The sequence below is a fragment of the Bradyrhizobium sp. CCBAU 45389 genome, from assembly GCF_028128625.1.
GTDB classification, from domain to species: domain Bacteria; phylum Pseudomonadota; class Alphaproteobacteria; order Rhizobiales; family Xanthobacteraceae; genus Bradyrhizobium; species Bradyrhizobium liaoningense_B.
Genome location: NZ_LBIY01000094.1, coordinates 1 through 112,795, shown reverse-complemented (window position 1 = coordinate 112,795; position 112,795 = coordinate 1). Strand labels below are relative to the sequence as shown.

At 65.2% G+C, this 112,795-nt stretch carries 108 protein-coding genes and 2 pseudogenes (1 of these 110 cut by a window edge); 57 read left to right on the top strand and 53 right to left on the bottom strand.

Annotated elements, in window-relative coordinates:
* Window positions 1-310, top strand: partial view of an SMI1/KNR4 family protein gene (locus XH79_RS25845; protein WP_271583409.1) — the 3' portion only. The gene continues 194 nt to the left of window position 1, outside the view; only the last 310 of its 504 coding nucleotides appear in the window; its start codon lies beyond the left edge, outside the window; the stop codon is at window positions 308-310.
* A 160-nt stretch (window positions 311-470) separates the two neighbouring features.
* Here XH79_RS25845 and XH79_RS25840 read toward each other — a convergent pair whose 3' ends face one another.
* A complete protein-coding gene (locus XH79_RS25840) occupies window positions 471-1,079 on the bottom strand; it encodes a tannase/feruloyl esterase family alpha/beta hydrolase (protein WP_271583408.1) in 609 nt (202 codons plus the stop codon).
* A gap of 8 nt (window positions 1,080-1,087) precedes the next feature.
* Between XH79_RS25840 and XH79_RS25835 the strand changes: the two genes are divergently transcribed.
* From XH79_RS25835 to XH79_RS25810, 6 genes are all read left to right on the top strand, one after another.
* Window positions 1,088-1,264, top strand: coding sequence for a hypothetical protein (locus tag XH79_RS25835; protein ID WP_271583407.1), 177 nt, complete (start codon window positions 1,088-1,090; stop codon window positions 1,262-1,264).
* Window positions 1,265-1,439: 175 nt separating this feature from the next.
* Window positions 1,440-2,531 (top strand): TRAP transporter substrate-binding protein, encoded by a 1,092-nt coding sequence (locus tag XH79_RS25830; protein WP_212337054.1) that lies wholly within the window; start codon window positions 1,440-1,442, stop codon window positions 2,529-2,531.
* A gap of 485 nt (window positions 2,532-3,016) precedes the next feature.
* Window positions 3,017-3,715, top strand: coding sequence for a septum site-determining protein MinC (gene minC, locus XH79_RS25825; protein ID WP_271583406.1), 699 nt, complete (start codon window positions 3,017-3,019; stop codon window positions 3,713-3,715).
* A 21-nt stretch (window positions 3,716-3,736) separates the two neighbouring features.
* The gene (gene minD, locus XH79_RS25820) at window positions 3,737-4,552 is read left to right on the top strand and encodes a septum site-determining protein MinD (RefSeq protein WP_212337049.1); all 816 of its coding nucleotides are present in this window, start codon (window positions 3,737-3,739) and stop codon (window positions 4,550-4,552) included.
* The gene (minE, locus tag XH79_RS25815; protein ID WP_018644672.1) at window positions 4,549-4,830 is read left to right on the top strand and encodes a cell division topological specificity factor MinE; all 282 of its coding nucleotides are present in this window, start codon (window positions 4,549-4,551) and stop codon (window positions 4,828-4,830) included. The genes minD and minE overlap by 4 nt, the downstream gene beginning before the upstream one ends.
* Window positions 4,831-5,009: 179 nt before the next feature.
* Window positions 5,010-5,195 (top strand): hypothetical protein, encoded by a 186-nt coding sequence (locus XH79_RS25810; protein ID WP_212337047.1) that lies wholly within the window; start codon window positions 5,010-5,012, stop codon window positions 5,193-5,195.
* 19 nt (window positions 5,196-5,214) lie between these two features.
* On the opposite strand, the gene XH79_RS25805 is transcribed toward XH79_RS25810, so the two are convergent.
* Together XH79_RS25805 and XH79_RS25800 are read right to left on the bottom strand one after the other, a co-directional pair.
* Window positions 5,215-5,463 (bottom strand): hypothetical protein, encoded by a 249-nt coding sequence (locus tag XH79_RS25805; protein ID WP_271583405.1) that lies wholly within the window; start codon window positions 5,461-5,463, stop codon window positions 5,215-5,217.
* Window positions 5,464-5,667: 204 nt separating this feature from the next.
* A complete protein-coding gene (locus XH79_RS25800; RefSeq protein ID WP_212337043.1) occupies window positions 5,668-6,060 on the bottom strand; it encodes a hypothetical protein in 393 nt (130 codons plus the stop codon).
* A gap of 128 nt (window positions 6,061-6,188) precedes the next feature.
* Here XH79_RS25800 and XH79_RS25795 point away from each other — a divergent pair, with 128 nt between their 5' ends.
* On the top strand, window positions 6,189-6,974 hold the full coding sequence (locus XH79_RS25795; RefSeq protein ID WP_271583404.1) for an SDR family NAD(P)-dependent oxidoreductase: 786 nt from the start codon (window positions 6,189-6,191) through the stop codon (window positions 6,972-6,974).
* Here XH79_RS25795 and XH79_RS25790 read toward each other — a convergent pair whose 3' ends face one another.
* Window positions 6,975-7,205: a DUF6894 family protein gene (locus XH79_RS25790; RefSeq protein WP_200494243.1), complete on the bottom strand. Its 231-nt coding sequence runs from the start codon at window positions 7,203-7,205 to the stop codon at window positions 6,975-6,977.
* 400 nt (window positions 7,206-7,605) lie between these two features.
* Window positions 7,606-8,649 carry a hypothetical protein gene (locus tag XH79_RS25785; RefSeq protein WP_271583551.1) on the bottom strand — a complete coding sequence of 348 codons (1,044 nt, stop codon included), beginning with the start codon at window positions 8,647-8,649 and terminating at the stop codon, window positions 7,606-7,608.
* Window positions 8,650-8,979: 330 nt separating this feature from the next.
* On the opposite strand from XH79_RS25785, the gene XH79_RS25780 reads away from it, so the two are divergent.
* From XH79_RS25780 to XH79_RS25765, 4 genes are all read left to right on the top strand, one after another.
* Complete coding sequence (locus XH79_RS25780) at window positions 8,980-9,576, top strand: L,D-transpeptidase (protein ID WP_212337039.1); 597 nt, start codon at window positions 8,980-8,982, stop codon at window positions 9,574-9,576.
* A 111-nt stretch (window positions 9,577-9,687) separates the two neighbouring features.
* Window positions 9,688-10,674: a hypothetical protein gene (locus XH79_RS25775; protein ID WP_271583403.1), complete on the top strand. Its 987-nt coding sequence runs from the start codon at window positions 9,688-9,690 to the stop codon at window positions 10,672-10,674.
* Between the two features lie 17 nt (window positions 10,675-10,691).
* Window positions 10,692-10,853, top strand: coding sequence for a hypothetical protein (locus XH79_RS25770; protein ID WP_271583402.1), 162 nt, complete (start codon window positions 10,692-10,694; stop codon window positions 10,851-10,853).
* A gap of 109 nt (window positions 10,854-10,962) precedes the next feature.
* Window positions 10,963-11,178, top strand: a complete 216-nt coding sequence (locus tag XH79_RS25765) for a hypothetical protein (protein ID WP_271583401.1) — start codon at window positions 10,963-10,965, stop codon at window positions 11,176-11,178.
* Here XH79_RS25765 and XH79_RS25760 read toward each other — a convergent pair.
* Window positions 11,175-11,609, bottom strand: a complete 435-nt coding sequence (locus tag XH79_RS25760) for a COG4315 family predicted lipoprotein (RefSeq protein ID WP_212337032.1) — start codon at window positions 11,607-11,609, stop codon at window positions 11,175-11,177. The genes XH79_RS25765 and XH79_RS25760 overlap by 4 nt on opposite strands.
* A 116-nt stretch (window positions 11,610-11,725) precedes the next feature.
* On the bottom strand, window positions 11,726-12,181 hold the full coding sequence (locus tag XH79_RS25755) for a MarR family winged helix-turn-helix transcriptional regulator (protein ID WP_212337030.1): 456 nt from the start codon (window positions 12,179-12,181) through the stop codon (window positions 11,726-11,728).
* A 102-nt stretch (window positions 12,182-12,283) separates the two neighbouring features.
* Here XH79_RS25755 and XH79_RS25750 point away from each other — a divergent pair, with 102 nt between their 5' ends.
* The 3 genes from XH79_RS25750 (at window position 12,284) to XH79_RS25740 (ending at window position 15,804) form a co-directional block, all read left to right on the top strand.
* A complete protein-coding gene (locus tag XH79_RS25750; protein ID WP_271583400.1) occupies window positions 12,284-14,206 on the top strand; it encodes an FAD-binding monooxygenase in 1,923 nt (640 codons plus the stop codon).
* 152 nt (window positions 14,207-14,358) lie between these two features.
* Window positions 14,359-15,354: an SH3 domain-containing protein gene (locus XH79_RS25745; protein WP_271583399.1), complete on the top strand. Its 996-nt coding sequence runs from the start codon at window positions 14,359-14,361 to the stop codon at window positions 15,352-15,354.
* 171 nt (window positions 15,355-15,525) lie between these two features.
* The gene (locus tag XH79_RS25740) at window positions 15,526-15,804 is read left to right on the top strand and encodes a hypothetical protein (RefSeq protein WP_183239459.1); all 279 of its coding nucleotides are present in this window, start codon (window positions 15,526-15,528) and stop codon (window positions 15,802-15,804) included.
* 126 nt (window positions 15,805-15,930) lie between these two features.
* Here the strand turns inward: XH79_RS25740 and XH79_RS43145 are convergent, their stop codons facing one another.
* Window positions 15,931-16,086, bottom strand: coding sequence for a hypothetical protein (locus XH79_RS43145; protein WP_333938889.1), 156 nt, complete (start codon window positions 16,084-16,086; stop codon window positions 15,931-15,933).
* Between the two features lie 122 nt (window positions 16,087-16,208).
* Here XH79_RS43145 and XH79_RS25730 point away from each other — a divergent pair, with 122 nt between their 5' ends.
* The 3 genes from XH79_RS25730 to XH79_RS25720 all read left to right on the top strand — a co-directional run bounded on the left by XH79_RS25730 (window position 16,209) and on the right by XH79_RS25720 (window position 18,621).
* On the top strand, window positions 16,209-16,415 hold the full coding sequence (locus XH79_RS25730; protein ID WP_212337022.1) for a hypothetical protein: 207 nt from the start codon (window positions 16,209-16,211) through the stop codon (window positions 16,413-16,415).
* A gap of 71 nt (window positions 16,416-16,486) precedes the next feature.
* Window positions 16,487-16,807, top strand: a complete 321-nt coding sequence (locus tag XH79_RS25725) for a hypothetical protein (RefSeq protein ID WP_212338204.1) — start codon at window positions 16,487-16,489, stop codon at window positions 16,805-16,807.
* A gap of 212 nt (window positions 16,808-17,019) precedes the next feature.
* The gene (locus XH79_RS25720) at window positions 17,020-18,621 is read left to right on the top strand and encodes a hypothetical protein (protein ID WP_271583398.1); all 1,602 of its coding nucleotides are present in this window, start codon (window positions 17,020-17,022) and stop codon (window positions 18,619-18,621) included.
* Window positions 18,622-18,726: 105 nt separating this feature from the next.
* On the opposite strand, the gene XH79_RS25715 is transcribed toward XH79_RS25720, so the two are convergent.
* The 3 genes and pseudogenes from XH79_RS25715 to XH79_RS25705 all read right to left on the bottom strand — a co-directional run bounded on the left by XH79_RS25715 (window position 18,727) and on the right by XH79_RS25705 (window position 20,488).
* On the bottom strand, window positions 18,727-19,296 hold the full coding sequence (locus tag XH79_RS25715) for a TetR family transcriptional regulator (RefSeq protein WP_271583550.1): 570 nt from the start codon (window positions 19,294-19,296) through the stop codon (window positions 18,727-18,729).
* Window positions 19,296-19,640, bottom strand: coding sequence for a DMT family transporter (locus XH79_RS25710; RefSeq protein ID WP_018644652.1), 345 nt, complete (start codon window positions 19,638-19,640; stop codon window positions 19,296-19,298). Before XH79_RS25710 ends, XH79_RS25715 begins: the two co-directional genes overlap by 1 nt.
* Before the next feature lie 189 nt (window positions 19,641-19,829).
* Window positions 19,830-20,488, bottom strand: a pseudogene (locus XH79_RS25705) (O-methyltransferase).
* A 97-nt stretch (window positions 20,489-20,585) separates the two neighbouring features.
* Between XH79_RS25705 and XH79_RS25700 the strand changes: the two are divergent.
* The 3 genes from XH79_RS25700 (at window position 20,586) to pdxY (ending at window position 22,828) form a co-directional block, all read left to right on the top strand.
* Complete coding sequence (locus XH79_RS25700; RefSeq protein ID WP_271583397.1) at window positions 20,586-21,230, top strand: TetR family transcriptional regulator; 645 nt, start codon at window positions 20,586-20,588, stop codon at window positions 21,228-21,230.
* A gap of 89 nt (window positions 21,231-21,319) precedes the next feature.
* Window positions 21,320-21,961: an FMN-binding negative transcriptional regulator gene (locus XH79_RS25695; protein ID WP_271583396.1), complete on the top strand. Its 642-nt coding sequence runs from the start codon at window positions 21,320-21,322 to the stop codon at window positions 21,959-21,961.
* Window positions 21,962-22,009: 48 nt separating this feature from the next.
* Window positions 22,010-22,828 carry a pyridoxal kinase gene (gene pdxY, locus XH79_RS25690; RefSeq protein WP_271583395.1) on the top strand — a complete coding sequence of 273 codons (819 nt, stop codon included), beginning with the start codon at window positions 22,010-22,012 and terminating at the stop codon, window positions 22,826-22,828.
* A 4-nt stretch (window positions 22,829-22,832) separates the two neighbouring features.
* On the opposite strand, the gene XH79_RS25685 is transcribed toward pdxY, so the two are convergent.
* Complete coding sequence (locus XH79_RS25685) at window positions 22,833-24,131, bottom strand: hypothetical protein (protein ID WP_271583394.1); 1,299 nt, start codon at window positions 24,129-24,131, stop codon at window positions 22,833-22,835.
* Window positions 24,132-24,376: 245 nt separating this feature from the next.
* Between XH79_RS25685 and XH79_RS25680 the strand changes: the two genes are divergently transcribed.
* The 4 genes from XH79_RS25680 to XH79_RS25665 all read left to right on the top strand — a co-directional run bounded on the left by XH79_RS25680 (window position 24,377) and on the right by XH79_RS25665 (window position 26,471).
* Window positions 24,377-24,580, top strand: a complete 204-nt coding sequence (locus tag XH79_RS25680) for a hypothetical protein (protein ID WP_271583393.1) — start codon at window positions 24,377-24,379, stop codon at window positions 24,578-24,580.
* Window positions 24,581-24,730: 150 nt separating this feature from the next.
* Window positions 24,731-24,979 (top strand): hypothetical protein, encoded by a 249-nt coding sequence (locus XH79_RS25675; protein ID WP_212337007.1) that lies wholly within the window; start codon window positions 24,731-24,733, stop codon window positions 24,977-24,979.
* A 309-nt stretch (window positions 24,980-25,288) separates the two neighbouring features.
* A complete protein-coding gene (locus XH79_RS25670; protein WP_271583392.1) occupies window positions 25,289-25,435 on the top strand; it encodes a hypothetical protein in 147 nt (48 codons plus the stop codon).
* A 115-nt stretch (window positions 25,436-25,550) separates the two neighbouring features.
* The gene (locus XH79_RS25665; protein ID WP_271583391.1) at window positions 25,551-26,471 is read left to right on the top strand and encodes a DMT family transporter; all 921 of its coding nucleotides are present in this window, start codon (window positions 25,551-25,553) and stop codon (window positions 26,469-26,471) included.
* Window positions 26,472-26,707: 236 nt separating this feature from the next.
* Here XH79_RS25665 and XH79_RS25660 read toward each other — a convergent pair whose 3' ends face one another.
* Entirely contained in the window at window positions 26,708-27,058 is a 351-nt protein-coding gene (locus tag XH79_RS25660) for a zinc ribbon domain-containing protein YjdM (RefSeq protein WP_212337000.1), read from the bottom strand.
* Window positions 27,059-27,168: 110 nt separating this feature from the next.
* Window positions 27,169-27,363, bottom strand: coding sequence for a hypothetical protein (locus tag XH79_RS25655; RefSeq protein WP_212338277.1), 195 nt, complete (start codon window positions 27,361-27,363; stop codon window positions 27,169-27,171).
* A gap of 167 nt (window positions 27,364-27,530) precedes the next feature.
* Here XH79_RS25655 and XH79_RS25650 point away from each other — a divergent pair, with 167 nt between their 5' ends.
* From XH79_RS25650 to XH79_RS25625, 6 genes are all read left to right on the top strand, one after another.
* Window positions 27,531-27,932, top strand: coding sequence for a VOC family protein (locus tag XH79_RS25650; protein WP_212336998.1), 402 nt, complete (start codon window positions 27,531-27,533; stop codon window positions 27,930-27,932).
* Window positions 27,933-28,225: 293 nt separating this feature from the next.
* On the top strand, window positions 28,226-28,861 hold the full coding sequence (locus XH79_RS25645) for a cell envelope biogenesis protein TolA (protein WP_212336997.1): 636 nt from the start codon (window positions 28,226-28,228) through the stop codon (window positions 28,859-28,861).
* A 171-nt stretch (window positions 28,862-29,032) separates the two neighbouring features.
* Window positions 29,033-29,620, top strand: coding sequence for a hypothetical protein (locus tag XH79_RS25640; RefSeq protein ID WP_271583390.1), 588 nt, complete (start codon window positions 29,033-29,035; stop codon window positions 29,618-29,620).
* A 16-nt stretch (window positions 29,621-29,636) separates the two neighbouring features.
* Window positions 29,637-30,125: a hypothetical protein gene (locus XH79_RS25635; protein ID WP_271583389.1), complete on the top strand. Its 489-nt coding sequence runs from the start codon at window positions 29,637-29,639 to the stop codon at window positions 30,123-30,125.
* Between the two features lie 142 nt (window positions 30,126-30,267).
* The gene (locus XH79_RS25630; protein ID WP_271583388.1) at window positions 30,268-30,549 is read left to right on the top strand and encodes a hypothetical protein; all 282 of its coding nucleotides are present in this window, start codon (window positions 30,268-30,270) and stop codon (window positions 30,547-30,549) included.
* 471 nt (window positions 30,550-31,020) lie between these two features.
* Window positions 31,021-31,527: a hypothetical protein gene (locus XH79_RS25625; protein WP_212336990.1), complete on the top strand. Its 507-nt coding sequence runs from the start codon at window positions 31,021-31,023 to the stop codon at window positions 31,525-31,527.
* Window positions 31,528-31,705: 178 nt separating this feature from the next.
* Here the strand turns inward: XH79_RS25625 and XH79_RS25620 are convergent, their stop codons facing one another.
* A complete protein-coding gene (locus XH79_RS25620; RefSeq protein WP_271583549.1) occupies window positions 31,706-32,692 on the bottom strand; it encodes a hypothetical protein in 987 nt (328 codons plus the stop codon).
* 222 nt (window positions 32,693-32,914) lie between these two features.
* Here XH79_RS25620 and XH79_RS25615 point away from each other — a divergent pair, with 222 nt between their 5' ends.
* From XH79_RS25615 to XH79_RS25605, 3 genes are all read left to right on the top strand, one after another.
* On the top strand, window positions 32,915-33,202 hold the full coding sequence (locus tag XH79_RS25615; protein ID WP_212336988.1) for a hypothetical protein: 288 nt from the start codon (window positions 32,915-32,917) through the stop codon (window positions 33,200-33,202).
* Window positions 33,203-33,220: 18 nt separating this feature from the next.
* Complete coding sequence (locus XH79_RS25610; RefSeq protein ID WP_211406704.1) at window positions 33,221-33,517, top strand: cytosolic protein; 297 nt, start codon at window positions 33,221-33,223, stop codon at window positions 33,515-33,517.
* Between the two features lie 165 nt (window positions 33,518-33,682).
* Window positions 33,683-33,976 carry a hypothetical protein gene (locus XH79_RS25605; RefSeq protein WP_212336986.1) on the top strand — a complete coding sequence of 98 codons (294 nt, stop codon included), beginning with the start codon at window positions 33,683-33,685 and terminating at the stop codon, window positions 33,974-33,976.
* Window positions 33,977-34,081: 105 nt separating this feature from the next.
* On the opposite strand, the gene XH79_RS25600 is transcribed toward XH79_RS25605, so the two are convergent.
* From XH79_RS25600 to XH79_RS25585, 4 genes are all read right to left on the bottom strand, one after another.
* Window positions 34,082-34,678 carry a phasin family protein gene (locus XH79_RS25600; RefSeq protein WP_212336984.1) on the bottom strand — a complete coding sequence of 199 codons (597 nt, stop codon included), beginning with the start codon at window positions 34,676-34,678 and terminating at the stop codon, window positions 34,082-34,084.
* Between the two features lie 227 nt (window positions 34,679-34,905).
* Window positions 34,906-35,700, bottom strand: a complete 795-nt coding sequence (locus XH79_RS25595; RefSeq protein WP_271583548.1) for a transglycosylase SLT domain-containing protein — start codon at window positions 35,698-35,700, stop codon at window positions 34,906-34,908.
* 759 nt (window positions 35,701-36,459) lie between these two features.
* A complete protein-coding gene (locus tag XH79_RS25590; protein WP_271583387.1) occupies window positions 36,460-36,963 on the bottom strand; it encodes a DUF2846 domain-containing protein in 504 nt (167 codons plus the stop codon).
* Between the two features lie 369 nt (window positions 36,964-37,332).
* Complete coding sequence (locus XH79_RS25585) at window positions 37,333-41,103, bottom strand: vitamin B12-dependent ribonucleotide reductase (protein WP_271583386.1); 3,771 nt, start codon at window positions 41,101-41,103, stop codon at window positions 37,333-37,335.
* Between the two features lie 766 nt (window positions 41,104-41,869).
* On the opposite strand from XH79_RS25585, the gene XH79_RS25580 reads away from it, so the two are divergent.
* A complete protein-coding gene (locus XH79_RS25580; RefSeq protein ID WP_271583385.1) occupies window positions 41,870-42,766 on the top strand; it encodes a DMT family transporter in 897 nt (298 codons plus the stop codon).
* 18 nt (window positions 42,767-42,784) lie between these two features.
* On the opposite strand, the gene XH79_RS25575 is transcribed toward XH79_RS25580, so the two are convergent.
* The 5 genes from XH79_RS25575 to XH79_RS25555 all read right to left on the bottom strand — a co-directional run bounded on the left by XH79_RS25575 (window position 42,785) and on the right by XH79_RS25555 (window position 49,539).
* Entirely contained in the window at window positions 42,785-44,584 is a 1,800-nt protein-coding gene (locus XH79_RS25575; protein WP_271583384.1) for a cache domain-containing protein, read from the bottom strand.
* Window positions 44,585-44,592: 8 nt separating this feature from the next.
* Window positions 44,593-45,564, bottom strand: coding sequence for an ABC transporter substrate-binding protein (locus tag XH79_RS25570; RefSeq protein ID WP_271583383.1), 972 nt, complete (start codon window positions 45,562-45,564; stop codon window positions 44,593-44,595).
* A 379-nt stretch (window positions 45,565-45,943) separates the two neighbouring features.
* Window positions 45,944-48,202: a CHASE3 domain-containing protein gene (locus tag XH79_RS25565; RefSeq protein ID WP_271583382.1), complete on the bottom strand. Its 2,259-nt coding sequence runs from the start codon at window positions 48,200-48,202 to the stop codon at window positions 45,944-45,946.
* Window positions 48,199-48,612 carry a response regulator gene (locus XH79_RS25560; RefSeq protein WP_212336972.1) on the bottom strand — a complete coding sequence of 138 codons (414 nt, stop codon included), beginning with the start codon at window positions 48,610-48,612 and terminating at the stop codon, window positions 48,199-48,201. The genes XH79_RS25565 and XH79_RS25560 overlap by 4 nt, the downstream gene beginning before the upstream one ends.
* Window positions 48,613-48,858: 246 nt before the next feature.
* Window positions 48,859-49,539, bottom strand: coding sequence for a BA14K family protein (locus tag XH79_RS25555; RefSeq protein WP_271583381.1), 681 nt, complete (start codon window positions 49,537-49,539; stop codon window positions 48,859-48,861).
* Between the two features lie 245 nt (window positions 49,540-49,784).
* Here XH79_RS25555 and XH79_RS25550 point away from each other — a divergent pair, with 245 nt between their 5' ends.
* On the top strand, window positions 49,785-50,192 hold the full coding sequence (locus XH79_RS25550) for an NADH:ubiquinone oxidoreductase subunit NDUFA12 (RefSeq protein ID WP_026312721.1): 408 nt from the start codon (window positions 49,785-49,787) through the stop codon (window positions 50,190-50,192).
* 355 nt (window positions 50,193-50,547) lie between these two features.
* Here XH79_RS25550 and XH79_RS25545 read toward each other — a convergent pair whose 3' ends face one another.
* Together XH79_RS25545 and XH79_RS25540 are read right to left on the bottom strand one after the other, a co-directional pair.
* Window positions 50,548-51,267: a DUF899 family protein gene (locus XH79_RS25545; RefSeq protein ID WP_271583380.1), complete on the bottom strand. Its 720-nt coding sequence runs from the start codon at window positions 51,265-51,267 to the stop codon at window positions 50,548-50,550.
* An 81-nt stretch (window positions 51,268-51,348) separates the two neighbouring features.
* Window positions 51,349-52,035 (bottom strand): DJ-1/PfpI family protein, encoded by a 687-nt coding sequence (locus XH79_RS25540; RefSeq protein WP_271583379.1) that lies wholly within the window; start codon window positions 52,033-52,035, stop codon window positions 51,349-51,351.
* 105 nt (window positions 52,036-52,140) lie between these two features.
* On the opposite strand from XH79_RS25540, the gene XH79_RS25535 reads away from it, so the two are divergent.
* Entirely contained in the window at window positions 52,141-53,079 is a 939-nt protein-coding gene (locus XH79_RS25535; RefSeq protein WP_271583378.1) for a GlxA family transcriptional regulator, read from the top strand.
* A gap of 23 nt (window positions 53,080-53,102) precedes the next feature.
* Window positions 53,103-53,909 carry a methyltransferase domain-containing protein gene (locus XH79_RS25530; protein WP_271583377.1) on the top strand — a complete coding sequence of 269 codons (807 nt, stop codon included), beginning with the start codon at window positions 53,103-53,105 and terminating at the stop codon, window positions 53,907-53,909.
* A gap of 7 nt (window positions 53,910-53,916) precedes the next feature.
* Here XH79_RS25530 and XH79_RS25525 read toward each other — a convergent pair whose 3' ends face one another.
* Together XH79_RS25525 and XH79_RS25520 are read right to left on the bottom strand one after the other, a co-directional pair.
* Window positions 53,917-54,924, bottom strand: a complete 1,008-nt coding sequence (locus XH79_RS25525) for a Na+-dependent transporter (protein WP_271583376.1) — start codon at window positions 54,922-54,924, stop codon at window positions 53,917-53,919.
* A gap of 13 nt (window positions 54,925-54,937) precedes the next feature.
* Entirely contained in the window at window positions 54,938-55,885 is a 948-nt protein-coding gene (locus XH79_RS25520) for an alpha/beta hydrolase (protein WP_271583375.1), read from the bottom strand.
* A gap of 223 nt (window positions 55,886-56,108) precedes the next feature.
* On the opposite strand from XH79_RS25520, the gene XH79_RS25515 reads away from it, so the two are divergent.
* On the top strand, window positions 56,109-57,137 hold the full coding sequence (locus XH79_RS25515; RefSeq protein WP_212336958.1) for a DUF2155 domain-containing protein: 1,029 nt from the start codon (window positions 56,109-56,111) through the stop codon (window positions 57,135-57,137).
* A gap of 7 nt (window positions 57,138-57,144) precedes the next feature.
* Here the strand turns inward: XH79_RS25515 and aat are convergent, their stop codons facing one another.
* The 10 genes from aat to XH79_RS25465 form a co-directional block, all read right to left on the bottom strand.
* Window positions 57,145-57,825, bottom strand: a complete 681-nt coding sequence (aat, locus tag XH79_RS25510; RefSeq protein WP_271583374.1) for a leucyl/phenylalanyl-tRNA--protein transferase — start codon at window positions 57,823-57,825, stop codon at window positions 57,145-57,147.
* Between the two features lie 58 nt (window positions 57,826-57,883).
* On the bottom strand, window positions 57,884-58,999 hold the full coding sequence (locus XH79_RS25505) for a sensor histidine kinase (protein WP_212336954.1): 1,116 nt from the start codon (window positions 58,997-58,999) through the stop codon (window positions 57,884-57,886).
* A complete protein-coding gene (locus XH79_RS25500) occupies window positions 58,996-59,436 on the bottom strand; it encodes a response regulator (protein ID WP_271583373.1) in 441 nt (146 codons plus the stop codon). Before XH79_RS25500 ends, XH79_RS25505 begins: the two co-directional genes overlap by 4 nt.
* Window positions 59,433-60,950, bottom strand: coding sequence for a sensor histidine kinase (locus XH79_RS25495; RefSeq protein ID WP_212336950.1), 1,518 nt, complete (start codon window positions 60,948-60,950; stop codon window positions 59,433-59,435). Before XH79_RS25495 ends, XH79_RS25500 begins: the two co-directional genes overlap by 4 nt.
* 110 nt (window positions 60,951-61,060) lie before the next feature.
* Window positions 61,061-62,419 (bottom strand): acetyl-CoA carboxylase biotin carboxylase subunit, encoded by a 1,359-nt coding sequence (gene accC, locus XH79_RS25490; RefSeq protein ID WP_212336948.1) that lies wholly within the window; start codon window positions 62,417-62,419, stop codon window positions 61,061-61,063.
* A gap of 60 nt (window positions 62,420-62,479) precedes the next feature.
* Window positions 62,480-62,971 carry an acetyl-CoA carboxylase biotin carboxyl carrier protein gene (gene accB, locus XH79_RS25485; protein WP_212336947.1) on the bottom strand — a complete coding sequence of 164 codons (492 nt, stop codon included), beginning with the start codon at window positions 62,969-62,971 and terminating at the stop codon, window positions 62,480-62,482.
* A 37-nt stretch (window positions 62,972-63,008) separates the two neighbouring features.
* Window positions 63,009-63,476: a type II 3-dehydroquinate dehydratase gene (gene aroQ / locus XH79_RS25480; protein ID WP_271583372.1), complete on the bottom strand. Its 468-nt coding sequence runs from the start codon at window positions 63,474-63,476 to the stop codon at window positions 63,009-63,011.
* Window positions 63,477-63,701: 225 nt separating this feature from the next.
* The gene (locus XH79_RS25475; RefSeq protein ID WP_212336945.1) at window positions 63,702-64,532 is read right to left on the bottom strand and encodes a DUF1236 domain-containing protein; all 831 of its coding nucleotides are present in this window, start codon (window positions 64,530-64,532) and stop codon (window positions 63,702-63,704) included.
* 212 nt (window positions 64,533-64,744) lie between these two features.
* The gene (locus tag XH79_RS25470) at window positions 64,745-65,512 is read right to left on the bottom strand and encodes a DsbA family protein (RefSeq protein WP_271583371.1); all 768 of its coding nucleotides are present in this window, start codon (window positions 65,510-65,512) and stop codon (window positions 64,745-64,747) included.
* A gap of 98 nt (window positions 65,513-65,610) precedes the next feature.
* On the bottom strand, window positions 65,611-67,011 hold the full coding sequence (locus tag XH79_RS25465) for a M48 family metalloprotease (protein ID WP_212336941.1): 1,401 nt from the start codon (window positions 67,009-67,011) through the stop codon (window positions 65,611-65,613).
* 206 nt (window positions 67,012-67,217) lie between these two features.
* Between XH79_RS25465 and XH79_RS25460 the strand changes: the two genes are divergently transcribed.
* The 3 genes from XH79_RS25460 (at window position 67,218) to XH79_RS25450 (ending at window position 70,470) form a co-directional block, all read left to right on the top strand.
* A complete protein-coding gene (locus XH79_RS25460; RefSeq protein WP_271583370.1) occupies window positions 67,218-68,405 on the top strand; it encodes a pyridoxal phosphate-dependent aminotransferase in 1,188 nt (395 codons plus the stop codon).
* 88 nt (window positions 68,406-68,493) lie between these two features.
* Entirely contained in the window at window positions 68,494-69,051 is a 558-nt protein-coding gene (locus tag XH79_RS25455) for a biotin transporter BioY (RefSeq protein WP_212338194.1), read from the top strand.
* Window positions 69,052-69,135: 84 nt separating this feature from the next.
* On the top strand, window positions 69,136-70,470 hold the full coding sequence (locus XH79_RS25450) for a dicarboxylate/amino acid:cation symporter (protein ID WP_212336937.1): 1,335 nt from the start codon (window positions 69,136-69,138) through the stop codon (window positions 70,468-70,470).
* Window positions 70,471-70,498: 28 nt separating this feature from the next.
* Here the strand turns inward: XH79_RS25450 and XH79_RS25445 are convergent, their stop codons facing one another.
* The gene (locus XH79_RS25445; RefSeq protein ID WP_271583369.1) at window positions 70,499-71,383 is read right to left on the bottom strand and encodes an SDR family oxidoreductase; all 885 of its coding nucleotides are present in this window, start codon (window positions 71,381-71,383) and stop codon (window positions 70,499-70,501) included.
* Window positions 71,384-71,475: 92 nt separating this feature from the next.
* Between XH79_RS25445 and XH79_RS25440 the strand changes: the two genes are divergently transcribed.
* Together XH79_RS25440 and XH79_RS25435 are read left to right on the top strand one after the other, a co-directional pair.
* Window positions 71,476-72,312, top strand: coding sequence for a helix-turn-helix transcriptional regulator (locus XH79_RS25440; RefSeq protein ID WP_271583368.1), 837 nt, complete (start codon window positions 71,476-71,478; stop codon window positions 72,310-72,312).
* A 49-nt stretch (window positions 72,313-72,361) separates the two neighbouring features.
* Complete coding sequence (locus XH79_RS25435) at window positions 72,362-74,458, top strand: tetratricopeptide repeat protein (RefSeq protein ID WP_271583367.1); 2,097 nt, start codon at window positions 72,362-72,364, stop codon at window positions 74,456-74,458.
* On the opposite strand, the gene XH79_RS25430 is transcribed toward XH79_RS25435, so the two are convergent.
* Together XH79_RS25430 and XH79_RS25425 are read right to left on the bottom strand one after the other, a co-directional pair.
* Window positions 74,455-75,687 carry an NAD(P)/FAD-dependent oxidoreductase gene (locus tag XH79_RS25430; protein ID WP_271583366.1) on the bottom strand — a complete coding sequence of 411 codons (1,233 nt, stop codon included), beginning with the start codon at window positions 75,685-75,687 and terminating at the stop codon, window positions 74,455-74,457. The genes XH79_RS25435 and XH79_RS25430 overlap by 4 nt on opposite strands.
* A 21-nt stretch (window positions 75,688-75,708) precedes the next feature.
* Entirely contained in the window at window positions 75,709-77,205 is a 1,497-nt protein-coding gene (locus XH79_RS25425) for an amidase (RefSeq protein WP_271583365.1), read from the bottom strand.
* Window positions 77,206-77,414: 209 nt separating this feature from the next.
* Between XH79_RS25425 and XH79_RS25420 the strand changes: the two genes are divergently transcribed.
* On the top strand, window positions 77,415-78,095 hold the full coding sequence (locus XH79_RS25420) for a helix-turn-helix domain-containing protein (protein WP_271583364.1): 681 nt from the start codon (window positions 77,415-77,417) through the stop codon (window positions 78,093-78,095).
* Between the two features lie 61 nt (window positions 78,096-78,156).
* Here XH79_RS25420 and XH79_RS25415 read toward each other — a convergent pair whose 3' ends face one another.
* Window positions 78,157-81,285 (bottom strand): Rne/Rng family ribonuclease, encoded by a 3,129-nt coding sequence (locus tag XH79_RS25415; RefSeq protein WP_271583363.1) that lies wholly within the window; start codon window positions 81,283-81,285, stop codon window positions 78,157-78,159.
* A gap of 702 nt (window positions 81,286-81,987) precedes the next feature.
* Here XH79_RS25415 and XH79_RS25410 point away from each other — a divergent pair.
* From XH79_RS25410 to XH79_RS25375, 8 genes are all read left to right on the top strand, one after another.
* Window positions 81,988-83,280, top strand: a complete 1,293-nt coding sequence (locus tag XH79_RS25410; protein ID WP_271583362.1) for an N-acetylmuramoyl-L-alanine amidase — start codon at window positions 81,988-81,990, stop codon at window positions 83,278-83,280.
* 270 nt (window positions 83,281-83,550) lie between these two features.
* Window positions 83,551-86,061: a penicillin-binding protein 1A gene (locus tag XH79_RS25405; RefSeq protein ID WP_271583361.1), complete on the top strand. Its 2,511-nt coding sequence runs from the start codon at window positions 83,551-83,553 to the stop codon at window positions 86,059-86,061.
* A 161-nt stretch (window positions 86,062-86,222) separates the two neighbouring features.
* Window positions 86,223-87,354, top strand: a protein-coding gene (prfB, locus tag XH79_RS25400; RefSeq protein WP_100234372.1) for a peptide chain release factor 2 whose coding sequence is annotated in 2 segments (ribosomal slippage) — window positions 86,223-86,291 and window positions 86,293-87,354 — 1,131 coding nt in all. Because the reading frame shifts where the segments join, the coding sequence is not laid out codon by codon here.
* A 2-nt stretch (window positions 87,355-87,356) separates the two neighbouring features.
* Window positions 87,357-88,238: an NAD(P)-dependent oxidoreductase gene (locus XH79_RS25395; RefSeq protein ID WP_271583360.1), complete on the top strand. Its 882-nt coding sequence runs from the start codon at window positions 87,357-87,359 to the stop codon at window positions 88,236-88,238.
* A gap of 13 nt (window positions 88,239-88,251) precedes the next feature.
* Window positions 88,252-89,127, top strand: a complete 876-nt coding sequence (locus XH79_RS25390; protein ID WP_271583359.1) for a DMT family transporter — start codon at window positions 88,252-88,254, stop codon at window positions 89,125-89,127.
* Window positions 89,128-89,134: 7 nt separating this feature from the next.
* Window positions 89,135-89,542, top strand: a complete 408-nt coding sequence (locus XH79_RS25385; protein ID WP_271583358.1) for a hypothetical protein — start codon at window positions 89,135-89,137, stop codon at window positions 89,540-89,542.
* Window positions 89,543-89,640: 98 nt separating this feature from the next.
* Window positions 89,641-90,552: a DMT family transporter gene (locus XH79_RS25380; RefSeq protein ID WP_271583357.1), complete on the top strand. Its 912-nt coding sequence runs from the start codon at window positions 89,641-89,643 to the stop codon at window positions 90,550-90,552.
* 106 nt (window positions 90,553-90,658) lie between these two features.
* Window positions 90,659-91,894: an ABC transporter substrate-binding protein gene (locus XH79_RS25375; protein WP_212336910.1), complete on the top strand. Its 1,236-nt coding sequence runs from the start codon at window positions 90,659-90,661 to the stop codon at window positions 91,892-91,894.
* On the opposite strand, the gene XH79_RS25370 is transcribed toward XH79_RS25375, so the two are convergent.
* The 5 genes from XH79_RS25370 to XH79_RS25350 are packed head-to-tail and all read right to left on the bottom strand — an operon-like array spanning window position 91,895 to window position 97,405.
* Complete coding sequence (locus XH79_RS25370; protein ID WP_271583356.1) at window positions 91,895-93,175, bottom strand: O-antigen ligase family protein; 1,281 nt, start codon at window positions 93,173-93,175, stop codon at window positions 91,895-91,897.
* Entirely contained in the window at window positions 93,172-94,566 is a 1,395-nt protein-coding gene (locus XH79_RS25365; RefSeq protein WP_271583355.1) for a glycosyltransferase family 4 protein, read from the bottom strand. The genes XH79_RS25370 and XH79_RS25365 overlap by 4 nt, the downstream gene beginning before the upstream one ends.
* Window positions 94,563-95,303, bottom strand: coding sequence for an ABC transporter ATP-binding protein (locus tag XH79_RS25360; RefSeq protein WP_271583354.1), 741 nt, complete (start codon window positions 95,301-95,303; stop codon window positions 94,563-94,565). Before XH79_RS25360 ends, XH79_RS25365 begins: the two co-directional genes overlap by 4 nt.
* Before the next feature lie 3 nt (window positions 95,304-95,306).
* Window positions 95,307-97,235, bottom strand: a complete 1,929-nt coding sequence (locus XH79_RS25355) for a glycosyltransferase (RefSeq protein WP_212336902.1) — start codon at window positions 97,233-97,235, stop codon at window positions 95,307-95,309.
* An 8-nt stretch (window positions 97,236-97,243) separates the two neighbouring features.
* Window positions 97,244-97,405 (bottom strand): hypothetical protein, encoded by a 162-nt coding sequence (locus XH79_RS25350; protein ID WP_271583353.1) that lies wholly within the window; start codon window positions 97,403-97,405, stop codon window positions 97,244-97,246.
* Between the two features lie 126 nt (window positions 97,406-97,531).
* On the opposite strand from XH79_RS25350, the gene XH79_RS25345 reads away from it, so the two are divergent.
* The gene (locus XH79_RS25345; protein WP_271583547.1) at window positions 97,532-98,428 is read left to right on the top strand and encodes a DUF6502 family protein; all 897 of its coding nucleotides are present in this window, start codon (window positions 97,532-97,534) and stop codon (window positions 98,426-98,428) included.
* Window positions 98,425-99,621, top strand: a complete 1,197-nt coding sequence (locus XH79_RS25340) for a DUF5666 domain-containing protein (protein ID WP_212336898.1) — start codon at window positions 98,425-98,427, stop codon at window positions 99,619-99,621. Before XH79_RS25345 ends, XH79_RS25340 begins: the two co-directional genes overlap by 4 nt.
* A gap of 55 nt (window positions 99,622-99,676) precedes the next feature.
* On the opposite strand, the gene XH79_RS25335 is transcribed toward XH79_RS25340, so the two are convergent.
* The 3 genes from XH79_RS25335 to XH79_RS25325 are packed head-to-tail and all read right to left on the bottom strand — an operon-like array spanning window position 99,677 to window position 105,440.
* The gene (locus XH79_RS25335; RefSeq protein WP_271583352.1) at window positions 99,677-102,787 is read right to left on the bottom strand and encodes an efflux RND transporter permease subunit; all 3,111 of its coding nucleotides are present in this window, start codon (window positions 102,785-102,787) and stop codon (window positions 99,677-99,679) included.
* Between the two features lie 11 nt (window positions 102,788-102,798).
* On the bottom strand, window positions 102,799-103,923 hold the full coding sequence (locus tag XH79_RS25330) for an efflux RND transporter periplasmic adaptor subunit (protein ID WP_271583546.1): 1,125 nt from the start codon (window positions 103,921-103,923) through the stop codon (window positions 102,799-102,801).
* Window positions 103,924-103,940: 17 nt separating this feature from the next.
* Window positions 103,941-105,440 carry an efflux transporter outer membrane subunit gene (locus XH79_RS25325; protein WP_271583351.1) on the bottom strand — a complete coding sequence of 500 codons (1,500 nt, stop codon included), beginning with the start codon at window positions 105,438-105,440 and terminating at the stop codon, window positions 103,941-103,943.
* A gap of 278 nt (window positions 105,441-105,718) precedes the next feature.
* Between XH79_RS25325 and XH79_RS25320 the strand changes: the two genes are divergently transcribed.
* A complete protein-coding gene (locus XH79_RS25320) occupies window positions 105,719-106,357 on the top strand; it encodes a TetR/AcrR family transcriptional regulator (RefSeq protein WP_212336895.1) in 639 nt (212 codons plus the stop codon).
* Window positions 106,358-106,384: 27 nt separating this feature from the next.
* On the opposite strand, the gene XH79_RS25315 is transcribed toward XH79_RS25320, so the two are convergent.
* Window positions 106,385-107,752 (bottom strand): peptidoglycan DD-metalloendopeptidase family protein, encoded by a 1,368-nt coding sequence (locus XH79_RS25315; RefSeq protein ID WP_271583350.1) that lies wholly within the window; start codon window positions 107,750-107,752, stop codon window positions 106,385-106,387.
* 112 nt (window positions 107,753-107,864) lie between these two features.
* A complete protein-coding gene (locus tag XH79_RS25310; protein ID WP_212336893.1) occupies window positions 107,865-108,539 on the bottom strand; it encodes a peroxiredoxin in 675 nt (224 codons plus the stop codon).
* Window positions 108,540-108,734: 195 nt separating this feature from the next.
* Here XH79_RS25310 and XH79_RS25305 point away from each other — a divergent pair, with 195 nt between their 5' ends.
* On the top strand, window positions 108,735-112,553 hold the full coding sequence (locus XH79_RS25305) for a YhdP family protein (RefSeq protein WP_271583349.1): 3,819 nt from the start codon (window positions 108,735-108,737) through the stop codon (window positions 112,551-112,553).
* Between the two features lie 26 nt (window positions 112,554-112,579).
* Here XH79_RS25305 and XH79_RS25300 read toward each other — a convergent pair.
* Window positions 112,580-112,795, bottom strand: a pseudogene (locus tag XH79_RS25300) (methyl-accepting chemotaxis protein); the annotation flags it as partial.

Sequence of the window (112,795 nt, the reverse complement as noted above, 5' to 3'; positions counted from 1 at the left end):
CGCAGTCCAGGAGGTGCTGGGATTGCGGCACGACAAGTGCTCGCTGGTCCTGACGCGTCAGACGCCGCAGTGGCCGACAATCGACGAGCTCCTGTGGATCATGGGCGACCACGGCGGCAACCCGATCTGCATGACGATCGACAAGACGCATTTCGGCAAGATCTGGTTCGTCGATCACGAGGTCGCCAACTACGACGAGGGCTGGACCCTCACGGAGGCGATGTCGGACCAATGGGGCTACGTGCTGCCGCTTGCGCCGACTTTCGGTGACTTCATGGCCGGCCTGTACGAGGAGGCTGAGGCCGCGTGAGAGCCTGCTTGTGTCCCGGACAAGCCACGCCGCGATAGCGGCGCGGCGCAGATCCGGGACCCAGGGGCTTAACATCCGGTCGATGCATGGGCCCCGGCTCTGCAGCGCATCGTCGAAGGGACGCTGCGCTGCGTCCGGGACACGAGAGACGGGCGACGTCTCACTGCCTGTTGTCGCTGCGTCCGTCGTCGTCGTCATTGAAGTCGTGATCGCCGCCCGGCCTGAAGCCTGGCTCGATGCAGGCGAAGCTGCCGGCGTCGTTGGTCAGGCCGCTGCCCTTGTAGGATGCGATCTTCGGATAGACGCAGAGCGGCCGCGTGCCGCTGGCCGGGAAGTTCTGGGCGATGCGCGGATCGAACAGGCCGCCGGTCGGATAGGGCGAGGTGGCGTTGGTGTTGGCCGCGACGATGCGGTCCGGCGCGGTGCCTTTCTCGACCCAGTCGGTGATGGCCTTGAGCTGGTTCCCGGCGAAGCTCGCGGTGGCCGCGCCGCCGCCGCAATGGGCCATGTTCGGCACCATGAACAGCCGCGCGAAGTCGCTCGCCCGCCCGCCCATCTGCCGGTCCATGCTGCGATACCAGCGCGCGATCGCAGCGCCGGAGAAGATGCCGTCATTGACGGATGAAGAGATGATCAGCTTGTTGCCGCGCGCTCTGAACGGACGCAGGTCGGTCGAGACTGCGGCCATGAAGTCCATGCTGCTTTCGGGATAGGCCGCCGTCTTCGTGAAGATCTTCGGCGCGTCGGTGTCGAAGTTGAACTTGAACACGAATCAGGTTGATCGCGGTGTTGACGCCAGGCACCGGCGCGGTGACGACGCAGGCCGGGGCCGCGCTGCTGGGCCGTTTGCGCCCGGCGATTGCCGAGAGCGAAAAGACGCTCGAGGCCAAGATCGGGCCGCGCGCGTTCAAGGAATTGCAGCGGGCGCTCTCGGTGTTTCTCCAGGACGCCTGAGGCTTTCGGCAGCCCCTGGTTCGGTGCGCCGTTCTGGCGGCCGATGGCCGCGGCGCCATGCGTTCTGGCAGCTTGAACTCCGCGCCAGGAACAGGCAAACGGTCCGCCAAGGACGTGGCCAAAGCCGGTTCACAAGGCCACCCATTTCGAGCCTGACTTCAAGGAGAGCCCCATCATGAAACGCCGGACATTCCTCAAGGGCGGCGCGGTCGCCGGTGCGACGACGCTGGTTGCAGCACCTGCGATTGCGCAGAGCGCGCCGGAGATCAAATGGCGCCTGACCTCGAGCTTCCCGAAATCGCTCGACACCATCTACGGCACGGCGCAGACCTTCGCGAAATATGTTGCCGAGGCCACCGACAACAAATTCCAGATCCAGACCTTCGCGGCCGGCGAGCTCGTCCCCGGCCTGCAGGCGCTCGATGCCGTCAGCGTCGCCTCGGTCGAGATGGCGCAGACGCCGCTCTATTTCTACATCGGCAAGGAGCCGGCGCTGGCTTATGCCACCGGTGCGCCGTTCGGCATGAACCATCGCCATCAGGAGTCCTGGTGGTATTTCGGCGGCGGCGCCGATCTCACCAACGAGGCGCTGAAGCCGTTCAAGGCGCACGCCATCCTCTGCGGCAATTCCGGCACGCAGATGGGCGGCTGGTTTCGCAAGGAGATCAAGACCGTCGACGATCTCAAGGGCCTCAAATTCCGCATCGCCGGCATGGGCGGCCATGTGCTGGCCAGGCTCGGCATCGTGCCGCAGCAGCTTGCGGGCGGCGATGTGTATGCGGCGCTGGAGAAGGGCTCGATCGACGCGGCCGAATTCGTCGGTCCCTATGACGACGAGAAGCTCGGCTTCCAGAAGGTCGCGAAATACTACTACTTCCCCGGCTGGTGGGAAGGCGGCGCCATGCTGCACATGATCGTCAACGACGAGAAGTGGGCGAGCCTGCCGAAGCACTATCAGGCGATCGTCAACCAGGCCGCGTCGGCCGCGGGCGCCTGGATGCTCGAGAAATACGACAGCGTGAATCCGGCTGCCTTGAAGCGGCTGATCGCCAACGGCGCCGAGCTGAAGGCCTTCCCGCAGCCGGTGCTGGAAGCCTGCTACAACGCGACCCAGGAGCATCTGAACGAGCTCGCCGGCAAGAGCGACCTGTTCAAGCGCACCAAGGACAGCCACGACGCCTATATGAAGGAGCTGCTGTTCTACACGCAGATCGCCGAGAATTTTTACGACAATTACCTACTCAGCAAGATGCGCAACAAGAGCTGAGCGAGCAGCCTGCGGACTACGGTGATCACGCAAGCAAGGTGAAGAAGTAGGGGGCAGACGCCGTCTACATCCTCCGTCATTGCGAGCGTAGCGAAGCAATCCAGTGTCTCTCCACGGAGGCAGTCTGGATTGCTTCGCTGCGCTCGCAATGACGATGTGGCAAGAGCGAGCGCCAATTCATCACCGTCACCCTGAGGTGCGCGCCCTGCTGCGCGTCAGCGCTGCAGGGCAAGCCTCGAAGGGCGACGGCCCGGGTGCAGCGCTCGTAGGGTGGGCAAAGGCGCACTTGCGCCGTGCCCCCAATTTCTTGACGGTGGGCACGCTTACGCTTTGCCCACCCTACGAGGTCAGAGCGCTTGGCTGGCGCGCTTCCTCGCGCCGCCCAACCGGCCCATTCCCCACGTAACCCACGGAGAAATTAACCGGCCGTTAACCATCTCGGCGGCATCGTTAACCATTCAATAACGGGGAACGAGTCGGCCGCTATGGAGGCTGCAGCAAAAGTCCAACGTCAGATGGTGCGCCTGCGCGGGCGCTCCTATGTCGCTTTCGTGTTCGTGCCGACGGTTCCGATCCAGGACTGGCTCCAGGAGATCGACGTCACCATCGCACGGTCGCCGGGCTTCTTCGCCGGCCGGCCCGTGGTGATCGACCTGTCCTCGGTTGATCTCAGCCAGGCCGGCATCGGCCATCTGCTCGCCAGCCTGCAGGACCGCAACATCCGCGTCCTCGGCATCGAGGGCGTGGAGGAGGAAAGGCTGACGCCGGCGATGCCGCCGCTGCTGTCGGGGGGACGCAGCTGCGTGGTCGAGCCGACCGCGCCCAAGAAATCTGAGGCGAAAGCCGAGACCAAGCCGACTTCGCTGCTGCTGGAGGCTCCCGTGCGCTCGGGCCAGACCGTGATCTTCCCCGAAGGCGACGTCACCATTCTCGGCTCGGTCGGATCCGGCGCCGAGGTCGTCGCCGGCGGTTCCATCCACATCTACGGCGCGCTGCGCGGCCGCGCCATGGCCGGCGTGAACGGTCACACCAGCGCGCGCATCTATTGCCAGAAGATCGAGGCCGAACTGCTTGCAATCGATGGGTTTTACCAGACTGCGGACGACATCGACGCCGCCCTGCGCGGCAAGCCGGCGCAGGCCTGGCTGCAGGGGAATACCATGCGAATTACAGCACTGAACTGACCAGCAAAGGAGACATTTCAGATGAGTAAGGTACTGGTCGTGACATCAGGCAAGGGGGGCGTCGGCAAGACGACGACGACTGCCGCGCTGGGGGCTGCGCTGGCGCAACGCGGCGACAGGGTTGTCGTCGTCGATTTCGACGTCGGCCTGCGCAACCTCGACCTCGTAATGGGCGCCGAACGCCGCGTCGTGTTCGACCTCATCAATGTGGTGCAGGGCGTGGCCAAGCTGCCGCAGGCCCTGATCAAGGACAAGCGGCTCGAGAACCTCTGGCTGCTGCCGGCGTCGCAAACCCGCGACAAGGACGCGCTGACGGAAGAGGGCGTCGGCAAGGTCATCGCCGATCTGCGCAGCCGTTTCGACTGGGTGATCTGCGACAGCCCGGCCGGCATCGAGCGCGGCGCCTCCATGGCGATGCGCTTTGCGGATGAAGCCGTGATCGTCACCAATCCGGAAGTCTCCTCGGTGCGCGATTCCGATCGCATCATCGGCATGCTCGATTCCAAGACCGTGCGGGCCGAGAAGGGCGAGCGGGTCGAGAAGCACATTCTCATCACCCGCTACGATCCCTCCCGCGCCGCGCGTGGCGAGATGCTGACGATCGACGACATCCTCGAGATCCTCGCAACGCCGTTGCTCGGCATCATCCCCGAGAGCCAGGACGTGTTGAAGGCCTCCAACGTCGGCACGCCGGTGACCCTGTCGAATGCGGATGGAGCGCCGGCGCGGGCCTATATGGACGCGGCCAAGCGCCTCTGCGGCGAGAACGTGACAATGCATGTTCCTGCCGAGCGCAGAGGTCTGATGGATCGTCTGCTGCGACGGAGGGCTGCATGAGCATGGGTCTGCTTCGACTTCTCCGTGGCAACAAGGCCTCGGCACCGGTCGCGCGCGAACGGCTGCAGATCCTGCTTGCCCATGAACGCGGAATGCGCGGCCAACCCGATCTGCTCGGTGTGCTGCGTGAGGAAATTCTCGCCGTCGTGTCCAAGCATGTGACGCTGGACCCGACCAAGGTCATCGTGCGGCTCGAACGCGGCGACGAGGTGTCGACCCTGGAGGTCGATATCGAGGTGCCCAACGACATCGAGCGCAAGAAAGTGGCGGTCGCGTAGGGGACGCGGCCGACGACCCGCAGTTTTGGGGTGGGTGAGAAGGCGGTCCGCCGGGCATGGCGGGCCGCCTTTGTCATGTGTGCGGATATGGACGGAACGGGGCCCGGGACTCCGTCGTTCTAGGGAATGCGCGGGGGCGATCGAGCCAACCCCGTGGTTCGTCAAGCGGGAGAGCGTCCATGATGTCCGAGGTCCAGGTCCATACCGTCGCGCGGCAGATGCTCGAACGGCACGGTTTTGCTGCGATTGCGAAGGCCGCGGAACAGGCCCAGGCCTGCGAGGGCCGCGGCGAGGCCGACGAGGCCAAGGAGTGGCGCCACATCGAGGCCGCCATGAAGATCATGCGCGGTCCCACCCAGGGCTGACCGCGGAAACGGGGAGCGCTCAGCGCTCCCCGTGATCCGTTCCCTGTGCCGGGGCGCGGTGTTGCGTCTGCGGCTGCGCGCGTTCGCCGGTTTCCTTGCAGGGGAGCTGCTCCCACGTTCCGTCCGGCGCCTGCTGATAGGCGCTGCAGGACGACGACGTCGACTTGTCCTCGTTCTTCTGCGTGTCGGAATTCCTTGCCAGCGCCGGGGCGGTCAGCACGGAGCCGGCCACGAGAGCTCCGGCGAAAACGAGATGGGCAATCCGCATGGGGTTCTCCTGTTCGAAGAGGCCGCATGCTGGCGATGATTGTGACGATTATTTGCCGGCGCGCACGGTTCCGCCGCGCGATGCTTAGCGCCTGGGAAAACCGGGTGGAGCCCCGTTCTGATCGAACCGGAACGGGGCTCCAGCCTGTTATTTTTGACGCGTTTTCTTGACGCGGATCGGTGCCTGCTCGGCGCGAAGGCGCTTCTAGCCGCCCTTGCTGCGGATCAGGCCTGCGAGGTTGGTCTTCTGCGCCTCGCACCAGCCGGGCATGCCGAGACGGCGCTGGTCCATATCGGTCGCCTGGGTCGCGACCGCGACCTCTGCCATCAGATCATCGTCCTGCTTCTCGCCCATCTTGCCGCCGGTGTGCATCCAGGCGATCGCCTTGCGCACCTTCTCGGTGGTGCCGTCGGGCAGCTGCATCTGCTGCGCCTTCTGCACGAGGTCCTGATAGACGAGATCCGTGCCCGGACATTCGACCTTGGCGGCGAAGGCCTGCAGGACCATCGTCACATAGGTCGCCCGCGGCGGCGCGTCGCCCGCCTGGGCCGGCGCGGCAAGCAGCAACAGGCCCGTCATCAGAAAACCAGTGCGCATTCTTGGGTCCTCCTCGATTTTTTGGGGAGGCTAGCGTCCGGCGCGCCGCTCCGCAATGGTGCCGGGACGCAATTGTCGCGCCTCGTTGCTGCGCGCTAGATTGGCGGCAGAGGACCCCGGAGAGCGACATGAGCCTGTTCAATGCGCCGTTCGATCCCGCAACCGACACGGCGCTCGTCACCGGCGCGGGCAACGGCATCGGCCGCGCGATCGCGCAGGCCCTGGTCGGGGAAGGCGTGCGGACCGTGTTTGCCGATATCAGCGCGGAGCGGGTGAGCGCCGCGATCAGCGCGAGCGAAAGGCCCGAACGCGCGGTGCCCTGGATCGGCGATCTCGCAGGTCTGGATGCCTGCGATGCGCTGCTTGCCGCCTCTCATGCTGCGCTGGGGGAGGTGACGCATTTCGTGCACAGCGCCTCGCCGCCGCGGCGCGAGGCCGATCACGCGCTCGCGGTCGATCGCAGGACTTGGGCGGAGATGCACGCCGTCAATCTCGATGCCGGCTTTCATCTGGCGCGCGGACTCGCAAAGCGGCTGATCGCAGCGAAGCGGCCCGGCTCGTTCCTGTTCCTCACCTCGCTGCATGCGGGCACGCCGCGCAACCTGCCGCATTACTCGACGGCAAAGGCGGGAATGGCGATGCTGGTGAAGGAGCTCGCGAAGACCTTCGGGCGGCACAACATTCGCGTCAACGCGCTGGTGCCGGGTGCAATCGCAGCGGGCGGGTTCGTCGCGGACGCGTCCCTGGCGAGACACATTCCGCTCGGGCGTCTCGGCGAGGCCAAGGATCTCGCGCCGATGGCGCTGAGCGTGTTGTCGAACAAGCTCTCGGGTTACGTCACCGGCGCGGCCTTCGTGGTCGACGGCGGGCTGTCGCTGACGAACTGGTTCGAAGCGCCGATGCTTGAAGAGTAGCTAGCGCTGCCAGGCCGGCACGGGATCGAGCGGCGTGCGATAGACCTCGTTGTGGTCGCGATCGGTGACGCGCACCGCGCAGCCCTTCTGCTGCAGCTCCGGCTTCACTTGCGACAGCTCGCATGCGAGCTGATCGGCGCGATCGGAGGCAACCTCGATGTCCTCGAGGATGATTCCGCCCTGGTTCTTGAACTCTTCACCAACCACGAGATCGAAGGAGTAGTAAGGCATCTGAAGTCCCCCGGTGTGACGACCAAGTCTCAGTTGCAAGTCTTGAAAACAAGTCTTCAACGGAAGTCCCGACACATCTCGGATGGTACCACTGAGTCGATCTTTCTCGAATGAACAAGCCGCACAATCTCTGTGCCTATGGCGCAGAAATGATGTGCAGCACGCGAGCCCGTTAAGGTTTTATTAAATATGTTAACGCGATCATGAGGCATGGAATTGCAACAGAACCGGGCTCCGGGAACCGGGAGTTGCAAGAGAAGGCCGGCGGCATAAATCCCGACGGCCTTTTCTCATGATGGATGACGATCGATATATCGTTTCCCGTAGTAACCCGGACTCAACGCATCCCATCGACTCCGACAGTGTTCGTGACGTTGTTGCGCTAAAGCGCGATGAGATTTTAGCGCAGCGGCATCGGCGGACGCACGACCGGTCCATCGTCATCGGCAACCGCTTGCGTCGTGGCGACCGGCGGAGCCGCGGCAGCTTGCGAGGGCGCTGGCGGCGGTGCGAGCGGCGCAGGTGAATAAGCCGGCATGTAGGTGTGCGACACGGCCGGCTTCGGCTTGCGAACCGGCGGCGGCGTTTGAGCCGGAGCGCGCGGCGGCAGCGCGGACACGCGGGCGCGCGGATCGACGGGCGGCTTCGCCTCGACGACCGGCTTCGGTGCGGGCGGCTTCGCCAGCTCGCGTGCCATCTGCTCCTGGCCGGCCTTCAGCTCGGCGATGTTGGCCTTGAGTGTTTCGATCTGTTGCGCCATGGCCGCGAGATCGCGTGTCATCGATTGTACCGACTGCGTTGTGTCGGTCTGTGTTGCCGCGGGCGCGGCTGCTGCAACCTGAACTGCAGGCGGACTTGCAGGTTGATCGGCCGCAGCTTGCGCCGCCGGTTGATCGACCGGTTGATCCGTTGCGGCTTGCGGCGCGGACGGGACCGCCTGCGCGGCGGCGACTGGCGCGGTCTGCGACGTCGAAGGCAGCAACGAGGTCAAGACCGGTGTCCACTCGGCAAGCATGTGCCTCGCGGTATCGCCATGCTTCTCCCAGGCAACCGCGGCGGCCGCGCTGCCGCCCGCAAACAGGAACGTGAGGAAGGCGCCGCGCAGCAACTTGCCGGCGGCCGAACGCCTGGGCCGGCCGGCACCATCGCCGGCCGCGACGCGCACGGCGGTATCGACCGAGGGCACTGCCGTGGGCGGTTCCGCAACAGGACTGAACCGCGGCTCGGCACTGAACTTCGGCTCAGGACTGGCTTTGGGCTCCGGCGCGAATTTCGGCTCCGGGCGGGGCGTGGCCTCAGGCGCCAGGGCGGGCGCAACGCTAATGGGGCGCGAGGCCATGACGATCTCGGGCGAGATCTGAATCGCGTCGTGCGGATCGTTGTCCTTGACCGTGTCCTTCACGATCTCATCGACGATTTGCTTGCTGTTCAGCGTGGCGAGCATCGCAGCTCCTTCGAAGCCTTCGTCGTTTCGCATTGGCGCGAGCCGATCTGTTGAGGTGGGCCCCTTCACGGGCAGATGACGCACGAGTCCAGCCGGGTTTGACCAAAGCAAGGCGAGGGGATGGAGATGATGCGACGCTCTTCCGCCGTTTGTGGTGATGGAACCCGGTTGATCAAACACGCGCAATTGTTCCGGTCTGCCTTGTTTTCAGCACGATTTGGGCAGCATCTGGTGCTGCTGGGGGTGCTGCTATTTGCTATCGGGGGGCCGGTGGTGCCAAGATCTGTTTTCGCTTTCTTCGTCGTTGCCTTGCTGCCGCTGGGCGGTTGCATGCAGACAACGCTTTCGCCGTCGACCAACGCGAGCATGACGCCGCGCGACCGGCAATTGCTTGCGCACACGCCTTACGCCCAGGCCAAAGTGCCCGAGCAATATCTGCGTCACATCGTCGATTATCCGCGCAAGGAGCAGCCGGGCACGATCCTGGTCGATACCGACGCGCGCTATCTCTATTTCGTGCTGCCCGACGGGAAGGCGATCCGCTACGGCGTCGCGGTCGGTGAGGAGGCGATGGCCTTCTCCGGCGTTGCGCGTGTCGGGCGCCTCGCGGAATGGCCCGACTGGGTGCCGACGGCGGACATCCAGGCGCGGCTTGGACCATACCCGGCGCGCGTGCCCGGTGGTGCCGCCAATCCGCTGGGCGCGCGCGGCATCTATCTCTATGTCGGCAACAAGGACACGCTCTACCGCATCCACGGCACCAACCAGCCCGAATATATCGGGCAGGCGATCTCGTCGGGCTGCATCCGGATGCGCAACGAGGACGTGATCGACCTCTACGACCGGGTGAAGCTCAATTCGACCGTCGTGGTGCTGCCGCCCGGACAGAGCGCGCAGGTCCAGTCCGGCCGGAGCTGGCGCGGATAGGGGCGTTCGGCGAGGAAGCGCTGGGGCGCTGCTTGCCGACAATTTTATCCATTGTCTTGCGCGGGCCGTAACGCTTCGCGTCTAGCGTGCAGCGAGCAAGGGGTTGCTCGCATGTATCTCGTCAAGAATTCGCCGCGCGCGCTGTTCGCCGCGCTGAGTCCGCTCGCCATCGTCGAAGCTGTGCTGATGGTCTTTGCCATCGCGGGCGGGCAGGTGACCGATCCCGCAGGCACACCGGCGCCGGACCAGATCCTGGTGCTCTTCGCGGGCCGCATGGCCATCAATGCGGCTTTCCTGTTTGCCGGGCACGTCGTGCTGAGGCAATGGACCATCTCGAGCCGGCTCGCCTATGGGCTGATGGGCGGCGTCATGGCCGCGGCGAGTTATGCCATCGCCATCCGCAACCACATCCAGCTGGCCGCACCCGGCGACGGTACGGTGGTGACGATCGGCCTGTTGCCGACGATCGCGGGAATGATCGGCGGATTCCTCTATGGCCAGTTTGCCGGTCTCAGTCCGGTAGCACGCGCGGTCGGCGCGATCCCCGCCGCTGACGCACCGGCGGTGCCACCACCAATCGTATTCGACGGACCGGTCCGGGTCCGCACGTCGATCGCCGGCATCGCGATTGCGGCCCTGATGCCGACCGTGCTCGCAACGCTTCTGCCCTACACGCTGGTGCCGCTCCTGATGAACGGTTTCGCGGACAAGAGCACCGCTCATATCTTCGCGTCCGTGATCCCGGCGCAAACCTTCATGGTCATGATGGTGATCTCGGTCATTCCTTCGAGCATCTTCATGCTTTGCGTGCACCATGTCGCGCGAGCCGTGAGTCGCCGCAGCGCGTGGGAATACGCGGCGATCGGAGGCGTGGCGGCGTTCGCCTGCGTGCTGCTGCTGGTATTGGTCGTGCCGATCCTCGCTGCTCTCCTGGTGCCGGCGGCATTTTGCGGCGCCATTATGGGCGCGCTCTATCGCCGCTTCGCCGGCCTCGAGCCGGTGCCGTTGCCGGAAGCGGTGATCGCAACCGATCCGAACGCGCTGGTCGGCGCCGATCATCCGTCGCGACGCCAGCACGGCGTCATCCTCAGCAACTGATCGCCAGGGGCGGAAACATGAAAGAGATTGCGGCGCTCGGTGCGGGAATAGCGATCGCGGCCGTGGCAGCGGCCTGGTTCATGACCGGACCTGTGGTGGTCAACGCGGAGCTCAAACCGCTGCAGGCAAGCGCGAACATGCCGGTGTTCAAGCCGGTGCCGTCGGAGCTGGCGCGCTAGTACGCCGACGACGATCACATCGTTTTGAAGCGATGGCGGGTGAATGGCTTCACAGCCGATCCGCTCCGGTTGCGCTATGCCTTGATGGCTCGCTGCCATTGGAGGCATCATGCAAAAATACTTTGATCCATTGAATGAGAACGACCGCCGCATTGTGCGGACATGGCGCCTGGCCGCGTTCGGTTTCTATGGCTCCATCCTGGCCGGAATGATCCTGTACGTCGTGCTGCACTGGAATCCGGAGGTCAATTATGCCTCTGCCGATTCCGCCGCACACGCCAAGCTCGTGGGCAGGCCTGGTGGAGGCGCGCCGTTCTCGCCCTAGTTCTCAGGCCGCGCGATGCGCCATTGCAGGGTCGTGGCCGTGCCGTTGGCGTCGCCCGGCGCCTTGTCGGCCGGCGAGGTGTAGAGCGGGCGGTAGCGATAGGCCCACATCTTGCTGCCGTCGTTGCGGTCGATCACGGTGAAGTCGCCGACGGCCCTGGCATCGGCGGTTGCGGCCAGCGGCACCCAGCTCTCGGTGCACTTGCCGTTGCAGTTCGAGCTCTTGCCGGTCGTATCGCGCTCGTAAGTGTAGAGCGTCATGCCCTTGAGATCGACCAGCTTCGGGCCCTGCTTGGTCAGGACCACCTTGGCCGGCGCGGTCGTCGCCTCGGGCTTGGGCGGAGGAGGGGCATCGCCGCCGCCATGGCCGTTCGCGAGTGCAGGGACGGTCGAGAATGCGATGGCCGCCGCGACGATGATGAACCTGGACACCCAAAACTCCCGAACGGCAAAGTTAATCGCGCGTTAAGCGCCGAATGACGCCGACCGTAGCAGCCGAAGGTTAGTTCCAGGTTTCGCCGCACTGCGACGATTACGCACAAACATGCTCATTCGCGCAGCGGGGCGCGGCTGAGCTCGTTGCCGGCGGCGATCGCCTTGCGCAGCAGCCGCATCAATTCCTCGCCTTCCTTTGCGCTGAGTCCGCGCAGCATGATGCGCTGCGCGGCCTCGACCGCCGGCGTGATCTTGCGCAGCGCGCGCCGGCCTTCGTCGGTGATCTCGAGCTCGCGGGCGCGGCGGTCGCGGGGACTGGCACGGCGCTCGATGAGACCCTTCTGCACCAGGCGGTCGATCACGCCGGTGATGGTGGTCCGGTCGTAGGCGATCAGGCCTGCGAGCGTGACCTGGTCGAGCCCCGGATTGGCCTTGATGGTCGCGAGCGCGGCGTATTGCACCGGCGTAAGATCGAAGCCGGCATCCCCGACCTCGGCCAGGAACACCGCGACCGCAATCTGCTGGAACCGGCGCGCCAGATGCCCGGGCATGTCGTTGTTGTCTTTCACCGAATTCTCCTTGAGCGCAGGGACGGTGCGGATCATTGACAAGTATACTGATAGTCAGCATACTGAGCAATATCGAAGAAGACGTTGACGGGAGAGGTGCTCATGCAATTCCATCTGAATGGATTTCAGCCGGGCGACCCCGAGATCGCCGATCCCGCCGAGCGGGTTCAGGCCTCAGGCGCAGCGGGCACGGTGCCCGCCGAGGTCGATGTGCTCATCGTCGGCTGCGGCCCCGCCGGCCTCACGCTCGCCGCCCAGCTTGCGCGGTTCGGCGACATCAAGACCTGCATCGTCGAGCAGAAGCCGGGCCGCCTGCTGGTCGGTCAGGCCGACGGCATCGCCTGCCGCACCATGGAGATGTTTCACGCCTATGGCTTCAGCGAGCGCGTGCTGAAGGAAGCCTATTGGGTCAACGAGACGACGTTCTGGAAGCCGGACGAGCGCACGCCGGAGCAGATCGTCCGCAGCGGAAGGGTGCAGGACGTCGAGGACGGGCTGTCGGAGTTTCCGCATGTCATCCTCAACCAGGCCCGCATCCATGACGGCTTCCTCGATGCCATGCGCAAGGCGCCGGGCAAGCTCGAGCCCTATTACAGCCGCCGCCTGATCGACCTCGCGGTCGATCCGGCCGCCGGTCCCACTGGCCATGCCGTGACTGTGCGGCTCGAACGCGTCGATGCCGGAAGCGAAGGCAAGGTCGAGACGATCAGGGCGCGTTATGTCGTCGGCTGCGACGGCGCGCGCAGCACGGTGCGCAAATCGATCGGCCGCGAGTTGCACGGCGATTCCGCCAACCATGCCTGGGGCGTGATGGACGTGCTGGCGGTGACCGATTTTCCCGACATCCGCTTCAAGTCCCTGATCCAGTCGGCGAAGGACGGCAGCCTGCTGATCATTCCGCGCGAGGGCGGCTACATGGTTCGCATCTATGTCGAGCTCGCCAAGCTCGATGTCGGCGAGCGCGTCGCCAATCGCAACATCACCGCCGACGACGTGATCGCGAAAGCGCAGCGGATCCTGAAGCCGCATACGCTTGACGTGAAGGAGATCGCCTGGTGGTCGGTCTACGAGATCGGCCAGCGCCTGACCGACAAGTTTGACGACGTGCCGGAGGCCGAGATCGCCTCGCGCCTGCCGCGCATCTTCATCGCTGGCGATGCCTGCCACACCCATAGCCCGAAGGCCGGGCAGGGCATGAACGTCTCGATGCAGGACGCCTTCAATCTCGGCTGGAAGCTCGCCGCTGTTCTGCGCAAGCAATGTGCGCCGAGCCTGTTGCATTCCTATTCGGCCGAGCGGCAGGCGGTTGCAAAGGAGCTGATCGATTTCGATCGCGAATGGGCCGGCATTCTCGCGTCGGCCGCCAAGGCCGGCGGCGCGGATGCGGCCAAGACGCAGGATTATTTCGTCCGGCACGGCCGCTACACCGCGGGCACGGCGACGCACTACCGTCCATCGCTTCTCACCGGCGCGACGTCGCATCAGCATCTCGCGCAGGGGCTCGTGATCGGCAAGCGGTTCCATTCCGCGCCGGTGATCCGGCTGGCGGATGCCAAGCCGGTGCATCTCGGCCACGCCGCGCAGGCCGACGGCCGCTTCCGCATCTACGCGTTCTCTCCGGCTGAGAATCCCGCAGCGTCCGGCTCGGCCATTCGTGCCTTGTGCAATTTCCTCGCTGAATCCCGGAAATCTCCAATCCGGCGATATAGGTCCAGAAGCGGCGATATCGACGGCGTGATCGATCTGCGCGCGGTGTTTCAGCAGGATCATCGCGAACTCGCCGTCGAGGCGATGCCATCGCTGCTGCTCCCGCGCAAGGGGCGCTACGGCCTGATCGACTACGAGAAGATGTTCTGTCCGGACCTCAAGAGCGGTCACGACGTTTTCGCAATGCGCGGCATCGATCGGACGGCCGGTTGCATGGTCGTGGTGCGGCCCGACCAGTATGTCGCGAGTGTGCTGCCGCTCGACGATTTTGCCGGGCTCGCCGCGTACTTCGACGCCTTCATGCTGCCGGTGAACTGACGCTTCAATCGATACGCTTGCCGCGCCGATGAACGGCGGATGAACATTGAACTCCCTGCGCGGCGCGCTCTCAAACTTTCGGCTGCTGAAGTGATGACAGGCGGAACGCTCGTTCCGCCTGCGCGTTCCGTCTCGCAGAGGAGGAACACGCCATGAGACTCAGAAGCATTCTGGTTGCAGCATTGCTGCTCGCCCCGACGGCCGCGCTGGCCGCGCCGGGCATCGTCACCGTCTCGACCGGCTTGCGCGCCGGTCCAGGCTCCGGCTTTCCCCTGGTCGATCGCGTCCCCGGGGGCGCCCGCGTCAACATCCATGGCTGCTTGCGCGGCAATGCCTGGTGCGACGTGAGCTTCTCCGATGATCGCGGCTGGGTATCTTCGCAATATCTCGAATATCTCTACCGCAATCGCTACGTCTATCTCCCCGACTATGTCGACGAGATCAACGTGCCCGTCGTCCCGTTCGTGCTGACCTCGTACTGGTCGAGCTACTATGAGGGGCGGCCCTGGTATCGCCGCCACGCCTACTGGAATAACTACTGGACCTCGCATCAGCGCTTCGCGACGCGGATGACGATCGACCCGGGCGCAGCCCGCATCGGTCGTGCGGCGACGCGTGACGCGACGATCGCACTGGAGCGCCAAGGCGTGCGTGGCAAGGGTGCTGCGGCGATCTCGGGACGTGACGCCACGACCTCACGACGCGACGCTGCGATCACGACAAAGCGCGACGCGGCGATCACGAAACGCGACGCTGCGGTTGCCGCCGACCGGACGCGCGCCGGACGGAGCGAGCGCATCGCGCATGAGCGGACCAATGTGCAGACTCGCAACCCGCGCGATGCTCAGGCACGCGTGATGCACGAACAGGCCGCGAGCCGCGCTGCTGTGCGTGCCCAGCCGATGGCACGTGCGCATGAAGCACCGCGTGTGTCGGCTGCACCACCCGCCGCGCGATCCGCGACGCCGCATGTCGCGCAGCCGAATGCGAGCCACGGCTCGCCGATGAATGCCCGCGCGCAGATGCCGGCGCCGCGTGCTGCTGCGCCTGCAACGCCGCACGGCGGTGGCGCTCCGCACATCAATGCCGCGCCACGTGGTGGCGGTGGCCCGGCCGGCGGCCCCGGCGGCGGTCACGACAAGCGCTAGCATGGCCTGAAGGAAAGCCCGGCCCTCGCGCCGGGCTTTCTGCTGATTTGATCCGGGTTCCCTGCGCGTACAATTTAAGAAAGTTCTTCGCGGGCAGATTTCATCGATCGTAAGATGTGTACCCAAAGATGCAATCATCCACTCGGGGCAGCGGGGCACGGGAGGATGACGATGAGACAGAGTCAGGCGGAGACGCGCCGCCAAAATGTCGCGAAGCGGTCGATGACCAAAGAGGCCAAGCAGCTGGCCGGCCTGATCGCCGGACTGCGCAAATCCCTCGATGGGATTCACAAGGAGCGGATGAGCAAGAAGCTGACCGGTGCCGAGATGGGCATGCTCGACGAGCGCCGTAACAATTTGCTGCTCACCATCGCAGCCCTCGACGATCGCCTCTCGGCGGTGCAGGGGCTGATCGATCTCGGCCGTCCCCACATCATCCGTGTCCACTGATCGCGCGCGGGCTTAAGGCTATCGGTTTCGTCGCGGCGGCGACGAGGCCAGGCTTGGCTGCCTTCTCTGGGTGGCATTGGGATTGGCGTAGCACTGCGCGGACTACCCGGATGCCGTCGCGGCGCACTACGTGATCGTCGTAAAACTGCAATCGATATGGCTGCCGTCGATGGTGTAGACCTCGATGCAGGCGGGATAGCGCGGATCGCAGGTCTGCGCCGCTGCCGGCGCGCCGACCAAGGCGATGCCAAGCAAGCCCGTGACAAGCTGAATCGCATTCATGATCGGGCATAATCGACCTCCCTTCGGCCCGCCGGAGCCGAGCACAATGCTGCCTGCGGATGGCACCAAATTGCCACGCTCCCGGCGAATTGCCGCCAAAGCCCGCTGCCACGAGGGAGCGGGTGCAGGGCAACGCAAGGGGATGCGCATTGGCCTACAAAATGGTCGCAGAACGCGACAATGAGAAGTACAGTTTTGCCCGCGAGAGCCGGCTGCTCATCGTGGCGAAGGCGAAAGTGTGGGCGAGCGAGGGCTGGCGGGTCGTCATCACCGACCAGGACGGCAAGGCCTACGCGCCGGCCGAATTCGATCAGTTGCTGGCGGCGTGACCGCAGGACGGGGCGAGGGGAAGACGTTGATATCGCCATTCCAACCGGGGCGCGGTTTGATCGCGCCCTTGGTGATTCTTGCCGCGGCCGCCGCACTGACGGTGACGGTTGCCTCCGCGCAAAACCTCGATGCCGGCAAGTCGCCCGAGAAGCTGTTTGCCGACGGTTGCGCGACCTGCCACCGCAGCCCGCGCGGCCTGGCCAAGGGACGCTTCAGCTTGACGCTGTCCTGGTTTCTGAAGGACCATTACGCGACCAGTTCCGACTCGGCCAAGGCACTTGCCGCGTATCTGGAGTCCGTCGATACGCCGCCGCCGCGGGCCGCGGCCAAGCCTGGCACAAAGCCGTCCAAGTCCGCGCCACGTCCCCCCAAGCCGGTGACCAGCCACTAGTCACGGACAAAGCCGATCACGCGCGATTGCACTCTCAATCAAAAATAGAATGAGATTGTCTGAGCTGCCGTGAGGTGGTATTAAACCTGAAGTAGTTTCAGTATCTAAAACAACCGAGATGTCCCGTCGGACCTGTCTCGGGATTTGGTCGCACATCACATTTGAGCTCGGCGAGGGCGGGGCGGTTGAGCTCGCATCCGTGAGGACCTCCCATGAAGCATTGGCAGTCTTTGGCCTTGGTGCCGCTGGCATTCGCCACGGCGCTGGTGGTGGCACCACTGCGGCCGGCCGCGCAGGCGCAATCGCCGCAAGCGGCACCGCCCTATATTCCGCAGGCCAGGTTCTGCGCCAATGGCAGCAATGGGCTGTGCTCCATCGTGCCGGCCTATATCGGCCCCGATCCGGGCCTTGCGGAAACACAGGGCTATAACGGTCTCTACGGTCAGCCGCCGCAGAGCGAGAAGGCGGACGTGCAGTCGCCGTTCGACAACATGGCCTGGCAGATGTTCGTCGCGCTCAACTGGGTGGCGAGCGGCGTCAAGGAGCCGCCGGCGCAGGGACTGACGCAGCCGGGGCGGCGGGTCTGGCAGACCTATCCGACGGTCTCCTCGCTGTTCGGCAACGCGCCTGTCATCGCCGGCTGCCCGCAGGCGCTGGCGCTTCCGATCTTCCATATCGGCTCGAACGGCAAGGGCCAGCCGATGCCGAACAATGAAGAATATCTGCAGGCCGCAACCAACAAGCCGCTGATCGACGTCAACGGCAACTGGACCCTGTTCGAGCGGCGCGTCAACGAGATCGAGGCGCAATATCTGCGCGCGCCCGGCGGACAGAAGTCGCAGACGCTGACGACGAGGGCGGGCCAGCAAGAGTTCATCAATAAAAATCCTGGCGGCGCCGACTTCACGTCGTCGGCGACGGTCCCTGATGGCACCAACGGTTCGATCGAGATCAAGGCGTCCTGGCGCATCCTCGATCCGTCCAAGGACGATCCGTCAAAGTTCTTCACCCAGAACATCCTGCTTGCGGTCTCAGGCGATCTCGTGCGCGACGGCCGTCCGTTCTGCCGCAGCGAGCGGGTGGGGCTCGTCGGCATGCACATCCTCCAGCGCAATCCGCTGGACAAGACCAATCCGGCGCTGCGGCCGCAATGGATCTGGGCGACGTTCGAGCATGTCGACAATGCGCCGCTCGCAAATGCGCCCTGCAACGTCGCGGACGGTTGCGGTACCGACAAGGCCACGAACTGGATCAACCAGCCGAGCTGCGGGCCGGCCAGTCCCGCCCCGGGCGCGCATTTCTCGTTTTTCAACACCGGCGCGCCGTCGAGCCTCGGCACCAACATCTCCCCGCAATCGCCCGGCGTCGGCAAGACGGCATTCCCCTGGAATCCGCGCAAGCCCTATGCGCAAGGCGGCACGACCAGCGCAACCGCGCAGCCGCAGGCGGTGCGCTGCTGGCGGATCTATCCGACGACGAGTACTCTCAACGAGCAATGGCGGATGGCGCTCGGCTCGCTCAAGAGTGTGTTCGGGAATTACATGCTGGTCGGCACGCAATGGGGCGGCAACGTCGAACCGCCGACCCCGCCAAATCCGATTCCATCCAATGCCGTGCCGGGCATGCTATCCAACATGACACTGGAGACCTACATCCAGAATTATCTGAGCAATGGTCCCGCGGGCCCGGGCTCATGTGTCAGTTGCCACAGCTTCGCGACGCTGGTCGATGGCAAGACCTCGGCGAATTTCAGCTTCCTGCCGGGGATCGTGGAGCCGGCATCGCTGCGCGCGAAGATCAAGACGGCGCCGTGAGGTGACCTGTAGCCCGGATGGAGCGCAGCGCAATCCGGGATTAGTAGTTGCGGAAAGACTGTCCCGGATTACGCTTCGCTCTATCCGGGCTACGCAACAGAGCCGCTACGCTCGCCGATAGGTCTGCGCGATCAGCCGGTCGTGCACGGCGCGCAAGTCGGCGTTCATGCGTGTCTGTCCGGTCGTGACAAAGGTCAGCCAGGCGCCGTCGGCGGCGAGACGCACGATGTGCAGCTCGGGCGTGCCGTCGGTCGCGCGGTGGCGCTTCAGCCGGGCCTTCATCCAGTCGTTCCAGAGCCGGCGCAGTGACGGATCGGTGACGACGACCATGCTCAGCGCCGACCATGGCGTCGCAAGGCCGAAGGCCTTGCCGGTGAACACCGCATTGACATAAGCGCGCGTAAAACTGCCGCGCGGCTTGGGATCGGCTTCGATGGCGGCGTCGATCTCGGCATCGACGCGGCCGAGCAGGTCGGCGAACAGGCCCTCGATCAACGCCTGCTTGCTGCCGAAGTGATGAAACAGTCCGCCCTTGGTGACGCCCGCCGCCGCCGCCACCGCCTGCACGGTGACGCCGGCGACGCCATGGTCCATGGCGATGGAAGCGGCGTGATCGAGCAGGGCGCGCCGCACCTGCTCTGGCTGCTTGGCGCGGGTATAGGCGCTTCCCGGCATCAATGCACCGTCGTCTCCGAGAACAGGTTGATGATCACGACCCCCGATACGATCAAGCCAATGCCGACGAAGGCCGCAGCGTCCAGCATCTGCCGGAACAGCACGAACGAGACGGTCGCGGTCAGGATGATGCCGACGCCGCCCCAGATCGCATAGGCGATGCTCAGGGGGATCACCCGGATCGCGACCGACAGCGCGTAGAACGAGGCGACGTAGAACAGCACCATGGCCAGCGTCGGCCAGGGGCGCGTGAATTGCGCGGACTGCTGCAGGAAGGCGGACGCGGTGACCTCGAAGACGATGGCGAGGGCAAGCGCTGCGTAGGCGTTGAAGGCGGAGGTCATGTCAGGCTCGGGCATGGCGGCAAGAAAGATACCGCGCGGTAGGTATGTTTAGCATGCGGAGCGCGGCCTTTGCCTTCAACCGTTATCACGTGTCAGTGACGACCTGCGACATGTCGGGAGCGCACTGAAGCCGCCGCGCGGCGAATCGTGCGGCGGCTTCAAGCTCTTGTGGTGGTTCCGGGAGCGGCGCTAGTTGATCCGCACGGAGAGTTCGACGTCTTCGGCAAAGGGCGTGGACATGTAGCCGCTTCCGGGGGCGCGCACTCGCGCCAGATAGTCGGGGCTGTGGTCGGCGTTGTCGGCGACGATGATCGCACCCGGCCTGAGATGGCCTTCGACCAGATCCAGGATATCAGGGTAGAGCGCTTGGCGCCGTCGAGCAGCACGAGATCGATCGTATCCGGCAGATCGGCACCCAGCGTTTGCAGCGCATCGCCTTCGCGGATTTCGACGAGGTCGATCAAGCCGCCGGCCGACAGGTTCTCCCGCGCCCGCGCGGCTTTCGACGGCTCGAACTCGCTGGTGATGAGGCGACCGCCGCCATTGTCACGCAGGCCTGCGGCAAGGTGCAGGGTCGAGAGGCCGAACGAGGTGCCGAACTCGACGATCGTCCTGGCGCTGGAGCTGCGGGTCAGCATGTAGAGCAGGTGACCCGTCTCGCGCGAGACTGCGAGCGGCGCGTCCTTCAGGCGTCGATAGAGATCGGCGTAGTCGGTCTTGCTCCGCAGCATCCGTTCCCGCTCGGCGTCGGACAGATCGGCCACGGCGGCGTGCGTTGTGCCGCTTGCGGCCTCGGCCTCGAGGAAGAGGCGATCCAGCAGCGGCGCAAGCGATGTGATGGTGGTCATTTCAGGTCTCCTGAGATCGCGAACAAGCGCGTGCTTGCGCGGAAGCTAAAATACGACTAATTCGTCGCATTCGCTATTCGCATTGTCCAAGGGCGCCATGGCCGATCGTCGAAGCCGTTCAGTTTCCTCGCGAAAACAGCCGCAGCAGGTGCGCTCCACGGAGCTGGTGGCGGCCATTCTGGATGCGGCTGTTCAGGTTCTGGCGAAGGAGGGTGCGCAGCGTTTCACCACGGCGCGGGTGGCGGAGCGGGCCGGGGTGAGCGTCGGGTCGCTCTATCAATACTTTCCGAACAAGGCGGCGATCCTGTTCCGCCTCCAGAGCGATGAGTGGCGGCGCACGAGCGACATGCTGCGCGGCATCCTGGCGGACGGTGCGAAGGCGCCGCCGCTGCGGCTGCGCGCGCTGGTCCATGCCTTCATCCGCTCGGAGTGCGAGGAGGCCGCGATCCGCACCGCTCTCAGCGATGCCGCGCCGCTCTATCGCGATGCCCCCGAGGCGCAAGAGGCGCGGGCTGCCGGAAAGGGAATCGTCGCGGCGTTCATGCGGGAGGCGCTGCCCAAGGCTCCGGATGCGACGCGCGCTCTCGCCGGCGAGTTGATCACGACGACGTTAAGTGAGGTCGGCAAGCGGTTCTCGGAGGCGCCGCGCAGCGAAACGGAGATCGCGCGCCAGGCCGACGGACTGGCCGACATGTTCTGCGCCTATCTCGGCGAGCTTGCGCGGCGCCGAATTCATTCCTGACATCCGCCTTTTGCAAGGCGATATCGTTTCGGCCTTGGCCGGATGATGGAGTAGCATCGTCCTTCGTTGAGCCAATCGAGCACCGCGCCATGCATGTCCTCCGTCCCCAATTCCACATCGAGGAGCAGGCTGCGCTGGAATTCGCCGGGCAACGCGGCTTCGGCGTGGTCGTAGCAGTGGACGAGCGCGGGCCGCGTGCCTCGCACGTGCCGTTTGTGCTAAACAGGCGCGACGGGCGCGCGATCGTGCAGATCCACCTCACCGCGAAGAATCCGCTCGTTCCGCTGGCGGATGGCGCGAGACGATTCCTGCTGATCGTCGCCGGCGACGATGCCTACGTCTCCAATGACTGGTATGCCTCGCAGGATAACGTCTCGACCTGGCTCTACGAGGCCGTGCACCTGTCAGGCGTGGCGCATCTGCGGGGGCTCGAGGACAACCGCGGGCATGGCGATGCGCTGCTCGCGGTCGCCGAGGCGCGGTTGCCAAAGGCGCCCTGGGACCTCGTGCAAATGGAGCCGGAGAAGCGCGAGAGCATGCTGGCGGCGATCCGCGTCATCGATCTTGTGGTCGATACCGTCGAAGGGCAGGCCAAGCTCAACCAGCACAAGAGCGATGCGGATCATGTCGCCGTTGCGGGCCGACTGGCGCGGTCGGAGGAGACGGGGCATCGGCGGCTGGCGCGGAAGATGCAGGCGCTGCGCCCGGGGCTCGGGTACGATTTTTCGTGATCCGGGCTGCGCTTGCCTTGCACCGCGATTGACCTTACGGACCTCCACATGCTCGTCATCTCCATTCAAAGCCAGGTGGTCCACGGCCATGTCGGCAACAGCGCGGCCGCCTATGCCATGCAGGCGGAGGGCGTGAACGTCGCGGCGGTGCCGACGACGCTGCTGTCGAACCATCCGCGCTATCCAACCCTCCGCGGCCGCGTGCTGGAGACCGAGCTCGTCGCCGATCTGCTCAAAGGCGTCGAGGAGCGCGATCTCGTCGACGAGGCCGCGGTGCTGGTCACCGGCTATCTCGGCTCGCCCGGCAATGCGGCTGTCGTCGCCGATTTCGTCGAGCGGGCGCTGATCCGCAATTCCAAACTCATCTATCTCTGCGATCCCGTGATCGGGGACGATGGCCGGGTCTATGTCGCCGACGGCATCCTCGATGTGGTGCGGCACCGGCTGCTGCCGGCCGCGAATCTGACGACGCCGAACCAGTTCGAGCTCGAACTGCTTGCAGGTGTTGCGATCGCGGATACGCAGGGCCTGCGCGCGGCATGCGCGGCGCTCGCTGGCGAGGGCCGCATCGACGTCGTCGCGACCGGCTGCACGCTCACTGACACGCCTGACGGGCAGGTGGAGACGATCCTTTGCGCGGACGGCCAGCTGTCACGCTTTGCGACGCCGCGACTGCCGATCCGCCCCTATGGCACCGGCGATCTGCTCACCGGCCTGATCGCGGCGCATCTGGCCAAGGGCAAGGCGATGGAGGCTGCGGTGCGGCTCGCGGTCGAGACCATCTTTGCCGTGCTGGTGCGCACGCAAGAGGCCGGCACGGCCGAGATGCGGCTCGTGCCGCTGCCCTCGGTGGGACGCAAGCCGTAACGGCTCAGGTCGCGCGCTTGCCGGCCGATTGCGCCGATTTCTGTGGCTTGGTCGAGCCTTTCTGCTCGCGCGCGGCTTGCGCCTTTGGCAGCTTGGCATGCGCCACGGCCCGCGCCTTCTTCGGCTTGGCGCTGGCAACGTCCTTGCGGTCCGCGGTGCCACGCTTCGAGATGTATTCGGCGCCGTCGATCGGGCCGACATGCGGCGGATCGCGGCCGAGATAGGGCCGGCCGATGCCCAGCGCCTTACCGTTGGCGTCGACCCATTTCCACAACACTTCAGTCGAGACCCAGCGCTGCGCGCGGTTGTTGCCGGCGGTCGAGACGATGTCGGCCGCCATGCCGTGGCCATAGCCGCCGCGCGTGCTGCCGCCGTGATAGGAGCGGTCGGAGGCGGCCTTCAGGCCGCTCGCGATCGATTGGCGATAGTCGTCGCGGAACGCGCTGGTGATGCCCGGCGACAGGCCGGCGGCTTCGGCGGCGAGCAGCGTGCGAAACAGTTTTCGCTTGAAGCTCTTGTCCATGCCGCCGATGACGTAATCCATCATCGACATGCGGGCGTGCTCGGCTGCTTTCGGATCCTTCCAGCCGAAATCCTCGTCGACCAGCTTCGTGAAGCTGCGCATGACCGTGACCATCTTGCCCCTGCGCTTGACGGTGACGGCGCGGCGCTCCTGCACCTTGATCGAGTCCTCCTTGGGCGTGCGCTGGTAGAGCGCCCAGAGATAGCGATCGATGCAGGCGTCGATGACGAAGCATTCGTCGAGCACGGCGATGGTGTCGGCCGGTGGCGACGCCTTGCTTTCGGTGGTGGCTGCCGGCCCGGTCGCAAGCGCTGCGGGCGACAGCGCGTCGGTGGCCACGATCTCGGCGGGATCGGCGGATGCGAGCTTGACCGGCTCCTGCACGGGTGCGGCCTCGCTGGTGGCGGGCGCCGGCTCGGGCAGAATCTGCGGTGCGGGTGGCTCGCTCGGCAGGATCAGCGCCGGATCGGCGGAAGCGAGCTTGACGGCAGGGGCGGGCACTTCAGGCGCCGCTGCCTCGGTGACCACTGGAACCGGTGTCGCGGCAGCAGCGGCGGCGATGTCAGCCGTCAGCGCAATGCCATCCTCGATCGTCGCAGCGCGCGGAATATCGGCGAGATCGAGACGGCTGAGGTCTTTCGCACGCGAGATTGCGGACACGTTGGCGCCGCTGTTCTCGATCACGGCAGGGGCATAGGCGGACAGAGAGAGCGCCAGCCAGCCGGCCATGACGGCAGAGGGGCACGCGACTGCCACCAGAAGAGACCGCCGATCATTCATGATCCCTGCCTCCAAACGGTTCTGTCCGAACCAGTCTTCTCGGACAGTCTTGCACAGAAAGGCACGCAGCACGTCAATTGTTCGGGGGACCGTGTGGCGGCGCAATGGCGTAAATCGGCGAAAACGGGCTTTTTGGGGAAGTGTGGCCTCGGAGCCACGCGCGGGTTCCCGCCGTTGTCGACTTCGATAAATACGAATCGGACGGGTTGCGGCAACTTTCCAGAGGGGCATGGCGTTTGTCGGCCATGACGCATTCCTCGCTTCGTCCCATGGACGCCTTCGATCCCACCGAGCCCGCCGTCCTGCACGATCGTGTTTCCGGCAGGATCATCACCTGGACCGCCGATCAGGCCGAGGATTATCGGCGGGCCAGCCGCCTTCGCGGCGATGGGACCGTGGCCTGGAAGACCTATGTCTTCGACGGCTGGGGCGACGTCCTCGGCGGCTGAGCCCGCCGAATCAGGAAATCCGTCCAAGGCGTTGGGCGCGTTAAACATATTGCCATGCGCCGGGCGCGATATTGCGTTGCAACAACGCATGTCGCAATGCAGCAAATCAGGCTTAGATGTGCTCCGAAACTTCCTTCTGGAGCATCACCAATGAACAAGAAGACTTTGTCGATCGCAGCCGCCGTCCTCGCCATCGCGGGCTCGACTGCCACCTTCGCCGCCGAGCTGCCGGCCTATGAGGCCAACGGCATTCCGGCTTCCCCCCTGCAGGTTCGTGTGCTCGGCGCCAACAAGCTCGAGCAGCAGGTGTCGGCGCCCGCCACCAGCGTGACGGCGCTGCAGGCCAGCGTCCTCGCGCCGCGCACGGTCAAGACCGCGACGGTGGGATCGGTCCGCTAAGCTTCCGCGACAAGCACGGTGCGCGCGCATCGTGCCTATCGCAAGATTCGGGTTTTAAGAAGGCCTCGTATCAGGTTGGAACCGCGCTCCCTTGGGAGCGCGGTTTTTCTTTATGGCAGGAGCCGCGCTGTTTTGCGCGTGTGCGCGGATCGAGAAGACGTGACTGAAAAAGAAGCGCGCGAGCCGGGCGTTGTGTACGGCGGTTCAAGACGCGTGTGATCTTCTTAATAGTTGTTTCGCAGATCGCGGCGCCTGATGCGCGCGCCGCATATTGAGCGGCCAATTCTGGACTCATACTGGAGGTCGTTCATGCCCGTTGCGCAGAAAGCCGCTGTTGCCGGCACCTCGACGCGTGAATTCATTCTCAGGCATCTCGCGCTGTTCGCGGCCGCCGCGCTGTTCGTGTTCGTGCTGAGCCTGACCTACGGCCTCGATCTGAGCCCTGGTTTTTTCTGATGCCGCTGTTTGAGCGGCGTGCAAATCGGGCTACGCGCCTTCGTCACGACGTTGCGTGCCAGCCCTGCGCCCACGTGGGTTGAGCCGCGGCCTCTGCCGACATATCGCTTGATCCATGGATCAGCGGACGAGCGGCGCTGACGCTCTCACTCAGAACAACGATGCGGCACCGGCGCTTCTCGGCGTGGTCTGCGGCCTATCGGCGGCGCTGTTCTGGGCGCTGGGTTTTGCCGGCACGCGGCATGGGCTGAAGGTCGGCTTCACGCCGGTCGATCTGCTCGTGCATCGCTATGTCTGGTCGGGAATCGCGTTCCTGCCGCTGGTCCTGCGCGCCGGCATCTCCGATCTCTGCGGCATCGGCTGGGGCAGGGGCCTTGTGCTGATGGTGCTCGGCGGCCCCGTGATGTCGCTGATCTCCTACACCGGCTTTTTGTTCGTGCCGCTCGGTCATGGCAGCGTGATCCAGCCCTCCTGCGCCACGCTCGGCGGCCTCCTGCTCGCAGCGTTGCTCCTGAAGGAGCGGATCTCCGTCTCGCGGCTCGCCGGGGCCATCATCATCGTCGCCGGTCTCGGCGTCATCGGCGCGGAATCGATCGGCCATATCGGCGCCGAAGGCGTGCAGGGCGACCTGATCTTCGTGCTGACCGGATTGATGTTCGCCGGCTTCGGTGCGGCGCTGCGGCGCTGGCGCGTCTCGGCCGTGTCGGCGGCGCTCGTCATCAACGTGCTGTCGCTGCTGTTGCTGCCGCTCTACATCGCCATCGTCGGGCTCGCTCACGTCGCGGCGATCGGCGTGTGGGAGAACGCAATCCAGGCGCTGGCGCAGGGCGTGCTCGCCGGTCCCGCCGCACTCTATCTGTTCGCGGTCTCGGTGCAGCGCCTCGGCGTCGCCCGCGCCGCGGTGTTTCCGGCCTGCGTGCCCGCCCTGACGTTGCTGACCGGCTGGCTCCTGCTCAGCGAGCCGCCGACGCTGTTGCAGACGGCCGGCCTCGTGACGGTGCTGTGCGGATTCTATCTGGCGCAGCGGCAGCGCTAGGCCGACCCCGAAAACGGGAAGGCCGCCCCTGGGGGCGGCCACTCAAGTCTCAAAGCTGTGATGCAATCAAACGCGTCGTCGAAATGCCAGCCCCGGGTCGATAAAATAGCTACGCGATACAAAGGCCTGCCCGGCAGGAGCCAGATTACACATTTTTCCCGATTGGATAAGAGGAATTGTGCGTTCCGGGGAAGGAACCGGCGTTAGCGTTACCGCGCGGGTCCGCTGGCCCCTCCTCAGGCTTTCCTCACGAACTCCGACTTCAGGTTCATCGCGCCGATGCCTTCGATCTTGCAGGCGATGTTGTGTCCGTCGCTGGCGTCCTGGAGGCGGATGTTGCGCACCTTGGTGCCGCCCTTCACGACCGAGGAGGAGCCCTTGATCTTGAGGTCCTTGATCACGATGACGCTGTCGCCGTCGGCGAGGACATTGCCGTTGGCGTCGCGCACGCCGGCGTCCGGCGCCGTGTCCGCAGCCGCATCCGCCGCACCGCTCCATTCGTGGCCGCACTCCGGGCAGACCCAGAGGTCGCGGTCCTGATAGGCGTGCTCGGAGCTGCACGCAGGGCATTTCATCGTGTCGGTCATATCTTTCTCGTTGAGCGCTTCATTCGCGGCGCGACCGTAGGGGCGGGAACCGGGAAAGCAAGCAAAAGCTCAAGGACGGCCCGGCCCGGTCGCCGCCTGCCGGTGCGATATCACCGGAACAGCGCCACGAAGATCACGTAGAGCCAGCCCAGGATGCCGTGGATGATCGCCCACAGGATCGAATGGTTGTTGGTGTAGGAGATCGCGATGGCGAGCGCCGAGCCGAAGCCCACGCCGTATTTCGCACCCTCGACGCGGACGCCGTAATAGCGATTGCCGTTCATGGTGATCCTTCCGTTGTTCATGCCGTGATTCGTCGCTCGGCGGCGGACACTTCGTTTTCTATGGTCCGATGTGTCTCACGCCAGCCCCTTGACGCCAATCAATTTGGAGGAACGTGCGGCACCATCCCGGATTGCACGCAGCTTGGTCCGCGTTACGCTCGCCCTGCAAATCGCGGAGCGAGCCCGCCATGACCTTCCTGCTCAACATCGACGTCCCCGACGTCGCGCAAGCCACGACCTTCTACACCGCCGCCTTCGGCCTGACTGTCAGCCGCCGCTTCGGTGGCGACTTCGTCGAGCTGCTCGGCTGGCCGGCGCCGGTCTATCTGTTGACCAAGCAGGCCGGCACGGTGGGCGCCGGCGGCGATCGCCGCCGCTACGAGCGGCACTGGACGCCGCTGCATATCGACGTGGTCGTCGATGATGTCGACGCCGCGGTGGCGCGCGCGCTTGGCGCCGGCGCGATCCTGGAGATGCCGGCGCGCGATGCGCCCTATGGGCGGATCGCCATGCTGGCCGATCCGTTCGGGCACGGGTTTTGTCTGCTGGCGTTCAGTGCGAAGGGATATGACGCGCTGCTCGAGAGATAGCCGGACCACGCGCCCGGCACCTCGCGGAATTGCCCGTCAAACAAAAAACATCGAAAACAACCCCATGCACAGTAGAAAACATCAGGGATTTCAGAGTTCTGCGATACCGAAAATTGCGTGACCCGTCGGGCAAAGCCGCCCCATGGGGACGAGCGAGACTCGAGAGCCTGCCGTTCGGTGCGACTTCGGCGATACCGAACAGCATTTGACCCGTCGGGCAAAACAGGGGCATGATGGCATTGTGGCGCCGTGCGACGACCGGGAGCTGATGCGTCGCGAGGCCGCGGGGCGAGATGCCAAAACAACTCAAGAGAAAACTGAGGACCTACCAGACCTCGCTCGGCTTCTACGACCAGGCTGTCGCGGCCCCCTCGATGAAGGCGGCGCTCGAGGCCTGGGGCGCCAGCTCCAATCTGTTCCACCAGGGCGTTGCCAGAGAGAGTGACGATCCCGACGTCGTCGCCGCGACCATGGCCAAGCCCGGCGTCGTGCTCAAGCGTCCGGTCGGATCGGACGGCCCGTTCGCCGAGAGTGCGGAGCTGCCGACCGCTCTCGCCGACGCGGAGAACAAGCCCAAACGTAAGCCCAAGCCGGGCAAGCGTGCCGCCAGGACGGCACACAAACCATCCCGCAAGCGCGACGATCAAGAGGCACGCAAGTCCGCCGCGGCGTTCGAGAAGGAGGAGCGGCGGCGCGAGGCCGAGCGCCGCAAGGAGGATGCCGCCCGCGCCAAAGAGCGCGCGCGCCGCGACAAGGCGGTCGCCGCGGCCGAGGCGGCGCTGGACGAGGCGAGGCAGGAGCACGCGGCGCGCACCGAGGAGATCGAAGCCGCGCGCGCCGCTCTCGACGAGCGCGCCGAGGCCGAGCGGTCCCGATGGGACAAGCAAAGGACGAAGCTGGCGGAGGCGGTGCGCCGGGCGCGCGCGTAGGGGCGCGCAATCCTGGCTACGGCGACAAGCCGCTCATCCGGGTCAAGCTTGCTGCCATAATCGTCGAAGAGTCGAGATCGGTACGACGCCCCCGGTCCTCGGTACATTTCCCGATGGCGGCAAGCGATCGGTTGCGACACGTTGGCACGGCCAAACGTGACGATGGATGCCATGGCCATGCCGACCGGCCGCATCGAGCTGAAGCTTCGGAAGGTGTCGCAGCTCTTCAACACGCTGGATCCGTCGCCATTCAGGGAAAGTGAACTTGCGCTCGACGCCGAAGACTACATCGTGGGCCGTGCGCAGGAATTGCCGATCGATGCGCCCATCGCGATCGTCATTCACCTGCCGCCGGACGAGCTTGCGCAGCCGACCGCAAGCGACATCGTCATCGCGGTGAAGGATCATTTCGACCTTAGAAGCCAGGCGATGACCAGAGAGATGCGGGAGCTGTTCAAGACCGGGCGGCTCTCGCTTGCGGTTGGCCTTTCCATCCTGTCGTTATGCCTGGTGCTCGGCTGGCTCGTGTCGCTAAAGCTGGACGAGAATCCCGTTTCCCGGATCCTGCAGGAGAGCTTCCTGATATTCGGCTGGGTTGCGATCTGGAAGCCGTCCGACATCTTTCTTTACGCGTGGCCTCCGATTGCCCGCCGCAGGGCTCTTTTCCGCCGGCTCGCGGCTGCGGATGTGGTGCTTGATAGCGATGTTCCCTGGCGTTCCCGTTCATCGAAGGAGGAGAAGGATGTCGAGGCCATGTAAATTCGAGTCCAGCATCTTGAACCATGACGAGCAGCAGATTGTTCTGACGTCGCACCATCCCGCGATCGGAGACGTCGATCGCGCGGCTTTGGAGAAATTGCGCAAGCTCCTGCGTGACCTTCGCGACAAGGAACGAACGCTCGCGCACCGCCAACGACGCGTCGCGAAAGGTTCGGCTGATCCTGCTGGACGCCGCACACCGGGGGCGGGAGCAAACACGTTCCGGCGCAAGGAAGTTTTTGTTGCCGCCCTCAAGCGCGTCAACAAGGAGCTGAGACGAGTCCAGAACTTCGAAGCACGGCGCGAACTGGGAGAAGCGGCCCGACGGGCGCTGGCGCTGCGCCGTGCCAGGCAATTCACGCGCCCGGAAAATCATCCGACGCCAAGTGACGGCATGCGTGCGCTGCCGAGCCGTCGTCGAACCGTCAAGCTTCCTCCCTCGAAGATTGGACGGGTTTCGCAGGCCAACAAGAGGGCACAGGCCAGGCGGGACTCACGGCGCTGACCGGATGGCGCCGGCCGCTGCGACGACCTCTGATGGCGGCATGTCGCCAGTCGCAGCGCAGGCGGTGCGTCGGGCGTGAGGAAGCGAATTCGCTTGCCTTGCCTTGAGTCCTTTTGCACTCTGGTGGCAGGGAGGCCAACGCATGACAAAAATGACGCTCGCCTGTGCGCTCGGAACGGCCCTGGTGCTGTGCAGCCTCGGGATATCGGGTGCGGAAGCCCGGACGCGGAAGGCGCAAGTCGTTCGCGCACCGCAGGAGAGGCTGATCGTCACCGCGCCTGTGCTGAGGCCGACGCCGTGGGATTACAATATCGTTCCACGCTATCGCTATCGCCCTGAAGACGACCGGGTCGATCCCTACGGCCCGCCGCTGGTGCCGTCATATATTCGCTACGAGGCGTGGCGCTGGCCGTATTGGTGGTAATGATCGACAATTCGTAGGGTGGGCAAAGCGACTTGTCCGCCGTAGCTCGAAGAGCGAAGGCGGAAGCGTGCCCACCAGCGCTATCTCAACACGTCATGGTGGGCACGGCGCAAGTGCGCCTTTGCCCACCCTACGGCACTGTAGCCCGGATGAGCGAAGCGATATCCGGGACGTTGTGCCGAGGCATTCCCCGGATGTCGCTGCGCTCATCCGGGCTACGCTCCTTTGCCAATCCCCGTCCTCCGCCGCACGCGCAAAACTGCGGCTTCATCGCGTTGACCCTGGCGGCATAGCCCGCAACCATGGGAGGTTGCGCGATGATGAACCCCTCATCGCTGCGTGCGGCGTCAACGATCGGGAAAAAATGGCAAAGCTGCGACTGTCAAGTATACATCGGGGTGGAATGCCACTTACCCCCGTAATAAACCCAATACTGTTTGGGGTTCTGGGTGCGTATTGGGAGGACCAATCATGGCAAGTGTTGAACAATTGCGCAGACGGGAAGGCGTGAATCTGGTTCAGCTCGAGGCCGACATTTCGTCGGTACGCTCGGGAAGCTCTCTCACTTCCATTGCATTGCCTGATTACGTCGAGCACACCGCGGGCGTCACGCGCGTCGGCGCGCTCAGTGCAGAGGCGGTCATTCGCGACTATGAGTCAGCCGCAAAAGAGATCGAGGCCATGGGCACCGAGTTGATCGACGCCGCGCAAAAATGCGAGGCGCTGACGGCCCAGGTCCATGATGCGATCGCCTTCATGCGGGAAACGGCGGCGGGGTATCGTGAAGAGGGACGGAAGATCTTCAAGCGCATCGAAGAATGCGCGCTGTTCACCGAGGACGTCCGCAAGACATGCGAACACGTCAAGCGCAGAATGGCGGAAGTCTCGGTAGGCCCGTCTCCCGATGAGGAGCTTGCACCGGAAGATTCCGAGATGACCGGGATCGCCGCCACGGTGTCGATGACCGAAGTCCGGTGAGGCGGGCGTAGGTCCGTAGGGTGGGTTAGCTTCCCGCGACTGCGCAAGGCGCAGCTCGCGCAGCGTGACCCACCACTTCTGCCTCCGCGGAAATCAAGAGGTGGGTTACGCCAGCGGACTGCGCTTCGCGCCGCCGCAGGCTAACCCACCCTACGGCACTGTCTCCGCGCCTTTCGGGCTACCAATCCGGATCGTAGGGGTCGTAGGGCGGAGGCATCCAGCGGCCGCGCGGCGGCGGCCTGAACCGCCGGGGTGCGGCGTCCGGCACGTGCGGCCGGGCGCGCGCTTCGTTGTTCATCACGCTGCGCACGACGGGCTTGGCGGCTGCAGGCGCGGATGACGTGGTCAGTTGCGTTTGCAGCGCCTGGACCTGCGCGGCGAGGCGCGCCTTGTCTGCCGCATCCTTCTCCTGCGCCGCCTTGAGCTGTTGAATGGTGGCGGCCTGCTCGCGCAGGGTCTGCTCGTTGCTGCTTTTCAGCTGCTCGAGCTTGCCGCTGATGCTCGCAAGCTCGCTCGTGATGGCCTTGAGCGATTGCGCGAGTTCGGACGATGACGCCTCGGGCGCCGTGGCGCCGGGCTTCGGGGCGCTTTCCGTGTCCTTAGGCACCGGCGGCGCCGGCACCGGGCTCGGCTCACCCGCAGCAGCCAGCAGTACGGCCTGCGGCTGCGCCGGGCTTTCCACCGCGGCCGCTTGCGGGGAACTGTTCGCGGCCGGCGGGGCCCATCGTGCGATGATCGACTGGCTGATCGATTTTGCCTCATCGCGATATTGCGAAGCGAAGGCAGCGCCGAGAAGGCCGATCGCCAGCACGAGGCCGACCAAAGCGCGCATCATGGTCCGATCTCCCTTCAAGCCTTGATCGCGAACCGCGACCTTCGGAACCTTCGCATCCGGCGTCGACGCCTTGTTTCCGGGAGTGGCGTCTGCCGTCGCACCAGGGCTTGCGTGCGAGGCTCGCTTGCCTTCGCTGTCGCGTTCCATTCCGGAAACCAGCCGGTCCAGCCGCGCAAGGTCTTCCTCTGCGCTCTTGATCCGGTCATAGGCCCGCGCCAGCCCGCCCTCGGCGCGCGCCTCGTCCGGCTTGGCGGCATCAGGCTTGGAAGCATCAGGCTTGTCGGTATCAGGTTTGGGGTCGTTCGTTTCAGGCACCGATGCGCTCTCCATCCGGTCGGGCGTCAATGGGAGGCAGTCCGATCATGGGAAGGATAGGTCTCGCCGCTATCAGACACAACGCGTGTGCCAAGGAAAAATTATGGCGGGCTCGGCACACGATGCGCGACACGGCGTTGTCGCGCGATCGCTTTGAATTTTCCGGCACTGAAACAGCCGGCGGCTGCTACCCCAGGCATCCCTGCGACGTGCTATGCTGTCGCGGGAGGAATCGCAATGAAGGTCCCTGCCGCGATACTCGCCCTGCTTCTTTCAAGTCCGGCCGCCGCCCAGGAGTGCCAGACATGCTCGATGGCCGACGCCTGCATGAAGGAATACGCCAAGACGACGGCGGAGGCCCAGCGGGCCACCAGGCAAGGCATCCGTGATTGGAAGCAGAATCTGGACAGAAAGGCCTCTGCAGAATTGTCCAGCAGGGGCATCCTCGCATTGCAAGACGCCATGGAGGCACAGGTCCGTACGGAGCTGGAGCGCCTGAAGGAGTGCCTGGCGAAGATCAGGTAGGGTGCAAAGGAGGATCCGATGAAATCGCTTTTGCTGCTTACGGCGAGCGGTCCGCTGCTTGTTCTCACCTCGCATCAGTCCCTGAACGACCTGAAGCTTCTTGGAGTGCTCAGGCAAAAAGGTATCGGCAAGTTCGTCGCGTTCGAGGTTCCCTTGTCGCTGGCCAGGGAGCGCTACGGCGGGCACTTTCATGCGGTTGAAAGCAACCTGCACGAGACCGATGATTTGAGAGTGCTCGACTTCAATGGCCAGCGGGTGTTTCAGCTGTTTCGTTTCGAAGAGCTCGGTTCACCGATCCTGATCGAACAGTCGTGATCGGTTTTGCCCTGCGGCATGATCCGTTGCGAAAAACCTGTTCATAGGGTTGCGGCGCCGAAAGGAGCCAGTTGAGCAGCGCTGTTCTCACCATGAACGTTCCCTTGGAGGAACGGGCGCTGGTTCATTCCGTTTCCTCGAGGGGGCTTTTCGGAGGAGGACAACATGAAAGCAAGGATCATCGCGCTTGCGGCTGCCGTTGTCATGGCTACAGCGCCAGCCGTGTTTGCTCAGGGTGTATCGAGCAAGACGCCAGGTCATGAGATGCAGAAAATGGGTTCCAAGACGGGCGAGCCGGGCGCTTCCAGCTACGCTCCTGGGCATAAGAAGAAGCATCACGCGAAGTCCGCGAAGAGCACCAGCCCCGGCGCGTCGAGCTACGCCCCGGGTCAAACCACAGGTCAAACCACCGGCGCGAGCACGAGGCCGACCACCGGCTCGAGCAAGTCAGGGTACTGAACGCCAGGCGGTTCTTAGGTCCAGGCACTGACGGGACACAACGACCGGTCGGACGCAGGATGGGTTGAGCCCATCACGTCAAATGGTGAGCAGGGCTTCCGGTCGTTAGTGACGAGTCGCGCGGATTTCGAGCGTCGTCTGCGTGAGCTTGGCCACGAACCCCTCAAGATGCATGACCCTTTGTTTGGTCATTTGTTCATGCAACACGGCGATCTTCTGGGATTCGGTGACAAAGGAGTCGCACACCTGTTTCGCGTACTCCATCTGAAGCTCAAAGGCCTCGACGGGTGAGCGCGCCGTCGCGAGCTTTTCCAGGAAGGTCCAGGCGTGCTCAAGCGACGTCTTGATGTAGCCGCTATAGGCATCGGCAATCGCCTGCGTGCCGGCCAGGGAGGGTTCCACCGGTGCGACGGGCGCGCTGGCAGCGATCTCTGTCCCGGACGGCAAGGCTGCGGGCGAGGGTACCTGCGCACTGATCGGTGGGCTCGTCTCTACCTCTTGCTCGGTCTCTTGCCTGTTCTCTTGCTCGTTCTCTTGCCGTTTCTCTTGCTCGTTCTCTTGGCTGATCTCCACCGAGGCATCCGGCAATGGATGCGCTGCAGTTGCGTGTTGCTCGCCGGCCCCGGTCCGCTGCCCGGCCTTCTTCTTCCCGCCGCGCCGGCCGGATTTTCCCGTTGGCTTATTTTCTATCCTACTCAACATTGCAAATGGCTCCTGAATATCGCTGAAGCCCGCAAGCCTCCGTCGCGTTTGCGCTGAAATCGCGATTGTGGGTTGTCGCTTGCGTGGCGGCCATGTGGTGAGATTTTGCCGGGCATCGGCAGGGCCGCAGGGTGGGTAAACCGAAGGCGTAACCCGGCGCGCGGAGGTGGTGGGTTACGCCAGCGGACGGCGCTTCGCGCGACCGCCAGCTAACCCACCCTACGGATCTACGGATCCTCCGCCGCCAGCCGCAAAAACTGCCGCTTCATCGCGTTGACCTTCCCGACATAGCCCGCGACGAGGTGATCGCCGCAGCGTGTCCCAGCGATCATCTGAAACTTGCGGCGCGCGAAGGCTGTGGCGGGACCTGCGCCGCAGAGATGGATGAAGGCGGCCAGATCCTGCTTCTGCTCGCGGCTGGCCTTCACGTCACCCGCGAGACCGAGAACCATGGCCACCTGGCGGTCCAGATACACCGACGTCAGCTCGATGGCATGGCTCGGGATCGCGCGGACGTAGAAGAACGTCGACCCGCATCCGGTCTCCGTAACCGCGTTGCCGCGAACACAGAACCGCGCGGCCTCCGCGAAGGCCGGATCGGTCATCTGGAAGAGCCCGACCGCGCTGGAGGCGGGCCGGTAGATCGCCAGCGGATTAAAGCTCCACCGCCAGCGCCAGTAAGTGCGCGCCACCGGATTGCCAGAGCTCTCCACCTGCGCAAGTGCGGCCAGCAATTCGGGGGTGATGGTGGTGGTGGAGTAGGTGCGGAAGAGGGGGGCGTAGTGGCGCCAGGTTTCGGATGGGTCCTTGTCGAGGGAATTGCCGACGAAGACGAAGAGTTCGGTTGGCTTGCGGATGACGTGATAGGCGAGGTTCAGGAGGGCGAGGGCTGCGAGCAGGATAGCCAGGCCGGCCGCGATCCGAACCATCCGTGGTGCGCGCGAGAACTTCTTTCGTGCCCACTGGGCGCGCCGCCTAACGCTGCGCAGTCGAGGGAGGAGTGGACGATGGGAAGTGGACATTCTGGCTGACTGTGCGGGCTTTGGCTGGCGCAGCGGCAGGGCCAATCGCCGTGCGCCCAAAAAAAAGTCATACCGCAATTGTGAATTACTCCACAGACGGCGGCTGTCCAGTCTGTTTATCTGCCGCCAACGGGCCTCTCGTGCGCGCGTTTGGCATTGCGCATCTGGCGCCTTCGCATTTCGAAATTTCTGGGTGATCGCTATGGGCGTTTTTCATCGCACAGCCATGCTTTGCAGCTGGTTCATCGAATCCACCATGAGCGGGTGTACCGAGAGATTTCGTGTGCGCTGAACAGGGCGCACAGAGATTTTTTCGAGGCCCCGCCGGTGACGGACGGGGCTTTTTCATGTTCGCAATTTGCCCATTCCGCCTGGCGGAGCCTTCGCGAGAAGGAGGCAGGGTCATGTGGAAGTATTTTGGACCCGATTTCGCTTTCGACGTGGTGAAAGGAGTGGTCGCCGGAATAGCCTCAATGGCATTTCAGGTCGTGGCACCACGAACCTTTCGTGCCGCAAAGCAGTTTCGTGCGCGCTGGGTTGCGAGGAAAGCGGCGAGGCGAGCTGCGAGACGGGCTCGCTGCAAGGCGGTCGCGAGGGATGGGCGGTGAGATGCAAGTCGCCCGGATAAAACTTGTAGGGTGGTTAGCCGCAGGCGCAACCCACCACTTCTGTTGCCGCGGATAACTAAGAGGTGGGTTACGCTTCGCCGACCCACCCTACGTCCTGTACCTCTCTAGCGACGGCCATCCGTCCGTCGGGTTAATTGCGGGTCTTTATCCTTGCGACCGCGGCAGCTCCAGCAGTCGCATCAAGCGAGTAGAACATGTAGGGCGTATTATGCCTGTTGCGGCAGGGGACAGGCCGTCCGGTTACGCCCATCGATGCGATATTAAACGTATCCATGTTGGTATTCACGATCGGCCCCATTTCGAAATAGTAGGACATGCCGGGCTGCACGCGAATCTCGGCCTCGCACCCCACGGAATCCATCGCCCCAACAACGGTGATCGTGTGTGGCCCCGCCGGCCGATCCACGAGGATGTATGTGGCAACGGCGAGCTCGCCCACCACTTTGCCATCGACCCTGATGTCCGGTTTGCCAAGCCGGCTCAAAACGCTGGGGTGCCGGATGAAGTAGATGTGGCCCTGCCGCGCGTCTGATGTCTGGTTTTGAGCATCGCGGGCGGAGGTCTCTGCGGCGTAGGCTTGCAGCAACAGAAGTGTGCTCAATGCAAAAATCGATTTCAGAAACTTACCGTACAACCGAGTGGCCCACGCAGGCCAATCCCATTCACGTGTCATCACCCCTGCGCCCCAAACCAGTTCATGCAAGCATGGGTTGAGAGCCTACCAATCATTTCCGTGCGCGGAAAGACTGAGTATGCGGGTAGGCCGTAGTATTTGAAGCTCATCGTCTTCGCGCGACATGATTTATGATTGATGGGTATCGCTGCGCTCAACCCATCCTACGAGCTACGAGACGGGTACGCAGCAATGCGGTGGCCAATGACGAGCGTTGAGGAGCGAGGGGCCCGACGCATTAAGCGATGAGGTTGCTGAAATAAAAAGGGCGGCCGAAAGGCCGCCCTTCGCATTGTCCGGATCTAACGATCCTCGAGACGTTCTGCCGCCTTACGAACACCCCGTCGTGCTGCCGCATGTATCGCACTTCATACAGGTCCCATTCCGCACCAGCGTGAAGTTGCCGCACTCCGAGCACATCTCGCCTTCGTAGCCCTTGGCCTTGGCTTCGGCGCGGCGCTCGGCCTTGGTGGGGACGATGGTCTGGGCGGTGCCGGCCTTGCTCCACTGCAACTGCTCGAGCTTCTCCGTGGGGGAGAGGTCGTGGGCCGCTTCCTGCTTCAGGGCGACGGCGCCTTCGATGGCATCGCCGACACGGGCGCTTGCGCCGTGCGAGGCAAGCGCGGTGACCTTGCTGCCGCCGGCGGGGGCGCTGTCGTTGCCTTGCGCGACTGCGGTCGAGCCGCCGCGCATCACGACGAGGTTGTCGGTCCGCGAGCGGGTGAGGCCGCGCGAGACCAGCCTGGTCGCATGGTGGCCGCCGTCCTCGTCCGGCTCCTTGCCTTCCTCGACGCCCTTGCCGAGCGCGTCAAAGCCGGTCTCGTTGGGATCGACGTGCGCGAGGTCGAAGCGCGACATGTAGCTCACCGCCAGTTCGCGGAAGACGTAGTCGAGGATCGAGGTCGCGTACTTGATGCTGTCGTTGCCCTGCACGGGGCCCGCCGGCTCGAAGCGGGTGAAGGTGAAGGCGTCGACATATTCATCGAGCGGCACGCCGTATTGCAGACCGAGGGAGACCGCGATCGCAAAATTGTTGATGAAGGAGCGGAGCGCGGCGCCTTCCTTGTGCATGTCGATGAAGATCTCGCCGAGACGGCCGTCATCGTACTCGCCGGTGCGCAGGTAGACCTTGTGGCCGCCGACGACCGCCTTCTGGGTGTAGCCCTTGCGGCGATCCGGCATCTTCTCGCGCTCGCGCATCACGATGATGCGCTCGACCAGCTTCTCGACGATCTTCTCCGAGACCTGGGCGGTGCGCGCCGCCATCGGCTTCTCGTAGAGATGGTCGACCGCATCGTCCTCGTCCTCATCGTCGCTGATGAGCTGCGAGTTGAGCGGCTGGCTGAGCTTGGAGCCGTCGCGATAGAGCGCGTTGGCCTTCAGCGCCAGCTTCCACGACAGCATGTAGGCGGACTTGCAGTCCTCCACCGTCGCGTCGTTCGGCATGTTGATGGTCTTGGAGATCGCGCCCGAGATGAAGGGCTGGGCCGCTGCCATCATGCGGATGTGGCTCTCGACCGAGAGGTAACGCTTGCCGATCTTGCCGCAGGGATTGGCGCAGTCGAACACCGGATAGTGCTCGGCCTTCAGGTGCGGGGCACCTTCCACCGTCATCGCGCCGCAGATGTGGACGTTGGCCGCCTCGATCTCGCGCTTGGTGAAGCCCACGGCCTGGAGCAGGTCGAAGCCGGGGGCTGCGATCGCCTCGGCGCCGATGCCGAGCTGGTCGCGGATGAAATCCTCGCCAAAGGTCCACTTGTTGAAGGCGAACTTGATGTCGAAGGCGGTCGGCAGGGCCTTCTCGACCTTGGCGATGGCTTCATCGGTGAAGCCCTTGGCCTTGAGGGTCGAGGCGTTGATGCCGGGCGCGTTGGAGAGCGAGCCGTGGCCGACGGCATAGGCCTCGATCTCCGCGATCTCGCTCTCGCGATAGCCGAGCGCGCGCAGCGCGGAGGGCACCGCACGGTTGATGATCTTGAAGTAGCCGCCGCCGGCCAGCTTCTTGAATTTTACAAGTGCGAAGTCCGGTTCGATGCCCGTCGTATCGCAGTCCATCACAAGGCCGATCGTGCCGGTGGGCGCGATCACCGTGGTCTGGGCGTTGCGATAGCCGTGCTTCTCGCCGAGCTCGAGCGCCGCATCCCAGGCCGCCTTGGCATGGGTGATGAGGTCCTGTTGCGGGCAGGAGGCGTGGTCGAGCGGCACCGGGTTGACGCTGAGCGCCTCGTAGCCGGACGCCTCGCCATGCGCGGCGCGGCGGTGGTTGCGGATGACGCGCAGCATGTGCGCGGCGTTCTTCTTGTAGCCGGGGAAGGTGCCGAGCTCGGCCGCGATCTCGGCCGAGGTCTTGTAGGTGATGCCGGTCATCACCGCGGTCAGCGCGCCGCAGAGCGCACGGCCTTCCTTGCTGTCATAGGACAGGCCCATGGTCATCAGCAGCCCGCCGATATTGGCGTAGCCGAGGCCGAGCGTGCGGAACTCGTAGGAGAGCTCGGCGATCGCGCGCGAGGGGAACTGCGCCATCATCACCGAGATTTCGAGCACGATGGTCCAGAGCTGGCAGAGGTGCTCGTAGCCGGCGACGTCGAACTGCTTGGTCGTGGTGTTGTAGAACGTCAGCAGGTTCGCCGAGGCGAGGTTGCACGCCGTGTCGTCCAGGAACATGTATTCCGAGCACGGATTGGACGCGCGGATGTCGCCGGACGCCTTGCAGGTGTGCCAGTCGTTCATCGTGGTGTTGAAGTGCAGGCCCGGGTCGGCCGACGCCCAGGCGGCGTAGCCGATCTTCTCCCAGAGGTCGCGCGCCTTCAGCGTCTTCGTCACCTTCTTGGAGGTGCGGGCGTTCAGGTTCCAGTCGCCATCGGTCTCCACGGCGCGCAGGAAGTCGTCCTTGAGCGAGACCGAGTTGTTGGAGTTCTGGCCGGAGACCGTGAGATAGGCTTCGCTATCCCAGTCCGTGTCGTAGGTGTCGAACTGGATGTCCTTGTAGCCTTGCTTGGCGAACTGGATGACGCGCTTGATGTAGTTGTCAGGCACGAGGCTGCGGCGCGCGAGCTTGATCTCGCGGCGGAGTGCCGGGTTCTTCTCGGGATCGAAGCAATCGTCGCCCGAGCCTTCGCAGTTCACGCAGGCCTTCAGCACCGCCTTGAGGTGCTTCTGGTTGATCTTCGAGCCGGTGACGAGGGCGGCGACCTTCTGCTCCTCCTTCACCTTCCAGTCGATATAGGTCTCGATGTCGGGGTGATCGACGTCGACGACGACCATCTTGGCCGCGCGGCGCGTGGTGCCGCCCGACTTGATCGCACCCGCGGCGCGGTCGCCGATCTTGAGGAAGCTCATCAGGCCGGACGAGCGGCCGCCGCCGGAGAGCTTTTCGCCTTCGCCGCGCAGGCGGGAGAAGTTGGAGCCGGTGCCGGAGCCGTATTTGAACAGGCGGGCTTCGCGGACCCAGAGGTCCATGATGCCGCCCTCGTTGACGAGGTCGTCACCGACACCCTGGATGAAGCAGGCGTGCGGCTGCGGGTGTTCGTAGGCCGACTTGGACTTGGTCAGCTTGCCGGTGAAGGGGTCGACGTAATAGTGGCCCTGGCCGGGGCCGTCGATGCCATAGGCCCAGTGCAGGCCGGTGTTGAACCATTGCGGCGAGTTCGGCGCGACCATCTGCATGGCGAGCATGTAGCGGAGCTCGTCATAGAAGGCCTGGGCATCCTCGTCGGAGGAGAAATACTTGCCCTTCCAGCCCCAATAGGTCCAGCAGCCGGCCAGGCGGTCGAACACCTGTTTTGCGCTGAGCTCGCTGACGAAACGCTCTTTCTCCGGGAGCGCGGCGAGGGCTTCGGTATCCGGCACGGAGCGCCACAGGAAGGAGGGGACGGATTCCTCCTCGACCTTCTTCAGGCGCGCGGCGACGCCGGCTTTCCGGAAGTACTTTTGGGCGAGAACGTCGGAGGCGACCTGCGACCACTCGGTCGGGACCTCGACGTTATCAAGCTTGAACACGACCGAGCCGTCGGGATTGCGAATCTCCGACGTGGTCAGGCGGAATTCGATTCCCGCGTAAGGTGACTGTCCCGAAGTGGTGTGGCGCCGCTCAATCCGCATGGTCTTGCCCCGTCCTTATCTTTGACCGGTCCCGCCCCTCGTTGAGGGCGTGCCGGGTCGTCATTTCGCTTCGCGCTTCCTCGAGGGCCTCATCGGCCCAAAGGCTTCGCAGTTCAGCCGGTGGATTCCGGCCCAGTTTCTCCCGACGTGATTCCTCGATGCGTGCATCGATCATCCGCCGGCATGTCCACGCTCATCCGCCCCAACGGGATGCGCGCGACATGCGTTCAACGCCCCACAACGTCACTTCTTCAACCGATGCCATTCGAGCCTTTTGCCGGCCCGTTCTGGCGCCCGAAAAGTCCCTTTCACAGGGCAGACAAGCCCTTATTCCGCTGCCTTTGGCTGGCCGGCGGAGTGGTGATTTGCGAGACCCTTTGGGGGAGTGCCGGCGGGACGCAAACTCACTCGCGCCGAACGGACCGAAAGCTAGGACTCTCCGTTGCGCCCGTCAAGAACTAGTGCGAGTTCCTGAATCAAATACTAAATATGGTGGATTGCGGGGGATAACAGGGGGCATGCCCGCGCCTGTTGTTGTGCCAAGTATCAGTGAGTCCTCAGGGATTCCCAACTGAAAAAATTTGCATTCCGTGACGATGCGGACCTTCATCCCGCTGTTCACAGGGCAGCTATATTTTTGAGCAATGGGATTGCGTCATCAGGACTCACGTAGCCCTACGGAGGGTGAGGGCAGGCATGCCCGCCGAGGTGGTGGTCGGAGGTGCGAATCCGGGCCAAGCTGAGCCCGATTTGCCGGACTACCCACATGCATGATTCGACTCGCCGGGATGCGCGACCGCGCATCGCCCCGGCCGGCCTGATGTTCCTTGCGATTACCTCGATCGGCTGGGGCTTCAATTGGCCGGTGACCAAATTCCTGCTCGCCGAGCTGCCGCCGCTCACCCTGCGCGGGGTCACGGGCGTGCTCGGGGCCGTGCTGCTGGCGGCGCTGGCGCTCGTCCGCCGGCAGAGCCTGAAGGTGGAGCCGGGGGTCTGGCCCCGCCTGCTCACCGCCGCCATGCTCAACGTCACCGGCTGGATGGTGCTGATGGGCCTGGCGCTGCTCTGGCTGCCGGCGAGCGAGGCGGCGCTGATTGCCTACACCATGCCGGTCTGGGCCTCGATCATCGCCTGGCCGGTGCTCGGCGAGCGGCCGACCGTGCTGCGCACGCTGGGGCTGGTGATGGCCTTTGCCGGCCTTGCCTCGATCATGGGCGGCAACGGCATTGCCGCCAGCGCGGAGAAGCTGCCGGGAATCATCATGGCGCTGGGCGGCGCGTTCGGCTTTGCCGTCGGCACGGTGTTCTCGAAGAAATACCCGATCCACCTGCCGCCGATCACGGCCGCGGCCTGGCAGATCGGGATCGGCTGCCTGCCAATCTCGATCATCGGCCTCCTGGTCGAGACCACGCATCTGTCGCTGGTGACGCCGGTCGGCTGGTGGCTGCTGGTCTATTCGACCGTGGTGCAGTTCTGCATCGCCTATGTCAGCTGGTTCGCAGCGCTGGCGCGCCTGCCGGCGTCCGTCGCCGCGATCGGCACCATGGCGGTGCCGGTGATCGGGGTTGTCGCCTCCGCGCTCGCGCTGCATGAGCCGCTCGGGGCAGGGCAGATCGCCGGGCTGGTCTTCACGCTGGCCGCCGTGGTGCTGGCGACGCGCTAGCCGTCCGGACGCCGGGTATCAGTGGTCCTGAGGCTCTTTCTCTCGCCGGCGTTGTCCCGAGCCCGGCGGTTTCAACGGCAGGTCAGCAGGCGCGACAGCAAAGACTTCGAGGGCCTCGTCGTAGCCTTTGATGGTCCGCTGTCCGAGCGATGCCAACGGAACGCTATCCCTTACCCTTCCAGCGATAGTGGGATCAGCCAGGATCTGCGCGTCCTTCGCGAGATTGCAGAGCCGCGACGCCAAATTCACCACGGCTCCCATCGCCGTGTAGTCGAGCCGACCGTTATAACCAACCGTTCCTACCGTTGCCGGTCCCATGGCAACGCCCACACCAAAGCCGATCGCGTGGCCGGCGTCGCACCATTTGCCGGCAAGGGACTGCACCGTCATTTGCAGGTCGATCGCGAGTCGGACCGCTTGAGTTGCCGGCTGTTCGCATGCGACCGGGGCATTGACCAGGAGCATGACTCCGTCGCCATCAAAGCCGATGAGCGTTGCCTCGTGACGAGTCGTTACGGCGCCGACGGCCTCGTAGTACTCGCGCATGACGGCCATGATGACATCGGGTTCATTGCGCGTGGAGAATGCCGTGAAGCCGCGCAAGTCTCCAAAAATGACAGCCACTTCACGTCGCTGCCCTTCGAGCAGTTCATGAGAATGCTCGACCAATTCGGCGACCTGTGATGGCAGGAACTGCTTCAGCCGTTCGATCCGCGCAGATTTCTGCTGCGAGATCGCCAGTTCAGAAGCCATTTCATTGAAGCGCAACGCCAGTTGCTGCAACTCGTCACCGCTGAAGATTTTGATGCGATGCTCGAATTGTCCGGTTCTGATCCGCTCCACGCCCTCTTCCAGTTGCTTGATCGGGCCGGACATTCTGTGCGCGCGCCAATAGGCGAGCGCCAGCGCGATAAGAACACCAAAGACAATGAGAATTGACGAGCGCCACAACGCCGCGCGAATTGATGCAAAGGCTTCCGAGGCCGGCTGCATCGCGATCACCGTCCATCCCACATCGGCGGCCTGAACGGATAGCGCCACCACCGGCTTGCCTTGGTCCCCGGTTATCACCGCCGCTCCGCTCGCCACGCCAACGAGATGCTTGATCCGGCCGAAACTGTCCGAGCTGGCGCGGCCGCGCAGAACCAGACTGATATCGGGATGTGCGATCAGATGACCGGAGTCATCGACAACAATGGCGTAGCCGGTCTCGCCAATTCTAATGGCTGCGATGACATCCCAGATCAGCTTCAGATTGACCTCGGCGATCGCAACCCCCGCGGCCGGCAGGCTCCCGGCAACCGCTATCCTCATGTAGGGCTCTGAATCTCGCTGGTACTGAACCGGTCCGTACCAAACCTTGTTGGCGCGTGCGCCCATAACAGCGGGATCCGTAGACATATCAATGCCGCGCCCGGTCCTGTTCAGAAGCAGCCTGGAAACAAAGACCCGTTCGGTGCCGGTCTCATCCAGAAGCGAAACCGAAACGATTGCAGGCACCTGCTGGAGGAGGCGCAAGGCATCGATCTTATGTTGCGCATCGTCTCCGGCAGACCAGGGAAGCTGCACCATCCAACCCAGCTGATCTCGGATGCCATCGGTGAACGCCTCGATCCTGTCGGACGCCGCGCGAGCATCGGCCTGCAGCACCGCGCTGATCTGGCGGCGCTGGTCTCGGTAACCGAAAGAAGCCTCGACGGCCGCGCCGAGTATCAGAGGCACGACCGCAGCGACAAACAACGTCGCGAAGTACTTGCAGAACAGCGAGCGACGCGGGGGCATCGTACACGATAAGGACTGCGCAGCACCGTCCGTCATGACTACTCTCAGGAGATCACCTTGCTGGCGCGAAACAGGATCGACGACACATCCAGGTCGATACCCAGAAGCCTGGCTGTCTTCAGATTGACTGCCAGTTCAAACTTCTCGGGGCGCATCACCGGAAGATCTGACGGATTTTCACCGCGCAGGATGCGGTCGGCATAAGTCGCAAGCCGAAAATAGGTCGTGCGCTGGTTTGCGCCGTAACTCAAGAGACCTCCAGCGTCACAGTATTCAGACCAGCCAAACATCGAAGGCAGCCGGTGCGCGATTGCAAACTCCGCAATCCTCGCACGATGCACCAGCGTCACAGCATCGGGAAACACGAGGAGAGCATCCGCGTCCACCTTGCCGGCAGCCATCAACCCATTCTCGATTTCGCGAGCGCCACTGAACGGAACGTAGGCTGCCTCAATGCCGAGATTCCGGCACGACTCCAAGGTCGCACGCCATTCCAGTGGCTCTCCCGGATGATCCGTGTTCGAGAAGACCGCCAGTTTTCGCAGCTTTGGATAAATGTCCTTGAGCAGCTCAACGCGCTTTCCTGCCAGCTCGAGCGACAGGAATGTGCTGCCGGTGAAATTGGTGCCGGGGTGAGCAAGGCTCTTCACCACACCCAAAGCGACGGGGTCACCGCTCAATGCAAACAGCACGGGGATGTCGGTGACCGCAGTCATGACGCGTGTCGCCGGACCGCTCGAGACCACAAGGTCGATATCCCCTCGCTGCAACTCGGAGACGATCTTGCGCAGTGCCTGCGGATCTCCGGGGGCATAATGCGTCTCGAGGGTTACGGTCTTGCCCTCGACGTATCCCAGGGCGCGCATTCCCTCGCGAAAGCCGTCCAGGAAGGGATCCGGTTCGGACTGAGTCGAGACCCAGAAGATACGATGCAGCTTGGCTCCGCCCTGTGCCCGTGCGATCGCAGGCCAGGCCAGCCCTCCACCAATCAACAAGATGAACTCTCGTCTTTTCATGCGAGCACCTGTCGAAGCTGCGCCGTCAATTCCGGCCGCAGACCAAGATCCTAGCTGTGCATCTGGTGACTGCGCTCGGTATCGCGCTCCACAAGCGGACCGTCGCGACACACCGGCTCCAACATTTGTCGGCGAGAGCATGCTCAGAGATTGGGCTGGTGAGGCGATTTGTCCTTGAGATGCGCTTGTTTTTTGCTTGAGACTGGCTCGATCGAGATCAAACGGCCTCACTCGTTGCATTGCGCGGTGCCGAAACACCTCCGGCGCGGATCCGGGCCAGCTACGGCGTTTCAAGAGGACAACCGGAACTCGCATCCTGAGCCAGTGCCCTCAACCTCATATATGGTGTGACTGCAGCGCGCCTTCGGCAGTTCACGGGCTAGCTCGCCGCCATGCCGCCGCCGCCCAGCGCCTTCCGGATCATCTCGGCGAGCTGGTTGCGGCGATAGGGCTTTGTCAGCAGCAGCACGCCGTCGTCGAGCTTGCCGTGGTGGACGATGGCGTTGTCGGTGTAGCCGGAGGTGTAGAGCACCTTCAGCCCGGGGCGGAGCGTTGCCACCTTATCGGCGAGCTCGCGCCCGCTCATGCCGCCGGGGATGACGACGTCGGTGAACAGCAGGTCAAAGGCCTGGCCGGCCTCGATCATTTCCAGCGCCACCCGGCTGTCGGGCGCGGAGACCGTCTTGTAGCCGAGGCTCTGCAATTGCGCGGTGACGAAGTTGCGCACCAGCGGATCGTCCTCGACCACGAAGATGGTCTCGGCACCGCCTTCGGCCTGCGGCGCGACGGTCGCGGCCGCGTCCGGCGTGCCTTCGCCCGGCGGCAGATAGAGCTTGATCGTGGTGCCGTGGCCTTCCTCGCTGTAGATCTTGATGTGGCCGCCGGACTGCTTGACGAAGCCGTAGACCATGGAGAGGCCAAGGCCCGATCCCTTGCCGACTTCCTTGGTGGTGAAGAACGGCTCGAATGCCATCTGCTGGGTATCGGCCGACATGCCGGTGCCGGTGTCGCTGACCGCGAGCATCACGTAGGGGCCGGGCCGAACCTCCGCATTGGCCTGCGCATAGGCCTCGTCGAGCACGACGCGGTGGGTCTCCAGCAGCAGCTTGCCGCCGTTCGGCATGGCATCGCGGGCGTTGATCGCCATGTTGAGCACGGCATTGGTGAGTCGGGACGGATCGATATGGGCCGTCATCGGCCCCTGTTCCAGCACCGTCTCGATCTGGATCTGCTCGCCGAGCGTGGGGCGCAGCAATTTGGCGATGTCCGTAATCGCGGCGTTGATCTCGACGTTGCGCGGCTGCAGCGGCTGCCTGCGCGCGAACGCGAGCAGATGCTGGATCAGCTCGGCGCAGCGCTCGGCGGCATCGTCGATCAGGCGCGCCGCGCGCTGCAGCTCCGGCTGCTGCTTCAGGCTCGCAACCAGCGTCTCCGTGTTGCCGGAGATGACGGTCAGCATGTTGTTGAAGTCGTGCGCGACGCCGCCGGTCAGCTTGCCGATGGCATCCAGCTTCTGCGACTGGTGCAGTTGCCGCTCGGTCTCGCGCGAGGTGGTCGCGTCATGATAGACCAGCACCGCGCCCGTGATGTCGCCTTGCCCGTCCAGCATCGGTCGGCCGCTGATCATGAGATGGCGGATCTGATTGCCGCTGTGCGGGCGGACGATCATCTCCAGATCTTCGAACTCCTCGCCGCTCAGCACGCGCGCCGAAGGCAGCTCCCTGGCCTTCATCGGCGTGAGGCCGTCGCCGTGAAAGACGTCGGACAGCGCCCGCAGATTGCCGAGGTTCATGCCGGCGCGATGCAGCAGCATGCGTTCGGCGGCCGGATTGGACAGCAGGACGTTGCCCTCGGCGTCGATGACCAGCACCGCCTCCGCCATGCTGCGAAAGGTGCTCTGGAGCACGTTGACCGACAGCCGCAGCTCGTCATGCGCGGTGACGAGGTGCTCGGTGCGCTCGGCGACCGCGGCCTCGAGCTGCTCCTTGGCGGCCGTGGTCTCCAGCAGCGTGCTCTTGAGCACGAACTGGGTGCGCTGGCTCTCGCGCATCACCATCACGACCAGCAGCAGGATCACCAGCGCGCCGGCGACATCGATGCCGAGCAGCACGATGCCGGTGCGGCGCGAATCCTGGGAGCGCGCGGCGAGCACGCGTTCCTCCTCTGCGCTCAATTGGTCGAGATTGGCCATCACCGTGTCCATCAGGCCGCGGCCTTCGGCCTTGCTGTTGAGCGCGGTAATGCCGGCCTGGTCGTTCATGGCGCGCAGGCGCATCGCCTCGGCGGCGATTTCGACCCGACGCAGCGCCAGCGGCTCGGTGCCCTCCAGCAGCGCGACCTGATCGGGATTGTCGCGCACGCCGCGCTTGAGATCGGCGAGCGCCGGCGCGATCTGGGCGTGCACCGCCTCGAACTCGTCCTTGAAACCCGGGCTGCGATAGAGCTCGTAGCCGCGCGCGGCACTCTCGGCGCGACGCAGCAGCACGCGCAGATCGGAGACCTTCTTCTGCACCTGGACGGTGTGATTGACCCACGCGGCCTCGGACCGCGACTTCACGTCGAGGGCGATCGAGGCTGCGGTGATGATCAGGAGGATTGCAAGTCCAGCACCGAGAATGACGCGCTGCGTTGGAATCAAGGGGCTTCTTTCTTGTCCTTCGGTGCGCTCTCGCCGGCGAGGCATTCCCGGATGCTGGTCAGCAGCGCTTCCGGCGTGAATGGCTTGCGCAGGCAGCGGCTTGCGCCGAGCTCCAGCGCCATGCGCAGGAAATCGGGAGAGGGCGAGGCGGACGAGGCGAAGGCATAGCCGGACATCGCGATCAGCGGGATCGCCGGCGCGCGCTCGTGAAAGATGCGGATGGATTCGAAGCCGCGCATGTGCGGCATGAAGATATCGACCAACATCACGTCGTAGGATTGCGTTTCCAGCGCAGCCAGTCCCGCTTCGCCGCCGTCAGCCAGCGTGACGTCGAAGCCCTGACGTTGGAGGAGGACCTCGATGGTCGCGCCGACCATCGGATCGTCATCTACCACGAGGATACGCGGCATGACATTTCCCAGTAGATCGAAGTCCCCACAGGCAATGGTGATATCCGCGAATCGTGGGTCGGGTCAATTTTGGATTGGATCAGGGTAGATATGCACGGCGGGGTGAATAGAGGTCCGTTTGCATCAACTTGTACACAACGTCGCAAGCACGAGGCTGGTGCACGCGGCACAGGTGAGGGGCGCGATACACACGAAAGAGGCGTCGCATCGCTGCGACGCCTCTTCCTTCAAACCTGTTCGGTCCGCTTACGGGCAGGGATGACGCTGCCCGTCATAGCCGAGATATGTGCCGGACGCCGGATCATACGATCTGTAACGCTGCGCGCAGTAGGCCGCGGAATCGCCGCCACCGTCGGGCACCACCGCCACTGACGGCTCATCGTAGTAACTGTCGCCATAGTAGTAGGGGTCATCGTAATACCCGCCGCCGCCGTAATAGGCGTACGAGCCGAGGCCGCCGATCGCGGCGCCAGCCGCGAAGCCGGGCCAGAAGCCGCCACGGCGATGCCAGTGTCGGCCGCTCCAATTGCCGCTACCGCCCTGCCAGTTGCCCGCAGTTGCGACGCTGCGCGTCCCGCTGAAGGACGGCGAGACGGTGGGACGGCTCGCCATGCCACCTACGAAACCGCCGCCGCTCGGACGTGCCGCCGTGCCGGCCGCGAAACTGCCCGCGCTCGGACGCATGGCCCCGCCGGCCGCGAAATTGCCGCCGCTCGGGCGCATCGCGGCGCCGGCTCCGAAATTGCCGCCACCGCCGTGGAAGGCCGCGCCGCCACCGCCGATCCGCGCGCCGCCGCCACCGCCGCCGCCAATATGGGCACCACCGCCTCCGCCCGCTGCGGGACGATTCTGTGCGAAGCTCGGGCTCGCCATCGGAAGAACCAACGCCACAGCCGCGACGGCACTGAGAACTTTCAGACTTTTCATGTCAAAACTCCTTTCCCGGGAGGCAAACCCTGTGCAGGGGTTGAAGTTCCGGGATCACGCCGGTTTGCGCGTGCGGAGAGCGTCTCACCGGACCGCTGTACCCGGCATGAACGGATCGCGTCCGATTTGCGGCGGGAAGCGGTTGTCCGAGGCACGCATTTGCGGCGGGTGCGGCCGCACCCGGCGAACTGGACATTTTGCCGTCCGGATGGCATCAGGGCCGGACGAAGCAGGGCCCTTGCCGCATGAAACAATTCTTTCTGAAGTTCTTCACCTGGTGGAGTGGCCAGACGTTTGGCACCCAGCTCTGGACCAAGCGGTACGGGGAGCTGGTTGGCCAGGACGAGCAGGGCAACCTCTATTATCGCACCCGCGGCGGGGAGATCGATCCGACCCTCGGCTTCGAGCGGCGCTGGGTGATTTATAATGGCTATGCCGAGGCGAGCCGCATCCCGCCGGCCTGGCATGGCTGGATCCATCACGTCGTCGACACCCCGCCGACCGAGATCAACTACCAGCCGCGTGAGTGGGAAAAACCGCACCAGCCGAATCTCACCGGCACGGCCAAGGCCTACCGGCCCTCCGGCTCGACGCTCGCCAGCGGCAAGCGCCCCAAGGCGACCGGCGACTACCAGCCCTGGACCCCCGGCTAGCTGCCAGCGATCAACCATCATTCGACTGGATGCATCCGCATCCGCATCACGCCGCTGTGGACAACGGGAACATCGGGGATGCCGCTTGCGCGGTCGTTGCGCTGACGCAGGCGATGCGGCTCAATGATCCCATCTTACGGAGATGGGAAACCATCGCGTTCGGTTCGGGCAACAGCTCGCGACTGTCCCGAAATGCAGCGGCCGCCGACCAGGACTCGATCGGGAGATAGGCCCCCGGTCTGGAAGGTCCGAAATCGCCCGATGTGAATGTGCAGCCGCCGTAAGACAGGAAAGGCCGCTTGGGAAACCGAGCGGCCTTTTTCTGTGAGGCGCTTCGTCGGCCGGTTTGTGCGCCTCAGTCGTAGCGCACCTTCGGGAAGAAGTCGCCGCGGCCTTCGGGCGTCATGTCGAAAAGGCCCCAGAGCGGATCGACCAGATCACCGGCGCGATGATGCTGCTTCGGCGCGGGCGGCGCGAAGCTCATCTCCGAGCCCCAGAAGTGCCTGATCTTGCCATTCGCTTTCCTGAAGACGTTGAAGATCGTCTCGTCCCAATTCTGCCCGTCGGGAACGTGGTGCTGCGCGCGCATACCCTTGGAGAACTTCGAGGTGTCGCCGAAGTAGTCCGCATCAAAGGTGTTGCCGGCCGTGGACAGCAGCGACAGATGTTCCCAACCTCGCTCGTGGGCCCAGGCTGCGAGGCGCGCGATCGGCGATTTCGCAACGATGTGAAGCGCTGCACGCTCGCCGACATGCCGTGCGGCGCCGTCGAGCCCGTCAAGCAAATGGGTGCAGCCGGGGCAGGGCAGCTCGCGCTCCGGCCCATACATGAAGCTGTACAGGATCAGCGTGTCATGAGGGCCGAACAGCTCCGACATCCTGACCTGTTCCGGCATGCTCGTTTTGCCGAGACGTTCGAAGACGTAATCTTGCGGCACCTCGCCGCCGAGCGGTAGCGCGCGACGCCCGGCGGCAACGGCCTCAATCTGAGCTCGGAGGGCAATCTCCTCGTTCAGCAATGCATTTCGCGCGGTACGATACTCAGTGCTTTCGTTGGGGTAGTGGAGATGCTCCATGATTGCGCTCCGGGTGCCGTGAGTTTCGTGCGGGTTCAACTCGTCCCCCGAAACCTCGGTTCCAGACCGAAGGTGGGATGCCTACATCACACGCGCCGCCGCGCGTTCGACGGCATCGAGGCGGTAGGCCTGCAAAGGCTCAATGCGCTGCTTGACGAAAGCGAGCACTTCGGCGGGCGCGGTGTCGGGCGAGCCGGAATTGAACGGCGGCGCCGGATTGTATTCGATCCCGAGCTGGATCGCCTCCGCCGCGGTGCGATTGACCAGGATCGACACCAGCGTCAGCGCGAAATCGATCCCGGCGGTGACGCCGCCGCCCGTCACGCGATTGCGATCGACGCAGACGCGCGTCTTGGTCGGCGTCGCCCCGAACTGGCTGAGCATCTCCATCGCGCTCCAATGGGTGGCGGCGCGATAGCCCTTCAGCAGACCGGCGGCGCCGAGCGCCAGCGAGCCCGTGCAGACCGAGGTGACATATTTGGCGTCCTCCGCCTGCCGGCGCAGGAATTCGAGCACCTCCTCGTCATTGAGCAGATCGTCGGTGCCGCGACCTCCGGGCACGCAGATCACGTCGAGTTGCGGGCAATCGGCGAATGTCGTGGTCGGCGTCACGATGAGCGCGGAATCGCTCGGTACCGGCTCGATCCGCTTCCAGATCAGATGCAGCTTCGCGCCGGGGACGGCGGAGAACACCTGCAACGGGCCGGTGAAGTCGAGCTGGGTGACGCGCGGGAACACCAAAAGTCCAATCTGCAGCGGCGCCGACATGAGAACCTCCAATGAAGTGCTTGACGGGCGCAAACTGGCATGATGCCCTTCTGTCCAAAATGGCGTAATTCCCTCTATTTCGGACAAATCATTCGGAGCTGGCCCATGATCGGCATCCTGATCTTCCCCGACTTCCAGCTGCTCGACGCGGCCGGTCCGATCTCGGCGTTCGAGATCGCGGCGCGTGCGTCCGGCAAGCCGCTTGCGCTGCGGGTGCTGGCGGTGAAGGCGGGGCTCGTACGCAGCTCGTCGGGTGTCGAGATGATGGCGCGAGATCTCAAGTCGGCGAATGCCATCACGACGCTGGTCATCGCGGGCGGTGCCGGCGTTGCGGAAGCCGCGCGCTGCGAGATCACGCGCGCCTTCGTGCAACGCCTGGCGAAGCGCGGCGCGCGGGTCGCGAGCGTCTGCTCGGGCGCCTACGTGCTGGCCGAAGCGGGCCTGCTCGACGGCCGCCGCGCCACGACGCATTGGGGCCGGACGCGCGATTTCGTCGCGCGCTATCCCAAAGTGAAGTTCGAGCCGGACCAGATCTTCACCCGCGACGGCAATGTATGGACCTCGGCGGGCATCACGGCCGGCATCGACCTTGCGCTGGCGATGGTCACCGAGGACCAGGGCGAGGAGATCGCGCAGGCGACGGCGCGGCAGCTCGTGCTCTACCATCGCCGCAGCGGCGGCCAGTCGCAATTCTCTTCGCTGCTGGAATTGAAGACGCCGAACGGCCGCTTCGGCGCGCTGCTGTCCTGGGCGCGCGAAAATCTCGACGCGCCGCTGACCGTGGAGGAGCTTGCCGATCGCGCCGGCATGAGCGCGCGGCATTTCGCCCGCGCCTTCGCCGCCGAGACCGGCACGACGCCATCGAAGGCGATCGAGCGGCTGCGCCTCGAAGTCGCCCGCGAGCGCGTGCAGTCCTCGCGCGAGGCGATAGAGCTCGTCGCGGAAACGACCGGCTTCCGCGACCCCGAACGCATGCGGCGCGCCTTCATCCGCGCCTTCGGCCAGCCGCCCCAGGCGCTGCGGCGCGCGGCGCGGGCGGGATAGGACATCTCACTTGCCGTGCGACCATGGAGGCGACGATGAGCGGAATGGAGTACAGCAATGAGAACGCGAAACGGCTCCAGAGACTCTATCTCACGGGCGATGTGAAGGCCCAGCGCGCGGAGACAATCCGGCAGCTCGGTCTGTCTGCCGGCGAGCGCGTTCTCGATATCGGATGCGGTCCGGGCTATCTGTGCGAAAGCATGGCTGAGCTCGTCGGGCCTCATGGCGCCGTCGTCGGCATCGATGTGTCGACCGACCTGATCGCCGTCTGCAACCGGCAGAAGGCGTCGGAGTGGATTTCATATGCCATCGGCAACGCGACGGAGTTGGGTCAGCCCGATGCGTCGTTCGACGCCGTCGTTTGCACCCAGGTCGCCGAGTACGTGCCCGATGTCGACCGCGTCCTGATCGAAGCATGTCGCGTCCTGAAACCGGGCGGCCGAACGGTTTTCGTCGCAACGGATTGGGATGCCGTGGTCTGGCATTCCGACGATCGGGAACGCATGGCCGCGGTCATGACATCATGGGAGGCGCATTGCGCCCATCCGCGTCTACCGCGATCGATGGCCTCGAGACTGATCAGTGCCGGATTTCATCTGGACGGAGCATCCGTCTTTCCGATTCTGAATTTGCGGTACGATGACGAGAGCTACAGCAAGGGACTGGCACAGGGTATCAGGGATTTCGTCAGCCGCACGAACGACGTCTCCGCTGATGATCTCACTGCATGGCACAGCGAGTTCGAGCGCCTCGCCGAGGCGGAACAATATTTCTTCAGCACCAACCGGTATATCTTCAAGGCGTCGAAATCTGCGGGGGCGCCGACATGAGAGCGTCCTAACTCGAGCTGCCTGCAACCGTCGCCCTGGCCGTGTCCGCGCGCGCCGTCAGCCGCCGCGCGATCGGCGTCAGCAGATAGGGCGCAAGATGGATCGGAAACTGCGTCAGCGCGAAATAGAGCCAGGTCGCCGGCGGCAGCGCGCCCGCGGTCGCCGCCAGCATCAGGCCGAGATTGCGCTGTGACACCATCAGCCCGACGGCGAAGGCGCGCTCATAGCCGGCGCGGCGGAAGATCAGCGTCGTGACAGTGAGCAGGGTGAAATAGACCGCGAAGGCGAGCAGTGCGACGCCGATCGTGAACACGGGATCGGCGACGAAGTCATGCGCCACGTCGCCCATCACGGCGGACGCGAAGACCAGCAGGATGAGGATGTTGAAACCGTCGATCGGCCGCTTGTGGCGCTGGATGGCTTTGGCGCCGACAATCCAGCGGATCGCCGTCGCGCCAATCAGCGAGACCGCGAGGATGCCGAGCAGCTTCAGGCCGAGCGTGAGCGGCGAGATGCTGAGCATGTCGCCGAGAAACAGGCTTGCGAACAACGAGGCCGTGAACGGCACGAGCGCGGTCGCGGTGACCAGCGTGACCAGCGGCAGCGTGGCATCGAGGCCGATCAGTGCGGCGAGCGCCGGCGCTGCCATCATCGGCGAGGCCATGGCCTGGAGCATCAGCGCGAGGAAGAGGCCGGGCGAGCTTCTGTCGAGGCCGCTGCCATGGGCGAGCAGCCCGACGACCAGCGGCACGCCGATCGTGGTCCAGGCCGTCGCGCTGGCGATCAATGCCGGCCGGCGGAGATGGCCGTAGAGCGCGACGAGGTCGACCCGCATGAAGGAGATGCAGAGCAGAAGGAAAATCGCCTCGGTGACGTAGGGGCGCAACAGCGTGCCGAGCGGCGGCACCGCGACGGCGATGAATGCGATCGCCGCCACGGCGCGCGTGCCCTGGTCGCCGAGCCAGGTCAGGGCTCGCAGGGGGAGGGCGAAGAGGGTTTGAAGGATGGAAGGCATGGAGGAAGGCGCGTTACCCCAATCCCTTCAACCACGCGCCGATCTCGCCGACGGCGACATTGGCCTGCTGCAACAATTTGCCCATGGTGAAGAAGCCGTGGAACTGGCCGGGATAGTGCTTGTACGTGACTGATACGCCGGCCTGCTTCAGGCGCGCGGCATATTCATCGCCTTCGTCGCGCAGCGGATCGGCGCCGGCGGTCAGCACATAGGCCGGCGGCAGGCCGGCGAGGTCTTGCGCGCGCGCCGGCGAGGCGCGCCAGTCGTGGATGTCGGCGGTGCCGGTCAGGTAGTGGTCGCGAAACCAGCGGATCACCGAATGGGTCAGCAGCACGCTGGTTTCGGGCTCGCTATGCGAGCCATGCGTCATGGCGAAATCGGTCGCCGGGTAGATCAATAGCTGGCCGGCGATCGCGGGGCCGCCGGCGTCGCGGGCGGCGAGCGCGACGACCGCGGCGAGATTGCCGCCGGCGCTGTCGCCGCCGATCGAGAGGCGCGAGGCGTCGATGCCGAGCTCGCGCGCATGGGCGGCGATCCATCTGGTTGCGGCGATCGCGTCATCGGCGGCCGCCGGAAATTTGTGCTCGGGCGCGAGGCGGTAGTCGACCGAGATCACGATCAACGCGCCCGAGACCGCAAGCTGGCGGCAGACGACGTCATGGGAGTCGAGATCGCCGATCACCCAGCCGCCGCCGTGAAAGAACACCAGGGCCGGCGACAGGCCGTCATGCCGGCGAGGCTCCTTCGGCACATAGAGGCGGGCGGGGACGTCCCCGCGCGGCGCCGGGATCGCGAGCTCTGCGACGCGGGCAAGTTCCGGCGGCTCGGGATTGGTGGCAAAGCGCGCCTGCAAATAATAGGCGCGCGCCTCAGCTGCGGTCAGGGTCTCGTAGGCGGGCCGGCCGGCCTCCTGGAAAGCCCTGTAGACGGCGGCGGCGTCGGGATCGAGGACAACGGGCATCGGGGGCGACCTCTTTAGGCTTCTGGTTATGGTTGGACGTCGTTTCCGGGGAGGCGAATGTCCGCCTTATGCCCGCCTTGGGGCTCCGAGAGGAGGTATCCGACTATCCCATCCTGGAGCCGGTCTGGCCAGACGGCGCCGGGAAGGGCAGGGATGCCGCCCTTCCCCCGCCGTATTCGGCGTGTTAACCGGAGGGCCTGCGAGCGGCGGTATCCCCTGTAGAATGTCCAACAAGCCCGATTCGCTGTTGAAGCCGCGCGAGATGTTCAAAACCTTTACCCTGACAGGCCTTGCGGCGCTTTTGGCCGCCACCGCGCTGACGGTTGCGACGCCTGCGCAGGCGCAGATCGGCACGATCTTCTCCGATCCGCCGCCGCGGCCGCCGGGCAGCATTCCGCGTGGCCAGCCGCAGCCGCAGCTCCCCGACGACGACGAAGAGGTCCCCGAGCTGCCGCCGCAGGGCCGCGTGCTGCCCTCGCGCCCGATGCCGCCGCCTCAGGGACGTCAGGGTAACGTCATGCCGGGACCGGTCGAGACCCAGCCTTTGGCGCCGCCGCCGGGCTCGACTGTCGCGCCGCCCAATCAGCCGCCGTCCGCCGCGATCACGCCACCCAATCAGCCGGGTGCGCCCGGTCAGCGCCAGCCCCAGCAGAAGGGCGGGCCGGGCGGTGCCGTGCCGCAGACGCCGGCGAGCCTGCAGCCGGGCGACGAGGTCGTGACCGAGCCGCCGGCCCAGAAGATCGTGAACAAGAAGGCGACCTTCTCCGGCCTCGACAAGATCACCGGGCGCATCATCAATTTCGACGAGGAGATCGGCGAGACCGTCCAGTTCGGTGCGCTTCGCGTCAAGACCAATGCCTGCTACACGCGGCCGGCGACGGAAGCCGCCAACACCGACGCCTTCGTCGAGGTCGATGAGATCACCTTGCAGGGCGAGGTGAAGCGGATCTTCTCGGGCTGGATGTATGCGGCAAGCCCCGGCCTGCACGGCGTCGAGCATCCGATCTACGACATCTGGCTGACCGACTGCAAAGAGCCGCAGCAGACCATCGCGACCGCGGCGCCGGATCCCGCGAACAAGCCGGCGCCTCCGCCGCCGCCCGCGCAGAAGAAGGCCGCGCCCAAGCAAGCGGTGCAGCAGCGCCCGCCGCAGCCGTTGCCGCCTCCGCCGCAAGCGCAGCCGGCGCCGCCACCCCCGCCGCCGGAGCAGCGGCCGGGTTTGTTCGGTATCCCCGGGTTCGGCAGCCGATAAACCTGATCTATTGCCGCGAAGCGATGATCTCGAGTGCGCGCGCACCCGGGATCGCGTCACCGGGCGAGAGCCTCAGGAATTCGCCGGGGTCGCCGGCAAGCGCCTTGTCGAGCAGCCCGGTGTAGCGGCGCCGCGAAATCTCGACGGCGCCAAAGCTCTTCAGATGTTCTGTGACGTATTGCGTGTCGAGCAGCTCGAAGCCGCCATGGATCAGCCGCGCCACCAGATGCACCAGCGCGACCTTCGAGGCATCGCGCGCGGTGTGAAACATGCTTTCGCCGAAGAAGGCCCGCCCCAGACTCACGCCATAAAGCCCGCCGACGAGGTCGTCGCCCTCCCAGGCCTCGACGCTGTGGCAGTGGCCGAGCTCGAACAGGCCGCCATAGAGATCTCGGATGCGCTTGTTGATCCAGGTGTCCTCGCGTCCGGCCTGCGGCGCGGCGCAGCCGGCGATCGTGGCCTTGAAGGCGGTGTTGACGGTGACGCGAAAGGTATCCGAGCGCACGGTGCGCGCGAGCCGCGAGGCCACGCGAAAACCGTCGAGCGGGATGACGCCGCGCATTTCCGGCTCGACCCAGAACAGGGTCGGATCGTCGGCGCTTTCGGCCATCGGAAAGATGCCGCAGGCATAGGCGCGCAGCAGCACGGCCGGCGTGATCTCAGACGAGGCGGAATCGCGCGAAGTCATGGCCTGTGACAATAGCAGGATCGCAATGCGGTTGCGATGGGGGGAGGCGAGGTGTGGGTCAGCTCGCGGCGGCGTTATTGGCTTTGCCGGGCGGTTCGGGCGTGCGCTGGAACCTCAGCACGATGCGGGTTCCGCTGTGGGCGGGGTCGCGCTCGACCGAGGCGTCGAGCTTGGTGGCCATGGCCGCGACGATGCGCTGACCCATGCCGGTGGAGCGCGGGTCGGCCTTGACGTTGTCGCCGACGCCGTCGTCGGCGATCGTCAGCAGCAGATCCTCGCCCTGCGAGGTCAGCTCGACATGGATCGGGCCGGCGCCGTCGGGATAGGCGTATTTCACCGCGTTCATCACCAGCTCGTTGACGATGATGCCGACGGCGACGGCTCGGTCCGGATCGATCTCGATTGGCTCGGCCTTCAGCGTCAGGCGCGACATCCGGTTGCCTTCGGCCGAGCGCCTGAGATCCTCGAGCAGCGAGTCCAGATACTGGTTCAGCACCACGCTCTTCAGGTCCTGCGAGGTGTAGAGGCGGCGGTGCACCTGTGCGACCGCGGCGACGCGACCCATTGCGTTGGTCAGCGCGGCCTTGACCTCGTCCTGCGCGGCGGAGCTGGCCTGAAGGTGCAGCAGCGAGGCGATGATCTGGAGCGAGTTGCCGACGCGGTGGTTGACCTCGCGCAGCAAGAGCTCGCGTTCGGCGGCAAGTGCAGCGTAGCGGTCGCGTGAGGCGTGAATCTCGGCCTCCGCCTCCTCGCGTGCCTTCTGCAACTCGGCCTGGCGCAGCGCGCCCTCGGCGGCGACGTGGAGCAGGGGGATGAAGTCGCCCTTAACGTCCTTGACGAGATAATCGGCCGCACCCGCCTTCAACGCGGTGACCGCGATGCTGGAATCCTGCGACGCCGTGACGAACACCACGGGAGGAGCGTCCGGGATCGCCATGATCTGCTCGAGCGTCTCGAGGCCGTCGAGGCCCGGCATGTACTGGTCGAGCGCCACGACGTCGATGCCGCCTTCGATGCCGTCTTGGGCGGCGGCCTTACGGATGTGCTCGAGGCCTTCTTCGCCGCTGGCGGCATGAACGACCCTGTAGCCGCGCCGGGTCAGGCCGCGTTCGACCAGGCGCGCCAGCGCGTCGTCGTCGTCGATATAGAGCAGTGTCGGCGTTCTCTGGTTCATGGGGCGGCGGGCGGGACCTGGATGACCGAGAAGAACAGCCCGAGTTGCCGGATGGCGTTGGCGAAATTCTCGTAGTTGACGGGTTTGGTGATGTAGACGTTGCAGCCGAGCTCGTAGCAGCGCTTGATCTCCTGGGAGTCGTCGGTGGTCGTGAGTACGACCACCGGCGAGGCCTTGAGATATTTGTTCTCCTTGATCTGCTTCAGGATGTCGATCCCGCTCATATCGGGCAGGTTGAGGTCGAGCAGGATCAAGAGGGCATTGCCCTTCTGGGGCAGCCCGCTGCCGTCGGCGCCGAACAGGTGCTTCACCGCATCGGTGCCGTTGGCAAACGATATGATCTCGTTGTTGACGCCGGAACGGCGAATGTTGCGCTCGATCAGTCGGGCGTGCCCCTCGTCGTCCTCGATCATGATGATGGTGACTGGTTGCGTCATCGATCTGGGTTCCGGGTGCTGGCGTTCCACGCGACGGGCAGCGTGATGGTGAACGTGCTGCCCGCGTTGAGTTCCGACGATACCGACATGGTGCCGCCGAGACGACGCACAAGTGCACGCACATGTGCAAGACCTATGCCCTGTCCCGGCTTGTCCTGGGTTCCCGCACGGCGGAACAGGTCGAATATCCGCTGATGATCCTTCGGATCGATGCCGCGGCCGTTGTCGCTGATCTCGAAGATAGCGTAGCCGAGCTTGGTCCGCCCGCGAATTCTGATCTCGCCGGGCGCCCCGCTCTTCAGATATTTGATCGCGTTGTCGATCAGGTTGGAGAAGATCTGCTCCAGCGCAAGGCGGTCGCTGACGATATCAGGCAGCGGCTCGACGTGGATCGTGGCCTGCGCTTCCACGGCCTGATGCGCCAGCGTCGACACGATGGCCTCGACGAACTCGCGTATGTCGATCTTCTCCGGCTGGAATTCGCGCCGGCCCTCGCGGGTGAGGTTGAGGATCGCCGAGATCAGCCGGTCCATCTTGGCGATCGACGATTTGATGAAGCCGAGCGCCTCGGAAAAATCCTCGGAGAGCTGCTTGTCGGGACCTTCGAGCGTGATCTCGCCGGAGGCCAAGGGCGGCCCGTCGGCCGGGACGTGGGTGAGGCTGCTGACGCGGCGGAAGATGTCGCCGCCGAGCTCCTCGAGCTCGCTGGTGAAGCCCATGATGTTGACGAGCGGCGAGCGCAGATCGTGGCTGACGATATAGGCGAAGCGCTGGATCTCGTTGTTGGCCTCGCGCAGGTCGGCCGTGCGTTCGTCGACGACGGCCTCCAGATTGAGGTTGGCATCGCGCAGACGCGTCTCGGCCTCGTCACGGATGCGTGCCGAGCGCCGCAGCAGCCAGATCGAGATCAGCGCCAGCACCACCACGAGACCGGAGCCGATGCCGGTGAGGGAGGCGGCCAGCGTCTGGCTGCGGTCGGCATTGACGGAGCGCTGCCGGAACAGCCGTTCCTCTTCACGGATCATCGCGTTGGCGAGGTTGGTGATCGTGGTGGTCGTGGTGCCGCCGGCGGCCTCGCGCACGAGTGCCTTGGCATTGTCGGGTTGACCTTGTTTGACGAAGTCCATCTCGCGCGCGAACTGGCCGAGCCGGACCTCGATCGCGGCGCTCAGCTTCTCGACGCTGTCGCGCTGCGCCGGACTGTCGCCGATCTGGCGCGTGAGCTTGTCGAGTGCCGGAATGATCGCTGCGACGGCCCTCTCGTGATCCGACTGGAAATCCGGTCCCTGCGTCAGGAGAAAGCCGCGGGCGCTGCTCTCGGCACGTCGGACCTCAAGCAACAGCGTATTGACCTGGTTCTCCACCTCGATGGTGTGGAGCACCCATTTGCTGTCGTCTCTTGCCTTGTTGACGAGGTAGACCGAGCCGGCGCTGATCACGGTCAGCACGAGCAGGCCCGCTGCGAACAGCAGGATCTGCCAAAATGCGCGCCGCCGCTGCGCTTCAGCCTTCACGACGGTGTCGCCCCGCGCAGACCAATGGAAAATCCAACGCCCCCTTTTTCAAACAGCTCCCAGCTGCTCAAAACGCCCGTAAAGGCAACGGGTTCCCCCGGGCGCGGGATTTATTTGGGAGTGGGTTCCGCCTTGCCGGCCAGATACTGTTCCAGCCAGTGGATGTGATAGTCGCCGTTGATGATGTCGTCCTCGCGCACCAACGCGCGGAACAGCGGCAGCGTGGTCTCGATGCCTTCGACCACCATCTCGTCGAGCGCGCGGCGCAGCCGCATCAGGCATTCGGCGCGTGTCTTGCCGTGCACGATCAGCTTGCCGACGAGCGAGTCGTAATAAGGCGGGATCGTGTAGCCCTGGTAGACGGCCGAATCGATCCGGACGCCGAGCCCGCCGGGCGGATGGTATTGCTGGATCCGGCCGGGCGAGGGGCGGAAGGTCTGCGGATGCTCGGCATTGATGCGGCACTCGATCGCGTGGCCGATGACCTGGACTTCCTCCTGCTTCGCCGGCAGATCGCCGCCGGCGGCGATGCGGATCTGCTCCAGCACGAGGTCGATGTCGGTGATGCTCTCGGTGACCGGATGCTCGACCTGGATGCGCGTGTTCATCTCGATGAAATAGAACTCGCCGTCCTCGAACAGGAATTCGATGGTGCCGACGCCGAGATATTTCATCTCGCGCATCGCTTTCGCGCAGGTCTCGCCGATCTTGGCGCGCGCGGCGGCGGCCAGCACGGGCGAGGGGCCTTCCTCCCAGACCTTCTGGTGGCGGCGTTGCAGCGAGCAGTCGCGTTCGCCGAGGTGAATCGCGCCGCCGCGGCCGTCGCCGAGAATCTGGATCTCGATATGGCGCGGCTTCTGGAGATATTTTTCCAGGTAAACGGAGGCATCGCCAAAGGCGGATTTGGCCTCGTTGGCCGCCGTGGACAGCGCCAGCTGGAGGTCGGCCTCGCTGTGCGCGACCTTCATGCCGCGGCCGCCGCCGCCCGCCGCCGCCTTCACCAGCACGGGAAAGCCGATCTTCTTCGCGATCGCCATGGCGTCATCGTCGGGGCCGACCGCGCCGTCGGAGCCGGGCACCACGGGGATGCCGAGCCGCTTGGCGGTCTTCTTGGCCTCGATCTTGTCGCCCATCAGGCGGATGTGCTCGGCCTTCGGGCCGATGAAATGCAGATTGTGCTCGCCGAGGATTTCCGCGAAGCGCGCGTTCTCGGACAGGAAGCCGTAGCCGGGATGCACGGCATCGGCGCCGGTGATCTCGCAGGCCGCGAGCAGCGCGGGCACGTTGAGATAGCTGTCCTTGGACGCCGGCGGCCCGATGCAGACGCTCTCGTCCGACAGGCGCACATGCATGGCGTCGGCATCGGCGGTCGAGTGCACGGCGACGGTCGCGATCCCGAGCTCCTTGCAGGCCCTGAGGATGCGAAGGGCGATCTCGCCGCGGTTGGCTATGAGGATCTTGTCGAACATGGTGCCCTTGAGGGACTGGCGCGCGGAAGGCGGCGAGGGCGGGCTGGCCGCCCCCGACAATTACTCGATGATGACGAGCGGCTCGCCGTACTCGACCGGCTGGCCGTCCTCGACCAGAATCTGCGTCACCGTGCCGGCGCGCGGCGAGGGGATCTGGTTCATGGTCTTCATGGCTTCGATGATCAGCAGCGTCTGGCCGACCGAGACCTTGGTGCCGACGTCGATGAACGGCTTGGCGCCGGGCTCCGGCGCCCAATAGGCGGTGCCGACCATCGGCGAGGTTACGGCGCCCGGATGCTTGGACAAATCGGCTGCTGCGGCTGCGGGCGCTGCTGCGGCTACGGCTGCCGGCAGGGCAGGAGCAGCCGCGAGCGGCATCGGCATCGTCGCGGCGACGCTGATGTTGCGGGCGACGCGCAGGCGCAGGCCCGCGCGCTCGATCTCGATCTCGGTGAGGCTGGTCTCGTCGAGCAGGAGAGCGAGCTCGCGGACGAGCGCGGAATCCTCGCTGGAAAACTTTGCGGCTGCTTTGTCGTCTGGCTGGCGCGCCATGTTGCTTGATCCGAATGTTCTGTGTGGTGAGGGAGCGTCAGGCTTTGGACTTGATGCCGAGCTTGGCAGCAAGGCCCTGGATGGCGAGGCGGTAGCCCTCGATGCCGAAACCGCACAGCGAGGCGAACGCCGCACGCGCGGTGTAGGAATGGTGACGGAAGCTCTCGCGGGCGTGGATGTTGGTCACGTGGACCTCGACCGTCGGGATCTGCACCGCGAGCAGCGCATCGTGCAGCGCGATCGACGTGTGCGAATAGCCGCCGGCGTTGATGATGATGCCCTTCATCTTGCGCGCATGCGCCTCGTGGATGAAGTCGATCAGCTCGCCCTCGCGGTTGGACTGCCGGCAGTCGGCCTTGAGGCCGAACGCCGCCGCCGTCTCGCGGCACAGCGCCTCGACGTCCGCCAGTGTCGCATGACCATACTTTTCAGGCTCGCGCGTCCCCAACATGTTGAGGTTCGGCCCGTTGAGAACGAGGATCGTGTCGGTTGCTGGTTCTGCCATTCCAATCCCGGAAGAGGTGCTTCGGCGTGGCGGGGTTATAGGTAACAAAGCGCCCTAGGGGAAGCCTTGAAGGACCTCCCAAGGGGCTTCAGGCACCTCATCCTGGGTGCAAAAACCTGTGCGGAAGCTACGGAAATTGCTTGTTAACCAGTCCAAAGCATGGCTGCCGGCCAAACGCAAGGAGGCGGGCATTGCTGCCCGCCCCCCGGATAGTTGTCATCGGGCCTAGACGTCGAGAACCGCGATGATCTCGTAGGTGTTCGGATCGATGATCACGATCTGCTCGCGGACCATGACATAGCGGTAGCTGCGCCACTCCGGATAGATCGTCGCAACCCGGGACGGCAGGGCGTGCAGCTCGATGCCCTCGCGCGGAATGCGGGTGCCCACCGAGATCGCGAAGTTCACATTGGTCACGGGGGCCACGCGCTGCTCGCGGATCACCGAGGTGATCTGGGTCCGCTGTTCGGTCGAGAGCTTGGCGCCGGCGCCAGCCTGGCCGACCGTCGTGTTGGTGCCGGTCTGGCCCTGGGCGTTCTGGTTGGTGCTCGTGCCAGTACCCTTCTGGGTCTCGGCATTGTTGGTCGAGGTGCCGCTCTTGCTGCCCTCAGCCTTCATGTCCTTGTCCTTCTGGCCGGACTTGGTGGTGTCCTGACTCATGCTCTTGGACTTGTCCTGCTGAGACTTGTCCATCTGACCTTGCGCGCGTTCATCGGTGCGCTGGCCCTTGGTCGCGCCGGCCTTGTCCTCGGCGGCGTTCTTGTTCATCTCGCGACCACGGTGCTCGTCCTTCATCGCGCCGGACGACTTGTCGTCGGCGGCCCGATCGGACTTCATGCTGCCGGCACCACCGGCCTGCCCAACGGTGCCCTTCTCATGAGCGGAGTCACGGCCCATCGAGCCGCGCTCAGCGGCGCCACCGGACGGCTGCGAATGCTGCATCTGCTGTTGCGAGCCAGCGCCGCCACTGTCGCGGCCCTTGTCTTGTGCGTTCGCCAGACCGGTGCCGGCGACGAGCGCCAGTGCGGCAACCGAGATCATAAAGCGGTTCAACATCGAAATTCTCCTCACGTGTTTCTTTGCGCGTCATTGCCCGCGCCGACAACGAAAGGAGATTTGAGTTGTTCCGGAACTTCGCCTGTTCCGTGGTATTTGTTTGTTGAATGCCGGATGAATGAGTTGGCAGGATTGCGCCAAGGTTTCGTGTAAGAATAGAGGCCGGCTTTTCAGCCGGCCTTTTCGCGCCTTCAATATCGAAAAACGTGCAATCAGCAGGTCGCTTTGCCGCAGCGGGCAATGCCGATCTTTTCCTTCAGGCCTTCAACGCCGACCGCGCCGATCACGATCTGCTTGCCGATCACGTAGCTCGGCGTGCCGTTCATGCCCATCGCCTCTGCAAGCTTGAAGTTCTCCTCGATGGTGGCGCGCACCTCTGGGCTCGCGAGGTCCTTCTCGATTTTGGCGGTGTCGAGGCCGGCGTCCTTTGCCGCCTGCATGGCGCGCGCCTTGTCGGCCGCGCCGCGGCCGCCAAGCAGCTTCTGGTGGAAGTCGAGATACTTCTTGCCGGAGGGATCCTGCATGCGCACGGCGACGGCGACCTGCGCCGCTTCCACCGAGCCCTGGCTCAGCACCGGAAACTCCTTCAGCACGACTTTCAGCTTCGGATCGCTCTTCATGAGGCTGAGCATGTCGTCCATCGCGCGTTTGCAATAGCCGCAATTGTAGTCGAAGAACTCGACGAAGGTGACGTCTCCGTCCTTGTTGCCCAGCACGACCTGGCGCGGCGAGTTGAAGATCGCCTCTGCGTTTTGCGCGATGCTGGCTTCGTGCTTCTGCGTTTCGGCCGCGGCCTGGCGCTTGCTGAGCTCGGTCATCGCTTCCTCGAGCACCTCGGGGTGGGTGACGAGATAGTTCTTGATGATCGCCTCGATGTCGGTGCGCTGGGCATCGGAGAAGCTGTCGGCCGACGCGGGCGCGGCTACGCCGAACATGGCGAGCGCAAACAGCGCGGGGGCAAGCAGACGCAGCGAAGGCATAGGCAAATCCTCTTATCCAAAGCAGGTTTCGGAAAACGTCCCGGCGGACTCAAATCTCGGTGTCGTGACGTCGTGGTCTCAAGGCGTCGTTCCAGTTTTCAGTTGCGCGGCGGCTTGGCCGCCACGATGTCGTCGGCCTTGACCCATCCGGGCGTGCCGACGGCGAAACGGGTTTTCGCGCGCGTTGCAAGCTCGCGGGCGGTCTTGTTGTCGCCGCGCAGGTAAGCGGCCTGCGCCGAGGCGAGATCCGCCTCGGCATAGTCGCCCTTCCGGCCATAGGCCATCGCGAGCTGGGTATAGCCGAGCACCGCCTCAGGCTCCCGCGCTACCGCGGCGCGGAGAATCCGAACGGCATCGTCGGTGTAGGCTTTATTATCGGTTCCAACCAGAGCCTGCCCAAGTAACATCTCGATGAGGGGCGAGTTGTTGGAGAGTTGTACCGCCTTGCGCAAGGGAGCGATGGCCTCGGCGGGCTTGCCGCTCTCGAGCAGGGCCTGGCCGCGCACCTCGTAGAAGTACGGGTTGTTGGGCTGGACCTGGATCAGCGCGTCGATCTGGGCGAGTGCGCTGCGCAGATCGCCGTGCAGATAGGTGCTGATGGCCCGGGCATAACGCGCCGGCATGCTGTCATTGGTCTGCGGATAGCGGCGATACACCGTCTCCGGCCGTTCCATGAACGCCGAGATCTTGGCGCGCACCATGTCGTGACGGAGCTGGAGCGCCGGATCGTCCTTCTTGTCCCAATAGGGACTGCTGCTGGCGAACTCCTGCAGTGCCGCGACACGCTCGGCAGGCATCGGATGTGACTGGAGATAGGGGTCGGCGCCGCGCGAGGCGAACAGGCTCTCGCTGGTGAAGCGCTTGAAGGTCTCGTACATGCCCTTCGGCGACTGCTGGGTCGCGGTCAGGAATTTCACGCCGGCACGGTCGGCGTTCTCCTCCTGCTGGCGCTGATAGGACAGCAGCGTGCGGCGGATCATCTCCTGGGGACCTGCGATCGCGGCAGCGCCCGCATTGGCAAGGCCGTTGTTGCCGGCGCTGGAGCTGCGGGTGCTGCCGGCGGCGATCGCGCCGGCGCCGAGCAGCATCGCGATGATCATCTGGGTTTGCGCGTTGGCGAGCTGCTCGCGCAGCTTGGACAGATGGCCGCCGGCCAGATGCCCGGTCTCGTGGGCGAGCACGCCGATGATCTGGTTCGGCGTCTCCGACTGGAGGATCGCGCCGTAATTGACGAAGATGCGGCGGCCGTCCGCGACGAACGCGTTGAACGAGCCGTCGTTGATGATCACCATCTGGATGTTCTGCTTTTCCAGACCGGCGGCGCGCAGGATCGGGCGGGTGTATTCGCGCAGCAGCTGTTCGGTCTCGGTATCGCGCAGGATCGGCGGCCCCTTGCTCTGCGCACGTGCCGCCGGGAGCGGCGCCAGTGCGATCGCCGCGGCCGTGACGAGGGCGGTGAGGGCGGAGGCCTTCTTGCGCAATGCGGTCTGGAGCAACATCAAGCGGTCTGGGTCAAACGGTCTCGGCAAAGGGACCTGGAATGCAGTTTTCGTGATTGGTTTTGGCGATTGGCGGCGGACCGGATACGCGATATGGCCTATGAGCCGTACCCCTTATGAGCCGTACAATGCGGCCAGTCTGGGGCGCAAGCGCCCCGTTTTGAAGGACCGGACGGACCGGTCCGCCAGCGAAATAGCAGAAATCGATGCAGGATGCGACATTGGGGAACCGGTTGGGGCAGTGGCTCGAGCCCTCCCGCCGCAGCGACGTTCCCCCCTTCATGGTGATGGACGTGATGGCCGCCGCGGCCCGAATCGAGGCCGCAGGCGGCCATGTCATCCACATGGAGGTCGGCCAGCCCGCGGCCGGCGCGCCGAAAACCGCGATCGCGGCCGCCCATGCCGCGCTCGAGGCCGGCCGGATCGACTATACCTCGGCGCTCGGCATCCCCTCCTTGCGCGAGCGGATCGCGCGGCACTACCGCGACGTCCATGGGTGTGACGTCAGCCCCGAGCGGATCGTGGTGACGACGGGCTCGTCCGGCGGATTCATCCTCGCGTTCCTGTCGATGTTCGAGCCCGGGGACCGCGTCGCCGTGACGGTGCCGGGCTATCCGCCGTACCGCCACATCCTGACCGCGCTCGGCTGCGAGCCGGTGCTGATCGAGACCACGAACGAGACACGCCATGCGCTGACCGGCGAGGCGCTGCTGGCTGCGCATCGCAAGGCGCCGCTGAAGGGCGTGCTGGTCGGCAGCCCCGCCAATCCAACGGGAACGATGATGTCCCGCGAGGCGCTCTCCGGCCTGATCGCGGCGGCGGAAGACGCAAAAATCCGCTTCATCTCCGACGAGATCTATCACGGGCTGGACTACGCGTTTCCGGCGGTGACGGCAGCGGCGCTGTCGGACCACGCACTCGTGATCAACTCGTTCTCGAAATATTTTTGCATGACGGGCTGGCGCGTCGGCTGGATGGTCGTGCCCGAGGTTCTGGTGCGCCCGATCGAGCGGCTGCAGCAGAACCTGTCGATCTCGGTGCCGTCGCTGTCGCAGATCGCGGCCGAGGCTGCGTTCGACGGCGCGGCCGAGATGGAAGAGATCAAGCACGGCTATCAGGAAAACCGGCGCATTTTGATCGAGGGACTGCCCAAAGCGGGCCTCAGCAAGTTCTTGCCGGCCGATGGTGCGTTCTACCTCTATGCCGATGTGTCGGACTTCACTTCCGACAGTTTCGAATTCGCCAAGCAGATGCTGGAACAGGCCCATGTGGCGGCGACGCCGGGCGTCGATTTCGATCCCATCCATGGCCGTTCATTCATACGGTTCTCCTATGCCCGTTCGGCAGAAGAGATGCGGGAGGCAGTTGACCGGATCGCTCACTGGCTTAAATAGCCGCCAGTTTTCGCCAGCCTTTTCGGAGTGCAACTTGTCTGACCGTTCCGCGCCCATCGCCGCCACGCATTCTCCTCTCGCCGCATTGATGTGGCCGACCCGTCCGGGCGAAGCTGTCGGCGCACTGCGCGCTGTCGTGCTGGTCGCGCTCGGCACCGCCTTGATGGCGCTGTCAGCCAAGGTGAACCTGCCGCTGCCTTACGTGCCGATGACGCTGCAGACGCTGGTGGTGCTGATGATCGGCGCCGCCTATGGCTGGCGCCTTGGCAGCGCAACCATGATCGCATACCTCGCCGAGGGTGCGCTTGGCCTGCCGGTGTTCGCCGGTCCCGTGGGTGGGATTGCACCGCTGGTCGGCCCGACTGCGGGCTATCTGTTCGGCTTCGTGCTCGCTGCCTTCGTGACCGGCTGGCTCGCCGAGCGCGGCTGGGATCGCAGCGTGGTCTTGCTGTTCGCCGCGATGGCCGTCGGCCACATCGTCATTCTGGCGGCCGGCTTCGGCTGGCTGGCCTTTGGCCTCGGTCTTGGCGTCGCCAAGGCCTGGCAGGTCGGCCTTGCGCCGTTCATCGCGGCGTCCCTGGTCAAGAACGCGCTGGGCGCGACGCTGATGCCGGCGGCGCGCCGGCTCGTCGACCGTCGCGGGTAAAGCGCATCCTTCCGAGTGGTTCCAATTGACAGGGCCGGCCAAGTTGATCTTGGCTGGCCCCAATGTTTGAGGGGGAGTGAAACGATGACGACGACAACGATGGCGGGGGCGCCGGTCGCGCCGGCCGCAGCCAAGCCGTGGTACAAAATTCTCTATGTCCAGGTGCTGATCGCCATCGTGCTCGGCGCCATCGTCGGCTGGCTCTGGCCGACGTTCGCCACCAACGACTGGATCAAGGCGATGGGCGATGGCTTCATCAAGCTGATCAAGATGGTGATCGCCCCGATCATCTTCTGCACCGTGGTCTCGGGCATCGCCCACATCCAGGACGCCAAGAAGGTCGGACGCATCGGCGTCAAGGCGCTGGTCTATTTCGAGGTCGTCTCGACCTTCGCGCTGGTGATCGGCCTCATCGTCGGCAATCTCGTCAGGCCGGGCGCAGGCTTCGGCAACGCGGCGGCAAGCGAGGCGGCCGTTGCGAACTACGCCAAGCAGGCCGCCGGCCAGAAGTCGGTCGACTTCGTGCTGCACATCATTCCGGACACCGTGGTCGGCGCCTTCGCGCAAGGCGAGATCCTGCAGGTGCTGCTGTTCTCGGTGCTGTTCGGCTTCGCGATCATGAGCCTGGGGGAGCGCGGCCACACCATTCGCAGCTTCATCGACGATGCCGCGCATGCCGTGTTCGGCGTCATCTCGATCGTGATGCGTGCGGCGCCGATCGGTGCGTTCGGTGCGATGGCCTACACCATCGGCAAGTTCGGCACCGGCGCGATCCTCAATTTGATCGGCCTGATCGCGACGTTCTACGTCACGGCTGCGCTGTTCGTGTTCGTCGTGCTCGGCATCATCGCACGCATGGCCGGGTTCTCGATCTTCAAGTTCCTCGCCTACATCAAGGACGAGCTGCTGATCGTGCTCGGCACCTCCTCGTCGGAAAGCGCGCTGCCGTCCTTGATGGAGAAGCTGGAGCGGCTCGGCTGCTCGAAGTCGGTGGTCGGCCTCGTGGTGCCCACGGGCTATTCGTTCAACCTCGACGGCACCAACATCTACATGACGCTGGCGACGTTGTTCATCGCCCAGGCGCTCGGCGTCGATCTCTCCTTCGGCCAGCAGCTGACCATCCTGGTGGTGGCGATGCTGACCTCGAAGGGCGCCTCCGGCATCACCGGTGCGGGCTTCATCACGCTGGCGGCAACGCTCGCGGTGGTGGATCCGCGCCTCGTGCCGGGCATGGCGATCGTGCTCGGCATCGACAAGTTCATGAGCGAATGCCGCGCACTGACCAACCTGTGCGGCAACGGCGTGGCCTGCGTGATCGTCGCCTGGTGGGAGGGTGAGCTCGACCGCGACAAGCTCAACGCCAACCTCTCCAAGCAGATCGATCCGACCGACATGGAAACGGCGATCACGACCGACTGATCCGGATCGGACGGCGCGAGCCGCGCCGTCAGACCTTGAAGTAATGGGGCTGGTCGAGATCCTCGATCAGCCCTTTTTCTTTCGGCTCCCAGCCGAGAGCTGCGCGCGTCTTCGCGCTCGAGGTGGGGACATCGATGCCAGCGAACCGCGCAAACCAGCCGAAATGCTGCTCGGCTTCGTCAGCGGATTTCGAGACCACTGATACGCCGAGCCTTTTGCCGATCACCTCCGCAATCTCCTTGAACGGCACGCCTTCCTCGGCGATGGCGTGATAGCGGCGGGCGGATGCGCCTTGCTCCAGCGCGAGCCGGTAGACCCGCGCGGCATCGATGCGGTGCGCGGCCGGCCAGCGGTTGCTGCCATCGCCGATATAGGCCGCGGCGCCTTTCTCGCGCGCGATCGCGATGAGGCGCGGGACAAAACCGTGGTCGCCCTCGCCATGGGTCGTGGGCGGAAGCCGCACGATGCCGGCCCGGACGCCTTGCTGCATGAGATCCTCGGCGGTCGCTTCCGAGACGCGGGGAAAGTGGCGGGCCGCCGCGTCATCTTCGGTCGCGAGCCGTCCCGGCGCGAGCAGGGCCACGCCTGACGTGACGATCAGCGGCCGATCGGAGCCTCTGAGCTCTTCGCCGATGGCCAGGATAGCGCGGCGGTCGAGCTCGCAATTCTCGGTGAATTTCGAGAAATCGTGGTTGAAGGCGAGATGAAGCACGCCGTCGGACGCAGCCGCGCCGCTGCGCAAGGAAGCATGGTCCTCCAGCGAGCCGCGATGGACCTCAGCGCCCAGCGCCGCGACGGCGGCCGCACCGGCGTCGGTCCGGGCGAGGCCGGTGACAGTGTGGCCGGCGGCGATCAGGTCCCGCACGACGGCGGAGCCGACAAAGCCGGTGGCGCCGGTGACGAATACACGCATGAGATATCTCCTCGGGGTTGGTGGAGACGACCATCTGCGCTAGGATTATCCGGGTAAAGTAGTGACATTATCAGGGTATAATAGCTAACAGGATGAGCGAGACCGCGACCGCCGAAAACCTGCTCGGGACCTACCTGAAGGACCGCCGCACCCGGCTCGATGCCGCCGCGTTCGGCTTTGCCGGCAGCCGCAGGCGCACGCCCGGGCTTCGGCGCGAGGAGGTGGCCCAGCGCGCCAATATCAGCCCGACCTGGTACACCTGGCTGGAGCAGGGCCGCGGCGGGGCGCCATCGGCCGACGTGCTCGACCGTATCGCCCGCGCCTTGATGCTGACCGATGTCGAGCGCGAGCACCTGTTCCTGATCGGTCTCGGCCGGCCGCCCGAGGTGCGCTATCAGGCGGCGGAAGGCGTCTCGCCGCGGCTGCAGCGCGTGCTCGACGCGCTCGCGTTCAGCCCCGCCTTGGTGCGCACCGCGACCTGGGACGTCGTCGCCTGGAATCGGGCCGCAAGCGTGGTGCTGACCGACTACGGCGCCATCCCGCCGGGCCAGCGCAACATCCTGCGCTTCATCTTCTGCGATCCGCGCGTGCGCGCCGCGCAGTATGACTGGGACAGCGTCGCCCGCTTCGTGGTGGCGGCGTTCAGGGCGGATGCCGCGCGCGCCGGCGCCGTCTCGCATGTCGCCGATTTCGTCGACGAGCTTTGCCGCACCAGTCCGGAATTCGCCGCGCTGTGGCGCGACAATGACGTCCGCCATCACGGCGACGGTACCAAGCGGCTGCGCCATCCCGTTCACGGCACCATGTCGTTCGAATATTCGAGCTTCAACGTCGAGGGTCGCCCCGATCTCAGCATGATCGTCTACAACCCGGCGACGCCTGAGGATGCCGACCGCATCAGGACATTGCTCACTGAGCGCGCCGACTGACGGAATTTTCGATCTCGCGCGTTTAACCCGCATCTCGGAGCTCGAAGGGGTGGGTGGCATCGTGGGCAATGCGGCTGTGAATCCGATTGTGTTGCAGGCGGCGGAGCATTTTGCGGCGGGGCGGCCGGATGAGGCGGATGCACTCTGCGCGGAGGTTCTGAAGGCTGACCCGGATCACGTTCCGGCATTGCATCTGGCCGCCGTCGCCGCCTTCGTCAGCGACCGTGCGGCAGAGGGCGCCGCGCTGCTCGGCCGCATCTTCAGCGTCGATCCCGAGCACGCGCTGGCGCTTGTGACGCTGGGGGACGCACTTGCGGTGAAGGGCGAGCAGGAGGGGGCGGTCGCCGCATTCCGGCGCGCGCTGGTGCGGCGGCCTGATGACGCCGGCCTGCACAACAAGCTCGGCGTGGCGCTCGGCGAGCTCGCGCGCTTCGACGAGGCCGAGGCTGCCTATCGCCGCGCGCTCGCGCTCGATGCGCATCTGACGCGGGCCTGCTTCAATCTCGCTGTCGTGCTTGCGGAGCAGGGGCGGCTTGCGGAGGCCGAAGAGGCTTATCGCGCGGTGATCGCGCGGGAGCCTTCGCATCGCGGCGTCTGGCTCAATCTCGGCAATCTCCTCGTGGACCAGGCGCGCCTCGAAGAGGCGGAGGCGGCCTATCGCCGCGCGCTTGCCGAAGACCCCGATGATCCCGGGCTGCTCTGCAATCTCGGCGAGGTGCTCTATCGGCGTGGATTGCTCGGAGACGCCATCGTCCAGTACCGCCGCGCGATCACGCTGGCGCCGGACAACGCGCCGGCGCTGCGCCTGCTCGGTCTGGTCCTGCACGAGGCCGGTCACTTGCAGGAGGCTGCCGAGATCTACAGGCGGAGCTTTGCGCGCGATCCGTCGGATCACGTGATCGCCAGCAATCTTGGCGCCTGTCTCTCAGAGCTCGGCGCGCTGGACGAGGCGATTGCATCTTGCGAGCACGCGCTGCTGCTGAAGCCGGATCATGCCCCGGCCTGGACCAATCTCGGTATCATCTTCGAGAAGCAGGAGTACGCTGCCGATGCGGTCGCGGCGCACCGCTGCGCGGTCGTCGCCGATCCTGACTATGCCAAGGGCCACGCCAATCTCGCAGTCGCACTGCGCAATGCCGGCGAGATCGACGAGGCGCTCGCGGTTTCGCATCGTGCGATCGCGCTCGATCCGGAGCAGCCGCTGGCGCAGTACAACCACGCGCATTTCCTGCTGATGAACGGTCATTTCGCTGAAGGTTTCGATGCCTATCGCTGGCGACGGAAGTGCAAGACGCTGTCGGACGGCGATCCCGTATTCGACGAGCCGGAATGGCAGGGCGAGCCGCTCGAGGGGCGTACATTGCTCCTCTTTGCCGAATACGGCCTCGGCGACGCCCTGCATTTCGTGCGCTATGTGCCGATGGTGACGGCGAAGGGCGGACGGATCATTTTGCAGGTCCAGCCCGCGCTCGCCGTGCTGCTGCGGCAGCTGCCCGACGTCACCGTGATCCCGCGCGGCGCGCCGCTGCCGCCGTTCGATCTGCAACTGCCGCTGATGAGCCTGCCGCGCATCTTCGGCACCACGCTCGACACCATCCCGGCGGACGTTCCCTACCTGCATCCCGATCCCGCAAGACTGTCACGCTGGCGCGCGGCGCTTGGGGAGGTGACGGCGCTGAAGGTCGGCGTGGTCTGGGCCGGCAATGCCAGGCACAAGGGCGACCGCCAGCGCTCGCTCTCGGCGGAGGCCATGCTGCCGCGCCTCGCGATGCCTGGCGTGCAGCTTTACAGCCTGCAGAAGGAGCCGCGGCCGGAGGATGCTGCGGTGCTCGCGGCCCTCGGCCCTGACATCATCGATCTTGCGCCCGCGCTCGGCGATTTCGCCGACACCGCGGCGGCGGTCGCGGCGCTCGATCTCGTCGTCGCCGTCGACACGTCGGTCGCGCATCTCGCGGGCGCGCTGGGACGCACGGTGTGGATGCTGACGCCTTACGCGCTGGACTGGCGCTGGCTGCGCGATCGTGATGACAGCCCGTGGTATCCGACCATGCGGCTGTTCCGCCAGCGGAGCCCCCGCGAATGGGACGATCCGTTGCTGCGCCTCTCGGCTGCGCTCGCGGTGCTTGCCGCAAGCGCGGAGGGCTAGAACCGCTCCGGCCGGTACGGCGCGGGATCGATCGACGGCGTCTCGCCGCTCATGATCTCGGCGAGCAGGCGCCCGGTCGCAGGCCCCAGCGTAAAGCCCTGGTGGCCGTGACCAAAGTTCATCCAGAGCCCGGGATGGCGCGGGGCCTGTCCGAGCACTGGTAGCATGTCGGGCGTGCAGGGACGGGTGCCGAACCACGGATCGGGCTCGACGTGCTTGCCGAGATCGATCAGCTCGCGCGCGGAGGCTTCGGCGCTGGCGAGCTGCACCGGTGTTGCGAGCGCATCGGGACCGGTCAGCTCGGCGCCGGTGGTGATGCGGATGCCCTTGGCCATCGGACCCATGGCGTAGCCGCCGCCCTTGTCGACGAGCGGCAGATCGAGCGAGGCACCGCCGCTGTAATGCATGTGGTAGCCGCGCTTGCGCACCAGCGGGATGCGATAGCCGAACTTGAACAGGAGATCCGGCGACCATGGCCCGAGCGTCACGACGGCATGGGCGGCGTCGATGCGCCCCTGATCGGTGTCCACCGACCAGCCGCTCGCGGTTTGCTGCAGCGACTGCGCATCACCGAGCACGATCCTGCCGCCGAGGCGCACGAACAGTTCGGCATAGGCCGTCACCAGCGCGCCCGGATCGGACACCGTCCAGGTGTCGAGCCAGTGGATCGCGCCGGGCAGATCGTCGCGCAGGATCGGCTCGGCCTTTGTCAATTCGCTGCCTGACAACACGCGAAAGTTCACGCCGAATTCGCGCTGGTCTTGCTCCGCGTCCTTGATCGAGTGCTCCAGGGCGACGGCGTCGCGGTACAACGCGCGATAGCCGGCGCGGCGGATCAGATTGTCGGCATGGGCCTCGCGAATGAGGGTGTCGTGCTCGCTCGTGGCGTAGCCGATCAGGCGCGCCCAGCCGACGATGGCTTCGCGATGTCGCTTCGGCGCCGAATGCCACCAGTAGCGCAGCAGCGGCTCGATGTGGCGATGAAGCGAGGACAGGCTGTAGCGCACGTCGTTGGTGCGGCCGGTCGCGATCTTCACGAGCGAAGCGAGGTCGCGCGGCATCGGATAGGGGCGCACGGCTTCGGCCTGGATCATGCCGGCATTGCCGTAGCTGGTCTCGCGGCCGGGCTCCCTGCGGTCGACGAGCGTGACGGCCCAGCCGCGCCGCTGCAGGTGCAGCGCCGCACCCACACCGACCATGCCGCCGCCGAGAACGATCGCGCTTTGCATCGGACAAATTCTCCTGTCAGGTCATTCCCAGGTGAGAAAATCGGGCGCGGCCGACAGCGGCGGCGCCGCGGCGAGCCGTGCGAGGTCGGGCACGGGCCGGCACAATTGCGCATCGTTCGCGAACGCGGCCTCGATGCTGGCGGCAACCGAGAGCACGATGGCATCGCCGCCGCGCGGACCGACGATCTGCAGGCCGAACGGCAGTCCGGCCTCGTCGAGGCCGAGCGGAATGCTGATCGCGGGATGTCCCGCAAGCGTGACGGCATAGGCGAGCGCGAGCCAGTGGAAATAGGATTTGGTCGGCACGCCGTCGATCTCGGCGGGATAGAGCTCCGACCAGGGACGCGGGCTCAGCGTGATGGTCGGGCTGACCAGCACGTCGCAATTTGCGAAGAAGCTCTGGTAGGCGCGATAGATCCGCGTCTGCGTCGTGGCCGCGCGGGCGTAGTCTTCGAGCGTATAGCCGAGGCCTTCCTCGACATTGGCGCGGACGTTCGGTCCGAGCATCCCGGGACGCTCCTTGTAATTCTTGCCGTGCGTCGCCAGGAACATGCCTGCGCGCAGCACGGCGAAGGTGTTGTCCGCACCGGTGCAGTCGGGGCTCGCTTCGCGGCTTTCGGCGAACAGCGGCGCGAGCTTGCTGACGCGATGGCGGAACACGCGGCGGATGGCCTTCTCGGTCGGAGCGAAGCCGAAATCTTCGGTGAAGGCGAGACGCAGCTTGCCGAGATCGGCGGGGCGCGGCGCAGCCCAGCGCTCGGCGCGCGCACGCACCGGCTCGCCGGGCAGGGTGTAGGCGAGCGGATCGCGGACATCGTCGCTTGCCATCACCGACAGCATCAACGCGGCGTCGGCGACGTTGCGCGCCATCGGCCCGTCGGTCGAGAGGTTCGACCAGCCGAAGATGCGCTTTTCACTTGGTACGAGACCGTAGGACGGACGCATGCCGACGATGCCGGAGAAGCCGGCCGGATTGCGCAAGCTGCCTCCGGTGTCGGAGCCCGAGGCGAGCGGGGCCATGCCGCAGGCGAGCGCGACCGCCGAGCCGCCGGAGGAGCCGGCCGCCGAGCGCATAGGATCGAACGGATTGCCGGTCGCGCCGAACACGGGATTGCGGGTATTGCCGCCCGCCGCCCATTCCGGCGTGTTGGTCTTGCCGAAGATGATGGCGCCAGCTGCGCGTATGCGCGCGACCGAGCCCTGGTCGGCGGCCGGCACGTTGTCGCGCAGCAGCGGGCTGCCATAGGTGGAGCGCATCCCGGCAGTGTCCTGGGTGTCCTTGATCAGGACCGGCAGGCCGTGCAGCGCGCCACGATCCTCGCCGCGCAGGATGGCCGCCTCGGCCTCCTTCGCGGCGGCGCGCGCGCCTGATACGTCCAGCGTCACGACGGCATTGACGGCGCCGTTGACGGCGTCGATGCGGGACAGGCAGGCGTCGAGCAGCTCGACAGGCGAGATCGTCCCCGCGGCCAGCAGGCGGCGCAGCTCAACGGCACTGGAATCGCACAGTTCGGTCAACACCCGCTCCCTTTCAGATTATGAAAACGATTTAGCATATCGGAAAGCAGAGTGGCGCACCAATATTCGTCAGACCGAGCTATTTGACGCGCCAACGGCGCCTGAGGTGCCTAGCCAGCTGCCAACTAGGGCCGATTCGGACTATTCCGGCCGAAAAGATTAGGTCGATCGATCAACTATTTTTCTTCCGTCGTGCTAGCATTGCGACCATGAGTGAAATCACGACGCCCGAAATTGCCAATTCGCAGCTCGGTCAGTGCCTCAAGGCCGCCCGCCAGACACGCGGGCTGACGCTGAAGCAGGTGGCGGAGCGGACCGGGATGGCGCTCTCGACCTTGTCCAAGGTCGAGAACGGCCTGATGTCGCTGACCTACGACAAGCTGCTCCAGCTCACCTCGGGCCTGAAGATGGAGATCGCCGAGCTGTTCAACCCGGCGGTCGCGACGCCCGCGCAGGGGCGGCCGGTCACCGCGCGGCGGAGCATCAGCCGGGCCGGGCAGGGCCAAGTGATCACCACGAAGTTCTACACCTACACCTATCAATGCACAGACCTGATCGGCAAACGCATGGTGCCGATCGTGGCCGAGGTGCGCGCGCGCTCGCTGGAGGAGTTCGGCCCGCTGCTCCGCCATAGCGGCGAGGAGTATTTCGTGGTGACGCGCGGACGCGTCGCCGTCCACACCGAGTTCTACGCGCCGGAGATCTTGGGCGAGGGCGATGGCATCTATCTCGACAGCACCATGGGCCACGCCTACCTCAACGCCGGCGAAGCGGCTTCCGCAACAGGCGTCTGTCTCTGCACCAGCGAGGCGCCCGATCTCTACGACCAGCTTCGCCAGATCGCGGCGCGCGACGTCGCGCCGCTCGGGGATGACGAACTGCCATCGTAGCGGGATGAGCCTGAAACGAAAACGCCCGGCCAGGCCGGGCGTTTTTTATTGAGTGTCGAGCTTACTCGCCGCCGCCGAAACGGCGGGACCACCAGCCGGCGCGGCGCGGAGCGGCCGGCGTCTCGCTGGCGACTTCCGGCGCGGGCTCAGCTGCCGGCGCGGGCGGGGTGACCGGTTGGGGCGCCTCCGCGACCGGCGTTGCCGACTCACTCGGATTGCTGAGCAGGAAGCTCACCTTTTCGCGGACCGTGGAGCGGCGCCGCGCGGACTTGTCGTCGGCGGGCTCTTCGTCCGCTGCAGCGACAGCCGGCTCAGGCTGCGCCGGTGCCTCAGCCTGCACCTCGGCGCGGGGCTCGGGCTGGGTCACGTATTGAGCGACTTCTGGCCCGGCGGCGAGTTCGGCCTCTGCGATCGAGGGCGCAGCCTCGCCGTCATTGCCGTCGAAATCGGCGACCGCATCGCTCGCTTCCGGCGGCACACCCGCCGCGAGCTCGTCGCCGATGGAGCCGGCGAGACCTTCCTCGTTACCGCCGCGACGGCGACGTCCACCACGGCGACCACGCCGGCGCCGGCGCTCGCCGCCGCCCTGCTGCTCGCCACGGGCTGCCTGTTCGTCGCCTTCCTCGCCATCCTGCTCGGCCTCGGCCTCTTCCTCGCCTTCGCTCGCGATCATCGCCGGCTCGGGCAGGGTCGGTGCCGAATCCTCACGCAACTCGCCGTCGCGCTGGCCACCGCGGCCGCGCCGGCGTCGGCGGCGCTTGCGGCGCTGGCCGTCCTGCTCGGCGGCTGCCTCGCCGGCAGCCTGCTCCTCGCTGAGACCTTCGGTCTCCTCGGACTCGATCTCGGATTCCAGCTCCGGATCGAACTCCTCGTCGTCATAGGCTTCTTCAGCCTGGGGCGGTGGGCTCGCAGCGGCCTGCGCCGCGAGCAGCGCCTTGGCGGCTTCCAGCGTGTGCACCTGCTCGCCGCGGTCGATGAGGTAGGCCTGCGGGCCGCTGACGCTGGGGTCCGCGATGACCGCCAGCGTGACCTTGAAGCCGTTTTCGAGGTCGCGCAGATGGCCGCGCTTGTGGTTCAGCACATAGAGCGCGACGTCGGTGCGGGTGCGGACCACGAGATTGTGGGTCGCGCCCTTCATCAGGATCTCTTCGAGGCCGCGCAAGAGCTGCAGCGCCACCGAAGACACCGAACGGACATGGCCGGTGCCGCCGCAATGCGGGCAGGGATCGGTCGAGCTCTCGAGCACGCTGGCGCGGATGCGCTGGCGCGACATCTCCAAGAGGCCGAAATGCGAGATGCGGCCGACCTGGATGCGCGCGCGATCCTGCCTGAGGCAGTCGGACAGCTTGCGCTCGACCGCACGGTTGTTGCGCTTCTCGTCCATGTCGATGAAGTCGATGACGATCAGGCCGGCGAGGTCGCGCAGGCGGAGCTGGCGGGCGACCTCTTCGGCCGCCTCCAAATTGGTCTTGAGCGCAGTGTCCTCGATATGGTGCTCGCGGGTCGAGCGTCCCGAGTTGACGTCGATCGAGACCAGCGCCTCGGTCTGGTTGATCACGACATAGCCGCCGGAGCGAAGCTGCACGGTCGGCGAGAACATCGCGTCGAGCTGGCTCTCGACGCCCATGCGCGAGAACAGCGGCTGGCCGTCGCGATACTGCTTCACCGCGCTGACATTGGCGGGCATCAGCATCTTCATGAAGTCGCGCGCTTCGCGATAGCCGCCTTCGCCGGCAACCTGGATCTCGTCGATCTCCTTGTTGTAGAGGTCGCGCAGCGAGCGCTTGATCAGCGAGCCTTCCTCGTAGACGAGGGTCGGGGCCTGCGACTTCAGCGTCAGGTCGCGCACCGTCTCCCACATCCGGATCAGGTACTCGAAGTCGCGCTTGATCTCGGGCTTGGTGCGGGAGGCGCCTGCGGTGCGCAGGATGATGCCCATGCCCTCGGGCACGTCGAGATCCTGCACCACTTCCTTCAGGCGCGAGCGGTCCTGCGCGCTGGTGATCTTGCGGCTGATGCCGCCGCCACGCGCGGTGTTGGGCATCAGCACGGCGTAACGGCCGGCGAGCGAGAGGTAGGTCGTGAGCGCTGCGCCCTTGTTGCCGCGCTCTTCCTTGACGACCTGCACCAGCATGACCTGGCGGCGCTTGATGACTTCCTGGATCTTGTACTGGCGGCGCGGGCGGAAGGTGCGCTCCGGCACTTCCTCCAGCACGTCGTCGCCGCCGACGGATTCGACGACTTCCTCTTCGGCTTCCTCGCCGTCTTCTTCGTCCTCGTCGTCGTCTTCGCCGGCTGCTTCCGCGGCTTCGGCATGCGGCGCTTCAGTGTTCTCGCCGGCGGCGTAGACGGCATCTGCCGGCTCCGTGGCCGACGTCACGGCTTCGGCGAGGGCCTCGGCATGTGCTTCGAAGGCATGTGCTTCGGAGGCGTGAGCCTCGACGGCGTGATCTTCGAAGGTTTGGGCCTCCTGCGGCTCGGCAACGGGCTCGCTCGCCACGACAGGTTCTGCGCCAACCGCGGCGACGGGCGCGGGCGTCTCATCGGCATGATCGCGGTCGTGATGATCGTGTTCGCCGTCATGACCATGGTCGTCATGATCGTGAGGGTGATCATCGTCATGGGCGTGGTGATGGTCGTCGTGCCCGTGGTCGTCGTGATCGTGCTCGCCGTGCTGCTCCGCCTCGGCGTGCAGATGCTCGCCCTCGAGCGCAGCGCCTTCCGTGTACTCCGGCAGGGACGCGCCCTCGAGCGGCTGGGCGGCGGGATCGGCGCCGGCGTCGAGGCCCTCGACGATCTCGCTGCGCACGCGCTCGCCATGACCGCGGCGGCGGGCATTGCGGTGGCGCGAACGGCGGCGGCCATGGGAGCGGTTCTCGCTCTCTTCCTCGGCCTCGCGATGGGCCTGCTCCTCGGCCTCGATCAGCGCCTGCCGGTCGGCGACGGGGATCTGGTAGTAGTCGGGATGGATTTCGCTGAAGGCGAGGAAGCCGTGGCGGTTGCCGCCATATTCGACGAAGGCGGCCTGGAGCGAGGGTTCGACCCTTGTGACCTTGGCGAGGTAGATGTTTCCGCGCAGTTGCTTGCGTTGCGCGGTCTCGAAATCAAACTCTTCGACGCGATTGCCGCGGACCACGACGACCCGGGTCTCTTCCGGGTGGGTGGCATCGATCAACATCTTGTTGGGCATGTCTTAACTCTTGGCGGCGGCGGGCGCGACTCACCGTGGGCGCGATCTGCGCTGCCGGGTGACGCGACGGTCCACCTGATTCGGGGGTGAGGGGAAGGCCGAAACACCGTCTCTCGCGCCTTGCCGAACCGGAAGCCTCAGGACCACAGCGGCGCGCGGGATTGTCACTCCGCAGCGTCGCGAATGGTCCTTCAGAGTTCGTCGGCACAGTCTGGCGCATCAAGCGTCGGCCCGTATGAAACACTGGGCGGCGGGGCCGCCCCTCAATCAGTTGCTGCTGGCCAGGCATGGCGCGAGCGCGCTCGCCCTGGGGGATCACGAACCGTCCCCTTGGGATCAAGGGACCGGGTAATGGGTCACGTCGCTGTCAGAACCGTCCCGGAAACGTGGTAACCGGGAACCGTCCGCCGCCGGGGCTTGACCCGCTCCGCCTCGCTGCCGCGCACCGCGCTGGTCTTAGAGGAGAACGGAAAACGCTGGAATTCCCAAACCTTGGGAGCTCCGGCGCTGCACCGGGAGGCTGAATGCGACACAACCGGAAATATCGGCCGTCAGCATTCCGTACATACGAGGAATGGACCATCGGTGCAAGGGAGCGTCGCACGGCGGTCACAGTCAGGGAGTTTCGTGTTTTTGCCATTAAGGATCGATTAACCCTGTGGTTCTATTGCGTTAAAAAAGCTGCTCGGAGGCACGGGATCGGTGGCGAGCCGCGCAAAACAAAGGGTCTTGCTGGGATGCGTGCTGTTGTGCGCTGCAGCATTTCCATGCGCCGATTCCTCGCGCCTGAGCGCGGCGGAGAGCCGGCCGCAGCCCGCTGTTGCGGCGGCAAATTTTCCAATCGCCTCGGGAGCCCGGCTGGCTGGTGATGGTAAGCAGACCCGCTTCATCCTCGACATCGACCAGACCGTGACGTTCCGCGCCGTGACGCTCGCCGACCCGTACCGGGTGGTGGTGGACGTGCCGCAGGTCAATTTTCAGCTTCCCGCGGGGACCGGGGCGGCGGGACGGGGCCTGGTCAAGGCCTTCCGCTACGGGCTCGTCATGCCCGGCGGTTCGCGAATCGTGTTCGATCTGACCGGGCCGGCCAAAATCGCCAATTCCTATGTGGTCGAGGCGGCCAACGGCCAGCCCGCCCGGCTCGTGCTCGAGCTGGAGGAGGTCGACCGCGCCGCCTTCGTGCAGGCGCTCGCCCCGGAAAACCGCCCCGAACTGCGGCCTGCGATCGCCGAGGCGCCGCCTGCAACCGTTCCCGCGGCGGCTCCGGAAACGTCGCAGCAGAAGGCCGACGGGAGGCCGGTCGTCGTGATCGACCCCGGCCATGGCGGCATCGACAATGGCACGCAGTCGAGCGGCGAGAGCGAGAAGAACCTGGTGCTGGCCTTTGCCCTGGCGCTGCGCGACCGGCTGGACAAGGCCGGCAAGTACCGTGTGGTGCTGACAAGGGATGACGACACCTTCATCCCCCTCAATGACCGGGTCAAAGTCGCCCGCAACCTCAAGGCCGCGCTGTTCGTCTCGATCCATGCCGATGCGCTGCCGCGGGCGGAGGGCGATGCGCAGGGCGCCACCATCTATACGCTGTCCGACAAGGCCTCGGACGCCGAGGCCCAGCGTCTGGCCGACGCGGAAAACCGCGCCGACGCGATCGCCGGCTTCAACCTCGCGGAGGAGCCGACCGATGTCGCGGACATCCTGATCGACCTGACGCAGCGGGAAACCCGCACGTTTTCAAACCGTTTTGCCCATTTGCTGATGGGCGAAATGAAGTCGACGGTACGGATGCACAAGCATCCCCTGAAATCGGCCGGTTTCCGGGTGCTGAAGGCGCCCGACGTGCCCTCGGTGCTGGTCGAGATCGGCTATGTCTCCAACAAGGGCGACCTCGAGCACCTGGTCTCCGAGGGCTGGCGGTCCAAGGCCGTGGGCTCGATGGCGCAGGCGATCGACGGGTTCCTGGCCAAACGGCTGGCGACCGCCCGATCGTCGAACTGACGACCCCGGGATTGTCAAATTGAGGAAGGGTTTTTCGGTCCCGCCGCAAAGGCCCTAGTTTGGCCACAGCGGACGCTTTATAAAAATGCCGCAGGGGGTTCCGGAATCGGAGAGAATCCCGCTCGGCAAGCGTCTTTAGGCCCAGTCTTGATGTGATTGCGTAGGCCGTTGAATTCGCGACGTGAGGTTGGCGCCAGTTTGGGGTGCCAGTTTTTGGGTCCTATGGGGCTGATACTGGGCTGATCCAGAGTTTGAACGGATAAACACATAATGCGCTTGCTGGTGCGGTTCATGGGCTTCCTGTTCGCCGCGGGAACAGTGGTGTTCCTTGTCGGTGTCGGAGCCGTGGCAGGCCTGATCTGGCATTTCTCCAAGGACTTGCCGGATTACTCTCAGCTTCAGGATTACGAGCCGCCGGTGATGACGCGCGTGCACGCGGTCGACGGCTCGCTGCTCGGCGAATACGCCAAGGAGCGGCGGCTGTACCTGCCGATCCAGGCTGTGCCGAAGCTTGTGATCAACGCCTTCCTCGCGGCCGAGGACAAGAATTTCTACGAGCACGGCGGCATCGACTACACCGGCATGGCGCGCGCCGGCGTGCTCTACCTCCAGAACTTCGGATCCAACCGCCGTCCGCAGGGCGCTTCCACGATCACCCAGCAGGTCGCCAAGAACTTCCTGCTGACCAACGAGGTCTCCTTCTCCCGCAAGATCAAGGAAGCCTTGCTGGCGATGCGCATTGAGAAGACCTATTCGAAGGACAAGATCCTCGAGCTGTACCTGAACGAGATCTATCTCGGCCTCGGCGCCTACGGCATTGCGGCCGCCTCGCTGGTCTATTTCGACAAGTCGGTGAACGAGCTGACGGTGGCGGAAGCGTCCTATCTGGCAGCGCTGCCGAAGATGCCGGCGACGCTGCATCCGGTCCGTAACCGCGACCGCGCCATCGAGCGTCGCAACTACGTCATCGACCGTCTGCTCGAGAACGGCTGGATCAAGCAGGCCGACGCCGACAAGTCGCGCAAGGAGCCGCTGGCCGTGACCAACCGTTCGGGCGGCGCCCACACCTTCGCCGGCGAATATTTTGCCGAGGAAGTCCGCCGCGACATCTTCGAACGCTACGGCGAGAAGAAGCTGTACGAGGGCGGTCTCTCCGTCCGCACCACGCTCGATCCGAAGATCCAGGTCATGGCGCGCAAGACCATGGTCTCGGGCCTCGTGAACTACGACGAGCAGCAGGGCTATCGCGGGCCCATGAGCAAGCTCGATATCTCCGGCGATTGGGGCGTGAGGCTCGCCGAGATCAAGTCGCTGTCCGACATCTCGCCGTGGCGCATGGCGGTGGTGCTGGAGACCAGCGACCAGTCGGCGCGCATCGGCTTCCAGCCGAGCCGCGAGCTCGGCGGCGCTGTCAGCAAGCAGCGCGAGACCGGCCTCGTCACCCTCGACGGCGTGCGCTGGGCGAGGGCGGCGCAAGGCAATGCCAAGGGCAGGACGCCGACCTCCGTGGCGCAGGTGCTGGCACCCGGCGATGTGATCTATGCCGATCCGCTCTACACCAAGGAAGGACAGCCGGTCGAAGGCCAGTACCGGCTGCGCCAGATCCCCGAAGTCTCCGGCGCGATGGTGGTGATGGATCCCTGGACCGGCCGCGTGCTCGCGATGGTCGGCGGCTTCTCGTTCGACCAGAGCCAGTTCAACCGCGCCACGCAGGCCTACCGGCAGCCGGGCTCGTCGTTCAAGCCGATCGTCTATTCGGCCGCGCTCGACAACGGCTACACGCCTTCGACCGTCGTGCTCGATGCGCCCATCGAAATCGACCAGGGCCAGGGCGCCGGCGTGTGGCGGCCGGAAAACTTCTCCTCGGGCAAGTTCCAGGGACCGGTGACGCTGCGCAACGCGCTGCGGCAGTCGCTCAACACCGTCACCGTGCGCCTCGCGCAGGACATTGGCATGCCCCTGATCGGCGAATATGCCCGCCGCTTCGGCGTCTATGACGAGTTGCCGAACTATCTGTCCTACGCGCTCGGCGCCGGCGAGACGACGGCGATGCGCATGGTGACCGCCTATTCGATGCTCGCCAATGGCGGCCGCCGCGTGAAGCCGACCCTGATCGACCGAATCCAGGACCGCTACGGCCACACCATCTTCAAGCACGACCAGCGCGAATGCCGCGGCTGCGACGCGCCGGGTGGGTGGAAGAACCAGCCCGAACCGCAACTGATCGACCGTCGCGAGCAGGTGCTCGACTCCATGACTGCCTATCAGATCACCGAGCTGATGGAAGGCGTGGTCCAGGCCGGTACCGCGACCGTGGTCAAGGAGGTCGGCAAGCCGATCGCCGGCAAGACCGGCACCACCAACGAGGCCAAGGACGCCTGGTTCGTCGGCTTCTCGCCCGACGTCGCCGTCGCCATCTACATGGGCTACGACAAGCCGCGCGCGCTCGGTAAGGGTAACGCCGCGACCGGCGGCCATCTGGCCGCGCCCATCGCGCGCGATTTCCTCAAGCTCGCGCTCGCCGACAAGCCCGCCGTTCCGTTCAAGGTGCCGGCCGGCATCAAGCTGGTTCGCGTCGTTGCCAAGACCGGCATGCGTGCCGGCCCCGGCGAGACCGGCGGAACCATCCTCGAAGCCTTCAAGCCGGGCACGGCGCCGCCGGATAATTATTCGGTCATCGGCGTGGCCGACGCTGACGCGCGCGGTGGCATGCCGGCCTCGCAGCAGCAGCAGCCGGATTCCGGCTTCCTCATTCGGCCGGGCACCGGCGGGCTGTGGTAGCGGATAACGCCTGATACGGGCGAGGGGGCGGTTGCGCTTTGGCGCCGCCGCCGTTACATCCCCCAACGCGCGATGAGTTATCGCGCTTTAGTTTTTGTGCAGGATCTTTTTGGGAAACCGCTGCACGCTTTCCCGGATCATGGGCCAGACCAGAGAACGACATGCGCGCCGAAATCGAACGGTTGGTAGAAGAGATCAAGCAGTCAGTCGGGCTGCTGAGGAGGCATCTTTGACGTCGAGAAATCGACGGCACGCCTCGCTGAGCTGAACAAGCTCGCAGAAGATCCCAACCTCTGGAACGATCCCCAGAAGGCCCAGAAGCTGATGCAGGAGCGCACCTCGCTCGAGGATTCGCTGTCCGGCATCGGCAAGGTCGAGCAGGAGCTCGAAGACGACATCGGCATGATCGAGCTCGGCGAGGCCGAGGGCGATGACGGCGTCGTTGCCGAAGCCGAAGCTGCGCTGAAGAATCTGAAGAAGGAAGTCGCCCGGCGCGAGCTCGAGGCGCTGCTGTCGGGCGAGGCCGATCGCTTCGATTCCTATCTCGAGGTCCATGCCGGCGCCGGCGGCACCGAGAGCCAGGACTGGGCGCAGATGCTCCTGCGCATGTACACGCGCTGGGCCGAGACGCATGGCTTCAAGGTCGAGTACCTCGAAGAGTCCGAAGGCGAAGAAGCCGGCATCAAGTCGGCGACCATCCAGGTCTCCGGGCACAACGCCTATGGCTGGCTGAAGACGGAAGCAGGCGTGCACCGCCTCGTGCGCATCTCGCCGTTCGATTCCAACGCGCGGCGGCACACCTCGTTCTCGAGCGTGCAGGTCTTCCCCGTCATCGACGACAGCATCAAGATCGACATCAAGGAATCCGACGTCCGCACCGACACCATGCGTTCGGGCGGCGCCGGCGGCCAGCACGTCAACAAGACCGAATCCGCGGTGCGCCTGACGCACATCCCGACCGGCGTCGCCGTGGTCTGCCAGGCCGGCCGCTCCCAGCACAAGAACCGGGCGCAGGCCTGGGACATGCTGCGCGCGCGGCTTTATGAAATCGAGCTGAAGAAGCGCGAGGAGAAGGCCGCCGCCGACCAGGCCGCCAAGACCGATATCGGCTGGGGTCACCAGATCCGCTCCTACGTGCTGCAGCCCTACCAGATGGTGAAGGACTTACGCACCGGCGTGCAGACCTCCGACACCTCGGGCGTGCTCGGCGGCGATCTCGACGAGTTCATGGCCGCGACGCTGGCGCAGCGCGCCTTCGGCACCACCGCGGGCGACGTCGAGGACGTGGACTAGCCATGCCCCGCGTCGCCTTCATCGGGCTTGGACGGATGGGCCATGGTATGGCCGGCCGCTATCTCGATGCCGGCTTCACGGTGACGCTGTGGAATCGCAGCAAGGCCAAGGCGGAAGATTTGATCGCGCGCGGCGCGCAGTGGGCGACCTCGCCCGAGGATGCCGCGATCGACGCCGATGCGGTCGTGACCATGGTTGCCGACGACGAGGCCTCGCGCACGGTCTGGCTCGGGCCGGAGGGCGCGGCCAAGACGGCCAAGGCCGGTACCATCGCGATCGAATGCTCCACCGTCTCCTATGACCACGCCCGCGAGATGGGCCGCGAGCTCAATGGGCGCGGGCTGATCTATGTCGACTGCCCCGTGACGGGATTGCCGGATGCGGCGGCCGCCGGAAAACTGACGCTGCTCGTTGGCGCCGACGCCGCCGATCTCGAACGCGCGCGCCCGTTCCTCGAGCCGATCGGCTCGACCATCCGCCATTTCGGCGCGGTCGGGTCCGGCACGGTCTACAAGCTCATCAACAATCTGATGGGCGCGATCCAGATCGCCGGCCTCGCTGAAGGCCTTGCCATCGCCGAGCAGGCCGGGCTCGACATGAATCTGGTGCTGGAGTCGATCCAGGCGGGCGTGGCCGCCAGCCCGCAGGTGCAGCGTCATTCCAAGCGCATGGTCGCCCGCGATTTTTCCGGCGCGACCTTCACGGCAGCGCTGCGCCACAAGGATGCGGCCTATGCCGTCAAGCTCGCCGAGAGTCTCCTGGCCGGCAAGCCCCTGGTCGCGCGCGCCGCGGTCGAGGCCTACGCGCAGGCGAAAGCGGCGATGCCGGATGACGATGAAGGCAGGATGATCGAGCTGGTGTCGCGGCCGAAGAAGCCATCCTAGCCGGTACATCCACATGGGGCAGCCACGTTCGGAACGCGGTCTCGGCATTGCCCTCGTCGTCGCCGCCGCGGTTGCCTGGAGCACGGCGCCGTTCTTTACGCGGCTGCTGCCGTTCGATCCCTGGACCATCCTGTTCTGGCGCGGCCTGTTTGGCGGCAGTCTCATCACGGTGTTTCTCGTCCTGATGCAGGGGCGCGGTGCGCTCCGGCAATTGGTGGAGCCGGGGCGCAGCGGCCTGCTCGTCGCCTCGTTGTCGACGATCGGCATGGTCTCCTTCATCCCCGCGCTTCAGATGACCAAGGTGATGAACGTCGCCGTGCTGATCGCCACGCAACCGTTTGTCGCTGCGGCGCTTGCATGGCTGTGGCTCGGTGAAGCCGCGACATGGCGGACGCTGGTCGCGAGTCTCGTCGCCTTCGCCGGCGTGGCCATCACGGTCGGCGGCATCGCGGCGGGAGCCGATATCGGCGGCGTCGCGCTCGGCTGTCTGATGGTGCTCGCCATTTCGGCCATGACGGTCGTCGTTCGGCGCCACAGGGAGACGTCGATGGTGGCGGCAGCTGCACTCTCGAACTTCCTGGGAAGCCTCGTCAGTCTTCCGTTCGCGCACGACATCGTCCATGTCGGCGGCAACAATCTCGCGATCCTCGCGATGTTCGGCTGCCTTCAAGTCGCGCTCGGCCTGACCTTCTACATGCTCGGCTCACGTCTGCTGCCGTCGGGGCAAGCCTCCCTGATCGCGACGCTGGAAACGCCTCTGATGCCGTTCTGGATCTGGGTCGCCTTCCGCGACGTGCCTGCCGTCCATGCGCTCATTGGCGGAGCTTTGGTGATGGGCGCGGTCGTTGCCGATGTCGTCGGGGACACCCGAAAGCGCGAGGAGGAATGAACGCGCGATGTTCACATTTTTTGGTTTATTCGCCGATCCGATAAGTGATCTGCCGCGCCAGATATCCGGGGTTTGGCCAGACCTCAAATTGATCGAGCTGCAAAAGCCCATCTTGGCGATTGCGGGCCGCTTTGGCGAAGATCGTTATGTGCCATCTGACGAAGACATCCCGGAAGGTATCGTGTTGGCAACGGAACGGCTCTCCAGTCGGATCTCGTCCGCTCGTTTCTTGCTTCTCCGGACCGAGTGTTGGGGCGGGGACTGCGCAAACTGGGGGCAGATCATCCGGGATGGGCGCACCGCATTTCAAGCCGATGGAGATGGAGCGCTTCGTCGCCTGATAGGATACTGGGGCGTAGATATCGGTCCGCGCGAGATATTCGAGCCTTTGAGTAGAAGCTTCAATTGGGGATAGGCGTTTTACGCGTGAGAACCGCCATCTGATCGGAAATCGGGTGGCTATTGTCGTGTCTCCATTGTAGGCGGCGGCCTCACCGACCGAAGTGAGACGCCATGCCTGCGAAAGATAACCGGATCGACGCGCGAGACTGGTCGCTGCTCGCGCTGCTCTCCGTCCTCTGGGGCGGCTCGTTCTTCTTCAATGGCGCGGCCTTGCGGGAATTGCCGCCGCTGACGCTGGTGCTTTTGCGCGTCGCGCTCGGTGCGGCCATTCTGCTGCCGCTGCTCCGCATGCAGGGCATCGGCCTTCCCAGGGGGACGGCCGGCTGGAAGGCGTTCGTCGCAATCGGTCTGCTCAACAACGTCATCCCGTTCTCGCTGATCGTGATCGGCCAGACCTTCATCCCGAGCGGGCTCGCCTCGATCCTGAATGCCACCACGCCGCTGTTCACGGTGCTCGTCATGGCCGCGGCTGGCGAGGAGGCGCTGCAGATGCGGCGAGTCGCCGGCGTGGTTCTGGGCGTCGTCGGCGTTGTCATCCTGCGTGGATGGGGCATCGAGACGCGGCCGGGGCAGGGGCTCGGCATCCTGCTTTGCCTGGGCGGGGCCCTCAGCTACGGTTTTGCGGCACTGGCCGCGCGGCGGCTGTTGAAGGACTCTCCGCCGCTTGGCACCGCAACATTCCAACTGATGGCATCGACGGTCATGATGGCCATCGTCGCCGGTGCGATGGAGCAGCCGTGGCATCTGCCGATGCCGGGCGTCGCGACCTGGCTCGCGGTGCTCGGCCTCGCCGCGCTTTCAACGGCGCTGGCCTACATCGTGTTCTTTCAGATCATCCGGCGCTCGGGCGCAACCAACGTCATGCTGGTGACGCTGCTCATTCCCGTCACCGCCATCCTGCTGGGCTGGCTGGTGCTGGGCGAGCCGATCTCCGCGCGCGAGATTGCGGGGGCGATCGTCATCGGCAGCGCGTTGCTGGTGATTGACGGGCGCGTGCTCGGCTTGCTGCGTCGCGTCGCGTAAGTTCCGTACCAACGTTTCACCGCGCGGAAAATCGTGGCGCTTGCCAGCCGCTATCCTCCTTGCGACACTCTCTGCAAAACAAGACTACAAAATAGGGGAGAGAACGATGCCGGGTCGTTGCAAGAATCTCGCTGCCCTCGCCATGCTTGTTGCCGGAGCGCTCGCCGCGACACCGGCCTCGGCGCAGAAGGGATACGACCCCGGCGCTTCCGACACCGAAATCAAGATTGGCAACATCATGCCCTATAGCGGGCCGGCGTCGTCCTATGGCGTGATCGGCAAGACCGAGGCCGCCTTCTTCAAGATGATCAACGACCAGGGCGGCATCAACGGCCGCAAGATCAATTTCATCAGCTATGACGACGCCTATTCGCCGCCGAAGGCGATCGAGCAGGCGCGCAAGCTGGTCGAGAGCGACGATGTCCTCCTGATCTTCCAGTCGCTCGGCACGCCCTCGAACTCCGCGATCATGAAGTACATGAACGCGAAGAAGGTGCCGCAGCTCTTCGTCGCCTCCGGCGGCACCAAGTTCGGCGACCCCAGGAGTTTCCCGTGGACCATGGGTTTCCAGCCCAACTACCAGAGCGAAGGGCGGATCTACGCAAAATACATCCGCGACAATTTTCCGAACGGCAAGATCGCGGTGTTCTGGCAGAACGACGATGCCGGCAAGGACCAGTTCAAGGGCCTGAAGGACGGGCTCGGCGACAAGGCGAGCATGATCATCGCCGACAAATCCTACGAGGTCAGCGATCCCTCGATCGACTCGCAGATCGTCGCCCTGCACGATTCCGGCGCCGACATCTTCTTCTCCTGGGCCGCGCCGAAGGGCTCGGCGCAGGCGATCCGGAAAGTCGGCGAGCTCGGCTGGAAGCCGAAATTCTTTCTCGCCAACACCGCAACCTCGGTCGCCTCGGTGCTCAAGCCCGCCGGGCTCGAATACGCCAAGGACATCATCTCGACGGTCTATCTGAAGGACCCGACCGATCCGACCTGGGACAAGGATCCCGCCGTGATCAAATGGCGCGCGTTCATGGACAAGTATTACCCCGACGGCGACAAGGCCAACGCCAACAACATCTATGGCTATGTGCAGGCCGAGGCGATGGCCCAGGTCCTGAAGCAATGCGGCGACAATCTCACCCGCGAGAACGTCATGAAGCAGGCCGCCAACCTGAAGAACTTCCACACCGACCTGATGCTGCCGGGCATCATGGTCAACACCTCGCCCGACGATTACTTCCCGATCGAGCAGATGCAGCTGATGCGCTTCAACGGGCAGGCCTGGGAATTGTTCGGCGACGTCATCACCGGCGAGGTCGGCCACGAGCGCAGCCAGTAGCTACGCCGGGCTGCTAGCCTTCGCCTTCAGGACCATGCCGCCGGCAACGCCGACGCCGAGCACATACATCCAGCCCTCGTGGAAATCGAACAAATGCGAGTTGAGCAGCGAGCTCGCGATGTTCTGCACGACAGCGGCGAGGCCGATCCAGGCGGCAAGGCCTTCGCCGAGGAACAGGCAAAGATGGGCGATCCACATGGTGTAGAGGAGGACGACGCCCAACAGGCCCCATTGCATCGCGACGTTGAGTGTCTGGTTGTGCGGATTGCTGACGATTTCCGCGGTGAGGCTGCTTTCGCTCGTGGCGGCGCGCTCGAACTGGCGCTTGATCGAGCCAGTGCCGTGGCCGATCAGGGGCGCTTCGGCGAAGGCATGAAGCGCCTTGCGCCAATAGGTCAGCCGCTGCGCGGTGGAGGCGCGGCTGATGTCCTCGTGGCCGTGGTGGTATTCGATCGCGACGTCGGTGATGCGCTGACGTAGATAGGGCGACGTCGTCCAGGCCAGCGCACTCGCGGCGACTGCGCCTGCGAGCAGGACCAGCGCCGCCCGGTGGCTTAGATGTTTCCAGGCGAACAGGGCCAGCAGCACCGCGATGCAGAGCAGGGCGGTGCGCGCAGAGGCGACGAACACCATGTTGGTGACGAACAGCAGGATCAGTGCCAGGCAGAGGGTCGCCGCGACCGCGCGTCCGCCGCGCCAGAAGGTCAGTACCGGCAGCGCAAGCGCAAAGGCGCACAGCGTGAACTCCTGGCTCTGGTCGATGTAGTTCTTGACGGGAACGCCTGATGACGCCGTGGCCGTGATCTTCCAGCCCGGGTTGAGCAGCACGATCCAGGAGAACGCGGCAAGCAGCGCGCAGGAGGCGAGAAAGGCGATGCAGACGTGCAAGCCGCGCTCCGACCGGCTGAAATGATAGAGCAGCGGCGGAATCAGCACGAGCTTTGCGACTGGCTTGATCGCATGCAGCCGGTCCGCCCAGGCCCCCTCCGACCACAGCGTGCCGAGAAGTGCGAGCAGCAGGAGCGCGAAGGGCAGGGCAAACGCCGGGCGCGTGAGCTCGCGCGCATAGTCGCGCCAGGCGATGGTCGGCGTCACCGCGAGCAGCCAGAGTCCGACGAAGATCGAAGGCGCCGTTGTCGACCATGGCAGCGACGCCGCGATCAGGATGACGAGCACATCTGCCGCCCGGAGCAGCGCGGCCGGGTTGCGCCAGCTCTGCCATCCCTTCCGGCCGCCCTGCTGGTCGGCAGGACCGGACCACATCGCGGATTCGGCCGTCATCCGTACGATGCGACTGGCGCGGCGACGAGCCTTTCCGCGGGCAGCTGGCGGCCGAGGAAATCGCGGGCCTGGGTCTCGTAGCCGAAACGGTCGGCGAGCTCGTGGCGCCGCGCCCGGATTTTGCCGCGCCACTCCTCCTGCCGCGTCAGCACGCGGGTGACGGAGGCTGCGATCGAATCCGTCGAGTACGGGTCGAAATAGTCGGCAAGCTCGCCCGCGACCTCGCGGAAGACTGCGATGTCCGAGCACAGCACCGGCGTGTTCGCGGCCAGCGCCTCGATGATCGGCACGCCGAAACCTTCGGCAAGGCTCGGCATGATCAGGCCGTGCGCCTCCGCGATCAAGGCGGCCTTCTCGTGCTCGTCGACATAGCCGGCGAAGCGGACGTTTTGCGGGAGGTTGCGCATCCGGCTGATCTCGCCGGCATAGCCGATCACGACGAGTTCGGCCTGGGGCACGCCACGGAAGGCGCGGATGACGGCGGCGATGTTCTTGCGCGGCTCGTTCGAGACGATGACGACGAAGCTCGGCCGCCCCGGACGCCCCGACGGGGCTGGAAGGTGCAGGACATCCGGGGCGTCGAACCGGGTGCGGGGATACACGACCCGCGCCGGTAGGTGCGCAAATTGCGGCAACAGTTCCCTGAACCGCATCATGCTGTAGTTTGAAACGAAGGCGAGCTCGTCGGCCTGGCGCAGGCTGGTGCGGATTCGCGCCAGGAACTGCCGCGTGGCGATGTCGCTGAGCTTGAGATCGGTGAGCGGCAACAGGTCGTGGACGACGCAGATCACCTTGGCATCCGGCCTGCGCTTGATCGCCACGCGGGTCGGCGTATCGACGACGATCACGTCGTAGTCGCGCGCGTCGATCCGCGGCGGTGGCAGCAGGAAGAAGGCCGAGGAGTCCTGGTAGTTGAAGAATCCGGGCTCGAGCTGAAACTCGCCGAACAGCTCGAGATGGCTCAGATCAGGCGGAATGTATTCGAGCGCGGCGGGCCGGTTCTCGATCAGTCGCGCATTCAGGCCACGCAGGCCGATCGCGCGCAGGAGGCAGAGGATGTTGTCCCGCGACAGCAACATGCCGACCCTGTGGCGGAGCCAGTCGAACTTGCGGCGCGTGCCGCTGAGCGTCACCGGCCCGCTCACGTTGATCTCGTCAAGGAAGCGGTAGAGAGCCAGCAGCTCGATGTTGCGTGCCTGCGCCGCGAACAGCTTCGTGCGCCGCTCGCGCCGGCACAGCTTGCGATAGCGCTTCGAGGTCTCCACCAGCAGCGTGAGCTCGTGCCCCTCCGAGGCGAGCGAACGGACCAGCTCGCGGGTGAAATGGAAGATGCCGCGCTTGTGGTTGGGTTGTCCGAGCGACTCGGAGACGACGAGGATGTTCTGTTTCATGCGCGTTTCTCGCGGAGCTCAAAGGTGTGCGTTGCCGGCGGCTCGACACTGACGGTCGAGGCGACGCGGCCGTGATCGAGGTTGATGATGCTGGTGCAGGTGCGGCGCAGCAGCGGCTGATCGTGCGAGGCGATGATCACGATCGCCGCCTGCGACACCATGTTCAGCAGCCGCTCCTGCGCCTTCTCCGCAAAGTGCTCGTCGACGACGCTGAGCCATTCGTCGAGCAGCAGGATGTCGGCCGGAAAGGCGGTCGCGGTCGCAAACAGCACCCGCATCAGCATTCCCGAGGAGAACATCCTTAGGGGCAGCCGCTGCATGCGGGGCTCGAGCTCGGTGAAGGCCCAGATCTCGTCGATCACCGCGCGGGTCGGCTTGCGGCCGCTGATCCGCAGCAGCAGCGCGATGTTGTCCTCCGCCACGAAATCGAGGTTGACGCCGGCGTTGAGGCCGAGCAGGGGCACGACGTTGCCCTGCAGCGCGATGCTGCCGCTGCTCGCCGGATAGACGCCGGCGATCAGCCGCAGCAGAGTCGACTTGCCGGAGCCATTGGGGCCGGCGAGCCCGATGCGGGCGCCCGCTTCGGCCTCGATCGTGACATCGTCGACGGCCCGGATCATCCGCATCTCGCCCGGCTCGCGGACGAGGTGCCCGAGCAGCCGCCGCTTCAGCGAGAAGTCGTAGGCACCGTAGAGCGGATAGTCGAGACAGACGTTGCGAAGACTGACCGAGACCATGCGTCAGATCCAGAATGCGGCTTTGCGCAGGTGGACCAGCGTCAGCGCGCTCGCAAAGACCAGGAGCGCCAGCGCGACGAGGACGTAGACGATGCTGACGGGATCGACAGCGCCGCCCGCCAGCGGCTCGCGCCACACCGCGAACAGATGCGTCAGCGGATTGAGCCGCATCACGGTCGAGCGGTGGTTGATCATGTCGGACGACCAGATCACCGGCGAGGCGAGAAAGGCGAGCATCAGCGTGGATTCGATGATCGGCTTGAGGTCGCGATAGCGCGTCGCCATGGCGCCGAGAACGAGGCTCAGGGCGAAGGTGCAGGCCACGAACAGCAGCAGGCCGGGCAGCGCCGCCAGCGCGTGAGAGAGGTCGTGGGGCGAGAAGGCGAGCCACAGCAGCAGCGGAACACAGGCGTTGTGGAGTGCGAACAGCGCCTGACGGAACGTGCATTGCAGCAGGAAGATGACGGGCGGCAGCGCCCGGTCGCGGATCAGGCTCGCGGAGTTCTGCAGCGCCGTGGTCGCGTCCAGCACCACGCCGTTGAGGAAGGTCCAGGCCGTCATCGACAGCGCCAGCATCGGCAGGCGCGCCAGCATGCTGGTGTTCGACATCTGGCCGATCACCGAGCCCAGCACCACGACCACGATCGCCATCTGGAGCGACATCCAGAACGGGCCGAGCAACGAGCGCACGTAGCGGTGCCGCATGTCGGACCAGGCCAGCGCCGCCGCGATTCGGACCGTGTCCAGCCAGCCGGTCGCCTGCGGCGGCTCGGTAGTCGTCGATCGCTCCTCGCTGGAGGCGGCGACGGCGTTGCGGTAGACGGTCTCCATGCCCTGCTTGAAGGCCGTGGCCGAATAGCGGGAGAGGGCGCGCGTGCGCGCCGCAAGTCCCATGTGGCGGCGCCGCTCGGGATCGCGGATCAGGGTGTCGATGGCCTCACCCAGCTTCTCGGCATCGCCCGGCGGCACGGTGATCGCTTCGATGCCGTGGCGGGCGACGCGCGGCACCGCCGTGTCGAGCGCCGTATTCACGACCGGGCGGCCGGCAGCCATGGCCTCGAGCTGGACGAGGCCGAAGGTCTCGGCATTGGTCACTGACGGCATCACGAAGACGTCGGCGAGGCACATCAGCTTGATGCGCTCGCAATCGCTGACCGAGCCGATCAGGCGAACGCGGTCACCGAGGCCGAGCTCCTCGATCAACTGCTCGAGCCGCGGCCGCTCGACTCCCTCGCCGATGATCCAGGTCTCGAAATTGTGCGCAGCCGCGGCGCGGATGAGCACGTCGAAGCCCTTGTAGGGAACGAGCCGCCCGCAGGCGAGCACGAGTCGGCCGCGGTCGTTGATGTGGTGTGGCTCGATCTTCGGCCAGTCATAGCCCGAGGTGTCGATGCCGAATGGCACGACGTGGCATTTGTCCTCGAATTCGCGCAGCAGCGGCGTGTTGTCGACCAGCACGTGGTCCGAGACGATGATCGCCTTGGCGCGTCGCAACGTCCGCCGCATCAGCGGCTGGATGAACCAGCGCAGGCCGGCATGGGTGACGATGTCGGCGTGCCAATGCACGACCAGCGGCCGCTTGGCGCCGAATCCGAAGGCGAAGACGAGGTCCGCCAGCGGGAAGGGGGCGTGGAGCGCAAGCAGATCGTGCTCGGCGATCTTGCGCCAGAGACGCCAGGGATAGGTCGGAGCGGCGGGCAGCGACAATATGTTGCCGAACGAGCGCACGCGCTCGACCGGCACGTCGTTGACGACGATCTCGCGCCGCTCGGCCGATTGCGAACAGACCAGTACGGCGGAGGCGAAGGCTTCCTTCAGGCTCGCGCAGATGTCGCGGATCACCGTGAGCGTGCCGCCGAACAGGTCGGGATAGTAGATCTTGAAGATGTGCAGCACCGACGGACGGCGCGGGGGTTCGCTGGTGCGATGCATGGTCGGGGTCAGCCTGCGAGAAGCGCTGCGACGAACGGTGCGGCCAGCACCGAGATGAAGATCACGCCGCGCAGCAGCGCAGGCAGCATCGGCTCGATTGCGCCGTGCCCCCAATCGGGAACCGGCACAGCACGCGGTGAACTGGAAATGCGGACCAAGCGGTCAGCCATCGGTTTAAGTCCCTCTACGTCGCGCCCTCAGTGGCGTCCGGTATATGTGGGAAAATTTACCACGTCAATCCGCAATCAGGAAAAAGTGGGATTGTGTCCCACGTCATGGATCGCTACAATTCGGACATGAATGCCAAGTCCGGGTCGAAAGCAGCGGCTCCGCAGCCGAATGCCGCCGCGAAGCTGCACGCGCCGCTGGCGCGGCTGCTGCGCCCGCTGGTGCGGCTCTGCATCCGCAGCGGCATGACCTTTCCGGCGCTGGCGCAATTGCTTCGCGAGCTCTTCGTCAACGTCGCCGAGCACGATTTCGCGCTGGAAGGAAAGGAGCAGACCGACAGCCGCGTCAGCCTGCTCACCGGCATCCACCGCAAGGAGGTGGCGCGGCTGCGCGGCGCGGGCGCGCCCGTGCACGAGGCGCCGGCGGCGGTGTCGCTGACCAGCGCCGTGATCGCGCGCTGGCTCGCCGCGCCCGAGTTCACCGACGCGAAGGGCGAGCCGCTGGCGCTGCCGCGCAACGCCGAGGGCGATGCGCCGTCATTCGAGCAGCTCGTCGCCTCCGTCACCAAGGACGTGCGCCCACGCGCGGTGCTCGACGAATGGATCGACCGCAAGCTCGTCACGATCAACGAAGCCGACGAGATCGAGCTGGTCGAGGCCGCGTTCGTCCCGAGCGGCGAGGACGACAGCAAGTGGCACTATCTCGGCCGCAATCTGCACGACCACATCGCGGCCGCCGCGCAGAACGTCTCGGATGGGCCGCGCTTCCTCGAACGCGCGGTGCACTACAACAACATCTCGCCCAAGCTGGCGCGGCGTCTCGAGGCGCGTTCGCGCGAGCTCGCCATGGACGCGCTGAAGACCGCCAACCGCGAGGCCAACCGCGCGCTCGCCAAGGACAAGGGCGGTGACGCCCGCTGGAATTTCGGCATCTACATCTACAGCGAGGACGCCGACGAGCAGGGCGAGACGAAGGAAGGCGGCAAGGACGGTGCAAAGGACGCCGGCAAAGAGGGCGGTTCATGAGCCGGCCGCCGCTGATCTCCCGCCGTCTGCTGCTGATGGGATTCTGGCTCGCCGGCACGGCGATGGCCCGCGCGCAGGTCAAGCGCGGCACCGATCAGGGCATCGGCGGCACTGGAATCACCCGCGGTGATGATCACGGCATCGGCGGCACCGGCATCGTCGGCGTGATCCAGCGCTTCGGCAGCATCTACGTCAACGGCGAGCGCGTGACCTATGCCAGCGACGTCCCGGTCCGCATCGACGGCGAGCCGGCCAGCACGAATGCGCTGCGCATCGGCCAGCTCGCGCGCGTGGTCGCGACGCGCCAGGCCGACGGCACGCTGGTCACGCGCAACATCGCGATCGCGAGCGAGGTCGCAGGGCCGGTCGAGCAGGTGAAGGGTAACGAGCTGACGGTGCTCGGCCAGAAGGTCGTCACGGGCGACAAGGAGAGCAAGCTCCGTGCGGGCGCGCAGGTCGCGGTCTTTGGTCTGCGCCGCACCGACGGCGTCATCGTCGCTAGCCTCGTCGAACCCCGGCGCGATGCGGCCTCGCGCGTCACGGGCCTCGTCGAGCGTGGGCCCGATGGTCTACGTATCGGCGGGCTCAAGCTGAACGGCGTCGATCCGCTGCTGGTCGGCCAGCGCGTCCAGATCGAGGGCAGCGCCAGCCAGGGCACGATGCAGGCCGCGCGCACGCGGATCGACGATTTCTCGGATCTCGTCGGAGCGAGCCGGCTGTCGATCGAGGCTTATGTGCAGCGGTCGGGCGCCAACCTCCAGCTTGGCTCGGGGCTGATCGCCCGTGACGGCTCGCGCTTCGGGCCGGCGGCGGGCGAAGCGCGCATGGTGGTCAACGGCGTGTTCGATCGCTCGCGCGGCCTCCAGCTCGATTCGGCCCAGGCGGTCAGTCAATTCCCGGGCGCGCCGCGGCAGGCGCCCGGTGGCACTGGGAGTCCCAACCGCTCGCCCGGTGGCTCGATCCTGCATCCGAACAGCGGCACGCCGAATCCGACCGGTGGTCAGCCCGGTGCCCCCGGTGCGCCTGCGCCGGGATCGCCCCCCGGTGCGAATCCCGGCTCTGCGCCATCAGGGCCGAGTGGTCCGTCAGGTCCCGGCGGTTTTGGCGCGCCCGGTGGCAACCCGATGGGACCCGGCGGAATGGGTGGCGGTGGCTTCGGAGGTCCCGGCGGCGGAATGGGCGGCCGCCGCTAAAGGTACCGAGGTTGGTCGCAGTGCGTGGTGATCCGCGTTTCATGATCTGCTTCCATCACCGGGCGGCGCTTGGCTCGCCGTTCGCTCCGAGTCCGGACCGATCTGGTTTCACCGCGTCATCGCCCGTCGCCGCGGAATGGTCAGCCGCAAGCAGAATGTAGAACGCCGGCACCACGAACAGCGTGAACAGCGTGCCGATCGAAAGTCCGGAGGCGATGACCAGCCCCATGTTGAAGCGCGAGGCTGCGCCGGCGCCGGATGCGGTGATCAACGGCATCACGCCGATCACCATGGCCGCGGTCGTCATCAGGATCGGGCGCAGCCGGATCGCGGTCGCTTCGATGACGGCCTCGCGCTTGGAGCGGCCGGCATGCTGCAATTCGTTGGCGAATTCGACGATGAGAATGCCGTGCTTGCTGATCAGGCCCATCAGCGTCACGAGGCCGACCTCGGTGTAGATATTGAGGCTCGCGCCCTTGATGCCCAGCATGATGAAGATCAGCGCGCCGGCAATCGACATCGGCACCGAGACCAGGATGATCAGGGGATCGCGGAAACTCTCGAACTGCGCCGACAGCGCCAGGAAGATGATGATCAGGGCAAATCCGAAGGTGGCGGCGAAACCGGATGATTCCTGGATGAACTGCCGCGACTGCCCGCCATAGTCGATGGTGTAGCCTTTGGGCAGCGTGCGGTCCGCGATCTCCTTCAGCGTCGCGAGCGCTTCTCCGGTGATCACACCAGGCATGGCCACGCCGGAAATGGTGGCGGCATTGATCTGCTGGAAATGGTTCAGCGATTGCGGAACCGTGGTCGTTTTCAGCGACGCTACCGTCGACAGCGGAACAGACGTGCCGTCCGAGGTCTTGATGTAGTAATTCAGCACCTGATCGGCGTTCAGTCGCTGGCGCTGCTCGACCTGGGGAATGACCTTGTAGGAACGGCCGTCCAGGCCGAAATAGTTGACATAGCCGCCGCCCAGCATGTTGCCGAGCGCGCCGCCGACATCGCTGAGCTTCAGCCCAAGCTGTGCGGTCTTTTCGCGATCGATCACCACCGAGGTTTGCGGCTGGTCGACCTTCAGGTCGTTGTCGAGGAAGATGAACTTGCCGCTTTTCAGGGCCTCTGCGGTGAACGCCTTCGCGATGCCGTCGAGCCGGTCGAACGGGTCCGTGGTCTGGATCACGAATTGGATCGGCAGGCCGCTCGCCCCGGGCAGCGGCGGCAATTGGAACGCCACGATCTTGGCGCCGGCAATCCCCGTCATCTCCTGCTGAAGCACCGGTTGTAGTTCCGCCGCCGTCTTGTCGCGTTTGTCCCACGGCTTGAGCACCCAGCCCGCAATCGAGCTGCCGGTGAGATCGAGCTGAAACACGCCCGCGGTTTCGGCATAGGCGGAGATGCGCCGGTAAACCTCGGCGGAATACAGCAGCTTCTGCTGCAGCGTTGCGTTCGGTGCCAGCGTCGACTGCATCAGGATCGCACCCTGATCCTCCTCCGGCGCCAGCTCATTCTTGGAGTTCGTATAGAGCCAGTAGATGCTGCTCAAGATCAAGGCGGCGAACACGACCGTGACCGGAATTGTAGTCAGGCTGGCGGCGAGCAGGCGCCGATATCGATGTTGCAACGTGTCCATCCGCGCATCGATGAACGCGACGATGCGGTCGTCGAGCGTCGGCTTTCCGGTCTTCGGCGGCTTGAGGATGAAGGCGCAGCACATCGGCGTGAGCGTCAATGCGATGACGGCCGACACCGCAACGGCGCCAGCAAGCGTAAAGGCGAATTCGGTGAAGAGCGCTCCGGTCAGGCCGCCCTGAAATCCGATCGGCACGTAGACCGCGATCAGCACGACGGTCATGGCCACGATAGGACCTGAAAGTTCCCGTGCGGCGATGATCGCCGCCTGCAACGGCTCTGTGCCCTCGGCCAGATGCCGGTTGACGTTCTCGACGACGATGATGGCGTCATCGACCACGAGACCGATTGCGAGCACCAGCGCCAGCAGCGTCAGGAGGTTGATCGAGAAGCCGAGCGCCAGCAGCATGGTGAAGGTGCCGACCAGCGACAGCGGTATGGCGATCACGGGAATCAGCACTGAACGCCATGAGCCGAGGAACAGGAACACCACCACGGTGACGATCAGAAGAGCTTCGAGCAAGGTATGGATCACCTCGTCGATGGAGCTGTTCACGAATTCGGTGGAATCGTAGATGATCTCGGAATTCAGCCCCTCCGGCTGCTGCGCCTTGATGTCGGGATAGACGGCGCGGACGCCTTTGATGACGTCGAGGAGGTTGGCGTTTGGCGCCACCTGGATGCCGATATAGACCGCGCGCTTGCCGTTGAATCCGACCGACGATTCGTAATCCTCGGACCCCAGCGTGACATTCGCGACGTCGGACAGCTTGACGTTGGAGACGCCGGCCTGCTTGACCACGAGGTCGCGAAACTCCTGCAACGACTTCAGATTGGTCGCGGCCGTCAGGTTGACCTGCACCATCTGGCCCTTGGTGGTGCCAAGCCCGGCGATGTAGTCGTTGCCGGACAGCGCGGTCGATACATCGGACGCGGTCAGCCCGTACGCCGCAAGCTTGATCGGATCGAGCCAGGCGCGTAGCGCGAAAGTCTTGTTGCCGAGCAGTTCAGCGGTCTGCACGCCGGGCACGGCCTGCAGTTTGGGTTGCACCACACGGATCAGATAGTCGGTGATCTGGTTTGGCGCCAGCACGTCGCTGCTGAAGCCGAGATACATGGCATCGATGGTCTGACCGACCTTGACCGTCAGCACCGGCTGCTGGACGCCGCTCGGAAGCTGATTGAGCACCGAGTTCACCTTGGTATTGATCTCGGTCAGCGCCTTGCCGGAATCGAAGTTGAGCCGCAGGTTGACCGTGATGGTCGAGGTGCTGGGCCGGCTGCTCGACGTCATGTAGTCGATGCCATTGGCCTGGGCGATGGCATTTTCGAGCGGCGTGGTGATGAATCCTGCGACGATCGCCGGATCGGCGCCGTAGTACGTCGTCGTGACGGTGACGATCGCATTCTGTGTTCGCGGATATTGCAGGATGGGCAGCGAAGTCATCGACTTCAGACCCAGCACCAGGATCATCAGGCTGACGACGATGGCAAGCACCGGCCGGCGAATGAAGATGTCGGTAAAGGACACGTTCTGCCTCCTCAGTGATCGGCGGGGGCGGGATTGGGATCGTTCGCCAGGGGAATGGAGTTGTCGACCTTCAGCAGGGTGCCGTTGCGCAGCTTGATCTGGCCTGCGGTGACGACGGTTGCGTCCCGATCGAGACCCGAGATCACGGCCACCTGATCGCCACGGGTGGCGCCGGTCTTGATGAAGGTCTGGCGGGCCACCAAACCCTGCTTGCCCGGTGCCTCGCTCTTGACGGCGAGGAACACCGACTCGCCATACGTGTTGTAGACGATGGCGGTCTGCGGCAGCGTGAGATAGCTCGCAGTTTGGCCGACGCGCACATCGATCCGTGCGAACATGCCGGGCAGGAGCTTGCGGTCCGTATTGTCAAAAAGTGCGCGGACCTGAACGTTGCGGCTGGCTTGATCAACCTTGGAGTTGAACGCTTGCACGACGCCCTTGAAGCTGAGGTCCGGAAAGGCGTCGACGCGCGCCACGACCGTCTGTCCGACCTTGACCTGATCGATCGCCTGCTGCGGCAGGGTGAAATCGACGAAGAGACGGTCGAGAGCCTGCAGGGTGACGATGGTGGTGCCCGCGGTCAGATATTGGCCGACATCGACCTGACGCACACCGAGACGGCCGGCGAACGGCGCCCGTAATGTCTTTTGATCCACCAGCGCACGCTGTTGAGCGACCAGGGCCAGCGCGTTGCGCTCGTTCACGGCGTCGCTGTCGACGGTGGCCTGGCTCACCGCATTGATCTTGAGCTGGCCCTGGTCGCGCCGCAACGTGATGCCGTAGCCGTCGGCGGTGGCCTGGAGCGATTGCAGCTTGGCGACGTCGTCCTCCATCCGCAGATCGAGCAAGGCGTCGCCGGCGGCGACGTCCTTGCCGGATTCGAAATGAATGCTGTCGACGATGCCGGGCTGTTGCAGCGAGAGATCGGCGCCGTTCACGGCGCGAAATGTGCCGATGGCGGTCAATGCCGACTGCCAGTCGCTGAACTGCGCAGCGGTCGTCGACACCGTCTGGGGCGGATCGGCGAGCGAGGCCATGACCTGACTGATCATGCCGGCGCGGAAATTAACGAACCAGGCGAGGGCGGCAAACACCGCACCGACGACACACAGCATGATGGTCATGCGCTTGAACATGGCTTTGAGCTTTCGCATCAGTTGGCTGGCGGGGGCGGTGGTGCCGGCAGGGCCCCGGCGGGAACGAATATCGCGGCAATGCCCGCGGGCCTTACCTCGGCTGCGGGAGTCTCATCGACGCGATTCCACCAGCCGCCGCCGAGGGCCTGGTAAAGCGCCACGGTGTCGGCATAGCGCGAGGCCTGCGCCTTCACACGGTTGAGCCGCGCCGTCAGCAACGTCTGTTCGGCGTTGATGACGGTGATGAACGTGGTGGAGCCGGCCTTGAACTGGGCCTGGGACATTTTCAGGCTTTCGGCTGAGGTTTTCTCAGCCTCGACCTGGGCCCTCAGCAGCGCAGCGTCCGACTGGATCGCGCGGAGCGCGTCGGCCACGTTCTGGAATGCGGTGATCACGGTCGAGCGATACTTCGCGGCGGACTGTTCCGTCGCCGCGACCTTGGACTCCTTGGTGTGGAACAGGTTGCCGGCGTCGAAGATCGGTCCCGTGACACTCGCGGCCACGCTCCAGGCGGCTGACTGCGGGCCGTAAAGTCCTGACAGCGCCAATGCCGAACTGCCCCCCGAGGCCGACAGCGTGACGTTCGGAAGCATGTTGGCAGTGGCAACGCCGACATTGGCGCTGGCCTGATGCACCTGGCTTTCCGCCGCACGGATGTCCGGGCGCTGCCGCACCAGCAGCGACGGGACGCTGACCGGAAGGTCGCGCGGCAGGCGCAGATTCGCCAGCGGGACCGTCTCACCTTTGTCCTGGCTCGGCAGCCGGCCGAGATAGGCCATCAGCTGGTTACGGTTTTGCGCGCGCGACTTCTGCAACGGCGGAAGGGTCGCGACGGTCTGTGCGAGCTGGGCCTTCTGGGTCAGGACGTCGCTGTTGGAGACGGCGCCGAGTGCGAATTGCTGTTCGAGCAGCGCGACCAGCTGACGCTGCCCCTCGATCTGCTCCTCGGTGACGCGGATCTGAGCCGCGTAGGAGGCATCGCTGATCGCCGTCGTCACGACATTCGCGGTCAGCGTCAGGTAGGTCGCTTCGAGTTGGAAGCGCTGGTATTCGGCATAGGCGAGGTCGGCTTCGATCCCGCGCGCCTTGCCCCCGAAGATGTCGGGCGTAAACGAAACCGGCACCGACGTCTTGTAGAGGGTGTAGGGAGACGACGAGCCGGCCTGTCCGGACTCTGCCGCGGGCACCTGACTGCGAGTCGCACTGTCGCTCCCGGTGATCGACGGCAGCAGCGCGCTAGTGTCGGCTGCCGCGACTTCGCGGGCCTGGCGGAGCGCTGCTTGCGCGGCGGCAAGATCAGGGTGGTTGTCGATCGATTCGCGGACAAAGGCTGCGATCTGCCGTGAGCGAAACACCTGCCACCAGACTGCCGGCACGTCCGAGCCGCTCACGAAGCGTTGCGCTGTGCCGCCGGGGCCGCCCGCGGCCGGGGTCGCGGGCAGTCCGTCCGCCGTGTAGCCGTTGACCGCCGGCGCAGCTGGCGTTTCGAAATCCGGGCCGACCGCACAGCCGCCCAAGGAGATCGTGGCCTGAACCAGAGGAATTAAGCCGCCTATGCGGAGAAATGTTCTGAACGACATCCGGGCCCTGGAGAAAACTGAACCGTTCAGTACTTGTCGGGGTCGCGGGGTCTTGTCAATGGTACTGAACTGTTTAGTTTTATGACAACCGTGTGAGTGCTATGGCGCCTGGGCCACGTCCGGACTGCCTCATTGTTCTTTCAAGTTGTTGATGCGCGGTCATTGTGCACCTCGATACCGACCACACCGATTCTCGAGCCGACGGAGAGCTGACATTGATCGACACGATCGCCCCTGCTGCTCCTGAGCAGTCGAGCGTACCGGCGGGCCGCAAGATGGACATCGTCACCCGTGCGGCGTGGCAGATGTTTCTCGACCAGGGATTTTCCGCGACCAGCATGGACGCCATCGCGAAAGCCGCTGGCGTCTCGAAGGCCACGCTCTATGCGTACTTTCCGAGCAAGGAGGCCTTGTTCGCTTCTTTAATCGTTGCGGAGTGTGAGAGCCTGCAACGCGACTTGCCGCTGCCCCAGCTGTCGGCTGGATTGTCCGAGGCGCTGCGCGCATTCGCCAAGCAGTACCTGAGCGCCTTCATTCATGGAAAGGACTTCGCTTTCGTCCGCATCATCGCCAACGAGAGTGGCCGGTTTCCCGTGCTCGCCCGGCTCTTCTATGAAAGCGGACCGCAGGCGACGATTCGGCGACTATCCGGATTTCTCGAGGAAGCCAGGGCCCAGAAGCTGCTCGAATTCGACGATCCGATGGAAGCCGCCACGCAATTCCTGTCGCTGATCCGCGGCGAACTGCCACTGATGATTGTCCTCGGCCTCAGTGAACTCACCGAAAAAGCGGTCGAGGAGGGAATCGAGGCTGGGCTCAAATTCTTCCTGAAGGCGTGCCAGCCTCGTGTCTGATGCGTGTTCGCACGGTAGAGCCCGGACCTAGCCCGCGCTGAGGCGCACGCCGGCGCGCAAAAATTTCTGCGGATCGACCGCTTCGCCGTCGATGCGGGTCTCATAGTGCAGATGCGGACCGGTGGAACGGCCGGTCGAGCCGACGAGACCGACGACCTGGCCGATCTTCACGATCTCGCCGACCTTGACGTTGATCTCGGAGAGATGGCCGTAGCGGGTCGAGAGCCCGTTGCCGTGGTCGACCTCGATCATGCGGCCGTAGCCGCCGGACCAGCCCGCCGAGACCACCTTGCCATAGGCGGTGGCGCGGACGGGATCGCCGGTCGCGGCGCGGAAGTCGAGGCCGGTGTGCATCGCGGGCCGGCCCAGGAAGGGATCGCTGCGCACGCCGAAACCGGAGGTGAACTCGACCTCGCCGATGACGGGCTTGCGATACGGCACCAGCGCCAGCGTGCGGTTGAGCCTGTCCATCTCGGCACGGGTCGTGTTGATGCGATTGAGCTGCTTCTCGAACGGCCCGGCGTTGGCCGTCAGCTTGACCGGGACGAACGGTCCGCCCATCGCGCTGCGCGGCACGGCGGCTTCGAGACTGGCGAGGTTGAGGCCGAGATCGCTGACGACGCCGCGCATCCGGCGCATGCGCGAATCCATGCCTTCCTCGACAGCGCTGAGGGCTGCCATCTGGCGGCGTTCGACCTGATCGAGCGAGGTGGTGAGGCGAACCAGGACGTTGTCGAAACCCTGGTTCTTGGCGAACTGGCTGGTTGGCGGAGCCAGGGTGGCGGGGGCGCGCGATTCGAGTCGCGCTTCACGATCCGGCGGAGCCACGAAGATCACGGTGTCGCTGATCGGCGACGGTTTTGGCGTGGCCTGGGTCGCGCTCTGACCGGCGTCGCCACGCTGCGGCGCCGCGCGGGGGATCGATCCGGTCACGTCAGGCATGGCGCCCAGCGCCGTCGCCCGGGACTCCAGCGCCGTCTGCCGCTTCATGATCTGGTCGAGCTTCTGGTCGAACTGCTCCTGGTCGAGCAGCTGGCGGCTGGTGGTGCGATCGACCTTGGCGCGCAGCTCGGCGATGCGGTCCTCATAGGCGTACTGCATCTCGGCCTGGCGGGCGATCAGCCGGGTCAGGACGTCGTCGCGAAAAGCGAAATAGGTGGCGGTCGCGGCCGACCACAGGCCGAGCAGCACGACCGTGCCGACCACGATCCAGAACACGACCGGACCGAGGCGCACCTGCTTGCCGTGATGGACGATGGTGTAGGCGTCGTCGGCGTCGGGAAGGGGGATCGCGGCGGCCGCTGCGACAGCGACGGGACGCCGATGGAAGGCCCGTCCGTGGTCGTGGGGATGATGCTGGGGGTACTGCGAATATTGGGCAGAACTTTTCGACATCGGCACTCCCGGCGCCGGTCGGATGGGTTCCTTGCGGCCTAATTGCCGCAGCAATCTGGGCCGGTCATGGTTAATTTTCCGGAAACGGAACCGCTAGAACTTAACGGGCTGGTTAAAGACTTCTTGCCGCTTCCAGCACCTGGTCGGCATGGCCGTCGACCCGGACGTTGCGCCAGACCCTGGCCACTTTGCCATCGCTTCCGACCAGTACCGTGGTACGAAGAATCCCGAGGAAGCTCTTGCCGTACATGGATTTTTCGCCCCACGCGCCATAAGCCTCCAGCATCTCGTGCTTCTCGTCCGAGATCAGGGGGACGCCGAGGCTGTGCTTGTCACGGAACTTCTCCTGGGCCTTTAACGAATCCGCGGAGACGCCGAGCACGGCGGTGCCGGCGTCGGCGAAGGCACCTGCAAGGCGCGTGAAGTCGATGGCTTCCCGGGTGCAGCCGGGAGTGTCGGCGCGGGGATAGAAGAACAGGACGAGCTTCCGGCCGGCATAGTCCGACAGCGTCGCCACACCGCCGCCATCGCGGGGCAGGCGGAAGGCGGGCGCCTTCTGACCTTCGGTCAGCTTCGCCGCAGAGGTCGATTTGGAGGAATTTAACTGTTTCGATGCGGCCCCATGCGATGCTGTCTTTGCTATGGTCGCGGTTGATTTGCTGGCCGGTGCCCGCTGTGTTTTCGCGGCCTTTGTTTGAGTTGTTGCCCTGGTTTTCGGGGCCTTCTTTTTAGCTGTTGCACTGCCGGAGGGCGTTTTGGACGATTTCTTTCGGGATTTCTTGGACATACGCCTTCCTTTCGACGCTTTCGACGGGTCAACCGAAGCGGTATTGCAGCTCTCGTCCGGTGTGCCGGAATCGCGCCCTTGGCTGGGCAAGTCTGACGACGCCGGAGTATGGTTACAAGGAATTCCACGCACCACCCCACTGCTCGTTGAACGCGCTCCCGGGGCGAAATGACGAACAGCAGGAATATTCGAGGTATGGCGGCAGTGCCGGCGCAGGGGGCTTCGCGTCCCGTGGACGGCTGCGGTCCCGGCGGCGCTCAATCTTACGATGGGCGCCTGTATCGAGAGGCAATGGCAAGGAATACGTCGCCCCAGGATTACAATCGGGATTTCGATCGGCGCGGCGGCCAACCTGAGCCGCAGGAATGGGACGAGGCCGACTGGGATCCGGATCAGGAAGCGGCGGCGGGCCATCGGGCGCGCCGGCTGTTGTCGCGTTCCAATTCGGGCCTCCATCGCTTTGGTGACGGATTCGGGTCGCTGCCGCGCTGGCTGGGCGGCGGTCGCTGGCTGAAGCGGCTGGCCGTCGTCGTCGGCGCGCTCATCGTCATCTTCGTCGGTTGTTTCGGCGCGCTGTGGTGGCGGCTCGGCGCCGGCCCCATCAATCTCGACATCGCGACGCCCTGGCTTGCCGCCGCCATCGAGGACAATATCGGCCACGGCAACACGGTCGAGGTCGGCGGCACCCAGATCGAGCGCGCCGGGCGGGTCCGTATCGCCGTGCGCATCCGCGACATCATCGTGCGTGACCGCGACCATGCCATCGTCGCCAGCGCCCCGAAGGCCGAGGTGAGGCTGTCGGGTGCCGCCCTGCTGATGGGGCATTTGCGTGCGGAAAGCCTCAATCTCGTCGATGCCGAGCTCGCGATCCGCATCGCACCCGACGGCACCGTCACGGTCTCGGCCGGCGACACCGCAAAACCGCTGGCAACCGGCGTTGCCTCCAAGAAGGATGCGGGCCTGCCGCCGACGTTTCCGCGCAACGGCGTTCCGCCGCCGCCATTCGCCACGGCGCCGGCGGGCCAGGATCCATCTCAAGCCGCATCGCAAGGCGCGCCTCAGGCGAGCGCACAGAGCGGGATCCTCCAGGGCCTCGACTGGCTCGACAGTCTGAGCATGACCGGCCTCGACGGTCAGAATCTCAACGAGATCGGTCTGAAGAACGGCAATCTGATCGTCGACGATCAGCAGCGCGGCAGCAAATGGAGCTTTGAGAACATCACGCTCAGCCTGCGCCGGCCGAGCCACGGCGGCGTCGCGCTCAGCCTCGGCGAGGAGGGCGCGCGGCCTTGGATGCTGCGCGCCACGATCGGTCCCGCCGAGAATGGCGTGCGCTCGGTCGACATCAAGGCCGACAAGGTCTCGACCTCCAACATCCTCCTCGCGCTGCGGGTGAAGGATCTCACCTATACCGCCGATTTGCCGCTGACCGGCGAGCTCAAGGGCGAGCTCGGCCGCGACGGTGTGCCGACCTTCTTCCGCGGCAAGATCGCGGTCGGCGCGGGCAACATCATCGACACCGACACGCCCGACTATCCGATGGCGATCGATTCCGCCGAGATCAACGTCGAATGGGACGCCAATCGGCGGGTGCTGGTGGCCCCCTTCAAGATCCTCTCCGGCGCCAACCGCCTGACGCTTCTGGCCCATGTCGAGCCGCCCAACGGCAACATCAACGACTGGCAGCTCGGCTTCAGCGGCGGATCGATCCTTCTTGGCGGCATCGACAACGAGCCGCCGCTCGTCTTCAACCGCATCGCGATCGGCTTCCGCTTCGACACCGACCACAAGCGCCTGTTGCTGACGCAGGCCGATGTCTCCAACGGCGAGATCGGCGTCGCCGGCACCGGCGCCATCGACTATTCGGGCGAGCCGCGGCTCACGCTTGGCTTTGCGGGAACGCCGATGTCGGCCTCCGCGCTCAAGCGGATGTGGCCGACGCTGATCGTCCCCGAATTGCGTGAATGGGTGATCGAACGGATCGAGCGCGGCACGCTGCAGCGCATCGAGATCGGCATCAACTCGCCGGTCAAGAACCTTCCACGCAAGGGACCGCCGATCCCCGACGACGGCCTGTCGGTCAACATCGTCGCGAGCGGCGTCGCAGTCCGCCCGGTGGACGGCATGCCTGTCGTGCGCGATGCCGACCTCAAGGCGCGCGTGACCGGACGCACGGCGACGGTGAATATCGGGCAGGGCATTGCCGACACGCCGGCCGGTCGCAAGATCACGATCTCCGACTTCACCTTCGAGGTGCCCGACATGGCGCCCAAGCCGTCGCCCTCGCGCACCAGGTTCCGTGTCGACGGTCCGGTGCCTGCGGCGGCCGAAATGCTCTCGAACGATCGCCTGAGCGATCTGTCGGCCACCGTGGTCGATCCCAACACCAGCAAGGGTACGTTCTCGGCGAGCATCCAGCTCGGCATGCCGGTCAAGGGCGAATTGACCAAGGCCGACACGACCTACGCCGTGACCGCCGATCTCAACGGCTTTGCGGCCGACAAGCTGGTGATGAACCAGAAGCTCGAGGCCAACAATCTGAAGATCGTCGCCAATAACCAGGGCTACCAGGTCAAGGGCGACGTCAAGATCAACGGGCAGGCCGCCTCGCTCGACTATCGCAAGCAGGCCGAGGGCGATGCTGACGTCAGATTGCAGGCGACGCTGGACGATGCGAGCCGCGCGCGTCTCGGCTTCGATCTCAGCCCCGCCGTCAGCGGCTCGCTGCCAATCAAGCTGTCGGGCAAGATCGCGAGCAGCGCGGACCAGACGACCAAGCTCGGCGTCGAGGCCGACCTGACCTCGGTCAAGCTCGACAATATCCTGCCCGGCTGGGTCAAGCTGCCGGGCAAGTCCGGCAAGGCCAGCTTCAAGGTGGTGCCGACGGCGCAGTCGACCCGCTTCGAGGACATCGTCATCGAAGGCGGCGGCGCCTCGATCAAGGGCTCGCTCGAGGTCGATCCGAATGGCGACCTCGTGAACGCGAACTTCCCGACCTACGCGCCGTCCGACGGCGACAAGGCGTCGTTGAAGGTCGAGCGCAGCCAGGATGGCGTGGTGCGCGGCACCATGCGCGGCGACGTGTTCGATGGCCGCGGCTTCCTGAAGTCGGCGATCTCAGGCAATTCCAAGGACGACAAGAGCAAGCTGAAGAACGTCGATTTCGACATCGACGTGAAGCTCGGTGCGGTCGCGGGGTTCAACGGCGAGGCGATGCGCAGCGTCGATGCCAAGATGTCCAAGCGCAGCGGCGCCATCAAGGCTTTCACGCTGAGCGGCAAGATCGGCCGCGACACGCCCGTTGCGGCTGATCTGCGCGGCGGCCGTGCCCAGGGCAATCGCGAGGTGATCTACCTCCAGACCAACGATGCCGGCGCGCTGCTGCGCTTCACCGACACCTACACCAAGGCGGTCGGCGGTCAGATGGTGGTGGCGATGGAGCCGCCGACGTCGGAGCCGAACACCTCGCGCGAGGGCCTCATCAACGTGCGCGACTTCACCGTGAAGGGCGAGGCGCAGCTCGAGCGCGTCGCCGCGGGCGCGCCCAACGGCACCGGCAACGGCGTCTCCTTCAGTGCGCTCCGCGCCGAGTTCACCCGGCAGAACGGCGCGCTCACGATCCGCGACGGCGTGGTCAAGGGCCCGATGATCGGCGCCACCATCGAAGGCTCGATCGACTATCCCGGCAACCAGGTGTGCATGAGCGGCACCTTCGTGCCGATGTACGGCGTCAACAACATCTTCGGCCAGATTCCGCTGTTCGGCATCTTCCTCGGCGGCGGCAACAATGAGGGCCTGATCGGCGTCACCTATGAGGTTGTCGGCACGCCGGCCGCGCCCGTGATGCGCGTCAATCCGATCTCGGCGATGGCGCCCGGCCTGTTCCGCAAGATCTTCGAGTTCAACACCGGCAAGCAGAACTCGCCGTTCGAGGAATTCCCGTCGCAGTCCAGCGACGGCTCGACCGGCTCGACGCGTCAGCTGTCGAGCGGCTGTAACCTCGCGCGGCGATAGAAGCGGGGGACGTTGTAGTTCGTCCCCTACGCCGCGCGCACACCCTTCAGGAACGTCCCGACTTCGCCGGAGAGCTGCTCGGCCTGCTTGGAGAGGTTGGAGGCGGCGGCGAGCACCATGCCGGCGGCGTTGCCGGTCTCGTTGGCGGCGGTCGAGACGCCGCCAATATTGGTGGTGACCTCCTTGGTCGCCTCTGCCGTCTGCGAGACGCTGCGGGCGATCTCGGCGGTGGCGGCGCCTTG

Bases quoted from the DNA above. Each gene is read 5' to 3' on its own strand.
- XH79_RS25830 (WP_212337054.1), top strand. From the start codon at position 1,440: ATGAAACGCCGGACATTCCTCAAGGGCGGCGCGGTCGCCGGTGCGACG.
- minC (WP_271583406.1), top strand. From the start codon at position 3,017: ATGGAGGCTGCAGCAAAAGTCCAACGTCAGATGGTGCGCCTGCGCGGG.
- minD (WP_212337049.1), top strand. From the start codon at position 3,737: ATGAGTAAGGTACTGGTCGTGACATCAGGCAAGGGGGGCGTCGGCAAG.
- minE (WP_018644672.1), top strand. From the start codon at position 4,549: ATGAGCATGGGTCTGCTTCGACTTCTCCGTGGCAACAAGGCCTCGGCA.
- XH79_RS25810 (WP_212337047.1), top strand. From the start codon at position 5,010: ATGATGTCCGAGGTCCAGGTCCATACCGTCGCGCGGCAGATGCTCGAA.
- XH79_RS25805 (WP_271583405.1), bottom strand. From the start codon at position 5,463: ATGCGGATTGCCCATCTCGTTTTCGCCGGAGCTCTCGTGGCCGGCTCC.
- XH79_RS25800 (WP_212337043.1), bottom strand. From the start codon at position 6,060: ATGCGCACTGGTTTTCTGATGACGGGCCTGTTGCTGCTTGCCGCGCCG.
- XH79_RS25795 (WP_271583404.1), top strand. From the start codon at position 6,189: ATGAGCCTGTTCAATGCGCCGTTCGATCCCGCAACCGACACGGCGCTC.
- XH79_RS25790 (WP_200494243.1), bottom strand. From the start codon at position 7,205: ATGCCTTACTACTCCTTCGATCTCGTGGTTGGTGAAGAGTTCAAGAAC.
- XH79_RS25785 (WP_271583551.1), bottom strand. From the start codon at position 8,649: ATGCTCGCCACGCTGAACAGCAAGCAAATCGTCGATGAGATCGTGAAG.
- XH79_RS25780 (WP_212337039.1), top strand. From the start codon at position 8,980: ATGCAGACAACGCTTTCGCCGTCGACCAACGCGAGCATGACGCCGCGC.
- XH79_RS25775 (WP_271583403.1), top strand. From the start codon at position 9,688: ATGTATCTCGTCAAGAATTCGCCGCGCGCGCTGTTCGCCGCGCTGAGT.
- XH79_RS25770 (WP_271583402.1), top strand. From the start codon at position 10,692: ATGAAAGAGATTGCGGCGCTCGGTGCGGGAATAGCGATCGCGGCCGTG.
- XH79_RS25765 (WP_271583401.1), top strand. From the start codon at position 10,963: ATGCAAAAATACTTTGATCCATTGAATGAGAACGACCGCCGCATTGTG.
- XH79_RS25750 (WP_271583400.1), top strand. From the start codon at position 12,284: ATGCAATTCCATCTGAATGGATTTCAGCCGGGCGACCCCGAGATCGCC.
- XH79_RS25745 (WP_271583399.1), top strand. From the start codon at position 14,359: ATGAGACTCAGAAGCATTCTGGTTGCAGCATTGCTGCTCGCCCCGACG.
- XH79_RS25740 (WP_183239459.1), top strand. From the start codon at position 15,526: ATGAGACAGAGTCAGGCGGAGACGCGCCGCCAAAATGTCGCGAAGCGG.
- XH79_RS43145 (WP_333938889.1), bottom strand. From the start codon at position 16,086: ATGAATGCGATTCAGCTTGTCACGGGCTTGCTTGGCATCGCCTTGGTC.
- XH79_RS25720 (WP_271583398.1), top strand. From the start codon at position 17,020: ATGAAGCATTGGCAGTCTTTGGCCTTGGTGCCGCTGGCATTCGCCACG.
- XH79_RS25715 (WP_271583550.1), bottom strand. From the start codon at position 19,296: ATGCCGGGAAGCGCCTATACCCGCGCCAAGCAGCCAGAGCAGGTGCGG.
- XH79_RS25710 (WP_018644652.1), bottom strand. From the start codon at position 19,640: ATGACCTCCGCCTTCAACGCCTACGCAGCGCTTGCCCTCGCCATCGTC.
- XH79_RS25700 (WP_271583397.1), top strand. From the start codon at position 20,586: ATGGCCGATCGTCGAAGCCGTTCAGTTTCCTCGCGAAAACAGCCGCAG.
- XH79_RS25695 (WP_271583396.1), top strand. From the start codon at position 21,320: ATGCATGTCCTCCGTCCCCAATTCCACATCGAGGAGCAGGCTGCGCTG.
- pdxY (WP_271583395.1), top strand. From the start codon at position 22,010: ATGCTCGTCATCTCCATTCAAAGCCAGGTGGTCCACGGCCATGTCGGC.
- XH79_RS25685 (WP_271583394.1), bottom strand. From the start codon at position 24,131: ATGAATGATCGGCGGTCTCTTCTGGTGGCAGTCGCGTGCCCCTCTGCC.
- XH79_RS25680 (WP_271583393.1), top strand. From the start codon at position 24,377: ATGACGCATTCCTCGCTTCGTCCCATGGACGCCTTCGATCCCACCGAG.
- XH79_RS25675 (WP_212337007.1), top strand. From the start codon at position 24,731: ATGAACAAGAAGACTTTGTCGATCGCAGCCGCCGTCCTCGCCATCGCG.
- XH79_RS25670 (WP_271583392.1), top strand. From the start codon at position 25,289: ATGCCCGTTGCGCAGAAAGCCGCTGTTGCCGGCACCTCGACGCGTGAA.
- XH79_RS25665 (WP_271583391.1), top strand. From the start codon at position 25,551: ATGGATCAGCGGACGAGCGGCGCTGACGCTCTCACTCAGAACAACGAT.
- XH79_RS25660 (WP_212337000.1), bottom strand. From the start codon at position 27,058: ATGACCGACACGATGAAATGCCCTGCGTGCAGCTCCGAGCACGCCTAT.
- XH79_RS25655 (WP_212338277.1), bottom strand. From the start codon at position 27,363: ATGAACAACGGAAGGATCACCATGAACGGCAATCGCTATTACGGCGTC.
- XH79_RS25650 (WP_212336998.1), top strand. From the start codon at position 27,531: ATGACCTTCCTGCTCAACATCGACGTCCCCGACGTCGCGCAAGCCACG.
- XH79_RS25645 (WP_212336997.1), top strand. From the start codon at position 28,226: ATGCCAAAACAACTCAAGAGAAAACTGAGGACCTACCAGACCTCGCTC.
- XH79_RS25640 (WP_271583390.1), top strand. From the start codon at position 29,033: ATGGCCATGCCGACCGGCCGCATCGAGCTGAAGCTTCGGAAGGTGTCG.
- XH79_RS25630 (WP_271583388.1), top strand. From the start codon at position 30,268: ATGACAAAAATGACGCTCGCCTGTGCGCTCGGAACGGCCCTGGTGCTG.
- XH79_RS25625 (WP_212336990.1), top strand. From the start codon at position 31,021: ATGGCAAGTGTTGAACAATTGCGCAGACGGGAAGGCGTGAATCTGGTT.
- XH79_RS25620 (WP_271583549.1), bottom strand. From the start codon at position 32,692: ATGGAGAGCGCATCGGTGCCTGAAACGAACGACCCCAAACCTGATACC.
- XH79_RS25615 (WP_212336988.1), top strand. From the start codon at position 32,915: ATGAAGGTCCCTGCCGCGATACTCGCCCTGCTTCTTTCAAGTCCGGCC.
- XH79_RS25610 (WP_211406704.1), top strand. From the start codon at position 33,221: ATGAAATCGCTTTTGCTGCTTACGGCGAGCGGTCCGCTGCTTGTTCTC.
- XH79_RS25605 (WP_212336986.1), top strand. From the start codon at position 33,683: ATGAAAGCAAGGATCATCGCGCTTGCGGCTGCCGTTGTCATGGCTACA.
- XH79_RS25600 (WP_212336984.1), bottom strand. From the start codon at position 34,678: ATGTTGAGTAGGATAGAAAATAAGCCAACGGGAAAATCCGGCCGGCGC.
- XH79_RS25595 (WP_271583548.1), bottom strand. From the start codon at position 35,700: ATGTCCACTTCCCATCGTCCACTCCTCCCTCGACTGCGCAGCGTTAGG.
- XH79_RS25585 (WP_271583386.1), bottom strand. From the start codon at position 41,103: ATGCGGATTGAGCGGCGCCACACCACTTCGGGACAGTCACCTTACGCG.
- XH79_RS25580 (WP_271583385.1), top strand. From the start codon at position 41,870: ATGCATGATTCGACTCGCCGGGATGCGCGACCGCGCATCGCCCCGGCC.
- XH79_RS25575 (WP_271583384.1), bottom strand. From the start codon at position 44,584: ATGACGGACGGTGCTGCGCAGTCCTTATCGTGTACGATGCCCCCGCGT.
- XH79_RS25570 (WP_271583383.1), bottom strand. From the start codon at position 45,564: ATGAAAAGACGAGAGTTCATCTTGTTGATTGGTGGAGGGCTGGCCTGG.
- XH79_RS25560 (WP_212336972.1), bottom strand. From the start codon at position 48,612: ATGCCGCGTATCCTCGTGGTAGATGACGATCCGATGGTCGGCGCGACC.
- XH79_RS25555 (WP_271583381.1), bottom strand. From the start codon at position 49,539: ATGAAAAGTCTGAAAGTTCTCAGTGCCGTCGCGGCTGTGGCGTTGGTT.
- XH79_RS25550 (WP_026312721.1), top strand. From the start codon at position 49,785: ATGAAACAATTCTTTCTGAAGTTCTTCACCTGGTGGAGTGGCCAGACG.
- XH79_RS25545 (WP_271583380.1), bottom strand. From the start codon at position 51,267: ATGGAGCATCTCCACTACCCCAACGAAAGCACTGAGTATCGTACCGCG.
- XH79_RS25540 (WP_271583379.1), bottom strand. From the start codon at position 52,035: ATGTCGGCGCCGCTGCAGATTGGACTTTTGGTGTTCCCGCGCGTCACC.
- XH79_RS25535 (WP_271583378.1), top strand. From the start codon at position 52,141: ATGATCGGCATCCTGATCTTCCCCGACTTCCAGCTGCTCGACGCGGCC.
- XH79_RS25530 (WP_271583377.1), top strand. From the start codon at position 53,103: ATGGAGGCGACGATGAGCGGAATGGAGTACAGCAATGAGAACGCGAAA.
- XH79_RS25525 (WP_271583376.1), bottom strand. From the start codon at position 54,924: ATGCCTTCCATCCTTCAAACCCTCTTCGCCCTCCCCCTGCGAGCCCTG.
- XH79_RS25520 (WP_271583375.1), bottom strand. From the start codon at position 55,885: ATGCCCGTTGTCCTCGATCCCGACGCCGCCGCCGTCTACAGGGCTTTC.
- XH79_RS25515 (WP_212336958.1), top strand. From the start codon at position 56,109: ATGTCCAACAAGCCCGATTCGCTGTTGAAGCCGCGCGAGATGTTCAAA.
- aat (WP_271583374.1), bottom strand. From the start codon at position 57,825: ATGACTTCGCGCGATTCCGCCTCGTCTGAGATCACGCCGGCCGTGCTG.
- XH79_RS25505 (WP_212336954.1), bottom strand. From the start codon at position 58,999: ATGAACCAGAGAACGCCGACACTGCTCTATATCGACGACGACGACGCG.
- XH79_RS25500 (WP_271583373.1), bottom strand. From the start codon at position 59,436: ATGACGCAACCAGTCACCATCATCATGATCGAGGACGACGAGGGGCAC.
- accC (WP_212336948.1), bottom strand. From the start codon at position 62,419: ATGTTCGACAAGATCCTCATAGCCAACCGCGGCGAGATCGCCCTTCGC.
- accB (WP_212336947.1), bottom strand. From the start codon at position 62,971: ATGGCGCGCCAGCCAGACGACAAAGCAGCCGCAAAGTTTTCCAGCGAG.
- aroQ (WP_271583372.1), bottom strand. From the start codon at position 63,476: ATGGCAGAACCAGCAACCGACACGATCCTCGTTCTCAACGGGCCGAAC.
- XH79_RS25475 (WP_212336945.1), bottom strand. From the start codon at position 64,532: ATGTTGAACCGCTTTATGATCTCGGTTGCCGCACTGGCGCTCGTCGCC.
- XH79_RS25470 (WP_271583371.1), bottom strand. From the start codon at position 65,512: ATGCCTTCGCTGCGTCTGCTTGCCCCCGCGCTGTTTGCGCTCGCCATG.
- XH79_RS25465 (WP_212336941.1), bottom strand. From the start codon at position 67,011: ATGTTGCTCCAGACCGCATTGCGCAAGAAGGCCTCCGCCCTCACCGCC.
- XH79_RS25460 (WP_271583370.1), top strand. From the start codon at position 67,218: ATGCAGGATGCGACATTGGGGAACCGGTTGGGGCAGTGGCTCGAGCCC.
- XH79_RS25455 (WP_212338194.1), top strand. From the start codon at position 68,494: ATGTGGCCGACCCGTCCGGGCGAAGCTGTCGGCGCACTGCGCGCTGTC.
- XH79_RS25450 (WP_212336937.1), top strand. From the start codon at position 69,136: ATGACGACGACAACGATGGCGGGGGCGCCGGTCGCGCCGGCCGCAGCC.
- XH79_RS25445 (WP_271583369.1), bottom strand. From the start codon at position 71,383: ATGCGTGTATTCGTCACCGGCGCCACCGGCTTTGTCGGCTCCGCCGTC.
- XH79_RS25440 (WP_271583368.1), top strand. From the start codon at position 71,476: ATGAGCGAGACCGCGACCGCCGAAAACCTGCTCGGGACCTACCTGAAG.
- XH79_RS25430 (WP_271583366.1), bottom strand. From the start codon at position 75,687: ATGCAAAGCGCGATCGTTCTCGGCGGCGGCATGGTCGGTGTGGGTGCG.
- XH79_RS25420 (WP_271583364.1), top strand. From the start codon at position 77,415: ATGAGTGAAATCACGACGCCCGAAATTGCCAATTCGCAGCTCGGTCAG.
- XH79_RS25415 (WP_271583363.1), bottom strand. From the start codon at position 81,285: ATGCCCAACAAGATGTTGATCGATGCCACCCACCCGGAAGAGACCCGG.
- XH79_RS25405 (WP_271583361.1), top strand. From the start codon at position 83,551: ATGCGCTTGCTGGTGCGGTTCATGGGCTTCCTGTTCGCCGCGGGAACA.
- XH79_RS25395 (WP_271583360.1), top strand. From the start codon at position 87,357: ATGCCCCGCGTCGCCTTCATCGGGCTTGGACGGATGGGCCATGGTATG.
- XH79_RS25390 (WP_271583359.1), top strand. From the start codon at position 88,252: ATGGGGCAGCCACGTTCGGAACGCGGTCTCGGCATTGCCCTCGTCGTC.
- XH79_RS25385 (WP_271583358.1), top strand. From the start codon at position 89,135: ATGTTCACATTTTTTGGTTTATTCGCCGATCCGATAAGTGATCTGCCG.
- XH79_RS25380 (WP_271583357.1), top strand. From the start codon at position 89,641: ATGCCTGCGAAAGATAACCGGATCGACGCGCGAGACTGGTCGCTGCTC.
- XH79_RS25375 (WP_212336910.1), top strand. From the start codon at position 90,659: ATGCCGGGTCGTTGCAAGAATCTCGCTGCCCTCGCCATGCTTGTTGCC.
- XH79_RS25370 (WP_271583356.1), bottom strand. From the start codon at position 93,175: ATGACGGCCGAATCCGCGATGTGGTCCGGTCCTGCCGACCAGCAGGGC.
- XH79_RS25365 (WP_271583355.1), bottom strand. From the start codon at position 94,566: ATGAAACAGAACATCCTCGTCGTCTCCGAGTCGCTCGGACAACCCAAC.
- XH79_RS25360 (WP_271583354.1), bottom strand. From the start codon at position 95,303: ATGGTCTCGGTCAGTCTTCGCAACGTCTGTCTCGACTATCCGCTCTAC.
- XH79_RS25355 (WP_212336902.1), bottom strand. From the start codon at position 97,235: ATGCATCGCACCAGCGAACCCCCGCGCCGTCCGTCGGTGCTGCACATC.
- XH79_RS25350 (WP_271583353.1), bottom strand. From the start codon at position 97,405: ATGGCTGACCGCTTGGTCCGCATTTCCAGTTCACCGCGTGCTGTGCCG.
- XH79_RS25345 (WP_271583547.1), top strand. From the start codon at position 97,532: ATGAATGCCAAGTCCGGGTCGAAAGCAGCGGCTCCGCAGCCGAATGCC.
- XH79_RS25340 (WP_212336898.1), top strand. From the start codon at position 98,425: ATGAGCCGGCCGCCGCTGATCTCCCGCCGTCTGCTGCTGATGGGATTC.
- XH79_RS25330 (WP_271583546.1), bottom strand. From the start codon at position 103,923: ATGTTCAAGCGCATGACCATCATGCTGTGTGTCGTCGGTGCGGTGTTT.
- XH79_RS25315 (WP_271583350.1), bottom strand. From the start codon at position 107,752: ATGTCGAAAAGTTCTGCCCAATATTCGCAGTACCCCCAGCATCATCCC.
- XH79_RS25310 (WP_212336893.1), bottom strand. From the start codon at position 108,539: ATGTCCAAGAAATCCCGAAAGAAATCGTCCAAAACGCCCTCCGGCAGT.
- XH79_RS25305 (WP_271583349.1), top strand. From the start codon at position 108,735: ATGGCGGCAGTGCCGGCGCAGGGGGCTTCGCGTCCCGTGGACGGCTGC.